We start from the raw sequence: 96,435 nt of genomic DNA on the forward strand, positions 1-96,435 counted from the left end.
GACGATATCTTGCGGCGTGAGCGTGTAGACGCCGCGGATCGGGGCGGCCGGCGCACCCGGGGCCGAGACCCGCTGGAGCAGGAGCGCGTCGACAGCGAACGCGTTCATGCACGGGCCCAGCACCAGGGTGTCGAAGTCGATCGCCATTGAGGTGACCTACCTGGATGGGGTCGACGTCAGCCGATCCGGACGCGGCCGACGGCCGACGGGTTGGCCGCGGCCTCGGTCGCGTAGCCGATCAGCGTGTTGTCGGTCGACACGGTCGTCGCGTTACCAGCGGCAGCCCAGTAGATCGGCGCACCGATCGTCCATGCCTGCGCGCTGACCTTGGGCAACTCGAACACGCCCTTGGTCTTGACGGCCACCGGCACGCCGACAGCCGCCGTCGAACCGGCGACGCCAATGAGCGCGCCGATGATCACTACGTCGCCGCTGTCGACGCCGCCGCTCGGGGCCGGCACGGTCAACGTGTCGCCCGGCTGGATGAAGTTCTTCATCGCAGTTCTCCAGATCGAATTCTTGGAAGGATCAGGGCGGCGTGCCGGCTGCCCCGACGAGGATCAGCGAGCGCTTAGGCGCCGGGCTGCTTGTACAGGCCGCGCCAGTGGAGCGCCTTGACGCCAGCGTCCATGCGAACCTTGAACTCGGTGCCGTCGACGCTCCAGCCCTCGCGCTGGTCCATGAACGGCTCCTGCACACCGTCGAGATAGGTCACCTCGATGGTGTCGGTCTGGGCCGGATCCGCCGCCATGTACCAGGCGGTGCCCGACAGTCGAGAATCCGCCACGACCGTCGCCAGCCCGCGTACGGGGTTGGCAATCTGAGCACCGTCGCCGGGCGTGTTGGCCGCGGTCATGATGGTGTTGGCGGCCATCTTCAAGGTGATCGGCACCAGCATGTATTTCGGCACGACGCCGGCGGAGGTGCCGATGCCGGCCTCGTCCTTCTGCACCCCCATGGCCGCCTCCACCGCGCCGACGGACGCAACCGAAATTGCGGCGCCCGCGCCGGCGAGATTGCCGTGATTGGCGTGGAACAGAGCGACGCCGTCCTGCATCGTCGGATTGCCGTTGAGGATGGCATACACGAGGTTGCCGATCGTGCGCTTGGCCGCGCGGCCCATTCGCCTCGGCACGCGGTCGAAGAAGCCGAGATCGTCGTTGATGATCGCCTGGCGCGTGATGGCGAACATCTTGCCATAGCTCGCGATCTGCACGGTCGTGCCGGTGTCCGCGATCGTGCCGTAGGTGTACTCCGCCCCCTCCTCGACCTTGTCGAGGTTGGGAAAGAGCCCCAAGTCGACGCGGGCGATCGGCCGGAAGTCCGAGGCGGTGCCGGTTCCGGTCCAGAGCGGGAAGCTCTCGTCGACCTCCTCGTAGCCGCGCATCATGGCGCGATAGGCCACGTTCTGGATGACGTTGCCGAAGTCGCTCGACGAGTGGTAGCCGGGCCCGGCATTCATGGTGGTGAAGGCGAGGCCCACCATCGACATGCGATCGCGGTGACCGTTGCGCACGCCGCGCATGGTCAGCGCCGAACGCGCCATCTCCGCCAGCGTCAGGCCGACGAACTCGTTGCCTCGGTCGGCATCCTCCGACTTCACCAGGCCGGCGCGGATCATGAGGCCGCGCTGGGCGCCCTGCACCCAGCGGTCGACGCTATCCGCATTCACAACGATGCCGGACGGACGCGGATCACCCGGCGGGTTGTCGTCGCGGGTCTCCTGCCGGCGTGCCCATTCCTCCATGATGTCGGCGCGGGCATCGATGAGCTGCCGATCGCCGTTGAGCAGTGCCACGACAAAGGGATCGTCGGCCGAGATCCGGGCCGAGCGCGCCTGCGCCAGGATGCCGGTGGTGCGCTCGCGCTCGAGGCGAACGGCCTCGGCGCGGACGGCCGCAGTGTCGACCGGCGGAGCAGACGGAACGGTCACCGGCGGAGCGGCAGGGGGAGCAGCAGCCGGAGTTCCGCCGCCCGGTACGGGATCGACCATGATGGTCTCCTGGGGTTGTGCGGCGGGCGCCGCGGGACTCGGGCGCTCGGCCCGAAGCTTGATCGGCGCGACCAAGAGGCGCGCCAGTTGATCGTTGGAGAGTCGGGCACATGCGGCCGTGCGCATGGCCTCGGCGACGGACGTCGCGAAGCCGCGCGCCACCGCCTCGCCGGCGGACATGTAGGTCTCGGACGCCATCATGGCGCTGATCTCTTCAGCGCTGAGGCCGCTCTTCGCCGCGTAGATGTTGATCAGGATCGCCTTCTGGCGATCGATCTCGTCCGCCATCGCCCTGAGGTCGTCGGCATTGCCGACCGCCACCGCCCACGGGTCGTGGATCATCATGGTGGCGTTCTCGGCCATGACGATCTCGTCGCCGGCCATGGCGATGATCGAGGCGATGGACGCGGCCATGGCGTCGACCTGCACTCGGATCGGTTTTCCCCATGCCTTCAGCGCGTTGTAGATCGCCAGTCCCTCGATGACCGAGCCGCCGGGCGAGTTGATCCGGACGTTGATGGTCTCATCAGCCGAGAGCTCGGCGAGCGATGCCATCACATCGATGGCGCGAACCGAGGTGTCGAACTCGTCCCACAGGTACGGGTCGATCACGCCGTAGATCAGCAGCTCACCGTTGAGCACGAGCGAGCGCGTGTCAGAGCGCTCGCTGCGCGTCTGCGCGGCGGCCCCGGGCTTTGTCGTCATGGGATGCCCCTATCTACTGCTGTCGGCCGGATCCGGCGCATTCGGGTCGGCGTTCTTCTGCGCGACGCCGCGGTTGGTGACGCGCCGCGGATCGACGTCGAGCGTGACCTCGTTGGCGTCGAGCCAGGCCAAGTCCTCGAGGATGCCGGCGCGAACGTCTTCGGGATCGTAGCCGGCGACGCGCTGCTCCTCGCTGAGCCAGCTGAGGCCGGAGCGGATGGCATCCTTGGCCGCGGCGATCTCCTCCGCCGGGTTGAGCATCTCCCAGCGCGGCGGTGTCCAGCCGAGCCGGAAGGGCTCCGTCGAGCCGGTGGCTACGGCGGCCGCTTCGAGCGTCCACGCAGCGAGCGGGTCCAGCATCTGCGGGACGAGCATGTTCCACCGCCAGGCGTCGACGTTGGAGCGAAAGTTGATCCGGCCCAGCCGGCCGCTGATGAAGCTGACCTCGCCCAGATTGCCGGTGAGCGTCTCGAAGGGGATGCCCAGGCCCGCGGCCACCTCGTGCAACGTCGCCGACGCATAGGGTCCGAAGTCCTGTGTGGTCGGCGGCGTCGCGAAGGAGACGCTCTCCCCCGAGCGGAGCCGCTCCACCATGCCCGGCTCGAAGCTCTCGACCGGGTAGTTGCCTTGCGGGTCCGGGGGCTGGATGGTTCCGTCCGCGTTAGGGACGCCGAAGTCCCCGTCCTCGTCGGTGGTGATGAAGGCCGCGAAGCAGGCGGCGATCTTCTGCCGGATCAGCTGCGCGTCGGTGTAGTCGGCGAAGTCTCGCATCCGCAGGATGACGGGAGCGAACCAGCTGACGCCCCTCACCTGCCCGGGGCGATCGACCCGGTAGACGTGCGCCACGAAGTCCGCCGAGACGCGCTGGCCGCGCGTGGCCATGCGGCGGCCGAGCATCAGCGAGCCGGGATGCTGGTCGAACAGGTAGTAGGCGACGCGCCGACCGATCGCGTTGAACTCGATGCCCTGGATGGCGTAGTTGCCGTTCGGCTGCGGCCCGTCGATGGTCGTGTCGAGATAGTCGGGCTCGAGCACCTGGATCTGGAAGGGCAGCGCGAAGCCGTCGGACGGGCGGCGAATGCGCTTGCGGATCAGGACCTCGCCAGCCTCGACGATCGTGCCGAGCGCGAGCGCTTGCAGGCCGTAGAGGTTCAGCCGGCCATCCGCATCGATGTCGGTCGTGTCGAAGTGGCGCGTCAGCAGCGCCTTGATCTGCGCGGCCCGCCCTGCCCGATCCGCCATCACTCGCGGCAGGAGGCCGGCGCCGACGGCGTTGTTCGTGATGACCAGCTTGGCTGAAGCCGCGTGGGCGTTGTTGCGCACCATGTCGCGCGCGACGTCGCGGAGGCGGCCGCCGGCGGTGCGCGTCTCGACGTTGGCATCGGTACCGACCGCGCGCCAGCCCTGTGTCCGCCGGCCGACGCTGGCCGCCTCGTAGACGTTCCGCGTCAGCGCAGCGCGCTGCATGCGCGTGCGAGCTTCTGTCCGGCGCTCTGCCGATCGCGGCGAGACGTAACTGATGGCCCGGTCGAGCCAATTGGCCTGCGGCATCAGAGACCCGAACTATAGCCGGCGACCGTGCGTCGGGCCCGCACCGGCAGACCCAGCTCACGCTTCAAGGCATCGCGGATTGACCGCAGCTCGGCCAGGCTCGCGTACTCGACGCTCTTGCCGTTGTAGCTCACCCGCGTCGTGCCCGACGCGATGGCGAGCTCGATCGCCTCGAGGCGAACCTGGATCTGCTGCGGTGTGGGCACGTCAGGCCGCCGGCTTCGGCTTGCTCGGAGCGTCTTGTGCCGGCGCCGACGGCGTGGCGCCTATCGCGGCCGTGAAGCTGCGCTCCACCTGGCCGACCACATCGGCGGACGAAACTGCCACCGGCGCGCCGGCATCGTGCGTCGGCCGCGAATTCGACGGCAGTTCGGTGCCGGCCTCGGCAGTGCCTGCCTGAGCGGTGGTGAGCACGACAGTCCCGGCATCACCCTTCAGGCGCACCGACAGCAGCTCGCCGCCAACGGTCTGGGTCACGCCGACGAGGTCGCCGGCCTGCAGCATCTCCCTCACCTCGGCGTCGCTGACATACTCGCTCGGCAGCCGCAGGTTCGTCCCGCTGGGGTCGATCGCGCAGCCCGGATGGGTCCAGACCGAGCCGACCCGCGTCAGCACGCCGTCGCCCTTCTTTGCCAGCGCCGCGGCGCCGTTCTGCTTCTTCTCAGCCATCGCAATCTCCTATCGTGGTGACAGCCACCCCCGGCGGCGCCCCAAGAAGTTCTGCTGACGTGCGCGTGGGGCGGCCCTGACCGCCTCAGCCTGGACGGCGATCGGTGGATCGAATGCCGCTGGGGTTTCAGCCGTCGCGGTTGGGGACGCACCCGCTTCGGCGTCTACATGGGGCGAAATTCGGTCCAGCCTGATCGGCAGCGAGCGGAGGGCGGCGAGAGCCAGTACCGCCGTGTCGAGCGCCTCGTTGCGCTTCCCCTTGGGCAGCACCCACACCCGGTAGGGCCGGCCCTCGCGGTACCGGGTCATGACTTGCTCGGCGGTCAGCTGGTCGAAATACGCTCGGTTGAAGGCGTCATCGGCGGGAAAGTGGATGTAGCCGGGCCCCGGCTTGGCGATCTTGAGGCGTCCGTACAGTGCATCCTTTGCCGTATCCACGCCGAGCAAGAACACCGTGTCGTTCGTCTTCGTTCGGCTGGCGCGCTTGGGCCAGATCGGCTTCGGGCCGGCCATGCCCTTCGTCGGAAAGACCCTCCGATTCCGTCGCGACCGGCAGAACGAAAGGACCTGCGCACCATGATGACCGCCGGTGTCGATGCACGCCGACCTGACGCGCAGCAGCCGTCCGGCGTCGGTCCGCATCGGCGAGAGCAACAGGGCATCAAGGTCCTTCCAGACCTGCGGCTGCGCGGGATCGCCGGGCAAAACCTCGTAGAGGCAAGCCCAGCACTCTTCCTGCCGCCCCCAGCCCAGGACCTGCACTTCGAGGCGGTCGCCCTGGACGTCGATGCCGGCGGTGAGCGCCACGATCGCGTCGGGCAAGCTGTCGCCGTCGTAGACTTCGCCGCGGTTGATCAGGTCGGCGGCGTTGGCACCGTCGCCCTTCTCCTCCCACGGCTCGCCGAGCACCGTGTTCACCCAGACCTGGAGCAGTTCCGGGCGCTCGGCCGCTTCAAGGAACTCGCTGACGATCTGCTCGAGCGTGAGCCAGGGGGACAGGAAGCCCGGAACGTGGAAACCGGCGATGCCGCTGAATTGCGCCGTCGCCTGCCAGTGTCCTTTCCGCAGCGCTGCCCAGCGCTCGACGTCAGTCCACGGCCTTGAGCAGGCCTCACATGAATAGATCGCCGACTCGGGATGGTGCGCAACGGTGTCGCCGGCCTCGTCCTTGGTCTTGTTCCATCGCACCTGCGACCACTTCAGGTGCTGCAGCGTCTTGCAGTGAGGACACGGGACCATGAACCGCCTCTGGTCCGATCGCTCCCATTCCCGCCAAACCACCGATGTCGTTTTCAGCGTCGGCGTCGAGCCGAGTAGCGTTTTGCGGTTCCAGAAGGTGGTCTGGCGCTTCGCGGCGAGCTTGAGCGGATCGCCTTCACTGCCGGCAGAGACCGGATACCTGTCCACCTCATCGGCGAGCACGACGCGGATCGGCCGCGAAGCCAGCGAAGCCGGCGAGTTGGCGCCCACGACCGAGAGATGCCCGCCTGGAAAGAGCTTATGCAGCAGCGTGTTTCCGCTGTCGCGCGCCCTTGGATCCCTCACCTTGCCGGCCAGCATAGGCGTGTCGCGCAGCATGGGCGCCAGGCGGTCTTTCGACCAGGCCTCGCCCATCTCCAGTGTCGGCTGGATTACCAGCAACGGCGCCGGGTCCTGTGCAATGTGGAAACCCACGATGTTGTTCAGGATCTCGGTCCAGCCGACCTGCGCCGCCTTCGGCACCACGATCGACTTGACTGTCGGATCCGACAGCGCGTCCATGATCCCGCGCTGGTATTCGGCCGCCGCAGTCACCCACCGGCCAGGCGCCGCAGATGCCTCGGCGCTGAGTCTGCGCTCCCGGTCCGCCCATTCCGACACGGTCAGCCGCGGCGGCGGCTTCCACCTCTCGAAGGCCCGCCTAACCCGAGCTATCAGCGCCACCGGCGCGTGGATCCTCAGAACCTTCGACGAGCGTGCCGGCGAGATCTTCGAGGGCCGCCGTGACTTCGGCTTCGATCGCACTCTGCACCTCGGTCGCCGTGGTCATCGTCGCAAGCGCCGGCCCAAGCTTCGTCGGCATTGCGAGCAGGCGGCTCCGGGCGATGCTGATCATTTCGACCCAAGCGGCCTCCGCATCCTCCGCAGAGACTAGCTCGCCTCGTGTGACGGCATTCTGGAGTTCTGTCTTGTCGGCGAGCGCGCGGTCTTTACGAGCGCGCTCCTGCTCCGGATTGAGGTCGCCACTGCCCGAGCCGCGCGCGCTAGGTTGCTCACGTAGGTGTCGGATATATGCCGTGACCGACGCCGGCGCGTCATAGCGATCGCGCCCGACCTTCGCCAGTACACCACGCTGCGCGAGATCTCGGATCGTGCGCTCGGAGCAATCGAACAACGCGGCCAGCTGCACCGCGGCAACGGCGGTCATGCGATCTGGACCGGCTTCCCTGCCCGCTGCGCCCGACGAATTGTGTCTTCGGTGCCGCCCTTTCGGCTGGGCGCCACGAACGCGATGACGCGATCCGCGGCGTCGACGACCTGCTGGTTTCGTTCGTGGTAGCGCCGCGAGGCTTCCCCCCGGGATCGAACGCCGCCCAGATCCGGCAGCAGTTCGGTCACCGGCAACCCGCGGGCCCGTGCCGCGTCCGCCGCCCAGCTGTCCACGCCCCGGCAGCCGCCGGAGACGACAATGGTGCCCGCCGGCAGAGCGGCAATGGCGGCCTCTACAGCGTGGCGGTCCAGTCGCTCCCGTGAGCCGACGACCGCGACCCGTTCGACACCGTTACCGTGCCCGATATCCATGCGATCCCTACCGCGGCGCAGCCCTTGCCCCTGAGAGCGGTCAGCGCCTCTTCCATGTGCCAGCCTGAGGTGGCGACATCATCCACCAGCAGCACAATGCCAGGATGTGATGGAACGTCAATCCAACTTATAGGGGCAAGCTTGCGAAACTCTTTCGGATGAGACGCCCCGCGAACGAACCGGTCCTCGAAGTACTGCTGGAACGGGACGGCCAGGCGGTCGGCCACCGCCACCGCGAGCTGTTTGCCGAAGCAGTCCGGCCGACGGGAGTGGCCACACGGCACCGTCGTTACCGACGCGGCCTTGCCGATCAGACGTTCGGCCAGCCCCGCTATTTCGTCAGCTGCCGGCGCGAGCACGGGCGACAACGGAAGCGCCTTTTGCGCCCGGAGCGCGGCGATGTCGGCCGCCTTCGCCTGCGACGCCCAGCATCGCACCGAAGCCCACGTCACGCCGTTGCGCGAGTAGAGTGTCGGCCGATGCACGAGCGAGCCCAGCGGCGAAGGCTCCGCGGTCGGGGTTCTCGGCACCAGCCCCAATGCGGCGTTCCAGTCCATCGCATCCCAGGTTGTGAAACAGCCGCTCGGCGGTTTTGGCAGCGGCCCTGCAAAGTTCTGGCGCTAGAAACACATCGCAGTCGCGCGTTACCCGTGGCCGGGGGCGGGGGTGGAAGGACCCGGGGTTTCTATCGGGGTGTCGCCGTGAAACAGGGTCCCCTTGACCGCCGGACGAGGGTCCGGAACCCCTCTCGAAGCTCCGGTGCACCCCGTGGTGACGCGCCTACTTGCCGCTGCCGCTACCATCTCCGCCGGGGTTGCCGCCGGTATTGCGGTTGGGTCCGCCCTTGATGCTGCCAGTGGCGTCTGTCTTGGCCGGGTCGGACGCGCTGTTGGGACCGCCTGTCGAGGAGTCGGAGCGCACGCTCGAGCCGATGCCCTGCTGCTGGTTGGACATTCCAGGCGGATTGGAGGTGGGCGAGTTGGCGCTGCCACCCATGGTGCCGGAGCTACCTGGCGACTGGGCGAACGCGATGGTCGAGCCGCCGATGACGAGGGCGGCGGCGAAGGGAATGACAAACTGCTTCAAGGGAGATCTCCTTGCTTGAGGTCGCAGACCAACCGCCGGCGCAAGGGGAGGTTCCTGTGTGAATACCGATCGCGCTCCGCCTCAGGGAACGGACCTGAGGTCGACACGTTAAGACGCCAGCAAAAGGAGGCGTTGGAATGGCAGAAGCACAGGTCGCCGCTGAAAAGTCCGGAGGCATGGACTACCCGGAGCACGAGAAAACCTATCGACGCTTCATCACGTTTTCCAAGTGGAGCGTCATCCACATCGTCGTGATCCTGGCGCTGATGGCGATGTTCCTTCTGTAGATGGCGCCATCGGCGAACTAGTTCGCCGCTTGCTTCGCCGCATCGTTAAAGGTCAAGCGAATATCGGGCTGAGATCCCGGTCACCGCCGCGTGCGCATGGCCTTCGCCATCGCCGCCGGGAAGGCCACTCGCACCTCGGCGAGCATCGAACGCCTGAAGTCCTCGACGAAGGGGACGTCCTTCTTGATGCGAGCCATCGGCGCGAGCTTGTACATGAGCTCGAGACGCTTGGCCTTGCCGCGTCCGGTCTCCTGGAAGATCAAGTTTCCCTTGCGCACCGAGCGCTTGAGCATGCTGGGCTTCTGGTTGGCGGCGACGCCGCGAGCGGTGCGGCGGACGCGGGCGGTCGGGATGGCGAGCATGCCGCGCGCCGGACGCTTGGTGCCGCCCCTGGCATGGAGGCCGAGGTGAGCGCGGCCCATGCTGTCGAAGATCGCGCCCTCGAGCTTGCCCTTCGTCGCCGTCTCCACCCGCAGCGCGGCGGAGAGGAACGACCGGTTGCGCACCGTCACGCTCTTAGGCCAGGTCTCGGTGACGAGCTTCTTCCTGGTGTTGAACAAAGCGGTGTTCAGCGCCCCTGCGAGAGCGAACGGCACCTGATCAGCAGCGCCACCGATCTGCCGTGACGCGCGCTCAAAGTCGCGCAGGTCGAACTTGATGTCGATCATCGATCCCCACTTCGCCGTCGCAGCGCCTCTATCGCAGCCACGGGCAGCAGCACGACGTACAGGCCAGCTGCGAGGATGACGGCGGCTACGGTCCTCGCTGCCTCAAAGGCCGGGGACGTCGGGCGGTGCGCATTCATGCTCCGCCTCACGCCAATCGCACCGGTCCGCCTGTGGAAAACGGGTCTATCCCCACAAACCTAAGCGCAGGTCACCGCGGGTGTGCTCCGACGCGTCTACAATCCCTGCGTTGATTCGACGAAGGAGGGGCACATGTCCCAGAAGTTCCAGACCGGCGATTTGGTGAGGCTGAGATCCGGGGGGCCGACCATGACGATCGTCCAAGTGATCAAATCATTTGGAGGTGGTGAAAGTGACGTGAGGTGTAATTGGTTCGCGGAGGCCAAAGGCGAGCAGAAAGTCAGCGAGAGCGTCTTTCCGATGGCTGCCCTTGAAGCAGCCAGCAAGCCCAGCGACGAATAATCTCTGCTAAGCAGGGGGGACAAGCACGTCTTGTCCCTCCGCTGTCCCTGTGTCCCTGCCCTGTAGGTCGAGATAACCTTGAACCGTCGAGCCTTGTAAGCGGAGGTCTATATAGGCCTCGACGCTTACCGATTAGCGGCGATCACAGGGGCCTGACGGCCCTGCTCTCTGCTACGGACACAATGTTGGCTGATCTGTGCGCGTGTATGCGCTCCGCGTAGTGGTTACGTCAACTGCCTAAGATTTAATCGTTACGCTTCAGCGCTATCGCCTGTGGGCCGTTTCGCGTTGGCGCGCAATACCCTTGCAGCGAGTTCGTCAACCGCCTGAAGTTTCACACTGCTCAGAAATTCGGCGTAAGTTTTTGCCCTGCCACCGAGGATCTTGGCATCGACGCGCTGCGATCGGTAGGCGCGATTCACCTCGGCGAGCGCACCCGAACGCTGGCGCTCGGCAATCAACTCGTCGACGCGGCGGAGCGCTGCGCAGACGCGATCGGCGACTATGTTGTGGGCCGTGAGAGGCGAGCGAGCGGCCTTGGCCGCGGCTGTGATCGCCGCATTGGCCTCGTCCGGGGATGCGCGGAACCAGGCTGACAGAGGCCGGCCAAGGCGCGATGCGACAGCTTCGGTCTTTGCGGCCGCCATCCAATAGACCGGGCCGACCTCGACCGCCTGCTGATTGCCGTTGCGCAGGTCGGCGAGCCGTCGCGCCGGGTCTCGCACGATGTCGATCCGAACAGAGCCAGCCGACGACATCTCGGTGACGAACACCGCGATCAGGTCGAAGGCCCTCAGGTATCGCTGGACCAGCGACCGCAGGTGCCCGCCGAACAGCGGGTCGATGTTCTGCCCCATCAGAAAACCGGCCTCCGCAAGGCATTGAGATCGTCGACGATGATCTGAAGCCCGGCCAGAATGACGTCGGCCTCCTCCCCGTGCGGCCGCTCGGCAACCTGGGCTTCGACCCAGCGGCGGACGTGCGGCAACAGGTCGGGCCGTCGACGCCCCAGGATCAGCATCCAGTCGAGCGCGGCCTCCATGGCGGCGACCTGCTGCGAGGTGGCCTGCATCTTCACGCGGTTTCGTTCGCGCTCGCGATCCTGGGCGGCCTGCTGATCCTCGGCCTGGGCCAGCAGGTCGGCCCAATCGTGGACATAGGTCGGCCAGGGCGTGCCGTAGCCGAGCTTGATGCCGGTCAGGGGCATCATGCGCAGGGTCTCGAAGCCCTCGACGAGACGGCGGCCGACGTGCTCGGGCGTCCAAACCGGGGGGATGTAGTCGTCGGGAGGCGGTACGCCGTCGAGTGGGTGCCAGGCGTAGAGAGGGTCGTCATTCATCATGCCGAGCGCACCGAGGACAGGGACAAGGACAGGGGACGCAGCACGAGCGTGAGGGACAGAATGTAGCCCAGGCCAGGGACGCTCACGCGATGAGCAGGGACATCAGAACGGGAGATCATCGGGTAGGTTGTCCCTCTGCTCGTCGTCCGGTGGCGGCGACCTGACTTGCTCGGCCTGGTCGACGTTGAAGATTCGCTTCCAGGTGCGCCACACCCACTCCTCATCCTTGCCGATGAACTCGGCCGGCATGAGCTTCTCGACGGCCCGGTCGCGCGCCTTTTTCACCCGCTCTTTCAGCGTCTCTGGATCGTCCTCGGTCTTGGCCAGGCGCATCCACTCGTCGCGCCATTCGGTGACCGTCACGCACTTGGCGCCGTCGGGCGCGCGGACATCGTCGCCGTCAGGGACGCGGCCATAGCGGGTGATCGCCTCCTGCAAGGCACGCATTGCCATCTCAAGGTTGGGCCGGAGATACCATCGGCCATCGACGGTCCGCCGCGGGCCCTTGGCGCCCGACAGCTGGTCCTTGGTCGAAGTCGCCTCGGTTTCTGCCGGCGGCTCGGTCACGCACGAGGTGATGTTGTCGCCGTCATGGTCCTGCCCCAGGACGACCTGCCGTAGGACGAAGCGCCAGGTCAGGCCCTGCTCGCCCTCGCGCTGCTTCGTGACCTTGGCGAAGCGGATTGGCCGGCCGTTGTCGTCGCGAACCTGCACCACCTCGCGGCCCTCGCCGCGCGTCAGCCAGTCGATGTCGATCGTCGTCTCGAAGTCGCCGGTGAGCGAGCCGTGCCCGCGCGGCCGCCCGCCGCCGGCCGGCTTGTGGTGCACGACGACGACGGCGCAGCCGCAGCGCTCGATGATGCGCATCACCCGGCCCTTGACGCGTGAGACGTCCTCGCCGGCGTTCTCATTTGCACCGGGCGTGGCGGCCGAGAAGGTGTCGAGCACGACGAGGCCCAGCGGATGGCAGAAGGTCGACGCCCAGTGCTCGATCTCCTTGATCAGGAGCTCGGTGTCCTCGTCGGTGGTGAACAGGTCGGCCCGGCGGGTCAGCACGACCATGTCGATCGGCTCATCCGCGCCGAGCTGGTGGTGAAGCGCATAGGCGCGCTGGCGCGCCATGAACCCCTTGCCGCCCTCGAAGGCGCAGTAGACGACGCCGGCCTGGGCCACCTTGTGCCCATGGAACGGGATGCCGCGCGCGATGCAGAGCGAGAGCGTCTGCACGCCATAGGACTTCCCAGTCTGGGGTGCGCCGTAGACGAGGATGGCCTCGCGCTTCGGGATGATCCCCTTCACCAGCCACTGGTAGGGCTGCGCCTCCTTGAAGGCGTCCGACCAAGTCCGGGCACCGAAGGTCGACCGGAACGGCGGCTGCATCATGCGCAGCGTCTCGGCCTCGAAATCCTCAAATGCCTGGATAACTCGCGTGTGCGCGTTCATTGCACAGCTCCGGCGTGCAAGCCTTCGTAATCGAGTCGGGGGACAAGATGAGCAGGAACGACCAGGGACTTGCCGCGGCATTTCTCGCTGTAACCGTTGGCGTCGCGGTCGCCCTGGCCATCATGAACGACATCACTGCGCCAATCTGTGCGATGAAGAAGATGCAGGATGCGGCGGGCGACAAGGCGCCGGTGTTCGGCTGTTTGGAGTTTTGGCTCAACCGCTATCAGGCCGCGATTGGCGGTGGCTTGGCGCTCCTGGCCGCGTTCATCGGTGGTCGCTATGCGCTCATGGCCGCCGAGCGCAGCGCCGAGCCTGGGCGGCAGCAGCTGGCTTTGAGCCGCCAGCAAATTGCCGCCTCCGCATTGCCCGAACTGCGCAACGAGCTCGATCTCATCGCGGATGAGGGTCGGAGCTTTAGTAGCCTCCGTCAATGCATCGAAAAGCTCAGGCACTTGGCTGAAGACGAGCAGGTATCTGTTGATCAATCCAACGTGATAGGTGTCTACGCTAGATTTTCTCAGACGTGCGGCACCATGGTTGGGGCGTGTATGAATATTGAAGCGCTGGTGGACAAAAGCCCATGGGGCCCAATGCAAGATAAGTCCAGACTGAATTTGGCTCGCAAATATATCGCGTTGGCGAAAAAAATCGAACTTCAACTCGATAGCATTGCTAGCAACCGCAGTTATGCCAAGGCATGGGATGGCGAGTTCGAGCAACTGAGGCTTGAAGGAATCAAGGAAAACATACTTCGCTCCTTCGAACGCTTTGCCCCCGATATTGCCGAAGCTGACAACATTCGAGACCTCAGAAGAACAGCGATAATGAGAAATATCGAAAGCATCATCCTGCAGGTCGGAACCGCTCACGCGAATAAATGATCCCTTCCGTCGGGCGCTAATCTCGCCGCCACACCCTGTCGCCGCGGCCGGGAAGTCGGACATCAGCTCCTCCGGACGATCTGCAATTGGTCGTTCCAATCGGTGTCGACGGGCGCCATGGACACGAACACGCGGCGCTCGAGCTCACGGAACCGACGGCCGGCCACCACCAGGCGCGCGCGCGTCATCACCTGCTCGCTGTCGCCATCGCCCAGCAGCCTCACCTCCTCGACCTGGTCGGGCAGGATGACGCCCGGCCGGTCGTGGTCCGGCTCGCCGTTCGGGATCAGGTACGGCTTTCCGTCGGGCCGCTTGCGCGTCGGGTGAGGCACGGTGCCCGTGCTGCCGCCGGCGAGGTTGCCCAGGCTGACCGCCGAGGCGATCGCCCAGCTCTCATCGACGAGGCCGAGCTCGTAGGCAGATTGGGAGGTCTCGATCCCCTCGCCCATCGCCAGCTTCTCCGCCATCGGCGAAAGCCAGATCAGCCCGCCGCCCGCCTTGCCGAACACCTTCTTTGCCTTGTTCCTGGTCTGGTCGCCGGGCGGCCGCAGCTTCGCCGGGCGTTCCGGATCGAGGTAAGTGCGGTGGATGCCGATGACGGCGCGGTCGACGTCGCGAATGGCCGCCAGCACGGCCGGGAACTCGCCGAGGTCTGTGCCGTCGGGGTCGTCCTCATCCCGGAATCCCTGGTAGCGAAGCCGCGGCGCGAAGCGCAGGTCGGCCGACATGCGATCGATGCACTCCAGCCCGCGGGCGCGGAAATAGGCCTCGGCGTGGGTGCCGGCGATCGGCGCGGCGGCGGCGAACATGCGCTCGACGGCGGACCTGGTCTTCGCAGCCTCGGCCGCCTCCCGCTCGCGCTGCTCCCGGCAGCGCTGGGCATAGACGGCCCGCTCATCGTCGCTGACCGGCTGCACGCCGCCCAGCTGCTCGACGGCCTCACGGAATCGGACGCCGCGGAAATGCATGATGGCGTCGACGACGTCGCCGCTCTGGCCGCTGCTGAAGCAGTAGAAGCTGCCCCTGCCCTCGTCGACTTTGCAGCTGGGCGTCTTCTCGGCGTTGAAGGGCGAGAGGCACCAGCGGACGTTGCCGGCGCCGCGGAGCCGGAAACCGGCGCGCTCGAAGACCTGCGAGATGCTGGCCCGCTGCTTCAGCTCGTCGATCTGGTCGGGGCTGAAGGCAGCCATGGGGCTCACCTCGCCTGCAGCAGGTCGTCGACGATATTGCGGACGAGGGTCTCGGGATTCGGCTCCTCGCCGATCGCCTGGCAGATCAGGAAGAGCAGCTCCTCGGGGCCGGAAAGGTCGAGCCGGCGGGCCGCGCGGTGCAGCCCCTCGGTCACAGCCGGCGTCAGGGCGCGCACCAGGATGGAATTGCCGCAGGCGCCGCGCGTGCTGATGCGGAGGTCGGAGAGGTGCTTGCGGACGGCAGCCTCCGTCGCCTGGACGCGCAGGTCCGCCGCAATCTGCGGCGCGGTCATGCCCTTGCCGGCGAGGTAGGCGACCAGTCCGCTGCGCTCAGGTGTCCAGACTCGGATCGCAGGCATCTAGCGGCGCCCCCGCTCCATCTTGGCCAGCCAGTCCTTGAACTCGGACTGGAAAGGGTCGAGCCGGTCGATCAGATCGGCCGCCGCCTTCAGCTTCTTTGCCTCTTTGCTATCGATCGTCACCATGGCGTCGCCGATCCGGCCGTCGCGGAATTGGCAGTGGCGCCAGACGTCATCGATGGCGATGGCGAGCTCGTGAGGGCTGAAGCGTGGGCGGGCGAGGCTGCTCACTCTGCGGCCTCCAACGCCCGGGGTGGATCGGCAGCCACCGCGAGGAAATCGAAGAGCGTCGGAGCGTCGCCCCGCTGCGCGGCGGCCTCGGCATAGGCGACGCCATCGCGCCAGTAGTCCGCGTTGAGCTCCACGCCGATCGCCCGGCGGCCCATCTTCAGCGCGCAGTAGGGAACGGTAGCAATCCCGCAGAACGGGTCGAAGACCGTCTCCCCGGGCATGCTGAAGTCTTCAATGGCCCGGTCGACGATGTCGAACTGGAGCGGGCAAAGGTGCTGCTCCTGCCCTCTTTGGGCCTGCAGCATGTTTAGCGTGCGCATGCGCGACACGTCGGTCCGGATCGCCGGGTGGTCGGTGTGCACCGGCGTCAGGGCGAATTCGGGCGGCAGCTTGCCTTCGGCGTCGACAACCTCGGCGAACTCGACATGCACCGAGTGATCGTAGACGTGGGCGAGATTGAACTTCTTCCAGCCGCGGAAGATCGCCTTCTGGTCCATCTTGACCAGCGCGCGCAACTCGTCGGGCAGCAGCGGCCGGTCGCCGGAGGACCGCCACACGCCGTTGGCATCGATCTGCCAGCGAGCGCGGCTGTAGCCTGGGCCGGGGACGGTCCGCAGATTCCTGGCGAACGGCACGACGCGGACGCCATCGCCGACCGGCAGAGTCTTATCGGGCTGCTCCCGGTGGTCCGCGAAGCACGACGGCTTCCCTTTGACCACCGGCACGTCGGCATAGCCGTTTGCATTGTCGGACGGTGGCTTGCGGAACTCGAGCACGTATTCAGGTAGGCCGCGGCCGTGCTTCGTGCCGTCCTTGCATTGCTCGGTCCAGCCCAACCGGTAGCTGCCGGCGTTCTCTCGCACCACGTCCGTGCCGATGGTCACTCGCGCCAGGAAGGCGAAGCCGTGCTTGCGAAAGTGCGCGACGCAATCATCGGAGAACGGGCTAACGGTCTGGAACGACAGACCGGTGATGCCGCCGGGCACGATCCTGTCCTTGACGTGGATGATCGCCGCTCGGCCGGGCTTCAGGACGCGCAGGAGCTCCGGCGTCAGAAAGTCCATCTGCTGCCAAAAGTGAGCGTCGCTATCGGTGTGGCCGAAGTCGCAGAAGTTGGGGCTGTACTCGTATTGCGTCGAGAACGGGATGCTCGTCACGATCAGGTCGACGCTGTTGCTCTCCATGGAGCGCGTCTCGATCACCGCATCATTGTGGACGATCCGATATCCGTCGCCCGAGGCCTCTTTTCGCTCAACGCCCATGCCACGGCCCATTGCTGAGGCCAGCGCCTGCTCGGCGAGGCCATATTGCTTGATGATTTCGGACATGCGCGCGGCCTGCTCGTCGAACTGCCGCCACCGGCGCTCGAGGCTGCGGCGGGTCTCGCGCTCGGCCTCGGTGTAGATCAGGTCAAGACGCACATGGCCGGTCTGGCCAAATCGCTGTGTCCGGAACACCGATTGAATGAAGTCGTGGAACTTGAAGCCAATGCCGAGATAGATGTTGCGGCTGCAATACTTCTGAAAGTTGCAGCCCGATCCATTCAGAATCGGCTTGGTCGCGAGCTCCTGGAATTCGCCGCGGGCGAAGCCGACGACGCGGCGCTCGCGCTCATCGAGATCCTGTGAGCCCCAGACCGAGCGCGCCGTGGGGATGGCGCGCTCGATGGCCTGCCGCTCGGTCTCAAGGTCGTGCCAGACGATACGATGGGCGCCGGGCTCCTCGGCGCGGATCTCCATCATCTTGGCGATGCGGCCGGCGAGAGAGTTGCGCTTCTCCCGAGAGGCCTCGACCACGCCGTGCGACGAATTGGCGAGCAGGCGAAGCTGACCATCCTTCTCCTCGCCGGCTTGGCCGTGGTCCGACGGGATCTCGTGCCAACGGATGTCGAGCGGGGGCAGGTCGTAGCCGTCGTCGCTGAAGCCGAGATCCGACGGTTTCTGCACGAACAGCGCCCACGTCGACACCCACAGCCAGAACTCCTCCTCCTTGTGAGGATGAAGGGTGAGCTGGTCGGCCTTCTCGCTGTTGCGTTTGAAGAACCTGGTCTTGCCCTCCCCCACGTCGCCGACGCCGAGGAACGCCGAATACGCGAGCAGTTCGATGTACTCGTTCGGATCGGGGACGGCGGTCGCGACGAACCGGTACCGGACACCGGCATGTCTCACGCCATTGAGCCGGTCGTCGCCGGCGAAGGTCGCCATGAACTCGCGAAAGGTCTTCGTGCCGCCGAATCCGCGCAGGGTAGCGGCCTCATCCAGGCTCGCGGCCGCGAACAGCAGAGGATCGAGCTTCCCGTCGCGGATAGTCTCGTAGTTGGTCAGGTGGATGACCACGTCCTGGACGCCTGGTTCGTTCGGCGGCTCCAGTTCTCCAGCCCGGCGGATGAACTTCAGCCGGATGTTGGGGTGCCGCGCCTCCACCTCGAGGAAGAACTCGTGCTTGACGCCGAGCGGCACCACGATGAGGCCGTGGCCGCCCTCGTGGATGAGGCATTGGCGGATCACCTCGAGCTGCGTGCTGGTCTTATGGAGCCCGAAGCGCAGGAAGAGCGCGCGCCGGCCGCCACGGCATGCCCACGGCACGATTGCGCGCGTCATAGGTTTGAGCAGCGGATTGATCGTCGCGGGATCAACCTCGAAGCCGAGGGCCGGCGCGACCTTCTTCTTCGCGTCCAGGAACGAACGATAGTCGAGCGGGGCGTTCATTCGGGGCGCCTCCGATCGCCGAGCAGGAGCGCGACACCGCCGAACGCCAGCACCAGGAAGAGGGCAGCGAAGCCGATGCCGAGGATGTGCTGGTAGGTGGTCATGCCGCCACCCCGCTGGCCGCCTCGATCGCCCGGCGCAGATCAGCGCCCATGGCGAAGCCGATGCCACGGACGTTGACGATCGCCTTATCGATACCGAACGGCCTGACCTTTTTGCGAATGCGGCAGGCGTGGACGTCGATCACCTGCCCGGTGGTCTCGACCGCGCCGCAGACCACGCCGAAGAGAAGATCCCTGGCGCAGACGTCGCGCCGGTAGAGTGCCTCGACGAAGCGGCGCTCCGATACGGTCAGCCGCCACTCGATCGGGATCGGCAGCCGCGGGGCCAGCATCTCCTGGAGCTGGCGCACCTGCTCGCGCAGCTCCTCGTTCTCCTCGCGCAGGTCGGCGAGCGTGCGGTCGGGCGAGAGCATCAGGCGGACCTCGCAAATAGCGGTGTGGCAGCGGCGGCAGCGCGACGGTCGATGAGCGCGCAGCCGTAGGACCAGGTCGCCATGGCATCGGCCTGGTCGTCGTCTGCGACGTCCCAGCCGCGCATGCGGCACATGTTGATGACGGCCGACTTTCCGTTCGCCCGGGCCGTGATCTTCTTCCCGGTCAGCGGGTGGACCGTAGCCTTGAAAGTGCGATGGCCGGTGAAGTGCTGACGCACGTCCTGCACGTCGGCCATGCGCACATCGCGGACGCCGCGCAGGTGCGCCACGGACTCCGCCACCACAGCCAGGCCGTAGAGCAAGAGGGCGGTGTCGAGACTGCCGCCGATCTTGACCAAGACGGCAGGCTGCAACGGCTGCTCGATCACGATGAGACGTGGCGCTTCGAGTTTCAGCATAGCCGCCAGCCACTTCGTCAGCTCGGCCGCTCTCTCGCGTCTTGGCGCGCCCCTCTCGCCTAGAGGAAGCGAGCCGCAACGTGGGCGGCTACCGACCGGGCCAATGGCCCACCCGGACGCAGTTGCCAGGTCGAGAGCGAGCACGACGGGCGCGGTCATAGGGTCAGTGCTCGGTCGCTTCCGCGTCGCCGCGCAAGAAGCGTGGCCGGACGTCCTCGCCATCCTCTTCGTCGTCTTCGTCGCCGCCTTCGGTCAGATCATCCAGGGCGGCGCCATCCGCGTTGCGCTTCTCCGCGCGATCTACGGCCGCCTGCCCCAGCGGAAGGTCGGCCAAATCGCCGATGGCGCTGCGGATCATGTCGACAGTGTCTTGCTGCTCCGGCTCAAGGTCGTCGCGCTTCTTCTTCGCCTTCCGCTCCAGCTCACGGATAGCAACGACCGTCTTCAACTCTTTCTTGGGGATCCCGCTGTCCTTGGCTCTATCGTAATAGCCGTTGATCAGCTCCCTCTGCTTCTTGTTCCAGGCCATGTGCTCGGCCTGTTTGGAGCGCATTTCAGTTTGCAAGCGCTCGATATCGGTGACGAAGCGCTTAGCCTCAGTGTTGGGGATCATGCTGCTGCTCCTGGCTGCGCCTGCCGCAGACCGGCCGGCGTGTAGGCGCGGCTGACGTGCTCCGCGCAATAGAACGGGGTGAAACGCGTCCTGGGATGCAGCACGCGCTTGCCGCAGAACCGCAGCGGCTGCCCGCTGGGTCGGTCGAGCGGCCACCGGCAGTGGCACGGCTCCAGCTCGGTTATGGTGCGCGGCCCGAACGTCGGCTCGGCGCGCTTGGCCGGACGCCATGCTGCGAGATCGATGGGCTCGACATCGTCGACAACCCTGGCCGGCACCGCGGCGGCGGGTGCCACCGGCTTGCTCGGCCTCGGTCGCGCCTTCGTCCGGCTGACGCGGCCGTTGAGAACGCGGTCCAGCTTTCCGGCGACGGCACCCTTGGTGACGCCCAGGGTCGCGGCGATGTCGTCGAAGGTCTTGCCCTGGCTGCGGAGGTCGACAGCCAGCGCCACGCGTTCCTTGGTCCAGCCGGCGGCAGCGGAGATGCTCATGCGCGCCGTCCCTTGCGCGCCCGTGCCTTCAGGCCCTCGAGGACCTTGTGGGTCTCCATGCAGGCATCGCGCGCCTCCGGGATCATGTCCTCGGCCTCGACCGCCGAGACGGCGCCGTCGCGCATGGCAACGCCCATCTTGAACAGAAGCTCGCCGACATCGCGCATGACGGGCGCGGCTCCGTCGTGCAGCGTCTGCAACGGCTGGTCGATCGCCTCCTTAGGGATGGCGACATAGCCGAGCGCGTCGGCATAGGCGTGAAGGAAAGCCGGCGCACCGCCGGCGGCCACCGTCGCGGCCTCGACCTCGTAGAGGACGTCTGCCGGAGGGTAAGCCGTCTCATGAACCAGGCCGTAGCGCGACAGCAGCGCCGGCCCGACGCGGGTGATGCCAGCGCGATCGACGGCGGTCCCGCCTCCAAGGGCGTTCAGCAGCTCGCGCCAGGCGGCCTTGAACTGCGAGAAGGGCAAGGTGCGCCCACGGTCCTCGACGTTCATTCCCTGTTCCCTTTTCGATTTGAGATGACGCACCGCACCATTCGGCGGCATGTTCTCGACGCGACCTAAGCCGTGGGGCCGCGCAGCAGCCGGCGCCCGCCGGCGAATAGGAAGCTGGTGATCAGGAGAGCGCCGAACGCGCAGACAAGCGCGCGCAGCTCGGGCTCGCGCAGGACGGCGAGGAGGACCGGCAGCATCAGGCGGCCTCCGGCGAGGGAAGCTTGCCGCGCGACCGCGCAAACATGACCGCCAAGGATTCGTACGTGATCGCCTCGACGCCGAGCTTCTCAGCCTCCGAAACAACCGTGGGCCAATACTCGGCGGGGATGGAGTTGCGCGCCTTCATCGTGCGCGCATGACTGTCGGGCACGCCTACCGCAGCCCCGAACTTCACCGGGCCGCCAAGCGCATCGATCACTTCGGCAAACGAGTTCATAGCAAATCGCTACAACAAGTAGCGATTGCCGTCAACACGGCATGTAGCGATATCGTCGCTACAATGCGTAGCATGGATGCCGACGACAAGCGCAGGGCCGAGCAGGGAAAGCGGTTAGCCGATGAGCGCCGCGCTGCTGGCTATCGATCCGCCCGCGAAGCCGCGTTGAAGCACGGCTGGCCGGAGAGCACCTACCGCGCGCACGAGAAGGGCACCCGCACTATCGGCCAGGACGATGCCGAACGGTACGGCCGTGCATTCAGCCCACCCCGTGGGCGGCAGATCGCACGTCAAATCTTGTTCGGCACGACGATCGAGCAGCTGGCCGACGATTTGCCGGAAGAGGTCCCGGTGGTCGGCAAGATCGGCGCCGGCGGATCGATCGAGACGTCCGACGAACAGCTGATCGATCCCCTCTACGTGATCAAGACACCGTTCGCGGTCCCGCGCGATGCCATCGCGTTTGAGGTCGTGGGCGAAAGCATGTGGCCGCGCTACGACGCCGGAGACGTGATCATCTGCTACCGCCACAGCATCGATCCGGAAGCGATGGTCGGCTGGGAAGCCGCCGTCATGACGTCCGACGGAAACCGTTACCTGAAGCGCGTTCTACGCACACCGGAGCCGGGAAGGTATGACCTCGAGAGCCATAACGCTCCTCCTATGCGCGCCATGCGATTGAGCTGGGTCAGCGCTGTCTCTGCCGTCGTTCGCGCATCCGAGGTTCATCGCCGCAAGGCACCCGTGCGATTGAAGCGCAGCGCCTGAAAGTAGCCGGCGCCCTTTGCGCCCGGCCTCGCGCGGATCGTAGGGCTCCTACCGTAGTGGTTATGTCTACGGTCCAGAACTAGCACCAACCGAACACATAAGCGCTCCCTTAAGGTCGCTTATGCAGGGCTCCCTTGCCGCGCGAGGCGCTTCGCTTTTGTGGCGACTCGCAAATGTCGTGTCAACGAAAATCGCTACACCATGTGTTGACATAAATCGCTACAAGGCGTAGCTATTCCTTCAGTCGATCACTGGAGGCAGCCATGCCGCTACCCCTCACCACCAATGTCCGGAGGCGCAACCGCTACCAGGAGTGCGTGCGCAGGGCCGAGAAGTTCGCCGGTCGCGCCCGCTACCTGTGGAAGCGCGGCGGGCGCGCCGGGCAGGACGTCCTGCTCAGCACCCTCTGCGCTGACGCCGCCTATTACCTGGGCGAGGCGGCGAAGGAGCGGCAGGGCGACGCTTGGCTAGCCGCGTTCGGCGGCATCGAGAACGCGGCGCCGAGCAAGCGGCTCAGGCAGAAGGCGTTCCGGCGGCTGGCTCGGTCTCTGGGCTTCGCCGTCCGCAGCTTCGTTGTGCCGGCTCACGACGGCGAGCATCTCGAGCTTCGGGGCCTCGTGCTGGTCGGACCGGTCGGGCTGAAAACCTTCGTCCCGATCGACGGCGACGGTCGGATGGCCGTCGCGGCGATCCCGCGCGACCGCTCGACGTTCGCCGAGCTGGCGAGGGTCGCGTGATGGCGCAGAAGCGCTTCGCGATGAACGGCGTCGAGCTCGGCGACGACGAACTTCCGGTTGGCCCGACGCCCGCGCCGATGGCTGACGCCCTACCCGCCTCCGTCGTCGAAGCTCTACGCGCTGGGCTGATCCAGCAACGAGCGTGGATCCAGCACTGGCGTGCGGACAAGGCCTGCGGGCTGCCGCCGACCGACGACAGCCTTGCCGATGCCGAAGCCCAGATCACTCAAGCCCTGGAGCGCCAGCATGCACCCGCGTGACCTCCCCCGCGTGCCGCGGTTCGCCGTCGGCGCCACACCCCAGGTGATGGCCGAGAAGCTCGTCGCCTTCGATGCCGACCTCGACGATATCTCCGACGTCCAGCGGGTGCTCTGGCACCACGGCTATTACCCCAGCCGGCGCGAGATCACCGAGGCCGCCGCCATCGCCCGCGCCACCAAGGCCAGCGAAGGCAGCCTGTTCGGCATCGTCATGGCGGCCGTCGTCGGCGTCGTCCTGTTCGCTCTCGGCATGCTTCTCGTCGGACCGGCCCAGGCGGCGCAGAGCGTCGCCTACGAGGCCGCCCGCATCTACGCGCTGCTGGCCGCGCTGGCCGTCGGCATCGTCCTGGTCATCGCGCTCGCCCTCGACATGGCGGCGCGGCGCCGGACCGCGAAGGAGAAGCGGCCATGACGTTCGAACCTATCGGCGCCGCTGCTGCACGCGTCGTGTCGAAGATCGCGCCGATTGCGCTCACCGAGCCCGGACGCGTCCGGGAGCCCGGCTGGTACGACATGCCGGCCGGCGTCTATCACGCTGACCCGGCGCCGGAGCCTAGCCTCTCGAGCTCGGTCGCCAAGGTGCTGATTGACCGCTCGCCGCGGCACGCCTGGGAGATGCACCCCCGCCTCAATCCGAGCGCAGTCGCCGACGGCGATCCGACGCGGCCGAAGGAGATCGGCACGGCGGCCCACAAGCTCATCCTCGGACGCGGCCGAGACCTCGTCGTCATCGAGGCCGAGGACTACAAACGCCAGGCGGCGCGCGACCAGCGGGCCGAGGCTTACCAGCTCGGTCGCGCGCCGATTCTTCGCTGCGACCTGGACACGGCCGAGGCGATCGCGGTTGCGGCACAACGCCAGCTCATAGAAATCCCCGGCTGCGCCGGTTTCGCCGGCGCCACCACCGAGCTTGTCGCGATCTGCCGGGATTTGACCGGCGCTTGGCTCCGCATCGCTATCGACGCCTTCGAGGACCACGGCACTCACGCTGTGATCTGGGATGTGAAAACGGGCGAGCAGCCGGCAGCGCCGGAGGGCCTTGGCCGCCGCATCGCGGGTATGGGCATGGAAGTGCAGGCGGCTCTCTATGAGCGCGCCGTGCTCACGCTCCGGCCCGAGTTGGCGGGCCGGCTGACCTTTCGCTGGCTGTTCATCGAGAATGACGATCCGCACATGGCGGTCGTCTCGGAGCTCGACAACGTCGGCCTGGGCGTCGGCCGCAAGAAGGTCGCCGCCGCCATCGGCGCCTGGAACCGCTGCATGGCGGCGGGGCAATGGCCCGGCTACCCCGCTTCGATCGTGATCGCCGAATACCCGCCCTATGCCGAGGCGGCGTGGCTGGCTCGCGAGCTGACCGACGGCAGCATCGCTGCGGCGCTCAATGATCCCTTCCTCAACCGCTCGCCATGGGCCGCCGCGCCCAGCAGGCCAATCGTCGAGGCATGCTGATGACGTTCTCCTTCAAGCCGGCGAGCACCTTCGCCGATCGCGTTGGTCTGTTCGTCACCCTGACCGGATCGACGAATTCTGGGAAGACGTTCTCGGCGATGCGCCTGGCGCGGGGAATTGCCGGGCCGAACGGCAAGATCGCGGTGCTCGATACCGAGGGCGGCCGCACGCTCCACCTGCGCAACGATTTCAAGTTCGACGCCGCGCTGATGCAGCCGCCGTTTCGGCCAGCGCGCTTCGCTGAGGCGGCCCAGGCCGCCGAGGAAGCCGGCTACGACGTGCTGGTGATCGACAGCTTCAGCATGGAATGGACGGGCATTGGCGGCGTGCTCGACTGGCAGGCCCAGGAGCTGGAGCGGATGGCAGGAAATGACTTCCGCAAGCGCGAAAAGGCCAAGATGCGGTCTTGGGTGGAGCCGAAGGTTGCCCACAAGGCCATGGTCTATTCGTTCCTGCAACGGACGATGCCGATCATCTTCTCTATTAGAGGCGAGGAGTCGATTAAGCCGGGCGAGGATGGCGACAAACCACAGAAGAACTTCAAGCCGGTCTGCAACAACCAATTCCCCTACGAGGTGACGGTCAGCTTCAGGCTGGAGTCGGACCGGAAGGGCTACATCGACCTGTCCGACCCGAAGAGCTGGAAGATGGAGGGGGCGCACCAAGCCATCTTCCGCCACGGCGACCGGATCAGCGAAGAGCACGGCGCCGCGCTGGCGGAGTGGGCCCGCGGTCATGCAGCCGGGATGCAGCCGCCAGACGGCACCGCGCCGGCTGGCGACCTGGTGGAGCGCGCCACCGCCGCCGCGATGCAAGGCATGACCGCCTATCAGTCCTTCTTCGGCGGCATCACCCGGGCGGAGCGCGCGACGCTGACCGCCGATGGAACGCACGACCAGATGAAACAGACGGCTGCTGCCGCGGATGAGCGGCCCGCCAACCCCATCACCTTCGGGTCACAAGAACCCGCCGCACCGGTCTCCGCGGCGGAGGGCGCCGGGGCCGATCTCCCCCCTCCGGCCTCGGCGCCGTCATTTGAACCGGCTGGCGAGCCGTAGGAGCGCGCGTCCATGAAGCAGGTCACCCTTACTAAGTATCGCGCCTTCGATGGCAGGGACTTCGACAGTGCCGACGAATGTCGGGCGCATGAGCGCGCGAACTCGTCCGGCGCCCTGGTCGGCCTGACCCTCGAGCAGGTCGAGGCCGCGATCGTGCGGACCGACGCCTCGCTTGCCGACGCGATCGAGGAGGTCGCCAAGCGCATCACGCGGGCGCGGCTCGATGCTGGCGAGCGCCGGCGAAGGCCGCGGGGGCAAGCGGCGGCCGACGGCGCCACGCCGGAGATCGTCGACGCGGTCTCGGGCGAGATCACCAAGGGCCCCGACGAGCTGATCGATGGGGTCCCGGCCAATGTCTGAGGAGACGCTCCTGTCCGCGGCGCGCCGCGTGGTGCGCTTCTTCTCCATCGACGAGGCGCACGGCGGATTGACCAGCGTCGAGACGCTCCAGGCGGTCGAGACCCTCGACAAGCAGGTCCGCATCGAGGCCGCACGGCAGGCCTCTGCGGCCGCCGGCATCACGACCGAACCTCCCGAGCAGAAAGGCTGACCCCTCATGGACGAGCAGATTGCGCCGGACGCCGCCGCGCTCGACACGAACGGCTGGGAATGGGCCGTCGTCGAGATCTTCGGGCGCCGCCGCCACGCCGGCCGGACCCGCGAGGAAGAGCGCTTCGGCGCCAAGATGCTGCGCGTCGACATCCCCGTTGACGGCGACCCGTCAAAGGGCTGGGAGACCCACTATTACGGCGGCGCGAGCATCTTCTCCTTCACGCTGACGGACGAGGCCTCCGTCCTTCGCGCGAACAAGCCCTACGAGTCCCCGTATCGGAAGTCGCTGCCGGCCCCCGTCGACGACATCGACGACGCCGAATTCGATCACGACGTCGACGGGCCGGTCTGACGATGACGACCGCCTTCCCGCTCGCCTGGCCCACGACAATCCCGCGATCGAAGAACCGCGAGGCCGGCGCGTTCAGGACATCGCTCGCCGGCGCCCTCGACAATGTCGAGACCAGCCTGCGCGCCTTCAGCCGCGATAGCGGCGAGGCGGTGAGCGGCATCGTGCTGTCTTCGAACGTCTCGCTTGGCGTCCAGAAGCCAGCGGACCCGGGCGTCGCGGTCTGGTTCGTCTGGGATGGCATTCAGATCTGCATCCCCGTCGACCGGTACCAGACGCCGGCCGCCAACCTGCAGGCCATCCACCACGTGCTCGAGGCGCGGCGGACCGAGTTGCGCCACGGCACCCTCGCGCTCGTGCGCGCCAGCTTCCAGGGCTTCGTGGCGCTCCCGCCGCCCCCGCATTGGTCGGAGACGCTCGGCATCGGCCGCGATGCGCCCCGGCAGCAGATCGAATCCGCCTTCCGCGCCCGCGCCAAGGCCGCACATCCCGACGCCGGCGGCAGCGCTGATGCCATGGCAGCGCTCAACGCGGCGCGGGATCAAGCTTTGAAGGATAGCCAGTGAACGCCCCGACGATCGACGTTGACATCCCCGTCGCGCACTTCTTCTGCGGCGTCGGCGCGGGCGCGAAAGGCTTCAATCGCGGCCACGCCCGTGTGGGGCAGCTGCGCGCGAAGTTCCGGTGCATCGGCGGCATCGATGTCGACCCCGGCGCCATCCGCAATTTCGATCGCATCGCCGGGGTCAGGGGCACGGTGCTCGACCTCTTCAGCCGCCAGCAATATGTCGCCTTCCACGCCAAGGAGCCGCCGCCGGGTTGGCGCGAGGCGACCATCGTCGACATCCATCGGGCCTTCAACAACGAGCGGCCGCGGATCGTCTTTCTCTCGGCGCCGTGCAAGGGCTTCTCTGGACTTCTGAGCGAATCGACATCGCTCACCGACAAGTATCAGGCACTCAACGCTCTCACGCTCCGCGGCGTCTGGCTCATGCTGGAGGCTTACAAGGATGATCCGCCGGACCTGATCGTCTTCGAGAACGTGCCGAGGATCCTGGTGCGCGGCCGCCGGTTGCTCGACCAGATCGCTGCGCTGTTCCGGTCATATGGCTACGAGTGGGCAGAGACCACGCACGATTGCGGCGAGATCGGCGGATTGGCGCAGAGCCGCAAGCGCATGCTCGGCGTCGCGCGCCACCGCGAGAAGGTGCCCAATTTCCTCTACGAGCCCCTGAAGCTGCCGCTGCGCGCCGTCGGCGATGTCCTCGGCAAGCTGCCGCTGCCCGGCGACATCGAGCGCGGCGGCCCGATGCACCGCATGCCGGCTCTTCAATGGAAGACATGGGTTCGCCTTGCGTTCGTCGAAGCCGGCGCGGACTGGCGCAGCCTCAACAAGCTGCGGGTCGAGAACGGCATGCTCGCAGACTTTGGCCTTATGCCGCCCGGACCGCTCCGCAACGGCGCTTTCGGCGTCGTGGATTGGGCCAACAGCGCCGGAACCGTCCAGGGCGAGTCTTTGCCGAGCAACGGCCGCTTCGCGGTCGCCGACCCGCGGCCCGAAGAAGCGGGCTGGCAGTCGAGCGTGCTGGGCGTGCAGCAGTGGGACGGTACGTCCGGGGTTATAGCCGGCAGGAGCAGCCCGACGAATGGCGCCTTCTCGGTCGCGGATCCGCGGATCGATGGGCACGAGCGCTCTGTTCAGCTCGGCGTGCGCCGTTGGGACCAGACCGCCGCGGTCGTCAAGGGCGACGTCTCGGTCGGGACCGGCCCCTATGCGGTGAGCGACCCGCGTCCGCAGCGCAAGGTGTTCAACAACATCTTCCGCATCGTGCCATGGGGCGCCCCTTCGCCGGCGGTCGCCGGCCCGGGCGGCGCGGCCGGTGGCGTCGCCGTCGCCGACCCGCGGGCCGCCGCTGGGTTTGGCGGCAAGGGCAAGTACAAAGTTAGCCGGTTCGGCGAGCCGGCCGGAACGGTCATCGGCGCCAGCACCACGGGTCAAGGCGCGTTCGCGCTCGCTGATCCCCGCCCTGGCTACGGCCCGTCGACGCATCACAACATCATCCAGGTGCACGGCTGGGGCGAGACGTCGAAGACGGTGACCAGCGGCACGCATCCGTCCGGCGGCGCGCTATCGGTGGCCGATCCGCGGCCGACCGGGCTCAACCGCGGTGGACGCGAGGGCTATGCCAGCCAGGGGCACTACGGCGTGCAGGCCTGGGACGGCACGAGCGGCGCCGTGCCGGCCTACGCGAAGTACGACCGCGGCGCGTGGGCCATCGCCGATCCTCGGCCGACGCCTCCGTCCGAGATCGAGGCGCTGCCGGAACCGGACACGCACCTGGTCGCGATGATCCAGGCACTCGACGGCACATGGCACCGGCCGTTCACGACGCTGGAGCTGGCGGCTCTCCAATCCCTGGTCGACCCGGACGAGATATTCACGCTCGAGGGCAAGAGCGACAGCCAGGCGCGCGAGTGGATCGGCAATGCCGTGCCGCCGGCGGCTGCCGAGGCCATCGCCGGCGTCATGGGGCGGACCATCCTTCTCGCCATGTCGGGCGAGACGTTCATGCTCTCGTCTGAACCGATCTGGGTCCGCGACGTGGCCGTAGCCCTTTCCGTGGATACCGGAGTTGCCCTGTGAAGTTGCGTACCGCCCTCCTCTTCCTCGCCCTCGCCGCCACGCCAGCCACCGCGGAAAGCGTCGACGGCCGCCGCATCACCATTATAGATGGCGACACGATCGCCCTGCCCGCCGCATCGCCCGGAGCGCGCCAGGAGCGCGTGCGGCTCCTCGACATCGACACGCCGGAAACCTGGCAGTCCCGCTGCGAGGACGAACTCGCCGTCGGCCTGATTGCCAAGCAGCGCCTGCGCGAGCTGCTGGCCAGGCCGGTCACCGTCGAGCGCCACGGGCAGGACCGGTACCGCCGCACGCTCGCCCGGCTCTACGTCGGCGGGCGCGAGGTCGGTGCCGTGCTGCTGAGCGAGGAGCTCGCCGTCCGTTGGCGGCCCGGGCGCGACGCCTGGGAGCAGCGGCTTGCGCACTGGTGCCCGAGGGGGGCGCGATGAGGAGCAGCCGGCCCGACGTTCGCAATCCCGTGCTCGCGCTGCCCGGCGCGCGCCGCATCGCTTCCCTGTCGCCGGAGGCCCGCGAGGCGTTGGCGGAGATCATGGCCGACATCGGCGCAGACGCCCGCGCTCGCGCTCAGGAGAGCTGGCGAAAGAACAAGGGCCCGATGGCCGCCTACTGGAAAGCCGTCGGCGCCTACGCCGGCCACATACGCCGCGCACTGCGAGGAACCGCCCATGGCTGAGACAACTGGCATCAGCTGGTGCGACCACACTCATTCACCATGGGTGGGCTGCAGCAAGGTCTCGCCCGCGTGCGACGGCTGCTACGCCGAGCATCTAATGGACACCCGCATGGGCCGCGTCGAGTGGGGCCGTCCCGGCTCCGGCGCAGGCACGCGGTCGCGGACGAGCGCAGGCTACTGGCGCCAGCTCCTACGCTGGAGCGATGACGCCAAGCGCGTCGGCCGCCGCGCGACCGTCTTCCCCTCGCTCTGCGACCCCTTCGACAACCAGGTCGATCCGGCTTGGCGGCGCGAGTGGTTCGACCTGATCCGTCAGGCCGACGGCATCGTCATGCTGATGCTGACCAAGCGGCCCCAGAACATCCTGCCGCTAGTAGAGGTTGCCGGCGGGTTGCCGCGCAACGTCGCGCTGGGGACGACGGTCGAGGATCAGAAGCGGGCCGACATCAATGTGCCGGCGCTCGTGCTGTGCGGGCTCGACCCGCTGTTCTTTTTCGTGTCGTGCGAGCCGCTGCTCGGACCGATCAACCTCACAAACATACGGCCGCCGGGCCCCGGCATCGCCGGCGCCAACCTCCTTTGGAAAACCACGCTGCGGCCGCGGATCGGCTGGGTGATCGCCGGTGGCGAAACCGACCAGGGCACCCACAAGGCGCGGCCAACGCATCCGGCCTGGGCCCGCGGCCTGCGCGATCAATGCGCAGCCGCTGGGGTTCCATTCCACTGGAAACAGCACGGGGAATGGATCGGCGCGCCCGATGCGTGGAACCTGGCCGAAGGCAGCAGTGCGTATGACGACTGCGCATACGACTTGGAGGCCGATGCCGTGCGCGTCGGCAAGAAGCGCGCCGGCCGGCTGCTGGACGGGGTCGAGCACAACGGCATGCCGGAGGATGCCGCATGACGTCTGACCCCCAAGCCCTCCGCGCCACCGTAGAGGCCTCCCGCGGCCCGCTTGATGACGAGACACTCGGCCGCGTGATCTGCGCGATCATGGGCGTGGAGTTTTCGAGGGCGCCAGCATGGGGCTCGGACAAGCAGATTGCTGTCTACGGCCAGCACGACAGCACGCCTGTCTGGCACGGCCCCCGCCACCTCGCCCCTGACGTCTCCATCGACGCCGCCGTGGGGCTGGTGGAGCGGGGCCGCCCCGGCTGGCGTTGGGTGGTCGACAGCGACGGTATGGCGGCTCTCTGGTCGACTGACGAGACAGGTTACGCCGCGGGCGAGGAGCCGTGCACATCGCCCGCCCTTGCCCTCATCGCCGCCCTGCTGCGCGCCAAGGAGGCTGAGCATGACGCCTGATCAGCGCGAATTGGCTCGCCATGCCCTTGGGCTGCCGAATGATCGGCGACGCTCATATCGCAATCGGTTCTTCGTCAATAGCCGTGGAGTTCGGGCACAGCCGGGTACCTACGGAGCATGGATGGATCTGGTTGCGAGCGGAGACGCCATGCATGAGCCAGCCGCGCCCGGCAAGTCGCTGGACCTCTTTTGGCTCACCAGGACCGGCGCCGAGAAGGTGCTCGGAAAAGGCGAGCGTCTCGACCTTGAGGATTTTCCCAATGACTGAGCCCATGCCTGACAACAAGCGCACCGCCAGCGGCGATTGGCGGCACGTCAAGCGCGGTGGCCTCTACGATGTGGTCGGCCTCGCGCAGGTCCAGACAACGGACGAGCTGACGGATTATGAGGTCGTCGTCGTCTACCGTTCCAAACACGATGGCGAGCTGTGGGTGCGTCGCAAGTCGGAGTTCTACGACGGTCGGTTCGAGCCACTTCCAGCCGCCCCCCATCCCCCGGAGCCGGTGGGGTACGTGACTAAGACCGGCCTCCGCAATTGGATGGAGGGGAACCACGAACCGGCGCAGATCATCCTAATGAGGTCAGGCGGCGAACTGCGTGCCCCCATCTACACCGCCCCGCCCGACCTCGCGGCGCGGCTCGCCGAGACAGAGCGCGAGCGGGATGCCGCCGAGGCGCGCGTGCGGGGGCTTGAAGCTCTGATCGATACCATAGCTGTGTCGATCAAGGACGACTTCCCATTCATGGAAATCGAAATCCGGTCGAAGGTCGCCGCCCTCCAGCCGCAGGCCGCCGGCGATGGAGGGTCGAAGTGATGCGATGGCTTCTCGGGCTGTTCGGCTACCGTATTGAGTACGGGTGCGATTGGGGCTTCTACGAACACCGCTACGACGCAATAGACTTCCACATCGGCCGCCCGATCCACCGGGATATGAGCGTCGCACCGCCGTGGGCCAAGGCTCGCATAGTACGCGCCACCCCCACCAGCGCAGGGAGGGGGTAGGATGGCAGTCATTCTCCCTCGGCGCACGCTCGATGCGCAGGGCCGCTGCTGTGGCCGGAAGCCGCTTATCTACAAGCGGCCGACACCTCATCTGTTCTGCACCAGATGCGACGCCGAGTTTGGGCCAGGCGGTGATCAGCGCCAGAACTTTATGTGGCGAATAGTTGAGGGCCATAGCTTCGCGGCGGTATATCCAGATTCAGCGTCTGTCGAATACGCAAAAAGAAGCGTCGACGCCGGCCGCCGCGCCCTCTCCGACAGCGCAGGGAGGGGGTAGGATGGCATACGCGAAGATGAAGCCGTGCCCGTACTGCGAGAATGCCGACCTTGACGTCTACACCTACGATAGTGGGTGGCGCCACGTCGAGTGCACCACCAGCTGCGGCTATCTGGGGCCAGGCGAAGGCAACATCCGGCAGGCCATCAGGTCGCACAACGATATTCGCGATGAGCGACGCGCGGAATACTTGGAAGCGATGCGAAAGAAAGACGCCGGCCGCCGCGCCCTCGACCAGGGAGGCGGTGAGCCATGAGCATGGACTACGTGCGCAAGACATACAGCGTGCCGGCGAAGCGCGGTGGCCGCGTGGAGTACACGGGCGGACCGCCCAGGCTGGGCACAATCACCGGCACGCGATCCGGCCGGCTGCTGATCCGCCTAGACGGCGAGCGGCATTCGTCACCGTTCCACCCGACGTGGGAGCTCCGCTATCTCGACCAGGGAGGCGGACAGGATGGCTGACGATCTGAAGCGGTTGCGCGATACGCTAGGCTTTGTCGAGGTCGATGCGATGCGCGGCGATACATTCGCTGTGATGCTGTGCTCTGCCTTCGACAACCCCGACGAGGACGATCTCGACGAATACGGCTGGGGGCCGTCTGCAATCGCCGGCTACAACGCCACGTTAGACGCGATCCACGCTCACTATGCCGCGGCCTTCGACCGCCTCCGCGCCGACCGAGACGCCGAGATACGGCGAGCGGTGGAGAGGGAGCGGGCATATTGCATCGCCGATGTGCGGCAAACGATCGGCATCATCGGCGCAGGCCCGCGCTCATCCATGGCGTCAGCGTTGGAGCATGCGGTCATCACAATCAACCGCCGCGCCCGCCAAGAGACAGGAGGGGCGTGATGGGAAGGACTGCGACCATCGTGCTGTGCCGCAGCAGCCGTGACCTTGCTCTCATTGCTGTCGGGCTGATGCTCGCTCGTGAGCAGCACGCGTGGATGATCATACTCCTCGTGGCAGCAGCCATGTGTGACGTACTGGCTGATCGCGCTCGATCTCAGGACCAAGACCATGCCTAGGCCCCTCCCCGACAGGGCGGAGATACAGCCGCGGGCCGTTACCGTGTCGCCCCCCCGGAAGGTGATTCCCCATGATCTCGCACCCTTCCGTCCACGTGACCTGCGACCTTTGCGGCGCCGAGCACGAGGTGCACCTCCACGATCAGCCTGGCGAGGTCTATGACATGAGCCGCGTCCGGCCCGAGCTGCGCCGCATCGGCTGGGAGATCGAGGACGGCAGCGACGACGCCTTGTGCGCCGACTGCGCGCATCTCGACCGCGCGGCGGCTGAGCGCCGGGCCGCTGCGGCGGCTGCCGCCAAGCCAACGCGCCGGAAGCGGGGCGGCGATGGCTAGGCCCTCACCCGTCCAGCCGCCGCGCGCGCCCGCGGTCCGGTTCGCTGTGGATCCTGGGGACATCCCGCCGGAAAAGGCCGCGCGCCGGCTGCACCTGACGGCCGCAGAATTCCGCGACGCCCTGCCCCGTCTGCTCGCTCGCGGCTTCCCAGCGCCCGATCCGACAACCGGCATGTTCGACCTCGAGGCAATCGATCGCTGGCGCCACGCGCGCCACCTCCGCCTTTTCCCCGAGTTGACGGCGGCGGCTCCGCCGGCAGAACCTCCCCGGGTCAACGACATGGGGGCGCGCTTTGTCGAGGCCGCGAAGCGGAGACGGGATGGTTGAGCTGCCGCGCTATGTGCGGCCGCAGCGTAAGCCGAACGGCCGCGTCTTCTTCTACTACGAGCGCTATCGAAACACGGTCCACGCATGGCCGCGTCTGAGGCTGCCAGACCACCCGGAGGAACCCGTCTTCTGGGCGCGCTGCCGCCAGTGCGAGCGGCTCGATGCCGTCCGCGACGCAACTTGGTCTTGGTTCTACGTTGCCGAGAGCGGTCGACGCTACGAGCTCCCAGGGCCGGGCGATGGGGACACCTTCTGGGCGGCCATCGACCGAGCTGATGAGAGTGATCGCAAGCTCGAGGCTGGTGAGCGCAAGACGTTCCGCGCGCTGATTGAAGAATACCGAGGCAGCAATGCATTTAAGAAGCTGTCGGATTCGAGCAAAGGCGACTACGATCGGTATCTTGGACACATAATGTCGGTCTGGGCTGACGACCCGGTCAGCGACTTGATGCCCGAGATTGCTCAATCGGCCATCGACACGTACGAGGACGCCCCATCATCTGGGCGCTATTTTCGATCCGTCCTGTCGAAGCTGGTCGCCTACGGCGTCCCGCGCGGCTATGCCGCGAGCAACGTTGTCCAGCACACCGAAAAGCCGGATCACACGCCCGTCCCGTACGAGCCATGGCCCGATTGGGCCTTTGAGATCTTCTTCGAGTTCGCGCGGCCCGATCTGCATCTGCCAGCGCTGTCGGCGCTCTATACCGGGCAGCGCAAGGTTGACGTCGTTCCGATGCTGCGGCCGAAATCGACGGATCCGGCGATCGAGCTGATCGCCCGCAAGACGGGTGCAAAAGTCTGGGTGCCGATCCATGGCGACTATCGCCAGTTGATCACCGCCGCGAAAGCCGATCACGTCAATCTGCATCTGCGCGAGGACGGCGAAGCATGGACCTATGAGGGCTTTTCGACCATCTGGCAGCGCGAGATGACCTTCGGCATCGCCAACGAAGGTGCCAGCGCCGTCACCGCCGCCAAAGCAGCCCGCGACGCCCAATTGAGCCCGCAGAAGACGGCCGCCATGCGGCGCCTGCGCGACGCGAAGCTGGTCTTCCATGGCCTGCGCAAGAACGCCGTCTGCAACCTGCTCGAGGTCGGCTGCACCGAAGCGGAGACCGCCTCCATCGTCGAGATGTCCGAGCAGATGGTGCGCCACTACTCCAAATCGGTCGACAAGCGCCGCCTGGCAACCAACGCAATGAAGAAGCTCGAAGCCGCCTGGAGCCATCTGCGGCCGCTCGGCACGCGGAACAGCTCGTGAACCGAGTTTGGGAACCGGCACATCGAAATTGGGAACCGGTTTGGGGCCGCTCGCCGGCCTGGCCGGAAATTGTCTAGGAATATCAATGCTGCGATGGTGGGCGCTGTAGGGCTCGAACCTACGACCCGCTGATTAAGAGTCAGCTGCTCTACCAACTGAGCTAAGCGCCCATCGCCCCGAGCGATTGATCGCCGGAAGGGGCGCTGATTAACAAAGCCCGCCCGCCCTGTCCACCCCATTCGCCTTCCTTCGGCCCGCGTTTTTTGTCGCGCCCACGCACGAGCGCGCGAGGCGGCCGTCACACCGCGATCGCGGGAAAATGGTTGAAGTCGCCGGGTGCGGGCCACATGGTGCCGCGCGATCGATAGCGATCCCCATGTGTGCTTTGCGTGCCTGCAACGAGGCCTCCGATGACCGGCATACACCCGCAGGCTGACATCGCCTCCGATCGTGGCGGAACCGGCGGCCGGCCGGCGACAGCCGACGGCGGCCATCATGATCATGACCATGATCACGCGGGCCATGATCATGATGCGCAGGAGCACGGCGCGCATCAGCACGGCGCGCATGAGCACGGCGGGCACAATCATGGTGCCCACAGCCATGCCCACGCCCTGCCCTCCAGCAACCGCGCCTTTGCCATCGGCACGGCCCTCAACATCGCCATGGTCGCGGCCGAGCTGATCTTCGGCTTCCTGTCGAACTCCGTCGCCCTGATTGCCGACGGGTTCCACAATCTGTCCGACGTCATCGGCCTGCTGCTGGCGTGGGGTGGCGCCTGGCTCGCCCGCCGGCAGCCCAGCGAGAGTCACACCTACGGCTACCGCCGCGCCTCGATTCTCGCCGCGCTCGCCAACGCCGCGTTGCTGCTGATCGCGACGGGCGGCATCCTGTGGGAGGCGATCCAACGGATAGGCGAGCCGCAGGCGGTTGGCGGTTACACCGTGATGATCGTCGCGACCATCGGCATCCTGGTGAACGGCGGCACCGCCTTGATGTTCATGCGCGGCCGCAAGGACGACCTCAACATGCGGGGCGCGTTCCTGCACATGGCCTCGGATGCGGCCGTCTCGATCGGCGTCGTCATCGCGGCCCTGCTGATCATGCTCACCGGCTGGCACGTACTCGACCCGCTGATCGCCATCGCCATCGCCGTGGTCATCGTCATCAGCAGCTGGCAGCTCGCCAAAGATTCGCTCGGCATGGCGATGGACGCCGTGCCGGCCGGCGTCGACTATCCGGGCATCCGCAGCTACCTCGCGAGCCTGCCCGGGGTGACCGAGGTGCACGACCTGCACGTTTGGGCCATGTCGACCACCGAGACGGCCCTGACCGCCCACCTCGTTCGCCCTGGCGCGGGTCTCGACGATGCCTTTTTGATCGGCGCGCAGACGGCTCTGGCCCAGCGCTTCCGCGTCCAGCACGCCACGCTCCAGCTCGAAGCGGGCGATCCGGCTCACCCCTGCCCCATGGCCGCCGCCGGCACGGTCTGAGCCGTCCGAAGGGTACAGTGCCTGGCTTGAAGGTGTCTGCGTCCGATCTGCGGAGAGACCTGAAGCGCCATCGCGTCTGGGCGGCAGACTTCTTGCTTTAATCCCGCACGGTCGGGTTCGACCGCATGGGAAGCGAGACATGGGTGAAATCCTGTCATTTCGGAGCACGCGCGCCGCTCAGGTGGCTGCCGCCTCCGTCAATCTGGCCGACAAGCCGATGAGCGAATGCTTGGCGTTCTGGGCCGAGGACCTGCGCGGTCGCGGCCTCACCACGGAAGCGAGCTATTTCGACGCCGCGCTCGTGACCATCCGTAGCTACGAGCGCAGTACGAGCGTGCCGAGCCGCAGCGTGCAAAGCCGCGACTGAGCGCAGGCGTTCACCGGCGGCTCGATCGTGGATCGTGGAGCCGCCGGGAGCACAGGATCGGCCGGGGTCGGTCGCCGCCCTATTCGGCCGCCGTGGCATGCACGCGCACGCCCCGCGCGATCAGCTTGTTCATGGCCGACAGGTAGGCGCGTGCCGAGGCGACCAGCGTATCGGGGTCGGCGCCGCGCCCGGTGACCGCGTTGCCGTTGGCGGCGAGCCGCACCGACACCTCGGCCTGCGCGTCGGTGCCCTCGGTCACCGCCTGCACCTGGTAGAGCTCCAGCTCAGCCTCATGCGGCACCAGCGCCTTGATGGCGTTGAAGGTGGCATCGACGGGACCGTTGCCGACCGCCTCCGCGCTCACCGTGCGGCCGTCGACGTCGAGCTGCATGGTGGCGCGTTGCGGCCCGCGCGTGCCGGCAACGACCTCGAGGCCCACCAGCTTGACCCGGTCGTGGGCGGTCAGGATCTCCTCGTCGACGATCGCCTCGATGTCCTCGTCGTAGACATGCTTCTTGCGATCGGCCAGGTCCTTCATCCGGCGGAAGGCGTCCTCCAGCGCGTTGTCGCCCAGTTCGTAGCCCATGGCCTTGAGCTTGTCCTTGAAGGCGTGGCGGCCGGAGTGCTTGCCCATGACCAGCGAGCTCTTGTTGAGCCCCACCATCTCCGGCAGCATGATCTCGTAGGTTGCCGGATTCTTCAGCATGCCGTGCTGATGAATGCCGCTCTCGTGCGCGAAGGCGTTCCGGCCGACGATTGCCTTGTTGTACTGCACCGGGAACGAGGTGACGGCGGAGACCAGCTTGGAGGCGCGGGTCAGCATCGTGGTATCGATGCCCATGGTATAGGGCAGCGCGTCGGCACGCGTCCGGATCGCCATGACGATCTCTTCCAGCGCCGCGTTGCCGGCCCGCTCGCCGATGCCGTTGATGGTGCATTCGATCTGCCGGGCGCCGCCCTGCACGCCGGCCAGCGAGTTGGCGACTGCCATGCCGAGATCGTTGTGGCAGTGCACCGAGAACACCGCCTTGTCCGAGTTGGGCACACGCGCCCGCACCGTCTCGAACAGCCCGCGGTACTCCTGCGGGGTGGTGTAGCCCACGGTGTCGGGAATGTTCACGGTGGTGGCGCCGGCCTTGATCACCGCCTCGACGCAGCGGCACAGGAAATCGATCTCGGTGCGCGTGCCGTCTTCCGACGACCATTCCACGTCGTCGGTGTATTGCCGCGCCCGCGTCACAGCGGCGATGGAGGCCTCCAGCACCTCCTCCGGCGTCATGTTGAGCTTGGCGCTCATATGCAGCGGCGAGGTGGAGATGAAGGTGTGGATGCGCTTGGCTCGTGCCGGCCGGATCGCCTCGCCGCAGCGGTCGATGTCGGCCAGTGCCGTGCGCGACAGGCCGCAGACCACGGAATTCTTGGTGCGGCGGGCGATTTCCTGAACGGATTCGAAGTCTCCGTCGGAGGCAATGGGGAAGCCCGCCTCGATGATGTCGACGCCCATGGCATCGAGCAGCGCGGCAACCTCCAGCTTCTCCTCGAAGGTCATGGTGGCGCCGGGGCATTGCTCGCCGTCGCGCAGGGTCGTGTCGAAGATGACGACGCGGTCGGTGGAAGAGGTCATCGGTAGGTCCTTAGGGCGCGCCGGGCGCGCAACAACGGGTACATCAAGGGTCGGACGGTCCCCTGAGAGCCCAGGCATGCGCCCAGCCGGCCCTCAGGGGCGACTAAGAAGCAGGCCGATAAGGAGCGAGGGCGCGCGCAAGCCCGGGGCCGCGAAGGCCGCGCCGGGTCGTGCCGCAATGGAGCCGGTGATGGTCACGGGCTCGGATCCCTCGAAATGGGCGCAGAAGCGCATGAGCTTGCGCGGATGCGCAAGGCTGTCTCCCTCTTACGCGACAGGCCCCGGCGAAGCAAGAGGCCTGGCGCCCACGCGCTTCCCCATCGGGGGGAACCAAAATCGCTGACAAGTGCGCCAGTTTCAAAGGCCTGGAGCATTTCTGTACCGTGGGATGGGTTCATCCGATGGCAAAGGGCTCTTGCTCGACGGGCGGCGTCCGGACGCCTATAGACGTGGTCCCCGCCGTCGCCCCCCTGCTCTATCTCCTTGCCTGCGCACGATCTTCCCGCAAAGCTGATGTCCGCTTCGCCGATCGTGCCCTCGCCGTCTGCGGTGATCATGCCGCAACAGCCCATGCGCGCATGCGCATCCACGGAGTTCAGGACATGAAGATCAGCCCGCTCCCTCTCGCCGCTTTGCTTCTCCTCGCCGTTGCGGGCGGCTGCACGACGAGTGGCGACGGGACCGTGCCCAAGCCTGCGCCGGCGGCAGCGGACGCCGAGCCGGATAGCGATCCGGGCCCCGGGGTCTGCGGCGAGCAGATCGCGGCCTTCCGCCGGGTGCTCAAGCAGGACATCTCCATGGGCTTCCTGGGCAAGGACGTGCTCGCCGCCGTCACCCCCAAGGTCGAGCGCGCCGCCGAGGCCTGCCGGGCCGGCAAGGACGCCGAAGCGCAGCGCCTGCTCGCGAACGCCAAGAAGCGGCACGGCTACCGCTAGAGCGGAGCCATCATCCCGGTATAAGCCTTTGCCTTGGTTATGATCTTGATGCTGCCCAAAGATCGGTGGCCACTCGGGATCATCATCTAGAGCGTTTTCGAGCGAAGTGGACGCCGGTTCGCGTGAAGAAAACGCGACAATCAAACAAATAGAGCATTTCGGCGATTCGAAGAAACGCGGAAATGCTCTAGCGCCGATCGAGCGCCCTACCGGCCGTTGCCGAAGACGGCGCGCAGATAGAGGCCCATGAACGCCGGCATCTGCGCCTCGTCGATATCGGCCGGCGAGCGGATGATGCGCGTGCCGGCAAGCTCGGCACCGGGATCGGCGGCGATGAAGGCGTCGATGCGGGCCGCCAGCGCCGCAGCCGGCAGCGGCGACACCGCCTCCCGCATCAGCGCCATGCGGCAGCCGTCGACAACCACGTGCCAGGACGGCGCCAGCGTCACCTCGCGTTCGGCGACACCCGTCTCCTCCTCGAGCTCGCGCACCACGCTCCCGGGCAAGTCGAGGCGTCCGTCGGGCAGCACGTCTCCCAGGTCCGGCGTGCCCGCGGCAAAGTAGATGGCACCGGCGTTGGCCGTATGGGCTCCCATGATCCCGGCGACGTAGGCGCCGTCCGCGCCGCGAAGCGCCGCCATGGCGAAGCCGTTGACCACGTTGCGATCCGGCCAGCCGAAGTCGCGCCAGCTGACGAAGCTCGCGTAATCGACCGGAAAGTAGGTTGTCCGGTAGAGGCCGCCGGCGATGACGGGCCGCTGGGCGATCAGCACCTGGCCGTTGAACAGGCGCGGCCGGTGCCGCACCAGCTCCGCCCAGTGGGCCTCGATGGCGCTGCGGTTCTCGTCCGCCCACGTCCACCGCCTGTCTTCAACGCGCACGTCCAGCCTGTCGACGCCGATGACGGCGGCGTCCTCCGACAGCGCCGCGCTCACAGTGCATCCGCCACGAAGATGCGGCCCGGCCGCACGAACTCATCCTGGGCGGCCACCAGCTGCAATTCGCGCGTGCCCGCCTGCGCGGTGAAGGCCAGCAGGCCCCAGATCGATGACGCGGCGCGCGACAGCGCCTCGTCGGCCGCACCCGAGCGCAGGTAGTGCACGAAGAACAATGCGGCGATGGCATCGCCGGCGCCGTTGACGCTGAGCGCGAGGCGCGGCGTGCGCACGCGCCAGAGGCCGGCGCCGTCCGATGCGATCAGGTCGATCGCACCGTCGGGCGTCTCATCCGTCTCGAGCGAGGTGACCAGGATGACCCTGGGGCCCAGCGCATGCACGGCCGTGATCGCCGCGCGCGCCTCGGCTAGCGTCGCCGACGACATGCCGGACAGGAAATCGAGCTCGAATTGGTTGGGCGTGATCACGTCGGCCACCGGCACGGCCTGGTCGCGCATGAACTCCGGCACACCTGGACGCACGAAGACGCCGCGGCCTACATCGCCGATCACCGGATCACAGCAGTAGAGCGCGCGGGGGTTTGCCTCCTTCACCCGCCGTGCCGCCCCGACGATCGCGGTGCCGATGTCGGCCGAACCCATATAGCCTGAGAGCACGCCGTCGCAGCCGGGCAGCACGCCCCGCGCGGCGATGCCGTCGACCAGTTCCTCGATCATCGGCCCGTCGAAGACACGGCCCGTCCATTGCCCGTAGCCGGTGTGGTTGGAAAACTGGACGGTGTGGATCGGCCACACTTCGACACCCAGGCGCTGCATGGGAAAGGTGGCCGAAGCATTGCCGACGTGGCCATAGGCGACGTGAGACTGAATCGAGAGGATATTCATCGAGTGCCCTTCGCGGCCTTTTAAGCTCGGCTGCGGCGGCCTGTGAAGCATTTCGTGAGCCGGGCAGCACCGCGCCCCGGCGCGGACGGAAAAAAGGCGTCAAGGCTCCCTAGAGGAGAGCTGCGGCGTCAGCCGCCAACATCGTTGTCAGAGGCCAATCTCCCCCACATGAGCATTGCAGACGTCTCCAGCGCGATCACCACGGCCTACGCCGACATCGAGCTGTTCATCCGGGCCAATGCGGCGTGGGCGCCGTTGTTCGTCGGCGTGCTCGCCTTTTGCGAATCGCTGGCCATCGTCTCCTTCTTCGTGCCGGCCACCGGCATCTTGCTGGCCGTCGGCGCCCTCGCGGCGGTGGGCGAGATCGCGCTGCTGCCGATGTGGGCCGCGGCGGCCGCCGGCGCCGTGTTCGGCGACTGGCTATCCTATGCGGTCGGGCTCTATTTCAAGGAGGACATCCATCGGCGCTGGCCGTTGGCGCGCTACCCGGAGTTCATGGGGCGCGCGGAGACATTCATGCGGCGTTGGGGGGCGTGGGGCGTCTTCATCGGCCGTTTCTCCGGCCCGCTCAGGGCGTTCGTACCGCTGGCCGCAGGGGTCTTCCACCTGTCGCAGCTGCGCTTCCAGGCGGCCAACATATCATCCGCGGCGATCTGGAGCTTCGTCGTCCTGGCGCCCGGGCAAGCCGTGGGCTTTTTCAGCTACTTACATTAGTCGCGCAGTGGAGGTATAGCTGTGGTTGTTCTGTACTAGGCTAGCTGACCGACCAATTGGTCGAAGTAGGGGGTCTCAAAATGGAACAGCTTCTTCCGATCATTTTACAGCTCATCGGCGGCGCGGCCGGCGGCAACGCGATCGGCTCGGCCCTGAAGAACCTCAACCTCGGCCCGCTCGGCAACACGATCGCCGGCGCGGTCGGTGGGGGCGTGCTCGGCCAGCTCCTCCAGGGCCTCCTGCCAGCGCTCCAGGGTGCCGGCGGCATGGATATCGCGTCGATCGCAGGCAACCTGGTGGGCGGCGGCGTCACCGGCGCGATCGTCACGGCGGTCGTCGGCCTCATCGTGAAGCGGCTCCGTCCGGCCTGATCCACGGCGGCGGGTCGCGCGATCCTAGCGCGGGAAGCAGGTAGACCAGGCGACACGCACCCCGGCGGAGCCAAGGCTCCGCCGGCGCGGTATCTTTGCCGTTGCCAAGATGGCTTCGCATGGCAGGGCCGATCGCCTCGGCGATCGGCCCGTCCGGACAGGCCGCCGGCTCAGCCCTCGCATCGTAAGGGGAGCCCCCGTCGGCTCCCCGTCGAACGTCGGCGTCAGTTCTTGCTCTTGTCGACCAGTGCCTTGGCCTTGATCCAGGGCATCATATCGCGCAGGCGCGCGCCCACCTCCTCGATCGGGTGCTGGGCGAGGCGTGCGCGCGTCGCCTTGAACGAGGTCTGGTTGACCTTGTTCTCCAGCATCCAGTTGCGGGTGAACGTGCCGGTCTGGATGTCGTTGAGCACGCGCTTCATCTCCGCCTTGGTCTCGGGCGTGACAATGCGGGGGCCGGTGACGTACTCGCCGTACTCGGCCGTGTTGGAGATCGAGTAGTTCATGTTGGCGATGCCGCCCTCGTAGATGAGATCGACGATCAGCTTCACCTCGTGCAGGCACTCGAAATAGGCCATCTCCGGCGAGTAGCCGGCCTCGACCAGGGTCTCGAAACCGCCCTTGATCAGTTCCACCAGGCCGCCGCACAACACCACCTGCTCGCCGAACAGGTCGGTCTCGCACTCCTCGCGGAAGGTGGTCTCGATGATGCCGGCCCGGCCGCCGCCGATGGCGGACGCGTAGGAGAGGCCGAGGTCATGGGCGTTGCCCGAGGCGTCGCGGGCAATGGCGATGAGGCAGGGCACGCCGCCGCCGCGCAGGTATTCGGAGCGCACCGTGTGGCCGGGGCCCTTCGGCGCCACCATCAGCACGTCGAGATCGGCGCGCGGCTCGATCAGGTTGAAGTGCACGTTGAGGCCATGGGCGAACAGCAGCGCCGCGCCCTGCTTCAAGTTGTCGTGCAGGCTCTCGCGGTAGATGTCCGCCTGCAGCTCGTCGGGCGTGAGCATCATCACCACGTCGGCCCAGGCGGCGGCCTCGGCCGGGCTCAGGACCTTGAAGCCTTCGGCTTCGGCCTTCTTGGCGGTCGCCGAGCCCGGACGCAGCGCGACCGCGACCTCCTTGACGCCGGAATCCCGCAGGTTCAGCGCATGGGCATGTCCCTGGCTGCCGTAGCCGACGATGACGACCTTCTTGCTCTTGATCAGGTTCAGATCGGCATCGCGATCGTAATACACACGCATCGAAGTATCCTCTGGCGATTGCGCTGGCGCCGGCCCGAGAATCGAGCCCTGCCAGCCGGCCGTCCAGCCGAGCCACCGTCGCCTCAACGATTGGCTTGACCTCTCGCCCGCCCCGACAGCGGAGGCCGCTGCCGCCGCGCAGGCAAGATGACGAAAAGACGAAGGCGGTAAAGCTTGTGCCAGCCTGCCGGTCAAGGGGGCTAGCCCAGTCATTCCAAATTTCGTCCGCTGCGGTGCCGTGCAGTGCGGCTCACAACTGCTGCGCCGCACAAACGTGTTCCATAGGGTCTGACGGCCCGGCCGCCCCTTCCGGAGCAGCGGCGGGAACGTGTAGACTGCGGCATGTCCCTCGCCGTCCCTGCGACTTCGACGATCGATGCCGTGCTCGCCGCCTGGCGCGCGGCCGGGCCGGAGCGCTGGTTCGCCCGCGAGGAGGGCTTCGACCGGCTGCTGCGCGAGCGCTTCCTCGATGTCCAGGCCGCGGCCGCCGATGGACGCCTGGCCGGTTGGGAGGAAACGCCGTCCGGCGCGCTCGCCCTGGTGCTGGCCCTCGACCAGTTTCCGCGCAACATGTTCCGCGGCACGCCGCGCGCCTTCGCCAGCGACGCCGCGGCCCGCGCGGTCAGCCGCCGCGCCATCGCCCGCGGCTTCGACAGGGCGGTCGAACCGGAGCTGCGCCCGTTCTTCTATCTGCCGTTCATGCACTCCGAAGCGGCCGGGGACCAGGACTACTGCGTGCGCCTGTACGAGACGCTGGGAAGCGAGGACGATCTGCGCTGGGCCCGCGGCCACCGCGACATCATCGCCCGCTTCGGCCGCTTCCCGCACCGCAATGCCGTTCTCGGCCGCCCCACGACCGAGGCGGAGCAGGCGTTCCTCGACGACGGCGGCTTCGCCGGCTGAGCGCCGCGCGAGGAGGCCCGGGGGGCCGGAACCATCCGGTCGCGAACGATGGCCTTCCGCTTCAAGGGGCGGGCGCACGTCCGTGGCCCTGCCCGATGTCCATCCGATTGCGCCGTGGGTGTGGAAGGGGGCGGCCGGCATCGTCAGTCCATGATCATGGGCACGATGCTCGCCACCAGCAGCACCGCCATGGTGATGTTGAACACGCGCAGCCGCACGGGATCGGCCAGGGTAGAGCCCAGCGCGTGGCCGAAGCCGGCCCAGGCGGAGATGCAGGGCACGTTCACCAGCACGAAGACGGCCGTGACCGTCAGCACGTCGACGATCGGATGGTCGGCCCGCACGTAGACGGCCATGGCGCCGAGCGCCATGATCCAGGCCTTGGCGTTGACCCATTGAAAGGCGCAGGCGCCGATGAAGCTCATCGGCCGTGCCGCATCGCCGGCACCGGCCTTCGCCGCCGGGCGAGCCGTCGCCATCTTCCACGCGAGCCAGAGCAGGTAGGCGGCGCCGATGCCCTTCAGCGCCCAGCGCAGCTCGGGCACCGTGAGCAGCACGCCGCCCACGCCGAAGCCGATGGCGAGTTGGAGGATGCCGAAGCCCATGCCGACGCCCAGCATGTGCGGGATCGTGCGAAGAAAGCCGAAGTTCACGCCCGAGGCGGCCAGCATCAGATTGTTGGGACCGGGCGTGATCGAGCTGACGAAAGCGAACGACACCAGCGCGAGAATGGTGTCGAGCGGCAGCATCACAGTCCCTCGGAGCCCCTGATCAGCGCGGCGATGCCGGTGCGGGCGACTTCGACGAGTCCCGCCTCGGCCATCACCTTGATGAAGCGCTCCACCTCATCGATGGTCCCGGTGTACTCGAAGATGAACGAGTTCAGCGTCGCATCCACCGTGCGCGCGCCGAAGGCTTGGGCCAGGCGCAACGCCTCGACCCGGTGGTCGCCACGACCGACGACCTTGACCAGCGCCAACTCACGCTCCAGCGCCTCGCCGTGGGTGGTGAGGTCATCCACCCGGTGCACGGGCACGAGTCGCTCGAGCTGCGCCTTGATCTGCTCGATGACGCCGGCGGTTCCCGACGTGACAATGGTGATGCGCGAGCGGTGCTGCTCGTGCTCGGTCTCCGAGACCGTCAGGCTCTCGATATTGTAGCCGCGGCCGGAGAACATGCCCGAGATGCGGGCAAGAACCCCCGGCTCGTTGTCGACAAGCACCGCCAAGGTGTGGCGGGCGACCGGTTGAGCCTGGGGCGCATCGGAATAGTGGGACTTCATGGGGCGCTCTCCGCGCGGTTGGGGCACGTGCAACATGACGGTCTCGTCTCAGCGGGTTTTGGCGAGGTTTGCCGCAGGTTTCCAACGGATCCCTGCGACAGACCCAAGGTCTCAGGCGGAACGGAAGTGTTCGATCGGCGTCTCGCCGATGTCGTCGTAGCCGGCGATGGCGGGCTCGGTCAGCGCCGCCGCGCGCCACTCCTTGAACGGTGCCAGGGCAAGCACCGCATCCATGTAGGCGCCCGATACCGGGTCGACGGGAATCGAATAGGTGTCGAGGCGTGTCACCACCGGCGCGAACATGGCGTCGGCGGCACTGAGGCCGCCGAACAGGAACGGCCCGCCGTCCGGCCCGGCTTTCGCGCCGTAGCTCTGCCGCATCTGGCGCCAGATGGCGGTGACGCGGGCGGTGTCGGCCGCCACCGCCTCGCCCCGGTCGCGCGCGGCGAAGCGGAAGGCCAGGTTCATGGGGCAGGCCTGGCGCAACGCCTGGAAGCCGGAGTGCATCTCGGCGCTGATCGAGCGGGCGACGGCGCGCGCGCCGGAATCCCGCGGCCAGAGCGAAAGGTCCGCCCGCCGCTCGGCCAGATACTCGATGACGGCGAGCGAATCCCACACCGTAGTCGGCCCGTCGATCAGCGCCGGCACGCGGCCGGACGGGGAATACGCCGCGATCGCCTGGGCGGTGCCCGCCGTGCGCAGCGGGATGACCACCTCCTCGAACGGCACGGCGAAGGCCTTCATCAGCAGCCACGGGCGCAGTGACCAGGACGAGTAACATTTGCTTGCGATGATCAGCTTCATGGATACCCCCCAGGGACGGACGGCCACGGGCCCGGCGTCGTGGCCGGGCTTGACGCGGCCGTCCCTCGATCTCGACAATTCCTGCCCGACAGGGCTGGCCAACGGTCGCGCTCCCGAAGGGGATGGATGGCCGGGTAAAGCCCGGCCATGACGCTCAAGATCAAGGTGCGGAGCACTCACACCAGCATCTTGCCCGCCTCGTCGATGACCGCGCCGATGTCGACGTCCGCCTCCGCATCGCCGAGCAGCATCTCGTTATGCGCCTTGCCCGACGGGATCATCGGGAAGCAGTTCTCCGCCGGGTCGACGCGGCAGTCGAAGATCACCGGCCTGTCGACCGAGATCATCTCCTCGATCTTGGCGTCCAGCTCCTCCGGCCGGTCGCAGCGGATGCCGACGCCGCCATAGGCCTCCGCCAGCTTGACGAAATCGGGCAGCGCCTCCGAATAGCTTTCCGAGTAGCGTCCACCGTGCAGCAGCTCCTGCCACTGGCGCACCATCCCCATGTATTGGTTGTTGAGGATGAAGATCTTGACCGGCAGGCGATACTGCATCGCCGTCGACATCTCCTGCATGTTCATCAGGATCGACGCCTCGCCGGCGACATCGATGACCAGCGCCTTGGGATGCGCCATCTGCACGCCGATGGCGGCGGGCAGGCCGTAGCCCATGGTGCCCAGGCCTCCCGAGGTCATCCAGTGGTTCGGCTCCTCGAACTTGAGGAACTGCGCCGCCCACATCTGGTGCTGGCCCACCTCCGTGGTGAAGTAGACGTCGCGCCCCCTGGTCAGCGCCTCCAGCCGCTGCAACGCATACTGCGGCTTGATGATGTCCTTAGAGTTCCGGTAGGCGAGGCAGTTGCGGCCGCGCCAGCCCTCGATGCTCGTCCACCACTCGGTGAGCGCCGCGGTATCGAGCGGCGGCGCCGAGCTCCGCCACAGGCGCACCATGTCCTCCAGCACGTGGGCGCAGTCGCCGATGATCGGGACGTCCACCTTGACGTTCTTGTTGATCGAGGAGGGATCGATGTCGATGTGGATCTTGCGCGAATGCGGCGCGAACGCGTCCAGGCGGCCGGTGATGCGGTCGTCGAAGCGAGCGCCGACGCAGATCATCACGTCGCACTCGTTCATGGCGAGGTTCGCCTCGTAGGTGCCGTGCATGCCCAGCATGCCCAGGAACTGCTTGTCCGAGGCGGGATAGGCGCCCAGGCCCATCAGCGTCGAGGTGATGGGAAAGCCGGTGAGACGCACCAATTCGCGCAGCAGGATCGAGGCCTCCGGCCCCGAGTTGACGACGCCGCCGCCGGTGTAGAACACGGGGCGCTTGGCCTCGCCCATCAGCTTCACCGCGGCGCGGATGGACTCCAGGTCCCCCTTGACCCGCGGCCGATAGGTCTTGTGCTGATTGTCGCGCGGGCGCTCGTAGGTGCCGGACGCGAACTGGATGTCCTTGGGGATGTCGACGACGACCGGGCCGGGGCGGCCGTGGGTTGCCACGTAGAAGGCCTCGTGCAGCACCCGCGGCAGGTCCTCGATGCGCTTCACCAGGTAGTTGTGCTTGGTGCAGTGGCGCGTGATGCCCACCGTGTCGCACTCCTGGAAGGCGTCGGAACCGATCAGGTGCGTCGGCACCTGCCCGGTGATGCAGACCAGCGGCACGGAGTCCATCAGCGCATCGGTCAGGCCGGTGACGGCGTTGGTGGCGCCCGGACCGGAGGTCACCAACACGCACCCGACCTTGCCGGACGAGCGGGCATAGCCTTCGGCCGAATGGACGGCGCCCTGCTCGTGACGGACGAGCACGTGACGGACCTTCTCCTGGTGGAAGAGCGCATCGTAGATCGGCAGCACGGCGCCGCCGGGATAGCCGAAGATGTGCTCGACCCCCTGGTCCTGCAGCGCGCGCACCACCATGTCCGCGCCGGTCATCGTCTCGTTCATGGCCTCTACTCCCGTGTCCTTTCGCCAGGCAATCGCTCGGCGCTTGATTCCTGCCCCGCGCATGCGGGTGCGATGGTGACGAGCAGGCTCCGCGGCGGCTTGCTCGGTGATGCTGGTGCGATGGCGGTCGGTCCGTTTCGGGCAATAAAAAAGGGCCCCGAGAAGGACCCTGCATGCGCCATCACCGGACCTGCGGGATTAGACCCGCTCCGTCGATGGCGCCTCCGATACGATAAGGATCGCGCGCATGGCGCTGCCACTCCCAATGAACCGGCGCGGACGTTAGCCGAGCCCGCAGCACCGGTCAATACGCGAATACGCACCGATTACGGTCGAGCGTGCGTTTTGAGCGTGTTGCAGCAGCGATGTAATACACTCGACCAACCACGTCCCGCCTCTCTTTCGCCTCCCGCCTGTCCGGACCCCCGCATGGTCGATTCCTCAGCCAAGTCCCGCATCACCGCCCGCGCGCTGCTGATCGGCGAGCGCATCGACACGGCGGGTCTGGAGCGGGAGGACGTGCTGTCGACGACGCCGCTGGCCTTTCGGGTCGGCGCCAACGGCTTCGCCGCCATCTTCCGCTACGGGGTGGTGGTGCTGATCGGCCTGACACCGGTGGAGGAGGACGAGATCGTGCGCGGCCTCAAGCCACGGCTGGCTGAGGAACTGGCCCAGCCGGAGGAAGAGACCGCCATCATCGAGATGTCGGCCGACCGGGACGAGCAGGTGCCGCCAGGCGGTCCGATCTTCGTGCGCACCCTGTCGCCGGAACGGCTGCTGATCATCGCCGACGTCCTCGCCAAGAGTGCCGTGCTCGCCCGCGACGAGCGCGCCGTCGATGCCGTCATCGACGTGCTCGAACCGTTTGCCGGGGGGTTGGCGACGCGGGGCGAGGCGGTCGGCGGCCGTCAGACCATGCGGCTCATCGGCCGCGCGCTCGAGGTGCGTTTACGCGTCACCGGGCGTGTCGCCGTCGCCGAGAAGCCCGATGCACTGTGGGACCGGCCCGACCTCACGCGCCTCTACGCGCGCCTGGAGGATGAATACGAGCTGGTCGAGCGTGCCGAAGCGCTGAACCGCAAGCTCGCCGTCATCGGCGAGACGGCGACGGCGCTGACCGACCTCAAGGATGCCGAGCGCTCGCTCCGGCTGGAGATCATCATCGTCCTGCTGATCGCCTTCGAGGTGCTGGTGACGATCTACAACCTGGCCCGGGGAGTGGCTCATTGACCGCAGCCGAACAGACCGACTTCGACGCCATCGCGTTCACGCCCCTGGCCGCGGGCGATCCGTTGCTGGCGCCCACGCCCGCCTCGGGCCTGCTCGGGCGCAGCTTCGTCGGAGTGAACCGCGAGGTCGGCGCCGTGCACATGCGTTATGTGGCGCAGCCCGATTTCGCCAACCGGCACGGCACCGTACAGGGCGGCCTGCTCTCGGCCATGCTGGACTCGGCCACCGCGCTCGCGCTCGGCACGCAGCTGCCGCCCGGCCTGACGGCGGTGACCGTGCGCCTCGACACGACGTTCCTGCGCCCGGCGCCGCTCGGCCCGCTCGAGGTGCGGGCCCGCGTGTTGCAGCGGAGCGAGCGGGAAGCGCAATCACTGGGCGAAGTGATCGGTGGCGCCGGCGAGGTGCTCGCCCGCGCCACCGCCACCCTGCGCGTCCGCCCCCGGCGATAGGCCACGGATGGGCGCCGACGGTGTGAGCCGCCGCGCCATCACCCGACGGTCTGCTCAAGCCAGGCCCCGGCCGCCTCCGGCGCCGTCCAGGTCCAGCCGGGCATCTGGTGGCGGAACCAGGTGAACTGACGCTTGGCGTAGTGACGGGTATCGAGGCGGGCCTTCAGGCTCGCCGCATCGAGATGGATCTCGCCGGCAAGGTAGCGCAGCAGTCCCGGCACCCCATGGGCCCGCATGGCCGGCAGGGCTGGATCGAGCCTACGCTCGGCGAGCCGCGCCACCTCCTCGACGGCGCCGCCCTCCAGCATGGCGGCGAAGCGGCGGTCGATGCGGCGGACCAGTTCGTCCCGCTCCGGCGCCAGGAACAGCCGGACCAGCGCAGCCCCGGTCAGCGGCCCCGGCACGCGCCGCGCCTGGAAGCTGAGCAGCGAGCGGCCGGTCTCGGCCTTGACCTCGAGCGCGCGCAGGATCCGTTGCCGGTCGGTGGGCCGCAGGACCGCAGCCGCGGCGGGATCACGCACGCCAAGGTCCGCGTGCAGCAGCGGTGTCGGCCGGCCCTCCGCCGCCGCGCGCACGGCATTGCGGATCGCCTCCGAGACGGGCGGAATGTCGGACAGCCCCTCCGTCAGCGCCCGGAAGTAGAGGCCGGTGCCACCGGTGACGATCGGCAGCAGTCCGCTGGCCCGCGCGTCCTCCAGGACCCTACGAAACGCCTCCACGTAGCGGCCGACCGAAAAATTCTCAGCCGCGTCGGCGAAGCCGTAGAGCCGGTGCGGCACCGCCTCTTCCTCCACCGCGGCGGGGCGGGCGGTGAGCACCCGGAGGTCGTGGTAGACCTGCATGGAATCGGCGTTGATCACCACGCCGCCGATGCGGCGGGCGAGGTCGAGGGCCAGCGCCGACTTGCCCGATGCGGTTGGGCCTGCGATGAGGACGGCATCCGGGCGCCGCAAGTCGTCGCCCTGCCCTGCCCTGCCCGCGCCGCCGGCTGCCATTGCCACGAAACCTGCCTTCGATGACCCAGACCCCTACGCCTTCTGTCGCGACACTGGTGGCAAGTCCAGCGGCAACGCTGCCGCCCCCCCTCGTTGCCGACATCGGCGCGGCCATCGGCGCATCGGCTCCGGTGGCGCTCGCCGCGGGTCGCGCCGTCGATCTCAACTTCGCCAGCGGCGAGCCGGCAGCCACGATCGCCGACAGGGTGCGGGCGATGCTGACCGCTGCCGCGAGCCCGGTGGACGTCATCGTCCAGCCGGCCGCCGGGCGGCGCAAGCGGCTGTTCCTCGCCGACATGGACTCCACCATGATCGGCCAGGAGTGCATCGACGAGCTCGCCGATTTCGTCGGGCTCAAGGCCGAGGTCTCCGCCATCACCGAGCGAGCCATGCGCGGCGAGCTGGCCTTCGAGCCGGCCTTGCGCGAGCGCGTCAGCCTGCTCAAGGGGCTGCCGCTCGCGGTGGTCGACACCATCATCGCCGAGCGCCTGACCTTGACGGCCGGCGGCCGCACACTCGTCATGACGATGCGTCGCCATGGCGCCTACACCTGCCTCGTCTCAGGCGGCTTCACCGTGTTCACCGGCCCGATCGGCGGCAAGGTCGGCTTCGACGAACACCGCTCCAACACGCTGCTCCTGGATGGTGAACGCCTCGCCGGCAGGGTCGCCGAGCCGATCCTGGGCCGCCAGGCCAAGCTCGCCACGCTTACCGAACTGCGCGATCGTTTCGGCCTCGGCCAGGCGGACACGATGGCGGTCGGCGACGGGGCCAACGACCTCGCCATGCTCCAGGAAGCGGGGCTCGGCGTCGCCTTCCACGCCAAGCCGGCGGTGGCCGCCGCCGCCCACGCGCGGATCGACCACGGCGACCTCACCGCGCTGCTGTTCGCCCAGGGCTACCGCGAGGATGAGTGGGTGCGTTGACCGGCTGGGGGGTGCAGGCGCGGATACGGCATCGCCCTACCGCGGCCGCAGCACCTTCGACATCGTCCAGGCCGGCACGGTGGCGCTGGGCGGCTTGAAGGATCGGACCTCGTCGACGGCCCAGCCGCCCGCCTCGTAGACGAGGTCGAAGCGGACACGCTGCGGCTGCTTGAAATTCTGAAAATGCGCATCGATGACGGCGTGGCCGGCGCTGACCGAGACGAGCGCGATCTCGAGGCCGCTGATGTGCCAGTTGTTGCCGTCCACGAACACGTCCCAGTCGAGCCGCCCGGCGTCGCCGTCCGGCCCGCGAAGCGCATCCGCGTCGATGAGCCCCTGCAGCCGGTGGCTGTAGATGCCGGCGAGCCCCGGCCTGTTCGTGTCGTCCGTGTAGGTCCGGTACACCGCGCGAATCAATCCGTCCGGCGTGTCACGCGTCTGCACTGCGGCGGGCGCGCTGTGCAGCACGAGCACCAGCATCAGGCCCAGGGCCGACGGCAGCGCCAAGCTGAGCATCGTGGTGAACTTGCCGGTCATGAACCGAAGGCGATCACACGGCTCCGGGCCTGTCCGTGCGCCAACGCATCGCGCGCGGCGACAAGTCCTGCCGCGGCGTGGCGAAGCGCTCATAACGGGCGACGTCAGGCTGGAGCCGGACGAGGGCAAGGTGGTGTCGCTGTAGGCCGGCCGCGAGTGCGGGCGTCGGTCTAGCGGCGTTTTCGAGCGAAGTGGACACCGGTTCGCGTGAAGAAAACGCGCCAAATCAAACAGATAGAGCGTCGGCGATTCGAAGAAACGCGGAAATGCTCTAAGCCGAAGCGTGCTTCGTGAGACCGGCGCCGCGGCGAGCTACCGCAGACGCGCCAGCCAGATCGTGTGCCCCCCGCACTCCGGATCCTCGACCGCGTGCGCCACCACCGCGAACCCATGCGCGTCCAGCAATGTGCGATATTCGGCGCCGTCGAGGCTGGCGTGAAAAAGCGGCTCGCCCTCGAGGCGTCCGATTGCCTCGCCGTATGATGGGCCGCTGGTGAACATCAGAGCGGCCCCGGCATTCGCATGCCTGCGGAAGACGGCGAACATCCGGCGCTGATCGTCGTAGCCTAGGTGGAAGAAGCTGTCCCAGGCGAGCAGACCGTCGAAGGTGCGGCTCAGCGACAGCGTGCGCATGTCGGCGATGAGCCAGTCGCCGGCGGGCTGGCGGTCCTTGGCCATGGCGATCATCTCCGGCGACGAATCGACACCGGTGACGATGCAGCCCTGCTCGGTCAGGTGGTGGGCGATCGGCTGACCGGTCCCGCAACCGATGTCGAGAACAGTGGCGCGCGACGGCAAGAGCGCATGAAAGCGATCGAGCCACTCCCCTTCACACAGTTGGCCGCCCCGTGCGCGTGCCCAGGCCCGGGCGTGGCGGCGATAGAGACTGACGATATCGTCGGCTGCGGACGTCAGCGGTGTTCTCCTCGCGCGATGCCCACCGCGTCACCCGCTCGGCAGGGCCCGCCCGACCTTGAACGGTGCCATGCCCTGCCGGGCCAGCGCGTCGACGCGCTCGTTCTCAGCATGGCCGGCGTGGCCCTTCACCCAATGCCAGGCGATCTCGTGACTCGCCTGGGCGGTATCGAGCCGGCGCCACAGATCCTCGTTCTTCACCGGCTTCTTGTCGGCGGTCTTCCACCCCCGGGCCTTCCAGCTCTTGAGCCACTGGCTGATGCCGTTGCGCAGGTATTCGGAGTCCGTCCACAGATCCACGACGCAGGGACGCTTGAGCGCCTCCAGCGCCATGATCGCCGCCATCAGCTCCATGCGGTTGTTGGTAGTGTGAGCCTCGCCCCCGGAGAGTTCGCGCTCCTGCCCACGGAAGGCCAGGACAGCGCCCCAGCCGCCAGGGCCGGGGTTGCCGCTGCAGGCCCCGTCGGTGAAAATCGTGACCCGCTCGCTCATCGCATCAGCCCATAGTCGCTGGCGCAGGCGGCTCCCATGTGGAAGGCCAGCTTGCGGTCGTACTCGAGCGGGTCCTTCGGCTTGACCAGGGCGCCGGACGGAACGTTCAGCCAGTCGACCAGGCGGGTGAGCATGAAGCGCAGCGCAGCGCCCCGGCAGAGCACCGGCAGCGCGTCCACTTCCGCGGTCGACAGCGGGCGCACCGCCTCGTAGCCGGCCAGCAGCGCCCTGCCCTTGGTCACGTTGAACGAGCCGTCCGTCTCGAAGCACCAGGCGTTGAGGCAAATGGCAATGTCGTAGGCGAGCGCGTCGTTGCAGGCGAAGTAGAAGTCGATCAGCCCCGACAGCCGGTCGTCGATGAAAAAGACGTTGTCGGGGAAGAGATCGGCGTGGACGACCCCCTGCGGCAGGCGCGCCGGCCAATGCTGCTGGACATCGGCCAGCGCCAGCGCGGCGCGCTCGCCGAGCCCACGCGCGACCTCGTCGGCCCGGCCCTGTGCTGCCTGCAGCAGCGGCGGCCAGGCCGTGATCGACAGGGCGTTGGGGCGCCGCAGCGGAAAGTCCGTGCCGGCGCGGTGCAACGCGGCGAGCGCCCGACCCACCTCGGCGCAATGTCCGGCCGCAGGCCGACGCACGGAGACGCCGTCGAGGAAGGTGACGATGGCCGCCGGCCGGCCGGCCAGCCGGCCCAGGGTCGCGCCGCTCACCGTCTTCACCGGCAGCGGACAGGTGATGCCGCGCGCCGCCACATGCTCCATCAGCCCCAGGAAGAACGGCAGGTCGGCCTCGGCGACCCGCTTCTCGTAGAGCGTCAGCAGGAAGAAGCCCGAATCGGTGTGCAGCAGGAAGTTGGAATTCTCGACGCCCTCGGCGATGCCCTTGACGGCCAGCACCCGGCCGATGGCGTAGCTTCGCACAAAGGCGGCGAGTTCCTCGTCGGAGACCTCGGTGTAAACTGCCACGGCTATTCCGCCGCTTCGCCGCGCAACTCCCGCGGCAGCGGGAAGAACATGCTCTCATCGGCCGTCGACACCGTCTCGACCGTCACGGTGTAGCGGGCGGCAAAGGCGTCGATGATCTCCTCCACCAGGAGCTCGGGGGCTGAGGCGCCGGCGGTCAGGCCCAGGCGCCGGATCCGCTCGAACGCCGGCCAATCGATCTCGGCGGCACGCTGCACGAGCCGCGCGGTGCGGCAGCCGATACGCTCGGCCACCTCGCGCAGGCGTTGAGAATTGGAGGAGTTGGGCGAGCCGACGACGATCATGGCATCGACCAACGGAGCCACGCGCTTCACCGCCTCCTGGCGGTTGGTGGTGGCGTAGCAGATGTCCTCGCGCTGCGGGCCGACGATGGCCGGGAAGCGCGCCTGCAGGGCCTCGACGATCTGCCGCGCGTCATCGACCGAGAGCGTCGTCTGGGTGACATAGGCGAGGCTCGTCGGATCAGGCGGAGCGATCCGGCCGACGTCGTCCGCCGTCTCGACCAGCGTGATGGCGCCGCGCGGCAGCTGGCCCATGGTACCGATCACCTCGGGATGGCCGGCATGGCCGACCAGAATGACGTGGCGCCCGCGCTTGCGATGCACCTCCGCCTCCCGATGCACCTTGGTGACCAGCGGGCACGTCGCATCGATGGCGAACAGGCGGCGGCCCGCCGCTTCCGCCGGCACGGCGCGCGGCACGCCGTGCGCCGAAAAGACCACCGGGGCATCGGTGGCCGGAATCTCCGACAGCTCGTCGACGAAGACGGCGCCCTTCCGGCGCAGGCTCTCCACCACGTATTTGTTGTGCACGATCTCGTGGCGCACGTAGACGGGCGGCCCGTAGGTGGCGAGCGCCTTCTCCACCACGTCGATGGCGCGCACGACCCCGGCGCAGAAACCGCGCGGAGAACAGAGGAGGATGTCGAGCGGAGGCTTTACGGTCATCGGCAAGGTGTGTTGGCGTCGCGCTGATGTGGCTGTTGCGGCATCGACGTGTCAAGGACGCGGTTTGCCCGATGGCCGCCCCCTTTCGGTGTTCTCCGTGTCCGACAAACGGCCGATGGGCGATCCGCATGCTCTCGCGCCGGCTTCGGCGAGAGAGTATGGAGAACCCGCATGTCAGATCCCAGCGGACAATCCAGCTTCATCCAGCCGGTGCTCGTGTTCTGCGGCGCCGCGGCGGTCGCCGTGCCGCTGTTCCGGCGGCTCGGCCTTGGCGCCATCATCGGCTACCTCGTCGCCGGGGTCGCCATCGGCCCCTATGCGCTCGGGCTCTTCGCCACTCCGGAGACCATCACCGGCGTCGCCGAAATCGGCGTCGTGCTCCTGCTCTTCATCGTCGGCCTGGAGCTCAAGCTCTCGCATCTATGGTCGATGCGGCGCGACATCTTCGGCCTGGGGCTGGCGCAGCTCGCGATCACCGGCATCCTGGTCGCGGCCGTCGCCGTCGCAGTGGGCGTCCCGGCCAAGGGTGCCGCCGTCGCCGGCGCGGCGCTCAGCCTGTCGGCCACCGCCATTGCCTTGCAGATCCTGAACGAGCGCGGCGAGCTGCAGACCCCCTACGGCCAGCGGTCGTTCGCTGTCCTGCTGTTTCAGGACCTGTCGATCGTTCCGATCCTCGCCGCGGTGCCCCTCATGGCCAATGTCGTGTCGGCCGACGCAGGCGGCCTGGCGGAACGGCTCGCCAATGCGGGCAAAGCGATCGGCGCCATCGTCGCCCTGGTGCTGATCGGCCGCTACCTGTTGAACCCGTTCTTTCGGGTGTTGGCGAGCAGCGGCGCCCGCGAGGTGTTGACGGCAGCGGCGCTGCTCGTGGTGCTGGGCGCGGCCCTGCTCATGGAGGAAGCTGGCTTCTCCATGGCCATGGGCGCCTTCGTCGCCGGCGTGCTGCTGGCCGAATCGAACTTCCGCCATCAGCTCGAGGCGGACATCGAGCCCTTTCGCGGCCTGCTCCTGGGGCTCTTCTTCATGAGCGTCGGCATGTCGCTGGACCTGCGCCTGGTGCTGGAGCAGGCGGCCGTGCTGGCGCTGGCGACGGCCGCTCTCGTGGGAGGCAAGATCGCGATCGTCTCGGCCCTCGCCCGCTTGTCCGGCTCCTCGTGGACTGACGCGCTGCGCGCCGGCGCCCTGCTCGCCACCGCCGGCGAGTTCGCCTTCGTGCTGCTGCCGCTGGCCGGCACCCTCGGCGTCCTGTCGGCCACGCATGCCCAGCTGCTCATTGCGGTTGCCGCCCTGTCCATGCTGGTCGCCCCGCTCGCCGCCAAGCTGCTGGACATGATCCTCGTTCGCGCCGGCGCTGCGCGGCCGCTCATCGATGAGGACGTGGAGGGCGACCGCAACGCCAGCGACCAGTCCAGCGTCATCGTCATCGGCTTCGGCCGCTTCGGCCAGGTCGTCAATCAGGTGCTGCTGGCGGAGGCCGTCGACGTCACGGTCATCGACCTCGATGTCAACCGCATCCGCCAGGCGACGCGCTTCGGCTTCCAGGTCTACTACGGCGACGGCACACGGCTCGACGTGCTGCACGCCGCCGGCACCGGGCGTGCGAGAGTTGTCTGCGTGTGCGTCGACCACGCGGAGACGGCGACCCGCATCGTCGAGCTGCTGCATGCGGAATTCCCCCGGGTGCGGACCTACGTGCGGGCCTACGACCGGGTGCACGCCATCGAGCTGATGCACATGCAGGTGGACTATCAGCTGCGCGAGACGTTCCGCTCGGCGCTCTCCTTCGGCCGCGCCACGCTCGAAGCGCTGGGCATCGATCCGGAGCGCGCAGCGGAGGTCGAGGAGGATGTGCGCAAACGCGACATCGCCCGCCTCGTGCTGCAGGGCGAGGGCGGCCTGCTCGACGGCGCGGACCTGTTGCACGGCGCCACCGTCACGCCCGAGCCGCTCATGGCTCCCAAGTTCAAGTCCAAGGCGCTCACCGCGGAAACGCGCGATCTGATCGCCATGGACGGAGACGGCAGTTGAACCGGGTCGACGTCGGTCGGGCGCCGCCGCGGCAGGAGGCCATCTTCACGACCGGGTCCACCATGCGCCACGTGCTGGTGATGGCCTCGACGGGCGCCGTCGGCCTGATGGCGGTGTTCGCCGTCGATCTGCTGACGCTGCTCTACGTGTCGTGGCTCGGCGACACGTCGCTGACGGCGGCGGTGGGCTTTGCCGGCATCCTGATGTTCGTCACCGTATCGACTTCCATCGGCCTGCTCATCGCAGTCAGCGCGCTGGTCTCACGCACGCTGGGACGCCGCGACGTCGCCGCGGCCCGGCGCATCGCCGGCAGCACGGTGACGATCGCGGCGGCGATCTCGGGGACGATCGGTCTGGCGATGCTGATCGCCGCCCATCCGCTGCTGGTGCAGCTCGGCGCCACGGGCCGCGTGCTCGAGACCGCCCATCGCTTCCTGCTGATCGCGCTCCCCGGCACCGTCTTCATGGGGCTGGGCATGGCCCTGTCGGCGGTGCTGCGCGCCGTCGGCGACGCGCGCCGGTCGATGTATGTGACCCTGGCCGGCGCCATCACGACGGCCGTGTGCGATCCGCTTTTGATCTTCGTGCTCGGCCTCGGGGTGGACGGCGCCGCCATCGTCACGCTCATCAGCCGCGTCGTCGTCGCGCTCGTCGGCTTTCACGGCGCCGTGGTGGTCCATCGGATGGTGGCGCGGCCGAGTCGGGGCAGCATCCGCCTGGACGGGCGGCCGATGCTGGCCATCGCCCTCCCCGCCATGGCCGCCAATGTGGCGACGCCAATCGCCGCCGGCTTCATGACCTCCATCCTCGCCCGCTACGGCGAGGAGGCGGTCGCCGCCAACGCCATCATCTCGCGCCTGGTTCCGGTCGCCTTCGGCCTGCTGTTCGCCATGTCGGGGGCCATCGGCCCGATCCTCGGCCAGAACTTCGGCGCCGGCCTGCTGGTGCGCGTCCGCCGCACCTTCAGCGATGCGCTCATCTGCGGCACGCTTTACATCCTTGCCGCCTGGCTCGTGCTGGCGCTCGCGCAGAACCTCGTCGTCGCCGCCTTCGCCGCGCAGGGCGAGACGGCCGACCTGCTGCGCCTGTTCTGCGCGGTGCTGGCCGGCAGCTGGATCTTCCACGGCGCCCTGTTCCTGGCCAACTCGGCCTTCAACAATCTGGGCTTTCCGCTGCTGACCACCGTATTGAACTGGGGCAAGGCCACGCTCGGCACCATTCCCTTCGGGCTTGCCGGCGCGCACATGGGCGGCGCGGCCGGCGCGCTCATCGGCCAGGGTATCGGCGCCATCGCATTCGGTATCGCCAGCGTGGTGCTGGCCTACCGGGCGATCGACCGGCTCGGCGAGCAGGCCCGGCCGGCGCACTGAGCGCCGCGGCGTCGCCGCGCTTTCTTTGGTGCCGGTGATTTCCATCCACGTGCAAGCGCTCTAACCTGCCGCCGACACGCTGCGCAGGTTTAGTCCACGTCTTCCGGACAAAACGGCGGGGGGAGTGGGCCGATGTATAATCTCTACGACATCATGCAGGCGGCCCAGCAAGGGCAGGCCGTCGCCAACATCGCCAACCAGTTCGGCCTCTCCGCCGACCAGACCCGCAAGGCGATCGAAGCCACGCTGCCGGCCTTTTCGCTGGGCCTGCAGCGCGCGATGCAGAGTCAGCAGGGGCTGCTGAACACCATGGGGCTCATGGGCAGCGGCCAGTTCATGCCCTTCTTCGAGCAGGCCGCGGCAACGCGCACGCCGAGTGCACCCGCCCAGGGAGCCAGCGTCGTCGAGACCGTGTTCGGCTCGCCCGAGGTGACCCGGCAGGTGGCGGCGCACGCCGCCGTCCTCTCGGGCGTGAGGCCGGAGGTGCTGCTGCGCATGCTGCCCCTCATCGGCGCCATGATCATGGGCGGCCTGTTCAAGGTCGCCATGGAACAGGGGATGGGGCAGTTGCTTGCCCAGTCGGCCGAGTTCATGCAGCGGGCCGGCGGCGCCGCGCCAGCCCGGCCGCCCCAGCAGCCGCCGCCGAGCACGACCGACAGCGCCGCCGACATGATGGGCCAGATGGTCGCCAACTCGCTCAAGGCCGTGTTCAGCGTTTTCCCGGCGCAGTCGAAGCCGGACGCTCCGGTGGCGCCGGCAGCCGCCCCCGCTCCACCCCGGCCGAGCCCGCCCCCGCCGGCCGCAGCGGCCGCGGCTCCGCCACCGGAGAGCCCTGCGGAGCCCGCCAGCGCCGGCGCCGGCGATGAGGCGTTCGATGCCGCCAAGGCGGGCTTCGAGCACTTCAGCCGCATGTTCGAGACCGGACGCACGGTGCAGGACCAGCACCTGGCTACCATGCGCGCCATCTTCGACAGCTTCGCGCCGAAGAACGGCGCCGCCAAGCCGGCCGGTTCCGACTGAAGCACTCATGATCTGTTGAATCTGGAACGCATCCCATGCGCGGCACACGCCCGCGCAAGAGAAGCTCTGCAATTTGAACGGAGGGCTTCATCCGATCAGCCGAATTTAACTGATCGGAAAGCGCTGCGGCTCGGGGCCGCTCAGCCCCCGCGCGCCACCGCCCGATAGCCGATGTCGCGGCGGCAGAAGCCCTCCGGCCAGTCGATGCGATCGACGCCGGCATAGGCGCGCCGCTGCGCTTCGGTCACCGTGGCGCCCGTCGCCGTCACGGCGAGCACCCGGCCGCCGGCGGCGACGAGCCTGTCACCATCGGCCCGGGTGCCGGCCTGGAACACCATCAGGCGGGGATCCGCCGCCTCCGCCGCGGCGATGCCGCGGATCTGGGAACCGCTCGTCACCGGCCCCGGATAACCGCGGGTGGCCATGACCACCGTGAGGGCGGCCTCGAGCGACCAGCCGACCGCGACATCGTGCAGGCCGCCGTCGATCGCCGCGAGGGCCACATCGACCAGATCGCCTTCAAGGCGCGGCATCAGCACCTGGCATTCCGGATCGCCGAATCGGGCGTTGTACTCGATGAGCTGGGGGCCGGCGGCGGTCAGCATCAGTCCGGCGTAGAGCACGCCGACGTAGGGCGTGCCGCGCCGGGCGAGGCCCGTCACCGTCGGCACGATGATCTCGGCCATGATGCGCCGTTCCAGCTCGGGGGTGACGACCGGCGCCGGCGAATAGGCGCCCATGCCGCCGGTGTTGGGACCCTGGTCGCCGTCGAAGGCGCGCTTGTGGTCCTGGGCCGTGCCGAAGGAAATCGCCGTGGTCCCATCGGAAATGGCGAAGAAGCTCGCCTCCTCGCCGACCAGGCAGTCTTCGATCACCACCTCGGCACCGGCCGCGCCAAGCCCGCCCCCGAACATCATGGCGAGCGCCTCCTCCGCCTGCGCCACCGTCTCGGCGACGACGACGCCTTTGCCGGCGGCGAGCCCGTCCGCCTTGACGACGATCGGCGCGCCGCGGGCGCGCACGTAGGCGCGGGCCGCCTCCAGCTCGTCGAAGCGGGCAAAGCCGGCGGTCGGGATGCCGAACTCGGCACAGAGCTCCTTGGTGAACGCCTTGGAGCCCTCGAGCTGCGCCGCCGCCCGGGTCGGGCCGAAAGCCTTGATACCCTGGGCGACGAGGTCGTCGACGAGGCCGCCGACCAGCGGCGCCTCCGGACCGACGAACACGAGCCCGATAGACATCAACTTGCAGAAGGCTGCGACGGCGCCATGATCGGCCACGTCGAGCGTGACGTTCTCGCCGATGGCGGCGGTGCCGGGGTTGCCGGGGGCGATGAACAGAAGGTCGCAGCGCGGGCTCGCTGCCAGCTTCCAGGCGAGCGCATGCTCGCGCCCGCCCGACCCGATGAGAAGAATGTTCATGGCCGCGGCTTATAAGCGCGATCGGGAAGGGTGGATACGGGTTTGACGGGAGCGGTCCCCCGCCTCGCGGTCACACGGTCAAGGTGTGAACCGCGCCGTCGCCGAACTCGCAATCCAGCAGCCAGTCCTCACCCACCTTGCGAACGTGGAAGAAGGTGGCCCCGTCACCCGGCGCCGGCCGCACCGTGTCGACGACGCAGCTGTAGTGCCCTGAGCTGTGCTCGATGGCGATCGTCTCGCTCGCCACGACGTCCTCGGCAACTCCGTTGGCAAATGGAAACGGCCCATAGAGCGCCGCGGTGTGGATCGAATGGGCGCGGACGAGCCGGTTGCCGGCGCTGTCGAAGAGGTCGACCGTGGCAACGTAGCCGCGATGCTCGTCCCCGGAGAGAAAGACGACCCGCTCGATCCGATTCGCCGCGATGAAGGCGAGCACCTCGCGCAATGTATGGGGATAGCCGTCCCAGCCGTCCGAATACAGAGCGCTGAGGTTGGTCGGGTCGAGGCGCCGATCGCGCTGTACCGCGCGCCGGTGGCGCGGCAGCAGCATGACGGGAGAGACGATGAACTTCGGCCCCGGCGCGCTCGACAGCCAGCATTTCAGCCGGTCCATCGTGGCCTCGTCGAACAGGGTGGCATCGGCGAGGCTGCCCACCCTGCGGTGCGATCGCCGGGTGCGCGTATCGAGGAGGAAGAACGGAAAGCCGTCGAAATCGAATGTTTCGATGTCGTCCTTGATGCCGCGCTGATACTTGGCGAACATCGCGACGCCGTGTGTCTTGTTCATCTGGTTGAGCGGATCGTCCGGCACTGCGACCGGCTCCCAATTGTCCGCTATCTCGTGGTCGTCGAGAAGCATGAACGAGGGGGCACGGCGCAGCGCGCTGCGAACGTTGGGCTGGCGCAGCCAGGCCTCGTAGGGCAGCCGGAAACGGCTGTCCTTGCTGGCGGGATCGTAGAGGCCGGCGGTGGGATCGACATAGACTTGGTCACCCGCGAACAGCATGAAGCGTGGGGCGAGCCCTGGATCGTCTTCAAAACGCTGCACGATCCGCTCATAGGAGCGATAGGCGACCGCCGCATCGAAGAAGCCGCCCGGGTATTGGCAGGAGGCCAGCGAAAAGCGCGTGCCCGCCGGCGCCGGAGCCGGAAGCGGCGCGAAGGGCGGATCGTAGGGGATGACGCCGTCCATCAGATCCCGGTCCATTTCGTTCAGACCGCCCACGGTGTCGCCGGTGCCCGCCTGATCGAACTGCATGGTCATCGGGCTTCGTTCGACGCGCGTCCGCCCCGGCGCGGCCTCCAGCATAGGGCGTGATGCCTGTGTCAAGCCGCGATAGGTCAACCGATGCGCCGCGGCCGTGGCCGGACCTGCGGGGCGGCGCTTGGGCGTGGGCATGCCCAGCGCATGGCAGACGGCCCGCGCCATCTGCGTGAATTGGCGGTAGGCGAAGCCGTGGGCCGGCCTCGACTCGCGGGAAGGTGGGATCGTGGGCTCAAGCCTGTACACCTTTCGCGTCTGCGAGTCGGCCCAGAAGTAGTCCCTCGTCGTCTTCGCCGCGCCGATCCCGGCGAGCAGTTCGTCGGACTCGTCGTAGACCAACAGGACGAGGAGAGCGTTGCCGGGATGACGGGCATCATAGCCGGGCATCGCTGTGGGCAGTGGTGCCTCGAAGGCATCCCAGCCGGTATCGTGCAGCTCCTGCGATCTGTAGATGGCCAGGTGGTCGAGGACGTATGACAGGTCCCAAGGCCGTCCGGCGTCGTCCGGACGTCGGATGTCGTCGCCCACGAGCTCGATGCGCAGCATCGCGACGGCTTCGGCCTCCCGGTGCGACGGCAGCGCTCCGACGCGCACGACGAGTGTCGCGCGGTCGGGCCGCTCTTCCGTAACAATCGGCCCGATCCACGGGGGATAAGCCGTCTTGCCTCCGCCTTCATTGTTTGGTCGATCCGGGATGTCGGTCTCGAGAAATGACCTGATCCGCGCAAATATATCCAGTCGACCGGTGCCGATCAGCGCGTCCTGATGGCCGGCCTGCCAGTTGACGTAGGGCGCGAGGTAGATGCGTCCGGCATCGCTGAGGACCTTGTGCATGCGATCAACGGTCGACACGTGGGACAGGCCGTTCGCACCTCCATGCAGGCTGAAGGTCGGAAACGGCCAGTTCTCGCGAAACTGGCGGCGCGACACATAGGTGTTTTGACCCTTGTAGTCGGTCATGACGGCATAGCGCGCGAAGTGCACGGTCGTCGCCACCGTTTTCAGGTTGAGCGGACCGAAATGCTCGTCGATGTGGCGCAACATGAGAGGCTCCATGTTGGCCACATTGAAATCCCGGCCGTACAGGGCATCCATGCGATGTCGCGTTCGCGTCCAGGGTGTTCGTGCTGCCGGCCACAACGGGTTCTCGATGTCGTATTCTTCGTCGCTGTACGGCAAGGTCGCGAGAACCCGGTCCAGGAGACCATCCAGGAGTGTCGGATTGGGCGGCCGGAATTCGTAGGCGTCCGGCAGGAAGTCCAAGAGATAGCGGACCGCATAGGCGCGAAAGATGTTCGCCGGCGTAAACACGACGAGAGGTCCGACCTGGGTGAACGCCGCGCGGCCGATGAGCTTGCTCAGCCTCTTTCCGGGCGGGCTGACGTCACCGAGCACCGCCATGCTGAAGACGACCGTTCCCATGCAATGGGCGATGACGTCCACCTTGCCGTCGATCGAGGCGCCGGCCGCCCTCTCGATCACCGCGCGGACGTCCGTCCTGGCGATCTGATCGAAGCTCCACGGTGCCTTCGCCGTCTCGTGCGCGGGGCTGGTCCTCAGGTCGGCAATCCAGACGTCGCGCCCCGCGTCCCACAGGTAGCTGGCGAGATTGGGGTTCACGGCGTGGTGCGCGAAGGTGGTGCCGCCGGCGCTGTAGCCATGCAGCATGACGACCGGCCGCTGCGCCGGCCCGCCGACCGGTTGCGCATAGCGCGTGAGCACCACTCGGCCTTTGACCGGCTCCGCGCCGAGGTCCGGTATCTCGTCGTCCAGGTCGATCGGGATGATCTCGGCCGGAACGAAACCGCCGCCTGGAACCATGAGCTCTCGAGGCGGGCGGAAGACGATCTCGCCCGCGCCCCCGTCATTGTCGGGGGCGCGGAAGCTCCAGATGTGCAGGCCGAGCAGCAGTCGCAGGACGTAGCCTAGGAAGCTCGCAAGGTCGCTCAGGGCACTCACGCCGTCGCGCTGATGTGTGATCTGGATCAGCGGGACGCCGATGCGCGCCAGGAAGCCCACATCCAGCTTGAGCATGCGCGCGCCCCGACCCTCGAGGCCCGGGAACTCGCGCAGCGTGACCTCCATCAGCTGGCGCCAGGGATTGGCGCGGCGCCGGTAGGTGAAGGACTTGGCGCCGACGATCCGGTCGCCTTCGAGGACGAAGCGCGAGTCGGTAGCCGGCGTGCCGATGGTGAGTTCGTAGACAAGCGCTCTGATTTCACCGGCGCAGCTCGCGATGCCGATCGCCGACTTGAGGCGGCTGAGCGGGTCGGGGCCGCCGTCGCCGTCGACGAACGCCTGGTAGCTGTCGCGGAGCCCCCGGTTCAGCAGCCATGCCGTACCGGCCGTGAAGATGCGCCGCAGGGCCGACCTCTCTTGCCGCTCGAAGACCTTCAGGCGGCCCGTGAGCGGCGCGCTGAAGACGGCCATGGCATCCAGCTTCTGCTCCCTCAGGCGGGGGGGATCCCAGGTCTGCTCGAGCATCTCCCAGTCAGCCTGCGGAAAGATCCGGATCTCGCTGCGCGCCAGGGCCGACGACTGATCGCCAGCCACCTCCAGCACCGGCTCCCCGCCCCGCCCCGGGATGAGGTCGGCGACAGCTTTCGGGCGGAAGCGCAACGTCAATTCGACGACGTAGTCCGCCGTTGGGGCACCCTTGGGGCTCAGCCGCAGGGGGCCGACGAGCCGCTCGATGATCTCGACCTCCGTGCGGGCGGGAGGCATCGCGACGTCGACCTCGCGGAACACCGGGCGGACGAGCACCTGACCGCTGCGCGCCGGCAGGCCAGGTTCAAATTCCCATTGCTGGGCCAGCGTTTCGGCCGCCCGAAGCGCCACCGCAGAGATCGTCAGGGCTGGATTGATTCCGAGAGCTGTCGGGATGACCGAGCCGTCCAACACCACGAGGCCGTTGTGGACCGCGTCGGACGCATCGGTCGAAAAGACCCGGCCGAGATGATCGACGACGCCGGCCGTACCATCGTCGGCCATCACGCACCCGCCAAGCGGATGCACCGTGAGCAGCGGTCCGCGCTGGCCGGCCAGCAGCCAGTTGAGCCCGGTCGGCAGGAGCTTCCAGATCGGATTGGCGATCACGCGCCCGCCGGTGCCCCGCGTGAGATCGGCGAGGGCCTCCACCCTCCGATCGTTGACGGGATCTTCGGGCAGCCCCGTGAACTGCATCCGCGCGATACCGTCACGGGCCACGCTCACGTCGCCCTCGAGCGTGATCGTGCCGGCTGCCCCATCGTCCCCCATGATCGCGTAGATTGCCGACCGCCCGATGCGCCGTCCGGGAGCCGCGTAGAGATCGGCGTCCGGATAGCCCTGAATGTGCTTCGACCGATCCGCTTCGTCCAAGCCGTGCAACGTGTTGACGACAGCAAACAGCTCAGTGAAGGCAAGGCGCAGGCTCGCCGGAACCGCCATCTCCTCGATCAGCACACCCGCGGTATCGCGCAGGTCGATGATACCGGTGATAGTTGGTCCGATGGCCCGCAGCGAAGGCTGAACCTCCTCGTCGGCCACGGCATCGACGGAGGCGGCCGTCGCATAGTCGGCGACGAGCATGTCGCCGTTGGTGGAGGCGCGTCGGCCGAGACGCGTGCCGGACACCGCCAGGCCCGCGGCCTGCGAGCGCATCAGGATCTCGGTCGAACCCAGTGTACCGGCGGCGAGTACCACCTTGCCGGCCCGGATCCTGAGCACCTCGCCGTCGCGCTTGCGCAGGCTGGCGTTGGTGTAGACGGCGTTGACGATCCAGCCCGCGCCCTCCGCTTCCACGCTCAGCACCGTCGCGCCGCTGAAGATCTCCGCTCCATTCTGCTGTGCGCGGACCAACAGCCCGACGTCGAGCGAATTCTTGGCGCCGAAGTTGCAGCCGGTCGCACAATCGCCGCAGCGCACACACTTGCCGAGCCGCACGTTGCCGGAGCTGGTCGATTGGCTCATGGCCACGGTGATCGCCGCCGGCCTGAAGCGGCCATCGGGTGCCACATCCCTGATGGATCTGAATTTTTGCGGCAGCCCATCGGGATGATCGGCGATCGTGTTCGGAACGCCGTCGATGCGCGCGCCGAGGAGCTCGGCGGCGCGGTCGAAGTATGGTTGCCATCCGGCGACATCGGCGAGCGCGCGCGGCCAGCCTTGGGCGAACACCGACGGCAGAGGCTGGTCCATCACGCCGGCGTTGATCAACGATCCCCCGCCGACACCATTGGCGACGACGGTCACCACATCGCCGCTCGCCCTGACGTCGAAGAGGCCCTCCTTCTGGTTGTCCCGTCGGAGGTGACCCGGTAGTTCCCCAAGCCCTACGGGGAATGAGCCCGGCAGATACTCCTTGCCGCGCTCCAGCACGGCTACCGCGATCGGAACGCCGTCCCGGTGACGCCCCGCAAACGTTGCCGCAGCAACGGCGCCGCCGTAGCCGCTGCCGATGACCAGAACATCGAAATGCGTTACCTGCGGCGCGCTGCGAACGCGGGCGACAAGCTGTTCAAATCCTTGTGAAACCCAGGCTGTATGGGACTCCCGGTCGAGTTCGGGTCTCATCATCTGAGCGTCACCCGCGACCGGGCGAACGTGGTTTGCGAAGTCGAAGCGACTGAGAATGCGGTGTCTGTCACGCTAGGCGCCCCCTGCCGAACATGCCCGCAACCATCATGCGCCGCCGCTCGCAAGCGGTCACGTGACGCCCCGCACCTGCAAAGCGCTCTGCGCCTTCGCCACCCTCCTCCGGCTGCGCCTGCGCAGGCCCAGTCGAAGCACAACGATCTTCTTTCTCTCACCTTGATATAGCGGTACGTGTGATGCCGGCGCCGGCAGGGCAACACTCATGTACGAGACTGGACACTTGCTGGAGAGCTTTCTACCGTTGCGCCTCCTCGAGCGGCTCTACGGCGAGTGCGGCACACGTCCCGCTGCCACGCAGTTTCCGGCCGCGATCCTGTTCATCGACGTTTCGCGTTTCACGGCCCTGGTCGAGCAATTCGCCCGTCGCGGCCATGGAGGCCTCGAGGAGATACCCAAGATCCTCGGCCAGTCTTACGCGCGATGCGCAGATCAGATCGGAGCCTGGTCCGGCGAGGTCGTGTATTTCGCCGGCGATTCTCTTCTCGCCTATTGGTCAGCCGACGACGGCAACCTGGAGCAGGCAACGCGCCTGGCCGTGCAATGCGCGCAGGCGATCTGTCGCGATCACGACGAGCGGTCGGGGGCGGCCCCGGGTGAAGCCGAGGCATCCCTGCACCTCGGCATTGGAGCGGGCCAGTTCTGGGCAGCCGCAGTGGGCGGAGAACCGGTCTGGAATCTGGTCGTCGGCGGCGATGCGGTCATCGATGCGGCCAACGCGCTGGCACGGGCCGGCAATTGGAATCTCGTGCTGTCCGACGCCGCAGCACGGCCCCTGTCCCGCCGTCCGCTCGAAGATGACGCAGCGCGCCCGGTGCAACCGTCCAGGCCGACCGACGACCTGCCGTGGCAATGGTTGGCCGGCTTCCTCTCGCCGCAGGTGCGGGACGCGATGTCGGCCCTGCCGCGAGGGACAGGCTCTGAAAGAGGGCCGGCTACCCCGGACGACGAACTGGCCCTGGCGCGCAAACGGCTCGACGCGCTAGCCGAAATCCGGCCGGTGTCGGCGCTTCTGGCGCGCATCGTGGGTCTCAGCTGGGACAGCTCCGATGCTCTCGATCGGCACCACGCCCTGTGCACGTCCCTGCAGCAAATCCTCAGCGATTGCGGTGGGCCCCCCGGTGAACTGCTGTTCGACGACAAGGGACTGATCTTTATCGCTGCCTTCGGTGCCCACGGCACCTTCCGCCGCGACGACCCGCGGCGTGCCGTCGATGCCGCCCGCGCGATCACGTCGGCCCTTCGGCAGTCGGGGCTCGACGTGTCGATCGGCGTGGCGACGGGCGACGCGTCCTTTCACGTCGTCGGTAGCGCACAGCGCCGGCAGTTCATGGTCCTCGGCCAGTCGGTCAATCGGGCGGCACGCCTGATGACGTCGACCGAGCGAGACATCCTCTGCGACGCGCCGACCGAACGGGCGGTGCGGGCCACCTACCAATTCGAGCGGAGCGGAACGCTTCAGCTCAAGGGGCTGGGCGACATGGCCCCCGTCTTCCGCCCGATCGCGAGCCGCCGCCCGTCGTTGACATCGCCGAAATTGATCGGGCGGCAAACCGAGCTGGCGTTCCTGAGGTCGACCTTCGCCGCCACGCGCAGCGGTGGCAATCGGCTCACGGTCGTGCTCGGCGCGCCGGGCATCGGTAAGACGACCCTGGTCAATGCGTTCGCCGACGAGCTGCGAGGAGCGGGCATGACCGTGTCCCTGTCCGGCGCGGAACGGAACGACCGCCGCACGTCTCTGCTCGCCTGGCGGGGCGTGCTGCGATCGCTCGTCGGCCTGCCCGCGGACGCTGACGGAAACGAGATCTTTCGCTGCGTCGGTGAACGCGTGCATGGCATGCCCGGGATCGCCGAGCGCTTGCCGCTGCTCGGCGATGCCTTGGCCATCGTGACGACGCAGACCGAAGGGACACGGCATCTGGAAGGCGCCCACCGCGCCGACGCAACAATGCGGCTCGTCGGCGCCATCGTCGGCGCCCTGGCACCGCGGCCGCTGACGCTGATCCTCGAAGACAGCCAATGGCTCGACTCCGCGTCGTGGCGCCTCATCGAATGGGTGCTCAGTTCGCTCGAGTCGCTGATGCTGGTCCTGTGCGTGCGTGCGGAGGAGGTTCCCCAGGAGATCAAGACCCTTCGGCGCCGGGCGGGCGCGGCGCGCCCGGGCACCGCGTCCGATGGCGCTGCCCGCTATCTGCGCGTTCTGGAACTCGCTGAACTCGGCGAGGCGTCGATCCACGAACTGGTCGCCCGCACCCTCAGCGGAACGCCTCCCCAGGCGGAGATCACGCACCGGGTCGCCGCCCTCGCCGGCGGCAATCCGTTCTTCGCCGAGGAGATCGCGCTCACCCTCAAGGGCGAAGGCTTGATTGCCGAGCGCGACGGGTATTGGCGCTCCATCCGACCGCTCGATGAGCTGCGCTACTTTGAAGGCGTCGAACGGGTCATTCGCGAGCGCGTCGACCGCCTGGACAGCGTCGTCCGCGAAGTGATCCGGGCCATGGCCGTCATCGGCCGCACCTTCAGCAGCGGCGCTCTCCTGGCGCTCCATGACGGTGCGATCGACGAAGCGGTGGAGACGCTGATCGAGGCCCAGTTGATCCGCCCCACCGCCATGCCCGGGCTGTACGAGTTTCGCCATAGCCAAATCCGGGACGTGATCTATGCCTCCATCCCCGGCGGGTTGCGCCGGCAACTGCACGAGGCGCTGGCGAGCTGGATCGAGTCGAGCCGGCCGGACGCCATCGACGCCGAGATTGCGGTGCTCGTCCAGCACTTCCAGGCTGCCGGCAACAACGAGAAGGCCGTGAAGTATGCGGACCTGGCGGCGACCCACGCGCTTCAGGTCGGCGCATTTCGTGAGGTGGAGTCGTTCGTCGAGATCTGCCTGGAGCATGAACCCAAGCGACAGCTCTGGACCGACGAGCAGAAGCTCAGGTCGGTGCGCTGGCGACGGCAGCTGGCCGAAGCGCACTACAGCCGAGGCGACATCCATGCGCAGGGCGTCGCCGCCAGGCATGCCCTCAGCGTGGTCGGAAACCCCGTTCCCCAGACCGCTACAGCGACCTGGATGAAGCTGATCGGTCGCACGGTGCGGCTTGCGGTCCGGCAGGCTCTTCCGCCGAGGCCGGAACTCGGCCGCGACGCCGACAAGCTGCGCTGGGAAGCAGAGCTCGCCCGTTGCCTCAATCAGGCGGCGATGGTGGACTATTTCGAGGTGCGCTTCTCCCGCGGTATGTGCAACTTGATCGGCGCTGTCCTTCACGCCGAGCGCACCGGGCTCTCGGCCGACACGGCGATCGCCTCATCGCAACTGGGATGCGGCCTCGGCATGCTCGGCTGGCGGCGATCGAGCGACCACTTCATCGGACGGGCCGAGTCGGCCGCGCTCGCTCTCGCGGACCCCGCCCTGCATGCGCACGTGTGCATCCTGGACGCGCTCTGGCGGCTCGGCCGGGGCGAGTGGCCGATGGTCGACAGCCGCATCGATCAGGCCCAGGATCTATCGTTGAAAGCCGGCGACCAGTTGCGCTGGTGCAATGCCCAGGGCATGCGCTTCTGGACACAATATTACCGCGGCGACCAGGGCGCCTGGGAGCCGACCACGGCCGCACTGCTGTCGCGGGCGCAGAACGCGGGCAACGTCCAGCAGGAGATCTGGGCGCTGCGCTGCAAGGCCCTCTGTCTGCTGCACACGGACCGCCCGCGCGAGGCGGCGGACCTCCTGCGGCTCATTTCCTCCGCCGATTATCACGTCATCGATCTCGCGGCACGAATCTCGGTCATGGGCGCGCTCGCGCTGGCGTATGCCCGCACCGGCCGGCCCAGCGAAAGCATCGAGGCCACGGTCGAGACGCTGCGTCTGTTGCGGGGGATGCCGCGGCCATCCTCGCACAGCACCATCGTCGGCATCTGCGGTGCGCTCGAGGTGCTGCTGCGCGGTCGCGAAGCCGGCCTTGCCCAGCGGGATGACCGGTGGCGCAGCTGGGAGCTGCAGGCGCTGGCCGAACTGAGGCGCTACTGCAAAGTGTTTCCGGTGGGATTGGCACAGCTCGGCCTGTGGACCGGTGTGGCACACTGGCTGTCCGGCAGACGCGATGATGCGACCGCCTCATGGCAACAGGCCTTCATGGCCGCTCGCCGCTTCTCGCTGCGCCGGGACGAGTCGATGATCGCGGCCGAAATGCGCCGTCGGCTCGACCGGAAGCTCGAAGCCCAGGGCGAATACCACATCATCGGCCCGGAGCCGTGATCGCGCCGTGCGCGCAGATCTAGCCCGTCCCCACCCGCCGGCCATGCTCGTCGATCACCCGCTCGCCGTCTTCCTTGACGAACTCGCCTTGCGGACCCGGCAGCAGATCGAGCACCAGCTCGGAGGGGCGGCACAGCCGCACCCCCTTGGGGCTCACCACGATCGGCCGGTTGATGAGGACAGGATTCTCGACCATGGCGTCGATCAGCTCCGCATCGGCCAGCGCCGGGTCGTCGAGCCCGAGGTCGGCGTAGGCCGTGTCCTTGGCGCGGATGGCGCCGCGGGCGTCGAGGCCCATGCGGTGGATCAGTTCGCGCAGCATGAAGCGGCTCGGCGGTGTCTTCAGGTATTCGATCACGTGCGGCTCGATGCCCGCGTTGCGGATCATGGCGAGCACGTTGCGCGACGTGGCGCAGGCGGGGTTGTGATAGATGATCACGTCCATGTCGGCCTCCCGGCGGGGATGAGCAAACCCTGATCGCGGCTCGCGCCGCCGTCAGCAGCTCAAGGCATCGCACGCGCTGACGGAGGACACCATCCGCGCAAGCGATCTGCTGCCGGGATAGCCGAGCACGCCCATGCCGGCGAGCACGAACGAGGGCGTCGCCGACAGGCCCAGGGAGGCGGCCAGCTTCATCTGGGCCGTGAGAGCTGCCCGCACCTGAGCGCTGTCCGCGGTCTTTTCGATGGTGGCACGCGGAAGACCCAGCCCTGCGGCCGCCTGCAACGCGGCCGGCCCGTCGATGAGCCCCCGGCGGGCGAACAGCGCCCGGTGCAGCGCATAGGCGGCCGCGGCGCCCTTCAGCTTCAGCACGGCGAGTTCCACCTTGGCAGCCTGCGCCGACTGCGGCGACAGGATCGGGTTGTTGAGCAGCCCGATGCGAAGCTCCGGATGGGCCTTCAGCAGCGCTTCGATGTCATCGGCTGCCTTATGGCACCAGGGACAATTGTAGTCGTAGGCCTCGACGAAGGTGACATCGGGCTTGTCCGCGCCGACCCAGACGACCCCGACGAGCTCCTCGAGCTGCGACGTGAGCTCCACCGGCAACCGCAGGTTCGGCACCGGCGCACCATCGTCGGAGGTCAGCGGCAACCATTGGCCGGTATCCTCCGCCCGCCCGCGCGCGACGGGCAGGAAGGCCCCCGCCACGGCTGCCGCGGCGGCCCCTGCCAGAATCCGTCGTCGATCGATCATGATGGCCACCCTCGCAGCTTGCCTCGACGCTCCGACGAATCGCCGGCCGGGCGCGGGGCGCCAGGCCAGCTCGACCAGGGAGATAGGGCGGGATGATGGCTGCGACGGCGATCGGCGCGGCGCTGCCCGCGCTACGGCAGGCGGCAAAGGCTGCTGCCCCCGGCTCCCAGGGAGTGGCGGCGCTTCGCCCCTCAGGCCGGCGGCTGCGGCCAGGGGCGCTGCGGTCCCCGCATTGTTTCGAATGCCCTGGCCATGCGCAGCACGCCGATATCGTCGAAGCGGCGTCCCACGATCTGGAGGCCGATGGGAAAGCCCGCCGCGCTGTAACCGGCATTGATCGACGCGGCCGGGTTCTCGGCCATGTTCCATGGCACGGTGAAGCCGATGTGCTGGAGAGGCAGCCCCGGATCGTTGGTGGGCGAGGCAAATTCAGCCGGGAAACTGACCACGGGCGCGACCGGCGACACGATGTAGTCGAGCTCGGCGAAGGCCTGCGCCGCTTGGGCGCGAATGGTCATGGTGCCGTTGTAGCCGTGCATGACATCGAGGGCCGAGCACGCCGCGCCGCTCTCCGCCCAGGCGCGGATGTACGGCAGCAGCCTGGCGCGCCGCTCCGGCGGAAGCTTGCGCACATCATCCCACGAGCGCACGCGCCAGAACCGGTCGAGACCGTCGAGCAAGTCCTGGTCCATGACCGGGCCGACCTCGCTGACGACGGCGCCGGCGGCGGCGAAGGCACGCGCGGCATCGATGATCACCGGACGGATCTCGGCATCGAGCGGCAGGCCCGAGCCGGCGTCGAGCATCAAGCCCATGCGCTTGCCCTTGACCTCGCCATCGAGGGCCGTCCAGTCGAGGGCGTCGGGCGGCAAGCTCATGTGATCGCGCCAATCGGGCCGCGAGAGCACGCCCATCATCAGCGCCGCGTCCGCCACGGTGCGCGTCAGCGGCCCGGCGCAGCGGCCGAAGTAGGGCGGATCGACGGGCACCCGGCCGTTGCTCGGCTTCAAGGCGAAGATGCCGCACCAATTGGCCGGCAGGCGCACCGAACCGCCAATGTCGCTGCCGAGGTGGAGGGGGCCGAAGCCCGCCGCGCAGGCAGCCCCCGCACCCGCGCTGGATCCACCGGTGTTTTTACTGAGATCCCACGGGTTGCGCGTCAGGCCGTGGAACAGCGAGAGACCCGACGACAGCATGCCGTACTCGGGCATGGTGGTCTTGGTGTAGGCGATGGCGCCGGCCTCCCGGAGCCGGGCCGCCGGCGGCGCATCTGCCTGCTGCGGCACCAGTTCGGTGGCCGCACTGCCGAGCGGCATGGGCACGCCCTTGGTGGCGATGTTCTCCTTCAGGGTCACCGGCACGCCGTCGAGCGGGCCCGGCGGCTCGCCGCGCCGCCACCGTGCCTCCGATTGGCGCGCCGCCGCGCGTGCCGCGTCGGGCTCGAAGGCATAGAGCGCGTTGATATGCGGGTTCCAGGCGCCGATGCGGGCGATCACGTCGTCCATCACCTCGACCGGCGAGATGTCGCGCCTGCGATACCCGGCAACGAGATCGAGGGCCGTCAGGTCATGCAGGGCGGCTGGACTGGACATGGCTCACGTCACTCCCGGGACACGGACGGCGCAGGCAAGACCGATGCCCATCCGCCGATCATGCGCCGGGTGAAGCCCCGTCTCTACACGCGCGGCCGCGCGCACCCCTCAACCCACGTATGCGCTCAGCCGTGGGGCAGGCCATAGAAGCGCGCGGGGTTGTCCACCAGGATGCGCCGCTGCATGCCCGGGTCGGAGGTATAGTCCGCGAGCCCGTCGAGAAGCTCACCGACATCCGGGCGTTCTTCGGCATCGTAGAGCCCGACGTGGGGCCAGTCGCTGCCCCAGACCATGCGATCGGGCGCCGCCGCGATGAGCGCGCGCGCGAACGCGTAGGTGTCGCGAAACGGCTTGGGCTCACCCGACAGGCGAAAGCCGCCCGACAGCTTGACGTAGCAGCCGGTATCGCGGACCAGGCGCAGGACAGCCTGGAAATCCGGCTGGGCGATGCCCGCCGGGGCCGGGCACCAGCCCATATGGTCGATGATGAAGGGCACGCGAAGCCGTGCCAGGCGCGGCTCCAGCTCCGAATACGACGGGCCCTTGACGGCGACCTGTATATGCCAGCCCAACTCGGCGCAGCGGTCGGCCAACGCCTCGAGGCTGCGCATGCCGACCCCGCCGCCGACGATATCGAGGATGCGGATGCCGGTGACGCCGGCATCCTTCAGTTCGGCGATCACCGCATCCGGCGTGGCTGCATCGACGACGGCGACGCCGCGCAACCGGTCCGGATAGCGCCGCAGGGCCTCGAGCAGCAGGCGATTGTCGGTGCCATGGGCGCTGACCTGGACGAGCACGCCGTAGGCGAGCCCCACCCGATCGAGCATGGCGATGAAGTCGGCCGGCGGCGCGGCAGGCGCGGTGAAGTGGCGGTCCGGGACCAGGGGGTGATCGGGAGGGACGCCGATCACGTGCGCATGGGTCTCCCAGGCCCCGGGCGGCACCTGGAGGCGGCGCGGCGGGCTCGCCCGGCGCGGCGGCAGGCAATCGCGAATGGTCCCGTCGTAGTGGAACATGCTCACCTCAGGTCGTCGCGGGATCGAGGATGAAGTCGACGCCGGTGTCCGCGGCTACTTTGCGAACCGCGTCGAGAAACGCGCCGTTCAAGGGGATGCCGGTGGTGAGCCGCTCGGCCCGGCGCTCGAACTCCGGTTCGCCCGCCACGACGACCGGGTGCAGAGGATCGACCGCCGGTGTCGCCCGGAGCGCGTCGACGATGGCCGCGGCCTCCTCCTCGAACGAGCCACCGAGGCGGAAGGCCCGGGGATCCAGCGCAAGAAAGAAATGGCCGATGTTGTCGGGCGCGCCCGGTGCCGCATCCCGAACCCGAAACGGCGAAAACGAACCGCCGGCAAGGGTGCTGCCGAGAAGCTGTGCCATCACGGCAAGGCCGTAACCTTTGTGCGCCCCGGTGTCGCGCGAGCCGCCCAGCGGCATCAGGCCGCCGACGCCCCCGTCCATGCAGAGGCGGAAGCCCTCGTGGGGATCGGTCACCGGCCTGCCGGCACCATCCACCACCCAGCCCATCGGCAACGGCGTATCGTGGTAGCCGTAGACCTTGACCTTGTTCGCGGCGACCGCCGATGTCGACATGTCGAGCAGGAAGGGATCGTGCCCGGCGGCGGGCGCTGCGAATGCGATCGGGTTCGTGCCCAGCATCGGAAGGGTGCCGCCGGTCGGAAGCACCGCAACGGTGCGGGCCGAGGAGGTCACCAGCGCCAGCACTCCGCGGCGGGCCGCCATCTCGGCGTAGAGCCCAGCCGCGCCAAAATGATGCGAGTTGAAGACCGAGACCGCACCGATGCCGCCGGCCAGGCATTTATCGACCGCGAGGTTCATCGCCATGATGGCGACGCCGTGGCCGAGCCCCGCATCCGCGTCGATCACCGCCGTCGCCGCGTTTTCCCGCACGGTGCGGGGGCAGGCCTTCATGTTGAGACCGCCGGCCCGTCGCATCTGGTCGTAGAGCGGGAGCATCGACGCGCCGTGGGATTCGATGCCGCGCAGATCCGTCTCGACGAGGCAGTCGGCGACGACCGCCCGATCCGCCTCGGGCATGCCCCAGGCCTCCAGCACGAGCAGCACCTGCTGCTTCAGCAGCGCGGGCGTGACGTGGACAAGGCGTTCAGCCGTGGAAGAAGTCATTCTCGGTGCCGCAGGATGAGAGCGATCAGGATTTGATTGCAGCGGCCCGCTCCGCCGCCAGCAGCCACGCGAGCGCCTGCTCGGCGTCGAGCGGCTCCGCCGCCGGGGGCCGGGCGCGGGCCAGCTCCGCCGTGCGACGATAACGCTCGATCGCCGCCCGCGTGGTCAGGCTCGGCAGGCCGAGGGCCAGGATCTCGTCCTCGGCTTGCTGCATTTCAGTCAGCCGGCGGGCCGCGTGCGGCGGATGGGTGCGCAGATACATGGCGATGTGCTCGCGCAGCGGCGCGCGATCGAAATCGGCGAGTTGCCCGACCAGCTCGGCCCGGAGCCCCATCGCTTCAGCGGCCAGCATCGCCTCGTTGACCACCGCGTCGAGGCCCTTGGCGAAGACGCTGCGCAGCAGCTTCAGCTTGGAAGCGTCGCCGACGGCTGAGCCCGCCCGCGCATCCACATGGAAGCCCAGAGGCGTCGCCATGGCGGCGAAGCGTGCGGCCGCCGGCCCCGATGCCAACAGCGGGGTGCCGATGCCGTGCAGGCTGACGGCGCCCATGATGGCCACGTCGACGTAGTTTTCGGCCCCCGCAGGCATGACCCCGGCCGCGGCGGCGACATCGCGCGGCGCCGCGGAGGTGAGATCGGCGACGATCGTCCCGCGTGCCACGGCCGGTGCGATCTGCCGTGCGACGGCGAGCAGGCTCTCTCCCGTGGTGGTGATCAGCACCAGATCGGCGCGGGCAGCGGCGGCAGCAGCGTCGGCCGCGAGCGCCAGGCCCAGATCCGCCGCGGCGCGCTCGGCCCGGGCCGAAGGGCGCGATGCGATACGAAGGGCGACGCCCCGACCATGCAGCGCCTTGGCGAAGATCCTGCCGACCTCGCCGAGGCCGATGAGCGCGATTGTAGGAGACGAAGCGCTCATCTGGTGTTGGTGACCAGCGGACACTCGCTCTCGGCGAGAGGCCGGAAGGCCTGGTCACCGGGGATGACGTCGATGGTCTTGAAGTAGTCCCAGGGCTCCTTGGACTCGTCGGGCGACTTGATCTGCAAGATCTGCACGGGGTGCAGCATGCGCCCATCGGCGCGAATGACGCCGTCACCCAGCAGCGGGTCCTTCACGGGAGCGGCCTTCAGCAGATCGACGATCTTCTTGCCGTCGGCAGTGCCGACCTTCTCGACGGCGCCGAGATAGGCCAGAACCGCCGAGTAGACACCCGCCTGCAGCGCATCGGGGTGGATGCCGTTGTTGCGCTTGGAAAGCTCGGTCGCGAACGCGCGCGTATCGGCGTTCTCCGTCCAGTTCATGCTGCCGGCCGCGAGCAACCCTTGCGTATCCTTCAGCCCGGCGGCATGGACGACGGCCAGATTGAACTGTGGCGCGACGATCTTGTAGCGGTCCGAGGTGATGCCGAACTCGCGTGCCTGCTTCACCGCGTTCGAGAGATCGCCGCCGCCGTTGGCGAGGACGATGACATCGGCCCCCGACGCCTGCGCCGTCAGGATGTAGGAGCTGAAGTCGACGGTGTTGAGCGGATGCTTGACCGAGCCGACGACCTCGCCGCCCTGGGCCTTGACGAGTTTGGAGACGTTCTCCTCCAGGCTGTGTCCGAAGGCGTAGTCGACGGTGATGAAGAACCACTTCTTGCCACCGCGCTGCATCACCGCCTTCACCAGGGCGTTGGCGTTGCCGTACGAGTCCCAGGACCAGTGAATGGTATTGGGCGAGCACTGCTTGCCCGTGAGCTCCGTCGTACCGACGCCCGACGGGATCATCACCTTGTTGCGCTCGCGGGTGATGCCGACGGCGGCCAGCGCCACGGCCGAGTTGGCGAAGTCGACGACCATGTCGACGTCCTCCTGGTCGTACCAGCGGCGGATGATGGCGGCGCCGATATCGGCCTTGTTCTGGTGATCGGCAAAGATCACTTCGATCGGGCGGCCGGCCGCCCTGCCCCCATAGGCCTCGGCGGCCATCTTCGCGGCCTGCACCGCACCATTTCCGGTCAGGTCGGAGAACACGCCGCTCATGTCGGTGAGCACGCCGATCTTCACCGTCCCCGTCCTGTCGCCCGCCTGCGCCGCTCCCGCTATCGCAAAACCGGCAAGGCCCAAAGCCGCCATCAATAGCTTCATGGTGGTATCCCCCGTCTTGTACTTATTTCTTGAAGTCGATGACGCGCGCGTCGACGTATTCGAGCTCGCGACGCAGGATTTTTTCGGTCTGTGTGCGTGGAATGCGGTCGATCCGCTCGGCATAGCGCGGCAGCATGTAGCCCGGCACGTGGTCGGCGAGATGGCTGCGGATGTGCGCTAGGTCGAAGCCCGCCTCGGCCACCACGACCGCCTTGATCTCGTCGCCCATGATCGGGTCAGGGACCGCCACGACGGCGCAGTCGGCGATGCCCGGCAGCTTGCGCAGGTGCTGCTCCAACTCGTCGGGCGAGATCATCTCGCCGCCGCGTCGGATGACCTCCTTGGAGCGCCCGTGGAAATAGAGATAGCCGTCGTCGTCGAAGCTGCCGATGTCGCCGGTGTGGAACCAGAAGTTGCGGCTGGCCTTGGCCAGTTCCTCGGGCTTTTTGTAGTAGCCCATCAGGATGACGTTGGGCTTCGACGGACGCACGACGATCTCTCCGCGCGCGCCGATCGGCTGCGGGTTGTCGTCGGCATCGACGATGCGGACCTCCACGTCGGCGCGAACCCGGCCGTTGGCGCCCAGCTTGTGGTCCGCAGCGGTGCTGCCCGAGACCCAGCCGCCCACCTCGGTCATGCCGTAGAGCTCGTGAACCTTGATGCCGAAGCGGGTCTCGATGGTCGAGGCGAGCTCGCGCGTCGTGCCGCCGCCGATGGCAAAGCGCATGGCATGATCGCGGACCGGATCGGCGTAGCGGGCCGCGAGGATGGCAAGAACGGTGCCGACGAAGGTGCAGCCCGTCGCACCGAGCGCCCGTGCCTCGTCGAAGAAGCTCGTCGCCGAAAAGCGAGGCGCCAGGGCGAGCGACGCACCGGCGGTCAGCGCCGCCATCACCGCATACATCTGCGGATTGGTGTGGAAGAGCGGCATGTAGACGAAGATGCGATCATCGCGGCCGAGATCGAGAATCCGCACGGTCTCGCGGCCGGTCGCGGCGTAGCCGCCATGGGCGCACATGACGCCCTTGGGCAGTCCCGTCGTGCCCGACGTGTAGAGGATCGTGCACAGATCGTGCGCCGCGATCGCGGGCGGCTCGGCTTCGTCGCTGCCCGCCAACTCGGCGAAGAACGCCGCATCCGAGCCGATGCCGATGCGGGGCAGCGCGGCCGCCCCCTCGCGCAGACCGCCGGCGCGCGTCTCGATCCATTCGGTGTCGGCGACGACGAGCTTGGCGTCGCACTGGGACACCAGATAGGTGATGGCGTCGCCCATCAGTTGGTTGTTGAGGCAGACGGCGACGGCGCCCGCGGCATTGATGCCGAACCAGGCCACCAGATAGGCGGCACTGTTGCCGGCGATCAGGGCGACGTGGTCACCGGGGACGATGCCGTGGGCGCAAAGACGCGCCGCAAAGCGGCGGGCGAGCGACCAGATCTCGGCGTAGGAATAGGTCGCTTCGGTCGTGACGGCCAACGGCCGATCCGGCGTGGAGGCGGCCTGCGCCGCGAGGAGATCGAGGATCATCGCACGCCCGCGAAACCGAGAAAGTATTTGGCGAGGGTGTTCTTGAGGACTTCGGACGAGCCGCCGCCGATCTCGTAGGTCTTGGCGTCACGGAAGTAACGGCTGAACGGTGCATTCACCATCGTGCCGTAGGCACCGCAGACCTGGATGGCCTTGGAGGCGACATCCGTCGCCACCTCCGCCGCGATCAGCTTGGCGCCACTCGCATAGCGCATGACGTCGTCGTGGCTGTCGAGCGCCTCGGCGGCCCGGTAGACCAGGAGCCGCGCTGCGTCGATCCGTGCCAGGGCTTCAGCGAAGTACCATTGGATGCCCTGGAACTGGATCACCTTCTGATCGAAGGCCACGCGGTTGGCGGTGAACGCCAGCGCCGCGTCATAGGCGGCGCGGGCGATGCCGATGCTGATGCCGGCCGCCGCCGTGCGGGAATAATCCAGCGTGGTCACCGCCTGGCGCACGCCCTTGCCGTCCTCGCCGATGAGGTGATCCAGCGGCAGACGCACACCCTGGAGCCGGATGTTGACGTGCGGCCCGTTGCGCAGGCCCATGGTCGCCGAGTTGTGGCCGACGTAGGTGGTGAGACCTTCGCTCTCGCGCGGGACCGCGAATGCCGACACACCGGCCTCGGTCTGAGCCAGAATGACGAAGAACTCCGCCTCCGAGCCCGAGGTGATGAAGGACTTCTCCCCGTCGAGCACCCACATGCCGCCCTCGCGACGGGCCTTGGTATCCAGCGTGCGGATGTCGCTGCCGTGGGAGGCCTCGGTGAGCGCGTAGGACGCGATCAGCCCCCCGGCAAAGCGCGGCAAATAGCGCTCCTTCAGGCTGTCGGAGCCGAACAGGCGGATGATGGTCTGCGCCTGGAAGATGGTGATCAGCGAGATGGCAACCGCGGCGCTGCCGTAACCCACCTCCTCACAGACGGCGACGGCAGACGAATAGGGCTCGGCACGCCCGCCATAGGCCTCGGGCAGGCAGATGGCGTTGCAGCCCAGCGCCGCCAGTTCGCGCACCAGCTCGGTCGGATAGACGTCGCGGGCGTCGATATCGTGCGCGGCGGGCGCGACCCGCCTCTCGACGAAGCCTCTGACCTGACGGACCAGGGCCTCGTTGGCATAGGGGCGCCAAAGATCGCGCGCGTCCTCGCTCATTCCCGTTGTCCTCCCTGCATCTCGATGGCGTACGCCCCTTGATATTGATCGTCAATAGGATATGAAATATCAAATAGAGGATATTGAGGAATGCATGCGAACGCGAACCGCCAAGGCCGGGGCCGTCACCGTCAAGTCGTCGATGCGGACGCTGGAAGTTTTAGAGTATTGCGACAGCGTCATGCGCAGCGTAACCATAACCGAGCTGGCGGATAAGCTTGGCTATCCACAATCGAGCACGTCGACACTCGTACAGAGCATGCTCAACGCGGGCTATCTCGTGCTCGATCCGGATGGTCGCGGCATCGCGCCCAGCAGCCGCGTCTCCTCGCTGGGCCGCTGGATCGAGCCAGCGGTGCCGCGGGCCGAGGTGAAGGCCTTCATGCAGGCGCTCGGCACCGAGACCGGGCAGACCATCCTGCTCGGCGTGCCGCACGACCTGTGCGTCCGTTACATCGACGTCGTGCCGGGACGCCACGCCATGCGGCTGGAAATTCCGATCGGTTCGAAGCTGCCGCTGGTCGAATCCGGCATGGGCCGACTGCTGCTGTCGCAGATGAGCGACGACGACGTGGCGGTACTCGTCGCCCGGACGCGCGAGCGGGTCGACGCCGAAGGCGCCCCGGGTGTCGGCGCGTCGGATCTGGTGAACATCTGGAACGCCGATCCGGTCGTGCCCGCGCTGCCCGAGCTGCTCACCGACCTTGCCCATCTCCGCCGCCGCGGTTTCGAGGTGTCGCTGGGGCGCGTGACGCTCGGCGCCGGCATCGTCTGCGTGCCGTTGCCGCGGCGAGCCGGCGAGCGCCCCATGGGGGTGGGCGTCGGCGGTCTGTCGACGGCGATCGCCGCCGACCGCCAGCGTATCCTGCGGCTCATGGTCGATGAGGGGGCCCGCCTCGGCATCCCGATTGCGATCTCAACCGACGATGACGGCGCCCGCGAAGCGGAGTAACGCCGATCCCCACTCCCCCGTGCCCGGCCGCGCCGAAGGCGGACCGCAGAGGAAGCCGCACATGATGGTTCTTGTCGTAGGTGCCGGCGTCATCGGCCTCGCCGTCGGGCGGGCGCTGGCGCTCGCCGGGCATGAGGTGATCGTGGCCGATGCCGCCGCGAGCATCGGCAGTGGCATCTCCTCGCGCAATTCCGAAGTGATCCACGGCGGCATGTACTATCCCACGGACTCGCTGCGGGCGCGCCACTGCGTCGCCGGCCGGCGCCTGATGTACGCCTTCTGCGCCAGCCATGGGGTGCCGCACGCCAAGTGCGGCAAGCTGATCGTGGCGACCTCCCAGGAGGAGGTGACCAAGATCACGGCCATTCACACGCAAGGCCTCGCCAATGGCGTCGAGGGCCTGGAATGGCTCGACGCGGCGCACCTGCGGGTGCTGGAGCCGGAGCTCGCCTGCGTCGGCGCGCTCGTGTCCCACGAGACCGGCATCGTCGACAGCCACGCACTGATGCTGGCACTGCAAGGGGAGCTGGAGGACCAGGGCGGGGCGCTGGCCCTGGCGACGCCGATCGAGTGGCTGCGGCCGGACAGCCACGGCTGGCTGGTCGGCTTCGGCGGCAACGACGGCGGCACGATGGCCTTCGAAGCCGTCGTCAACGCGGCCGGGCTCGGCGCGCCGGCGCTCGCCGCCGCGACCGAAGGCTATCCCCCGGGCCGCGTGCCGCGCCTGACCTTGGCCAAGGGCAACTATTTCGGCTTCGCCGGGAAAGCGCCCTTCGCGCGGCTGATCTATCCCGCCCCGGTCGACGGCGGCCTCGGCGTTCACCTGACGCTCGACCTGGCCGGGCGGGTCCGCTTCGGGCCCGACGTCGAATGGATCGACCAACCCGACTACCGCGTCGATCCGGCCCGGGCCGAGTTGTTCTATGCCGCCATCCGCCGCTACTGGCCGGGGCTGCCCGACGGCGCCTTGCTGCCGGACTATGCGGGCATCCGCCCGAAGCTGACCGGGCGGGGCGAGCCGGCCGCCGACTTCATCATCGAGGGCCCGGCCGACCATGGCCTGCCCGGCTTGGTCAACCTGTTCGGCCTCGAGAGTCCCGGCCTCACCTCCAGCCTGTCGATCGCCGACGACGTCGCGCGCCAGATCGGACCCTGACGGCCGGAACGCCTCGCTGTCGGATGACCTCGTCGTGGCGCAGCACGAGGTCGCGACTGTTTGGGCCCTGGCGACGGATGTGAGCTCTCAAGGCGATGGATGGTCGGGTCAAGCCCGACCATGGCGTTGAGAATAAAAGGCTTTCGCCCCGCCCCGTCATGGTCGGGCTTGACCCGGCCATCCATCCGCTCAAAGGGTCACATTCAACGAGTGACGGGAGCGCTGTGGATTCAATAAAGGTGAAGCATCTAGAGCGTTTTCGAGCGAAGTGGACGCCGGTTCGCGTGAAGAAAGCGCGACAAATCAAACAGATAGAGCATTTCGGCGATTCGAAGAAACGCGGAAACGCTCTAGGCCGGCCCCGGAAACGGGGGGCCGTTGGGCTTGATGCGCAGGCCGGGACGCAGCCGGGTCCATGGCAGATCGGCGGGATCGGACGGCATCGGCCCCGGCGCCGCGCAGACGAGTATCGTCTCCGCGATCGGCTCGAAATCGGCGCGGAAATGTACCGAGCTCTTGTTCACCAGGATGGCCTGGGCTGTCGGCTCGATGCCCACGAAGCGGTACATGGCCTGGTCGGCGAGTTGGGCCTTGCGCGAGCCCACCACAACGCGCACGCCGCCGATGCGCAGGCAGGCCGACGGCCCGAGGTCGAGGCGGCCGCCCCCGAAATAGGGGCCGGGCGCCACGAAGCGGCCGTCCGACAAGGCCTCGACGACGAACTCCCCCTGGAACGGTGCGTCGCCCGGAATGCCCGACTTGCCGCCGAGCGCCAGGGAGACGGTCGCGCCCTCGCCCGCTGCCTGCGCCGCGCGGGCCGCGGCCGGATCCACGATGACGCCGATGGCGGCACGTGTCGCCTTCGCGGCCACCAGCGCGCGCAGCATGCCGGTGGTGTCGGAATCGCCGCCGGCGCCGGGATTGTCCTGGGTGTCGGCGATGACCACCGGCCTGCTCGCCCCCTCGGCGATCGCCATGGCGGCGCGAACGCCTTCGTCCGGCCCGTAAACGCGACCGTCGAAATCGGCTTCGTGACCTGCGACGAGCCCGGCGATGGCGTCCGCCGCCGCTTCGGCATCGGCCTGGCTGCGGCCATAGGCGACGACGGTGGCGCCGCAGTCGGCAAAGTCGGCCGCCGGAAAGCCCGGCAGGAACGACAGCGTCGGCACCGCCTCCCCCTCCCGCGCCGCCAGCGCCGCGTAGATCGACTGGCACGGCTCCACGTCGGTGCACTGCCAGCTGATCGGGATGAGGAACGGCAGCTGCCGGAAGGCCTTGGCGAAGGGCCCGGCGCCGGCGAGCAGGCGGGCGAGATGGCGCGCCGCGGCCCGGCCGGTATCGGCCATGTCGATGTGCGGATAGGTGCGGTAGGCGACGAGCGCATCGGCCTCGTCGACCATGCGCCGGGTGACGTTGCCATGCAGATCGAGGCTGACGACGATGGGCACATTGGGGCCGACGACACGGCGCACCCGGGCAATCAGCTCGCCTTCACCATCATCCAGGTGCTCCGCCACCATGGCGCCGTGCAGATCGAGGTAGACCCCCTCGAGCGGGCCGGCTGCGGCGATGCCGTCGACGATGGTCCGCGCCACCGTCTCGTAGGCGTCCTCGCGGACGTGCGCCGACGGGCTCGCGGCGCACCACATGATCGGCAGCAGATCCCATCCGGCCGCCTCGGCGGCGGCGACGAAACCGCTCATGCCGATATTGATGCCGCGGGTCTCGTCGATGACGGCGCGGCCCTTGACCATGGCCGGCCAGCCGCCGCCGGCGACGAAATCGTCCAGTGTCGCCTTGGACGGGGCGAAGGTGTTGGTCTCGTGCAGGAAGCCGGCAACGGCGATGCGCATCGTGAACCTCGAAGGCTGGCCATGGCCGGCTCCACGCTGTGCCGGCCGGCTGATGTCAGGACGCGGCCGGCGTCGGCGCCCCAGCCTCGACCGGCCGGAAGTTGGCGAAGTCCCAGTGCCGCCCGGGAGCCGCCTCGAACAGCTGGCGGGTATAGGGCTCCTTGGGCTCGGCAAGGACGAGGCTCGCAGGCCCCTCCTCCACCACCACGCCGCGCTGCATGACGATGATGTCATCGCAGATCTGCGCCGCCACGCGCAGGTCGTGGGTGATGAACAGCAGCGCCACGCCGAGCCGCTCCTGGATGTCGTCGAGCAGCTTCAGCACCTGGGCCTGCACCGAGACGTCGAGCGCCGACACCGCTTCGTCGGCCACCAGCACGTCGGGCTTCATCGCCAGCGCGCGGGCGATGGCGATGCGCTGACGCTGGCCGCCGGAGAATTGGTGCGGGTAGCGCGCCACCGCATCGGCCGGCAGGTCCACCAGACGCAGCAGCTCGCGCGCATGCGCCAGCGCCTCGGCCCTCGAGGTGCCGAAGTTCACCGGTCCCTCGGCAATGCTTTCGCCCACGGACAACCGCGGGTTGAGCGAGCGGTATGGGTCCTGAAAGATGATCTGAATGCGCTGGCGATGGGGCTGCAGCAGGCGCCGCGTCAGCTCCGAAATCTCACGCCCGGCGACGCGGATGCTGCCCGACGTCGGGTCGATGAGGCGCATGATGCAGCGCGCCACCGTCGACTTGCCCGAGCCGCTCTCGCCGACGATGCCCAGCGTGCGGCCCCGGCGCAGCGACAGGGTGACGTCCTTGGCCGCCGCCACCTCGCGCCGGCCGCCGAACAGCGAGCGCTCCTGATAGGTCTTGTTGAGGTCGTAGGTCTCGAGCACCACGGCGCCGTCGCCCTCGTCTCGGCGCGGTCGCGGCACCAGGCTCGGCACCGCCCCCAGAAGACTGCGCGTGTACTCCTGCTCCGGCCGGCGCAGGATGGCGTCGATCGGCCCCTCCTCCACCAGGCGGCCGTGACGCATGACCGCCACGCGGTCGGCGATCTCGGCCACCACGCCCATGTCGTGCGTGATGAACAGTACGGCGGTGCCGTGTTTCTCCTGCAGCTCGCGGACGAGGGCGAGGATCTGCTTCTGCGTGGTGACGTCGAGCGCCGTCGTCGGCTCGTCGGCGATCAGCAGCTTCGGCCCCATGATCAGCGCCATGGCGATCATGATGCGCTGGCGCTGCCCGCCGGAGAGGCGATGCGGGTAGGACCGGTAGATGCGCTCGACGTCGGGCAGGTGAACCTGTTCCATCATGTCGAGGATGCGCCGACGACGCTCGCCCGCGTCCAGGCGCATGTGCGCCTGGAGCACCTCGTCGATCTGCCGGCCCACCGGCACCACCGGGTTGAGCGCCGTCATCGGCTCCTGGAAGATCATCGCCATGGTGGTGGCGCGCAGCTGACGCAGCCGACGCTGGCTGGAATCCAGGAGGCTTTCGCCGACCAGCTCGATGCGGCCGCCGGTCGGCAGCAGGATATTCTTGGGCAGCAGGCCCATGACGGCGAGCGAGGTGACGGACTTGCCCGAGCCGCTCTCGCCCACGAGGCAGAGCGTCTGCGCCTCGCGCACGGTGAACGACACGCCGTCGATGACCCGGGCGGCCTTGGCGCCCGGGCCGAGCGAGACGACGAGGTCGCGGACGTCGAGGATGGCGGAACGATGCGGCGTCTTGCTCATCGCGCGCCCTCCCGCCGCTTCATGCGCGGATCGAGCACGTCGCGCGCCGCATCGCCGAGGAGGTTGATGGACAGGATCGCGACCGACAGCACCAAGCCCGGCCAGAAGATCAGCGACGGCTTGACCTGGAAGTAGGCCCGGCCCTCGGCCATGATGTTGCCCCAGCTCGGCGTCTCCGGATTGATCCCGGCCCCTAGGAACGACAGGATCGCCTCCGTCAGGATCGCCGCGGCGCAGATGTAGGTGCCCTGCACGATGAGCGGCGCGAAGGTGTTCGGCATGATGTGCCGCCACAGGATCTTCGGCAGGCTCGAACCGACCGATATCGCCGCCTCCACGTAGGGCTCCTCGCGCGCCGACAGCACCACGGCACGCACCAGCCGCACCACCCGCGGGATCTCCGGCAGGGTGATGGCGATGAGGACGCTGCTGAGGCTGGCTCCGGACAAGGCGACCACGGCGATGGCCAGAAGAATGCTCGGTATCGCCATCAGCGCATCCATGAAACGCATGACGATGGCGTCGAGCCAGCGGAAGAAGCCGGCGACGAGCCCGATCGCCAGGCCGAAGCCGATGCTGATGATGGCGGAGCCGACGCCGATCAGCAACGAGATGCGGCCGCCGTAGAGGATGCGGGACAGCACGTCGCGGCCGTAGCCGTCGGTGCCGAGCAGATACGCGGCGCTCGCCGGCTTCAGGCGGTTGGCCGGCACCAGTTGCACCGGATCGTGAGGCGCGAGCCACGGCGCCAGCAGCGAGACGATGATGATGAGCCCGAGGCAGACGGCGGCGATCACCGAGATCGGGCTTGCCACCAGCGAGAACCAGGCCGGTCGCGGCCGGGCCGCGGCGGGTAGCGCCTGATCGGTCATCAATACCGGATCCTCGGATCGAACAGGGTGTAGCTCAGGTCGATGAGGAGATTGACGGCGACATAGAGCCCGCTGGTCAGGAGGATCATGCCCTGAATCACCGGGAAGTCCCGCGCCAGGACGGCATCCACGGTGAGCCGGCCGATGCCCGGGATGTTGAACACGCTCTCCGTGACGACGACGCCGGAGATCAGCAGGGTGAAGCCGGTGCCGATGACGGTGACGACAGGAACGGCGGCGTTGCGCAGGGCGTGCCGCAGCAGCACCTTGGTCTCGCCGAGGCCCTTGGCTCTGGCCGTACGCACGTAGTCTTCGCCGAGCACCTCGAGCATGCTCGCCCGCGTCATGCGGGCGATCAGCGCGATATAGATGAACGACAGCGCCACCGTCGGCAGCACGGCTCGTTCGAAGAACGGGCCGAAGCCGCGGGTGATGCTGCGGAAGCCCTGCACCGGCACCCATTTGAGGTCGATGGCGAAGACCTGGATCAGCACGTAGCCGACGACGAAGACGGGCACGGAGAAGCCGAGGACGCAGAAGGCCATGACCACCCTGTCGATCCAGGTGCCCTGCTTCCAGGCGGCGAGCACGCCGAGCGGCACGGCGACGACGACCGACAGCAGAATGGTGGAGATGGCGAGCGTCAGGCTGGGCTCGAGACGCTGGCCGATCATCTGCGCCACGGGAATCTGCGAGATCAGCGAGACGCCGAGGTCGCCATGCAGCAAACGCCCGACCCAGGTGGCGAATTGCACGTAGATGGGCTCGTTCAGCCCCAGCGTGGCGCGGATGCGCTCGAGTTGCTCGGGCGTGGCCGAGTCGCCGGCGATGATCGCCGCCGGATCCCCCGGGGTCAGCCGGAGCAGCAGGAACACGAATACCGCGACGCAGCCCATGACGGGCACCGCCGCCAGAATTCGCCGGATGATATAGCCTAGCATGACGACGCCTGCGGCGGGCGGATCAGAGAGCGCTCAATCGGCCTTCTCGATGTTCCAGAACACCGGTACCGCCGGCCCATCGAGCACCCCCTCGAGCTCCTTGCGCCAGGCGCTCGGCCCATTGTACTGGCCCAGCGGCAGATAGGTGACCTGCTCGAAGACCCGCGCCTGGATCTCGGCCGCGATCTTCTTCTGTTCGGCCAGATCGGTGCTGCGGGCAAAGGCGTCGCGCAGCTTCTCCATCTCCGGGTCGTCCGGCCAGCCGAACCAACCGCCACTCTTGCCCCGGCCGCTCAGAGTGACGTGCACGACGGGATTGGCGATGTCGGCACCGACCCAGTTGGTGAAGAACATGTTCCAGCCGCCTTCCGCCGGCGGCTTCTGGCTGGCGCGGCGGGTCACCACCGTCTGCCAGTCGGTCGACTGCAAATCGACGTTGAAGCCCGCCTGCCGCAGCAGCTGCGCCGCCACCACCGGCTGAGCCTTGAGCGCCGCCACGTCCGTCGGTGCCATGACAACGATGGGCTTACCGTCGTAGCCCGATTCGGCCAGCAGCTTCTTGGCCTCGGCCATGCCGTTACCCTTGACCAGGCTTTCCGAGCCCACCTCGGTCGCCAGCGGCGTGCCGCAGCCGAAGATGGCGCCGCAGATCTGCTGGTATTTGGGGTTGCCGATCAGCGCGTCGAGCACGTCCTTCTGATTCATGGCCAGCAAGGCCGCGCGCCGTACCTTGATGTTGTCGAACGGCGGATAGAGGAAGTTCATGCGGCCGAGCGTCTGCAGGCCGAGGGAGTTGAGCACCCTGACGACGATCTCGTCGTTCGACTCCAGCGCCGGCAACAGGTCGATCGGCGGCGCCTCGAAGAAGTCGATCTCACCGGACTGGAGCGCGTTCACCGCGGTCTGCGAGTCCGGCATGGTCAGCCATTCGACCCGGTCGACCTTCGCCACTTTGCCGCCGGCCAGCCAGCTCGCCGGCTCGCTGCGGGGCACATAGTCGGTGAACTTCTCGTACACCGCTTTCACGCCCGGCCGGAATTCCGTCTGCACGAACTTGAAGGGGCCGGAGCCGATCTGCTCGGGGATCGCCTTGTCGGCGGGGGTCTCGGCGATGCGCTTGGGCATCATGAAGGGAACCAGCGACGAGGGCTTGCCGATGGATTCCAGCACCAGCCCGTACGGTTCCTTGAGCTTGAGCGTCATCGTCTTGGGGCCGGTGGCTTCCAGGCTCGCCGTGAAGTCCATGAGCTTCTGGCCCATACCATCGCGCTTGGCCCAGCGCTTGAGCGAGGCCACGCAGTCTTCGGCGGTCACAGCCGCGCCGTCGTGCCACTTCAGCCCATCGCGCAGCGTGAAGGTGTAGGTGAGCTTGTCGTCGGAGACGGTCCAGCTCGCCATCTGCGGCTGCACCTTGAAGTCGGAGTCGATGGCCAGCAGCGTGTCGTAGACCATGTAGCCGTGGTCACGGGTGATGTACGCCGTCGTGATCAGCGGATCGATCACCCGCAGATCCGAGTGCATGACCGCGGTCAGCGTCTTGGCCTGGACAGGAGCTGCCACCGTGACCGAAGCCAGAGCAATGGAGAGGTAAATGCCTCGCGCCGCAGAGCGCAAACTACGCGTCAATACACCGGTCGTCACGTCGGCCTCCGCTGTTGAACTGGCTCGCCGCGCAATCTTACAAATCTTAGCACGGTGTCGCGCAAGCTATACCTTTTGCTGCCCTGCGACGTAGAATGCAACTCCCGTACCACCCTCGCCTCGTGAGGCGCGCCCGCTCCACGAGCCCGACGCGTCGGCCGGGACAGCGCACGAAGTGCAGCACGCATCATGCCCATATCCTGGGCATGATGCGCAACAGCGCGTCAATCGAGCGTCGCCAGGAGGCCCGCCATCAGCCGGCCGCGGTCGACCAGGCTCTGAACCACGATGTGCTCGTCGAGCGTATGAGCGCCGCTGCCGAGCACGCCGAGGCCGTCGAGCGTGGGGATTCCCATGGCACCGGTGAAGTTGCCGTCCGAGCCGCCGCCCTGGCTGGCGTGCGGCAGGTCGAAACCCAGTTGCCTGGCGAGCGCCTTGGCCTTTTCGTAGAGGGCCATGGTGCCCGGCGTGCCCGGCGGCCAGACGGGGCGCGTGACGCCGCGCGTCACCTTGAAGGATACCTCGTTGGCGGTGCCATTGAGCGCCAGCATGGCTTCCACGCCCTTGTCCAGGTCCTCCTGCCGCTTGGCCATGCTGAGCGCCTCGCCGCGGCAGCTCGACGATACGCAGTTCACCCATTCGCCGCCGTGCACGATGCCGACGCTGAAGGTGCAGTCCTCGCTCGTCATGCCCTCGATGGCCAGGATCTGCCTGGCCATCTCGCGGATGGCGGAGCGGCCGTCCGCCAGCCTCGCTCCGGCGTGACTCGGCCGCCCCGTCGCCTCCAGATCGAACCGGGCGATGGCGTAGCGGCCGGTGACCACGCCGTAGTCGACCAGCGACGGCTCCGGCACCAGCACGTATTTATTGCGCGACGCCTCCATCTCGATCAGGCCGCGGGTGCTCGGCGTGCCCACCTCCTCGTCGGGCGTGAACAGCACGGTGATCGGCAGCGGCGTGGCGATTCCAGCCTGCGCCAGTTGCCGGATTGCCTCGAGCGACATGTAGTTGCCGCCCTTCATGTCCATGATGCCCGGCCCATAGCACTTGCCCGCCTCGCGCCGGAACGGCAGCTTCGCCAGGGTGCCGATGGGATGCACGGTGTCCACATGGCCGGCGATGAGGATGCCGGGCTCGCCGGCGCGCGGATGCGGGAAGCGGGCGCGCACACAACCGCCAAAGCCCATCCGGCCTGGTATGCGCTCGATCGTGGCGCCGGATGCCGCAAGATCCGTCGCCGCGAGATCGATCATGTGGTCGACCGCCGTCGCGTTCCAGGTCGGGCTCTCGCACTCCACCCAGCTGCGCAGCCCATCGATCATGGTGTCGGCATCGAATGGCAATTTGGCAAATGTCACGGGCAGCTCCTCCGGCGTCAGGCCAGCGGGCGACGCTGGGCTAGGATTGCCGCGTTCCGCCCCGCTGCCTAGTGCGCTTCGCGCTCCACATTCAAAGATGAGGGGCAATTTCTGCGCCATTGGATGATCCCCGTCCGATGGCGATATGCTCGGGTGCCTGGGCCATTGCTGCTGTTTTCGGCCAGCGAGCCCGGACAGGCCAAGCGTCGGCCGCGCGAAACGGCGACCGTTGCGCGCGTCCGACCCCTCGTGTCATGGAGAGACAGGCCGCTCACGGCTTGAGCGAAAGTCGTAATGGCAGCCGGCGTGGAATGATCTACTGCTGAAGGCAGCTTAGGGGAAGCGTATGCAGGGCCTCCTGCGGCTCAGCCGCGGAATCGATTTTGTCAGCAAGCAGGTCGGAGGCCTCGCCAATTGGATGGTGTTGATCACGGTGCTGGTCAGCGCCGGCAACGCGACGATTCGCTACCTGTTCAATTCCAGCTCCAACAGCTGGCTCGAGATCCAGTGGTACCTGTTTGGCGCCTTGGTGTTGCTTGGCGCCTCCTACACGCTGCAGCGCAACGAGCACGTGCGCGTCGACCTCATCTATTCGTCCGTGTCGGATCAGGGGCGGCTGTGGATCGACGCGGTCGGCTTCACCCTGTTCTTGCTGCCGGTGACCATCTTCCTCACCTGGCTCACATGGCCGTTCTTCCTGGCGTCCTTCAGATCCGGCGAGTATGGCCTCAACGCCGGCGGCCTCATCCAATGGCCCATCAAGCTGATGCTGCCCCTGGGCTTCGGCCTGCTGACGCTGCAGGGGCTGTCGGAGTTGATCAAGCGCGTCGCGGCTCTGACCGGCAGCGTCGCTATCGATACGCACTACGAGAAGCCGCTGCAGTGATGCAGGCGTATCCGCGCGGCAGGACGACCGGCTGATGTTCTCTCATGGCGTGATGCCGCCGCTGATGTTCGGCGGGATGATCCTCTTCATGCTGATCGGCTTCCCGGTCGCGTTCTCCCTCTCGGCCGTCGGCCTGTTCTTCGGCGTGGTGGGCATCTGGACCGGGCATTTCAGCCCCGATTTCCTGCATGCGCTGCCGCTGCGCTTCTTCGGCATCATCTCGAACGACCTTCTTCTGGCGATCCCGTTCTTCACCTTCATGGGCGCCATCCTCGAACGTTGCGGGCTGGCGGAGGACCTGCTGGAGGGCACCGGGCAATTGTTCGGCGCCATCCCCGGCGGGCTCGCGTATGCGGTCATCCTCGTCGGCGCGGTGCTGGGCGCAATCACCGGCACGGTCGCCGCATCGGTGATCGCCATGGGCGTGATCTCGTTGCCCGTGATGATGCGCTACGGCTACGACATGCGCCTGGCAACCGGCGTTATCGCCGCCTCCGGCACGATCACCCAGCTCATCCCACCCTCGCTGGTGCTCGTCGTCCTCGCCGATCAGCTCGGCAGGTCGGTCGGCGACATGTATCTGGGAGCAATCGGTCCCTCGATCCTTCAGGTCGCCATCTTCGTCCTTTTCATCATCGCGCTGTCGATCGCGCGCCCGTCGAGCATGCCGCCGCTGCCGCCGGAGGCCCGCGGTGAGATGGGCTGGCAGCTGATCGCGCGCGTGCTGTGGGGCATGATCCCGTCGATCGTGCTGATCTTCCTCGTCCTGGGCACCATTTTCATGGGCCTGGCCACGCCGACCGAGGCGGGTGCCATGGGCGCCGTCGGCGCCCTGGTTCTTGCTGCGCTGCATCGGCGGCTGACGTGGAAGCTTTGCTACGAAGGCATGGAATCGACCATGCGCCTCACCGCCATGGTGGTGTTCATCCTCATCGGCTCGACCTGCTTCAGCCTGGTCTTCCAGGGCATGGACGGCAGCCGCTGGATCGAACACCTGCTGACCGGCCTGCCGGGCGGCCAGATCGGCTTCCTGGTGTTCGTCAACATCTTCGTGTTCCTGCTGGCGTTCTTCCTCGACTTCTTCGAGATCGCCTTCATCATCATCCCGCTGCTGGTCCCGGTCGCGGCCAAGCTCGACATCGATCTGATCTGGTTCGGTGTGCTGCTCTGCGTCAACATGCAGACGAGCTTCATGCACCCGCCCTTCGGGTTCGCGCTGTTCTACCTGCGCGGCATCGCGCCGAAGAGCGTCAAGAGCTCGGATATCTATTGGGGGGCGCTGCCCTGGGTGGGCATGCAGCTGATCCTGGTCGCCATCGTGATCTTCTGGCCGCAGTCGGTCACCTACTGGCTGACCCCGCAAAAGAAGGTGGACGACAAGGCGGTCGAGCAGCAGTTTCAGAACCTGCAGGGCGGCGGCCTGGACGCGCCGCCCGCTTTCGACGTCAAGCCGCCGAAATTCTGATCGGGGGCGACGAAACCGCCAATTCTCTCCCCCCGAGACGACGAGCGGGAGGGGGCGGAGCCGCCTCCTTGCCCGTCATCGGGCCGCGAACAGCTCCGGAAAGGTGCTCCGCACGATCTGCTGCATGCCGCCGGCCGGGGTCGCCATCGACCGGAGGAGCGTCACGGTGCGCTTCGCGGCATCGTCGAAGGCGAATTGCGGGTTGCTGAACGTGCAATTGGTGAACATCGGCAACGGACCGCCGCGGTAGATCAGCGCGCAGGAATCGAACGTGCAATTCACGAACTGAACCCCGTCGATATCCACTCGCACCTGCTGAAAACGTTCGCCTTCGCGTCTCATCTCGACTCCTCACCATTGCCCCGGCCAGGGAGGCAGGCCTGCTGCCACACCCCTGGCAACAGATCCCAGTTGCGCCGGTCCTGTTAAACTCGACGCGGTCCCGACGGCATGCGCTGGAGCACATTGGGACGGCGCCTATTCTGCTTTCAAGCGGCCGACAGGTGCCGGCGCGCCGTTTCCACCTCTCTGTCGCGCGGCCGAGCGATGGCGCGGTGAAGCCGTACCTGCGCCAAGGCCGCGGCCTACAAGCGCGAACGGGCTCATCGAGGCCCGGCCACGCTCGGTTGTCGAAAACGCCCGGCGCGGCAAATCGTTGCAACCCCGCACCGATGTCCACCGCGGCGGCACATGCCCCACGGCGGATAGAGCGACGAGGGTCGACGCCGTCCCGCGCGCGGGACGGAACGGCCGTCTGCACCGCGTCGTGCCGGTGGGTGGCTAGTTGGCTGAGCCGGCGGTCTTGGCCGCGAGCAGAAGCGCGTTCTCGATCGACTCGCGCAGCTCCCGCAAGGCGTGCTCGGAGCACTTGAGATAGGCAACGGTCCCCATCACCATGGGAATGCTGCCGTTGCTCAAGGGGATGGGTCGCCCCACGACCAAGCCGAACGTGAAGGATCCGTGCGACGCGCCGACTGCGGATACGCCGTCGAATGAGACGATGGGCGCATGCTCGGCGCCGGATACGGTGGGAACCGGCCGAGTTTCAGGAGTATCAGTAGCCAAATGCGGTCTCCGGCGATCGCTGCTCGTCGGCGAAGGATCCCCTGCTCATCGCACGGGAGCGGCCATTGTGGAAGCCTCCCGGGGAAAGGATGTTCCGCGCGGCCACGGCCGAACACCGGAACCTGAGGCCGGCCTGTGGCAACCCGCCAGGCCCAGCGCGACCATGCCAAGGCGCCGGGGAAGGCCCGACTGCGCAGGCAGCGCCGAACTCAGAGCGCAAGAGGCGCGGCCGGCACGACACTAGATCTCCACGAAAAGGGGGCAGCGAAGGCCAGCGATCCGCGCCCGTGCCCGTCGCTTTTCGGATTCGCCCCATCGGCTTTGCGCTTGACGGCGAAGCCGGATCGGTGGCCAACAGGCCGCAGCCGTGCGGATGCGTGCCACACGACCGGCAAGCCGGGGCTGTGCACTCTCAGGGGAAGTTTGGGCAACGATGCGTGTAGCGATGATCGGGTCCGGCTATGTGGGCCTCGTTTCGGGAACTTGCTTTGCCGACTTCGGCCATCATGTGACGTGCGTCGACAAGGATGC

102 protein-coding genes and 1 tRNA gene (1 of these 103 cut by a window edge) are annotated in these 96,435 nt (G+C 67.8%); 43 read left to right on the forward strand and 60 right to left on the reverse strand.

What is annotated here, in order from left to right:
* The 11 genes from IEW34_RS27305 to IEW34_RS27355 all read right to left on the reverse strand — a co-directional run.
* A protein-coding gene (locus tag IEW34_RS27305; protein ID WP_188612394.1) for a head-tail joining protein crosses the window boundary here: on the reverse strand, positions 1-147 show its beginning. Its footprint begins 234 nt before the window's first position; the window shows 147 of its 381 coding nt (coding positions 1-147); it begins with the start codon at positions 145-147; its stop codon lies off the left edge, out of view.
* A gap of 29 nt (positions 148-176) precedes the next feature.
* Positions 177-497: a DUF2190 family protein gene (locus IEW34_RS27310; RefSeq protein ID WP_188612395.1), complete on the reverse strand. Its 321-nt coding sequence runs from the start codon at positions 495-497 to the stop codon at positions 177-179.
* A gap of 74 nt (positions 498-571) precedes the next feature.
* Positions 572-2,698 carry a ClpP-like prohead protease/major capsid protein fusion protein gene (locus IEW34_RS27315; RefSeq protein ID WP_188612396.1) on the reverse strand — a complete coding sequence of 709 codons (2,127 nt, stop codon included), beginning with the start codon at positions 2,696-2,698 and terminating at the stop codon, positions 572-574.
* 9 nt (positions 2,699-2,707) lie between these two features.
* Positions 2,708-4,165 carry a phage portal protein gene (locus IEW34_RS27320; protein ID WP_188612397.1) on the reverse strand — a complete coding sequence of 486 codons (1,458 nt, stop codon included), beginning with the start codon at positions 4,163-4,165 and terminating at the stop codon, positions 2,708-2,710.
* 83 nt (positions 4,166-4,248) lie between these two features.
* Positions 4,249-4,455 (reverse strand): phage head-tail joining protein, encoded by a 207-nt coding sequence (locus IEW34_RS27325; RefSeq protein ID WP_210324603.1) that lies wholly within the window; start codon positions 4,453-4,455, stop codon positions 4,249-4,251.
* Position 4,456: 1 nt separating this feature from the next.
* Positions 4,457-4,918, reverse strand: a complete 462-nt coding sequence (locus IEW34_RS27330; protein ID WP_188612398.1) for a hypothetical protein — start codon at positions 4,916-4,918, stop codon at positions 4,457-4,459.
* A 9-nt stretch (positions 4,919-4,927) separates the two neighbouring features.
* The gene (locus tag IEW34_RS27335) at positions 4,928-6,922 is read right to left on the reverse strand and encodes a phage terminase large subunit family protein (RefSeq protein WP_308424400.1); all 1,995 of its coding nucleotides are present in this window, start codon (positions 6,920-6,922) and stop codon (positions 4,928-4,930) included.
* Positions 6,819-7,325 carry a hypothetical protein gene (locus IEW34_RS27340; RefSeq protein ID WP_188612400.1) on the reverse strand — a complete coding sequence of 169 codons (507 nt, stop codon included), beginning with the start codon at positions 7,323-7,325 and terminating at the stop codon, positions 6,819-6,821. Before IEW34_RS27340 ends, IEW34_RS27335 begins: the two co-directional genes overlap by 104 nt.
* Positions 7,322-7,699, reverse strand: coding sequence for an SLOG family protein (locus IEW34_RS27345; protein ID WP_188612401.1), 378 nt, complete (start codon positions 7,697-7,699; stop codon positions 7,322-7,324). Before IEW34_RS27345 ends, IEW34_RS27340 begins: the two co-directional genes overlap by 4 nt.
* Positions 7,621-8,256, reverse strand: coding sequence for a type I phosphoribosyltransferase (locus IEW34_RS27350; protein WP_188612402.1), 636 nt, complete (start codon positions 8,254-8,256; stop codon positions 7,621-7,623). The genes IEW34_RS27345 and IEW34_RS27350 overlap by 79 nt, the downstream gene beginning before the upstream one ends.
* Positions 8,257-8,479: 223 nt before the next feature.
* Positions 8,480-8,785 carry a hypothetical protein gene (locus tag IEW34_RS27355; protein WP_188612403.1) on the reverse strand — a complete coding sequence of 102 codons (306 nt, stop codon included), beginning with the start codon at positions 8,783-8,785 and terminating at the stop codon, positions 8,480-8,482.
* 137 nt (positions 8,786-8,922) lie between these two features.
* On the opposite strand from IEW34_RS27355, the gene IEW34_RS27360 reads away from it, so the two are divergent.
* The gene (locus IEW34_RS27360) at positions 8,923-9,072 is read left to right on the forward strand and encodes an aa3-type cytochrome c oxidase subunit IV (RefSeq protein WP_188612404.1); all 150 of its coding nucleotides are present in this window, start codon (positions 8,923-8,925) and stop codon (positions 9,070-9,072) included.
* Positions 9,073-9,152: 80 nt separating this feature from the next.
* Here the strand turns inward: IEW34_RS27360 and IEW34_RS27365 are convergent, their stop codons facing one another.
* Positions 9,153-9,740, reverse strand: a complete 588-nt coding sequence (locus tag IEW34_RS27365) for a hypothetical protein (RefSeq protein WP_188612405.1) — start codon at positions 9,738-9,740, stop codon at positions 9,153-9,155.
* 270 nt (positions 9,741-10,010) lie between these two features.
* Here IEW34_RS27365 and IEW34_RS27370 point away from each other — a divergent pair, with 270 nt between their 5' ends.
* The gene (locus tag IEW34_RS27370) at positions 10,011-10,220 is read left to right on the forward strand and encodes a DUF2158 domain-containing protein (RefSeq protein ID WP_188612406.1); all 210 of its coding nucleotides are present in this window, start codon (positions 10,011-10,013) and stop codon (positions 10,218-10,220) included.
* Between the two features lie 251 nt (positions 10,221-10,471).
* Here IEW34_RS27370 and IEW34_RS27375 read toward each other — a convergent pair whose 3' ends face one another.
* The 3 genes from IEW34_RS27375 to IEW34_RS27385 all read right to left on the reverse strand — a co-directional run bounded on the left by IEW34_RS27375 (position 10,472) and on the right by IEW34_RS27385 (position 13,005).
* Complete coding sequence (locus tag IEW34_RS27375; protein ID WP_188612407.1) at positions 10,472-11,077, reverse strand: hypothetical protein; 606 nt, start codon at positions 11,075-11,077, stop codon at positions 10,472-10,474.
* On the reverse strand, positions 11,077-11,562 hold the full coding sequence (locus IEW34_RS27380) for a hypothetical protein (protein ID WP_188612408.1): 486 nt from the start codon (positions 11,560-11,562) through the stop codon (positions 11,077-11,079). The genes IEW34_RS27375 and IEW34_RS27380 overlap by 1 nt, the downstream gene beginning before the upstream one ends.
* Positions 11,563-11,664: 102 nt before the next feature.
* Complete coding sequence (locus IEW34_RS27385; RefSeq protein ID WP_188612409.1) at positions 11,665-13,005, reverse strand: AAA family ATPase; 1,341 nt, start codon at positions 13,003-13,005, stop codon at positions 11,665-11,667.
* A 47-nt stretch (positions 13,006-13,052) separates the two neighbouring features.
* Here IEW34_RS27385 and IEW34_RS27390 point away from each other — a divergent pair, with 47 nt between their 5' ends.
* Entirely contained in the window at positions 13,053-13,889 is an 837-nt protein-coding gene (locus IEW34_RS27390) for a hypothetical protein (RefSeq protein ID WP_188612410.1), read from the forward strand.
* Between the two features lie 62 nt (positions 13,890-13,951).
* Here the strand turns inward: IEW34_RS27390 and IEW34_RS27395 are convergent, their stop codons facing one another.
* The 11 genes from IEW34_RS27395 to IEW34_RS27440 all read right to left on the reverse strand — a co-directional run bounded on the left by IEW34_RS27395 (position 13,952) and on the right by IEW34_RS27440 (position 21,308).
* A complete protein-coding gene (locus IEW34_RS27395; protein ID WP_188612411.1) occupies positions 13,952-15,079 on the reverse strand; it encodes a DUF7146 domain-containing protein in 1,128 nt (375 codons plus the stop codon).
* A gap of 5 nt (positions 15,080-15,084) precedes the next feature.
* Complete coding sequence (locus tag IEW34_RS27400; protein ID WP_188612412.1) at positions 15,085-15,438, reverse strand: hypothetical protein; 354 nt, start codon at positions 15,436-15,438, stop codon at positions 15,085-15,087.
* Entirely contained in the window at positions 15,439-15,669 is a 231-nt protein-coding gene (locus tag IEW34_RS27405) for a hypothetical protein (protein ID WP_188612413.1), read from the reverse strand.
* A complete protein-coding gene (locus IEW34_RS27410; protein ID WP_188612414.1) occupies positions 15,666-18,377 on the reverse strand; it encodes a DNA methyltransferase in 2,712 nt (903 codons plus the stop codon). Before IEW34_RS27410 ends, IEW34_RS27405 begins: the two co-directional genes overlap by 4 nt.
* Before the next feature lie 100 nt (positions 18,378-18,477).
* Positions 18,478-18,852: a winged helix-turn-helix domain-containing protein gene (locus tag IEW34_RS27415; protein ID WP_188612415.1), complete on the reverse strand. Its 375-nt coding sequence runs from the start codon at positions 18,850-18,852 to the stop codon at positions 18,478-18,480.
* The gene (locus IEW34_RS27420) at positions 18,852-19,430 is read right to left on the reverse strand and encodes a hypothetical protein (RefSeq protein ID WP_194446531.1); all 579 of its coding nucleotides are present in this window, start codon (positions 19,428-19,430) and stop codon (positions 18,852-18,854) included. Before IEW34_RS27420 ends, IEW34_RS27415 begins: the two co-directional genes overlap by 1 nt.
* A gap of 4 nt (positions 19,431-19,434) precedes the next feature.
* Positions 19,435-19,884, reverse strand: a complete 450-nt coding sequence (locus tag IEW34_RS27425) for a hypothetical protein (RefSeq protein WP_188612417.1) — start codon at positions 19,882-19,884, stop codon at positions 19,435-19,437.
* Complete coding sequence (locus tag IEW34_RS27430) at positions 19,881-20,375, reverse strand: GcrA family cell cycle regulator (protein ID WP_188612418.1); 495 nt, start codon at positions 20,373-20,375, stop codon at positions 19,881-19,883. Before IEW34_RS27430 ends, IEW34_RS27425 begins: the two co-directional genes overlap by 4 nt.
* Positions 20,372-20,872, reverse strand: coding sequence for a phage regulatory CII family protein (locus IEW34_RS27435; protein ID WP_188612419.1), 501 nt, complete (start codon positions 20,870-20,872; stop codon positions 20,372-20,374). The genes IEW34_RS27430 and IEW34_RS27435 overlap by 4 nt, the downstream gene beginning before the upstream one ends.
* 65 nt (positions 20,873-20,937) lie before the next feature.
* Positions 20,938-21,069, reverse strand: coding sequence for a hypothetical protein (locus tag IEW34_RS30980; protein ID WP_280516338.1), 132 nt, complete (start codon positions 21,067-21,069; stop codon positions 20,938-20,940).
* A complete protein-coding gene (locus IEW34_RS27440; RefSeq protein ID WP_188612420.1) occupies positions 21,069-21,308 on the reverse strand; it encodes a hypothetical protein in 240 nt (79 codons plus the stop codon). Before IEW34_RS27440 ends, IEW34_RS30980 begins: the two co-directional genes overlap by 1 nt.
* Positions 21,309-21,380: 72 nt before the next feature.
* Between IEW34_RS27440 and IEW34_RS27445 the strand changes: the two genes are divergently transcribed.
* From IEW34_RS27445 to IEW34_RS27550, 22 genes are all read left to right on the forward strand, one after another.
* Positions 21,381-22,076 (forward strand): LexA family transcriptional regulator, encoded by a 696-nt coding sequence (locus IEW34_RS27445; protein ID WP_188612421.1) that lies wholly within the window; start codon positions 21,381-21,383, stop codon positions 22,074-22,076.
* Positions 22,077-22,339: 263 nt separating this feature from the next.
* Positions 22,340-22,813 carry a hypothetical protein gene (locus IEW34_RS27450; protein WP_188612422.1) on the forward strand — a complete coding sequence of 158 codons (474 nt, stop codon included), beginning with the start codon at positions 22,340-22,342 and terminating at the stop codon, positions 22,811-22,813.
* Positions 22,813-23,073: a hypothetical protein gene (locus IEW34_RS27455; RefSeq protein ID WP_188612423.1), complete on the forward strand. Its 261-nt coding sequence runs from the start codon at positions 22,813-22,815 to the stop codon at positions 23,071-23,073. Before IEW34_RS27450 ends, IEW34_RS27455 begins: the two co-directional genes overlap by 1 nt.
* Positions 23,060-23,485, forward strand: coding sequence for a hypothetical protein (locus IEW34_RS27460; protein ID WP_188612424.1), 426 nt, complete (start codon positions 23,060-23,062; stop codon positions 23,483-23,485). The genes IEW34_RS27455 and IEW34_RS27460 overlap by 14 nt, the downstream gene beginning before the upstream one ends.
* Positions 23,482-24,522 carry a PD-(D/E)XK nuclease family protein gene (locus tag IEW34_RS27465; RefSeq protein ID WP_188612425.1) on the forward strand — a complete coding sequence of 347 codons (1,041 nt, stop codon included), beginning with the start codon at positions 23,482-23,484 and terminating at the stop codon, positions 24,520-24,522. Before IEW34_RS27460 ends, IEW34_RS27465 begins: the two co-directional genes overlap by 4 nt.
* Positions 24,522-25,580: an AAA family ATPase gene (locus IEW34_RS27470; RefSeq protein ID WP_188612426.1), complete on the forward strand. Its 1,059-nt coding sequence runs from the start codon at positions 24,522-24,524 to the stop codon at positions 25,578-25,580. Before IEW34_RS27465 ends, IEW34_RS27470 begins: the two co-directional genes overlap by 1 nt.
* Before the next feature lie 12 nt (positions 25,581-25,592).
* On the forward strand, positions 25,593-25,940 hold the full coding sequence (locus tag IEW34_RS27475) for a hypothetical protein (RefSeq protein ID WP_188612427.1): 348 nt from the start codon (positions 25,593-25,595) through the stop codon (positions 25,938-25,940).
* On the forward strand, positions 25,933-26,130 hold the full coding sequence (locus IEW34_RS27480) for a hypothetical protein (RefSeq protein ID WP_188612428.1): 198 nt from the start codon (positions 25,933-25,935) through the stop codon (positions 26,128-26,130). The genes IEW34_RS27475 and IEW34_RS27480 overlap by 8 nt, the downstream gene beginning before the upstream one ends.
* 6 nt (positions 26,131-26,136) lie before the next feature.
* The gene (locus tag IEW34_RS27485) at positions 26,137-26,484 is read left to right on the forward strand and encodes a hypothetical protein (RefSeq protein ID WP_188612429.1); all 348 of its coding nucleotides are present in this window, start codon (positions 26,137-26,139) and stop codon (positions 26,482-26,484) included.
* A gap of 2 nt (positions 26,485-26,486) precedes the next feature.
* A complete protein-coding gene (locus IEW34_RS27490; RefSeq protein WP_188612430.1) occupies positions 26,487-27,047 on the forward strand; it encodes a J domain-containing protein in 561 nt (186 codons plus the stop codon).
* Positions 27,044-29,125 carry a DNA cytosine methyltransferase gene (locus tag IEW34_RS27495; protein WP_244642253.1) on the forward strand — a complete coding sequence of 694 codons (2,082 nt, stop codon included), beginning with the start codon at positions 27,044-27,046 and terminating at the stop codon, positions 29,123-29,125. Before IEW34_RS27490 ends, IEW34_RS27495 begins: the two co-directional genes overlap by 4 nt.
* On the forward strand, positions 29,122-29,553 hold the full coding sequence (locus IEW34_RS27500; protein ID WP_244642254.1) for a thermonuclease family protein: 432 nt from the start codon (positions 29,122-29,124) through the stop codon (positions 29,551-29,553). Before IEW34_RS27495 ends, IEW34_RS27500 begins: the two co-directional genes overlap by 4 nt.
* Positions 29,550-29,798: a hypothetical protein gene (locus tag IEW34_RS27505; protein ID WP_188612431.1), complete on the forward strand. Its 249-nt coding sequence runs from the start codon at positions 29,550-29,552 to the stop codon at positions 29,796-29,798. The genes IEW34_RS27500 and IEW34_RS27505 overlap by 4 nt, the downstream gene beginning before the upstream one ends.
* Entirely contained in the window at positions 29,791-30,702 is a 912-nt protein-coding gene (locus IEW34_RS27510) for a DUF5131 family protein (protein WP_188612432.1), read from the forward strand. Before IEW34_RS27505 ends, IEW34_RS27510 begins: the two co-directional genes overlap by 8 nt.
* Positions 30,699-31,103 (forward strand): hypothetical protein, encoded by a 405-nt coding sequence (locus IEW34_RS27515; RefSeq protein ID WP_188612433.1) that lies wholly within the window; start codon positions 30,699-30,701, stop codon positions 31,101-31,103. The genes IEW34_RS27510 and IEW34_RS27515 overlap by 4 nt, the downstream gene beginning before the upstream one ends.
* A complete protein-coding gene (locus tag IEW34_RS27520; RefSeq protein ID WP_188612434.1) occupies positions 31,093-31,371 on the forward strand; it encodes a hypothetical protein in 279 nt (92 codons plus the stop codon). The genes IEW34_RS27515 and IEW34_RS27520 overlap by 11 nt, the downstream gene beginning before the upstream one ends.
* Positions 31,372-31,375: 4 nt before the next feature.
* Entirely contained in the window at positions 31,376-31,918 is a 543-nt protein-coding gene (locus IEW34_RS27525) for a DUF1653 domain-containing protein (protein ID WP_210324604.1), read from the forward strand.
* 466 nt (positions 31,919-32,384) lie between these two features.
* Positions 32,385-32,639, forward strand: a complete 255-nt coding sequence (locus tag IEW34_RS27530) for a hypothetical protein (protein ID WP_188612436.1) — start codon at positions 32,385-32,387, stop codon at positions 32,637-32,639.
* A complete protein-coding gene (locus tag IEW34_RS27535; protein WP_188612437.1) occupies positions 32,636-32,848 on the forward strand; it encodes a hypothetical protein in 213 nt (70 codons plus the stop codon). Before IEW34_RS27530 ends, IEW34_RS27535 begins: the two co-directional genes overlap by 4 nt.
* A complete protein-coding gene (locus tag IEW34_RS27540; protein ID WP_188612438.1) occupies positions 32,841-33,239 on the forward strand; it encodes a hypothetical protein in 399 nt (132 codons plus the stop codon). Before IEW34_RS27535 ends, IEW34_RS27540 begins: the two co-directional genes overlap by 8 nt.
* 247 nt (positions 33,240-33,486) lie before the next feature.
* Positions 33,487-33,750 (forward strand): hypothetical protein, encoded by a 264-nt coding sequence (locus tag IEW34_RS27545; RefSeq protein ID WP_188612439.1) that lies wholly within the window; start codon positions 33,487-33,489, stop codon positions 33,748-33,750.
* A gap of 320 nt (positions 33,751-34,070) precedes the next feature.
* The gene (locus tag IEW34_RS27550; protein ID WP_188612440.1) at positions 34,071-35,339 is read left to right on the forward strand and encodes a site-specific integrase; all 1,269 of its coding nucleotides are present in this window, start codon (positions 34,071-34,073) and stop codon (positions 35,337-35,339) included.
* A gap of 94 nt (positions 35,340-35,433) precedes the next feature.
* Here the strand turns inward: IEW34_RS27550 and IEW34_RS27555 are convergent.
* Positions 35,434-35,509, reverse strand: a tRNA-Lys gene (locus tag IEW34_RS27555).
* Positions 35,510-35,749: 240 nt separating this feature from the next.
* Between IEW34_RS27555 and IEW34_RS27560 the strand changes: the two genes are divergently transcribed.
* Together IEW34_RS27560 and IEW34_RS27565 are read left to right on the forward strand one after the other, a co-directional pair.
* The gene (locus IEW34_RS27560; RefSeq protein WP_188612441.1) at positions 35,750-36,832 is read left to right on the forward strand and encodes a cation diffusion facilitator family transporter; all 1,083 of its coding nucleotides are present in this window, start codon (positions 35,750-35,752) and stop codon (positions 36,830-36,832) included.
* Positions 36,833-36,971: 139 nt separating this feature from the next.
* Positions 36,972-37,199 carry a hypothetical protein gene (locus IEW34_RS27565; RefSeq protein ID WP_188612442.1) on the forward strand — a complete coding sequence of 76 codons (228 nt, stop codon included), beginning with the start codon at positions 36,972-36,974 and terminating at the stop codon, positions 37,197-37,199.
* A 79-nt stretch (positions 37,200-37,278) separates the two neighbouring features.
* On the opposite strand, the gene IEW34_RS27570 is transcribed toward IEW34_RS27565, so the two are convergent.
* The gene (locus IEW34_RS27570; protein ID WP_188612443.1) at positions 37,279-38,823 is read right to left on the reverse strand and encodes a 2-isopropylmalate synthase; all 1,545 of its coding nucleotides are present in this window, start codon (positions 38,821-38,823) and stop codon (positions 37,279-37,281) included.
* Between the two features lie 602 nt (positions 38,824-39,425).
* On the opposite strand from IEW34_RS27570, the gene IEW34_RS27575 reads away from it, so the two are divergent.
* Positions 39,426-39,758, forward strand: a complete 333-nt coding sequence (locus tag IEW34_RS27575) for a hypothetical protein (protein ID WP_188612444.1) — start codon at positions 39,426-39,428, stop codon at positions 39,756-39,758.
* Positions 39,759-39,964: 206 nt separating this feature from the next.
* Here the strand turns inward: IEW34_RS27575 and IEW34_RS27580 are convergent, their stop codons facing one another.
* Together IEW34_RS27580 and pdxY are read right to left on the reverse strand one after the other, a co-directional pair.
* Positions 39,965-40,693 (reverse strand): NUDIX hydrolase, encoded by a 729-nt coding sequence (locus IEW34_RS27580; RefSeq protein WP_188612445.1) that lies wholly within the window; start codon positions 40,691-40,693, stop codon positions 39,965-39,967.
* A complete protein-coding gene (pdxY, locus tag IEW34_RS27585; protein ID WP_188612446.1) occupies positions 40,690-41,538 on the reverse strand; it encodes a pyridoxal kinase PdxY in 849 nt (282 codons plus the stop codon). The genes IEW34_RS27580 and pdxY overlap by 4 nt, the downstream gene beginning before the upstream one ends.
* 168 nt (positions 41,539-41,706) lie before the next feature.
* On the opposite strand from pdxY, the gene IEW34_RS27590 reads away from it, so the two are divergent.
* Both IEW34_RS27590 and IEW34_RS27595 read left to right on the forward strand, forming a co-directional pair.
* On the forward strand, positions 41,707-42,252 hold the full coding sequence (locus tag IEW34_RS27590) for a DedA family protein (protein WP_188612447.1): 546 nt from the start codon (positions 41,707-41,709) through the stop codon (positions 42,250-42,252).
* Positions 42,253-42,332: 80 nt separating this feature from the next.
* Positions 42,333-42,623 (forward strand): hypothetical protein, encoded by a 291-nt coding sequence (locus tag IEW34_RS27595; protein WP_188612448.1) that lies wholly within the window; start codon positions 42,333-42,335, stop codon positions 42,621-42,623.
* Between the two features lie 224 nt (positions 42,624-42,847).
* Here IEW34_RS27595 and ilvC read toward each other — a convergent pair whose 3' ends face one another.
* Positions 42,848-43,867 carry a ketol-acid reductoisomerase gene (gene ilvC, locus IEW34_RS27600; protein WP_188612449.1) on the reverse strand — a complete coding sequence of 340 codons (1,020 nt, stop codon included), beginning with the start codon at positions 43,865-43,867 and terminating at the stop codon, positions 42,848-42,850.
* A 342-nt stretch (positions 43,868-44,209) separates the two neighbouring features.
* On the opposite strand from ilvC, the gene IEW34_RS27605 reads away from it, so the two are divergent.
* Positions 44,210-44,770, forward strand: a complete 561-nt coding sequence (locus IEW34_RS27605) for a DUF924 family protein (protein ID WP_188612450.1) — start codon at positions 44,210-44,212, stop codon at positions 44,768-44,770.
* Between the two features lie 143 nt (positions 44,771-44,913).
* On the opposite strand, the gene IEW34_RS27610 is transcribed toward IEW34_RS27605, so the two are convergent.
* The 4 genes from IEW34_RS27610 to IEW34_RS27625 all read right to left on the reverse strand — a co-directional run bounded on the left by IEW34_RS27610 (position 44,914) and on the right by IEW34_RS27625 (position 48,799).
* Entirely contained in the window at positions 44,914-45,516 is a 603-nt protein-coding gene (locus IEW34_RS27610; RefSeq protein WP_188612515.1) for a LysE family translocator, read from the reverse strand.
* Positions 45,517-45,518: 2 nt separating this feature from the next.
* Positions 45,519-46,052, reverse strand: a complete 534-nt coding sequence (gene ilvN, locus IEW34_RS27615; RefSeq protein WP_188612451.1) for an acetolactate synthase small subunit — start codon at positions 46,050-46,052, stop codon at positions 45,519-45,521.
* 111 nt (positions 46,053-46,163) lie between these two features.
* Positions 46,164-46,856 (reverse strand): glutathione S-transferase family protein, encoded by a 693-nt coding sequence (locus IEW34_RS27620; protein WP_188612452.1) that lies wholly within the window; start codon positions 46,854-46,856, stop codon positions 46,164-46,166.
* A 176-nt stretch (positions 46,857-47,032) separates the two neighbouring features.
* Positions 47,033-48,799: an acetolactate synthase 3 large subunit gene (locus IEW34_RS27625; RefSeq protein WP_188612453.1), complete on the reverse strand. Its 1,767-nt coding sequence runs from the start codon at positions 48,797-48,799 to the stop codon at positions 47,033-47,035.
* A 429-nt stretch (positions 48,800-49,228) separates the two neighbouring features.
* On the opposite strand from IEW34_RS27625, the gene IEW34_RS27630 reads away from it, so the two are divergent.
* Together IEW34_RS27630 and IEW34_RS27635 are read left to right on the forward strand one after the other, a co-directional pair.
* Complete coding sequence (locus tag IEW34_RS27630) at positions 49,229-50,029, forward strand: RMD1 family protein (RefSeq protein ID WP_188612454.1); 801 nt, start codon at positions 49,229-49,231, stop codon at positions 50,027-50,029.
* On the forward strand, positions 50,026-50,478 hold the full coding sequence (locus IEW34_RS27635) for a PaaI family thioesterase (protein WP_188612455.1): 453 nt from the start codon (positions 50,026-50,028) through the stop codon (positions 50,476-50,478). Before IEW34_RS27630 ends, IEW34_RS27635 begins: the two co-directional genes overlap by 4 nt.
* 38 nt (positions 50,479-50,516) lie before the next feature.
* On the opposite strand, the gene miaA is transcribed toward IEW34_RS27635, so the two are convergent.
* The gene (gene miaA, locus IEW34_RS27640; protein WP_188612516.1) at positions 50,517-51,473 is read right to left on the reverse strand and encodes a tRNA (adenosine(37)-N6)-dimethylallyltransferase MiaA; all 957 of its coding nucleotides are present in this window, start codon (positions 51,471-51,473) and stop codon (positions 50,517-50,519) included.
* 20 nt (positions 51,474-51,493) lie between these two features.
* Between miaA and serB the strand changes: the two genes are divergently transcribed.
* Positions 51,494-52,399 carry a phosphoserine phosphatase SerB gene (gene serB / locus IEW34_RS27645; RefSeq protein WP_188612456.1) on the forward strand — a complete coding sequence of 302 codons (906 nt, stop codon included), beginning with the start codon at positions 51,494-51,496 and terminating at the stop codon, positions 52,397-52,399.
* Between the two features lie 36 nt (positions 52,400-52,435).
* Here the strand turns inward: serB and IEW34_RS27650 are convergent, their stop codons facing one another.
* The 5 genes from IEW34_RS27650 to ispH form a co-directional block, all read right to left on the reverse strand.
* On the reverse strand, positions 52,436-52,936 hold the full coding sequence (locus IEW34_RS27650; RefSeq protein WP_188612457.1) for a hypothetical protein: 501 nt from the start codon (positions 52,934-52,936) through the stop codon (positions 52,436-52,438).
* A gap of 312 nt (positions 52,937-53,248) precedes the next feature.
* The gene (locus IEW34_RS27655) at positions 53,249-53,851 is read right to left on the reverse strand and encodes a class I SAM-dependent methyltransferase (RefSeq protein ID WP_188612517.1); all 603 of its coding nucleotides are present in this window, start codon (positions 53,849-53,851) and stop codon (positions 53,249-53,251) included.
* A 30-nt stretch (positions 53,852-53,881) separates the two neighbouring features.
* Positions 53,882-54,343, reverse strand: a complete 462-nt coding sequence (rnhA, locus tag IEW34_RS27660; protein ID WP_188612458.1) for a ribonuclease HI — start codon at positions 54,341-54,343, stop codon at positions 53,882-53,884.
* Positions 54,340-55,305, reverse strand: coding sequence for a homoserine kinase (locus IEW34_RS27665; protein ID WP_188612459.1), 966 nt, complete (start codon positions 55,303-55,305; stop codon positions 54,340-54,342). Before IEW34_RS27665 ends, rnhA begins: the two co-directional genes overlap by 4 nt.
* Before the next feature lie 2 nt (positions 55,306-55,307).
* The gene (gene ispH / locus IEW34_RS27670; protein ID WP_188612460.1) at positions 55,308-56,270 is read right to left on the reverse strand and encodes a 4-hydroxy-3-methylbut-2-enyl diphosphate reductase; all 963 of its coding nucleotides are present in this window, start codon (positions 56,268-56,270) and stop codon (positions 55,308-55,310) included.
* 171 nt (positions 56,271-56,441) lie between these two features.
* Between ispH and IEW34_RS27675 the strand changes: the two genes are divergently transcribed.
* From IEW34_RS27675 to IEW34_RS27685, 3 genes are all read left to right on the forward strand, one after another.
* The gene (locus tag IEW34_RS27675; RefSeq protein WP_188612461.1) at positions 56,442-58,298 is read left to right on the forward strand and encodes a monovalent cation:proton antiporter-2 (CPA2) family protein; all 1,857 of its coding nucleotides are present in this window, start codon (positions 56,442-56,444) and stop codon (positions 58,296-58,298) included.
* Positions 58,295-59,668: an MATE family efflux transporter gene (locus tag IEW34_RS27680; RefSeq protein ID WP_244642255.1), complete on the forward strand. Its 1,374-nt coding sequence runs from the start codon at positions 58,295-58,297 to the stop codon at positions 59,666-59,668. Before IEW34_RS27675 ends, IEW34_RS27680 begins: the two co-directional genes overlap by 4 nt.
* A gap of 132 nt (positions 59,669-59,800) precedes the next feature.
* On the forward strand, positions 59,801-60,688 hold the full coding sequence (locus IEW34_RS27685; protein ID WP_188612462.1) for a DUF937 domain-containing protein: 888 nt from the start codon (positions 59,801-59,803) through the stop codon (positions 60,686-60,688).
* A 140-nt stretch (positions 60,689-60,828) separates the two neighbouring features.
* Here IEW34_RS27685 and purD read toward each other — a convergent pair whose 3' ends face one another.
* Entirely contained in the window at positions 60,829-62,106 is a 1,278-nt protein-coding gene (gene purD / locus IEW34_RS27690) for a phosphoribosylamine--glycine ligase (protein WP_188612463.1), read from the reverse strand.
* A gap of 70 nt (positions 62,107-62,176) precedes the next feature.
* Positions 62,177-67,927: an alkaline phosphatase D family protein gene (locus tag IEW34_RS27695; protein WP_188612464.1), complete on the reverse strand. Its 5,751-nt coding sequence runs from the start codon at positions 67,925-67,927 to the stop codon at positions 62,177-62,179.
* A gap of 823 nt (positions 67,928-68,750) precedes the next feature.
* Between IEW34_RS27695 and IEW34_RS27705 the strand changes: the two genes are divergently transcribed.
* Entirely contained in the window at positions 68,751-72,251 is a 3,501-nt protein-coding gene (locus IEW34_RS27705) for an ATP-binding protein (RefSeq protein WP_210324605.1), read from the forward strand.
* A 19-nt stretch (positions 72,252-72,270) separates the two neighbouring features.
* Here the strand turns inward: IEW34_RS27705 and arsC are convergent, their stop codons facing one another.
* The 9 genes from arsC to IEW34_RS27750 form a co-directional block, all read right to left on the reverse strand.
* Positions 72,271-72,696, reverse strand: a complete 426-nt coding sequence (gene arsC, locus IEW34_RS27710; RefSeq protein ID WP_188612467.1) for an arsenate reductase (glutaredoxin) — start codon at positions 72,694-72,696, stop codon at positions 72,271-72,273.
* 51 nt (positions 72,697-72,747) lie between these two features.
* The gene (locus tag IEW34_RS27715; protein ID WP_188612519.1) at positions 72,748-73,449 is read right to left on the reverse strand and encodes a DsbA family protein; all 702 of its coding nucleotides are present in this window, start codon (positions 73,447-73,449) and stop codon (positions 72,748-72,750) included.
* Between the two features lie 188 nt (positions 73,450-73,637).
* Entirely contained in the window at positions 73,638-75,038 is a 1,401-nt protein-coding gene (locus IEW34_RS27720; RefSeq protein ID WP_188612468.1) for an amidase, read from the reverse strand.
* A 125-nt stretch (positions 75,039-75,163) separates the two neighbouring features.
* A complete protein-coding gene (locus tag IEW34_RS27725; RefSeq protein ID WP_188612469.1) occupies positions 75,164-76,057 on the reverse strand; it encodes an amidohydrolase family protein in 894 nt (297 codons plus the stop codon).
* 7 nt (positions 76,058-76,064) lie between these two features.
* A complete protein-coding gene (locus tag IEW34_RS27730; RefSeq protein WP_188612470.1) occupies positions 76,065-77,186 on the reverse strand; it encodes an Ldh family oxidoreductase in 1,122 nt (373 codons plus the stop codon).
* Positions 77,187-77,211: 25 nt separating this feature from the next.
* A complete protein-coding gene (locus IEW34_RS27735; RefSeq protein ID WP_188612471.1) occupies positions 77,212-78,102 on the reverse strand; it encodes a DUF1932 domain-containing protein in 891 nt (296 codons plus the stop codon).
* Positions 78,099-79,313 carry an ABC transporter substrate-binding protein gene (locus tag IEW34_RS27740; protein ID WP_188612472.1) on the reverse strand — a complete coding sequence of 405 codons (1,215 nt, stop codon included), beginning with the start codon at positions 79,311-79,313 and terminating at the stop codon, positions 78,099-78,101. Before IEW34_RS27740 ends, IEW34_RS27735 begins: the two co-directional genes overlap by 4 nt.
* A gap of 22 nt (positions 79,314-79,335) precedes the next feature.
* Complete coding sequence (locus IEW34_RS27745) at positions 79,336-80,838, reverse strand: class I adenylate-forming enzyme family protein (RefSeq protein ID WP_188612473.1); 1,503 nt, start codon at positions 80,836-80,838, stop codon at positions 79,336-79,338.
* Positions 80,835-81,989: an acyl-CoA dehydrogenase family protein gene (locus IEW34_RS27750; RefSeq protein WP_188612474.1), complete on the reverse strand. Its 1,155-nt coding sequence runs from the start codon at positions 81,987-81,989 to the stop codon at positions 80,835-80,837. Before IEW34_RS27750 ends, IEW34_RS27745 begins: the two co-directional genes overlap by 4 nt.
* A gap of 94 nt (positions 81,990-82,083) precedes the next feature.
* Between IEW34_RS27750 and IEW34_RS27755 the strand changes: the two genes are divergently transcribed.
* Positions 82,084-82,941, forward strand: coding sequence for an IclR family transcriptional regulator (locus tag IEW34_RS27755; RefSeq protein WP_188612475.1), 858 nt, complete (start codon positions 82,084-82,086; stop codon positions 82,939-82,941).
* A 61-nt stretch (positions 82,942-83,002) separates the two neighbouring features.
* Positions 83,003-84,097 carry an NAD(P)/FAD-dependent oxidoreductase gene (locus IEW34_RS27760; protein WP_188612476.1) on the forward strand — a complete coding sequence of 365 codons (1,095 nt, stop codon included), beginning with the start codon at positions 83,003-83,005 and terminating at the stop codon, positions 84,095-84,097.
* 350 nt (positions 84,098-84,447) lie between these two features.
* On the opposite strand, the gene IEW34_RS27765 is transcribed toward IEW34_RS27760, so the two are convergent.
* The 6 genes from IEW34_RS27765 to IEW34_RS27790 all read right to left on the reverse strand — a co-directional run bounded on the left by IEW34_RS27765 (position 84,448) and on the right by IEW34_RS27790 (position 92,488).
* The gene (locus IEW34_RS27765) at positions 84,448-85,950 is read right to left on the reverse strand and encodes a M81 family metallopeptidase (RefSeq protein ID WP_188612477.1); all 1,503 of its coding nucleotides are present in this window, start codon (positions 85,948-85,950) and stop codon (positions 84,448-84,450) included.
* A gap of 55 nt (positions 85,951-86,005) precedes the next feature.
* The gene (locus IEW34_RS27770; protein WP_188612478.1) at positions 86,006-87,676 is read right to left on the reverse strand and encodes an ABC transporter ATP-binding protein; all 1,671 of its coding nucleotides are present in this window, start codon (positions 87,674-87,676) and stop codon (positions 86,006-86,008) included.
* Positions 87,673-88,548, reverse strand: coding sequence for an ABC transporter permease (locus tag IEW34_RS27775; RefSeq protein WP_188612479.1), 876 nt, complete (start codon positions 88,546-88,548; stop codon positions 87,673-87,675). Before IEW34_RS27775 ends, IEW34_RS27770 begins: the two co-directional genes overlap by 4 nt.
* Complete coding sequence (locus IEW34_RS27780; protein ID WP_188612480.1) at positions 88,548-89,489, reverse strand: ABC transporter permease; 942 nt, start codon at positions 89,487-89,489, stop codon at positions 88,548-88,550. Before IEW34_RS27780 ends, IEW34_RS27775 begins: the two co-directional genes overlap by 1 nt.
* Before the next feature lie 33 nt (positions 89,490-89,522).
* Positions 89,523-91,010, reverse strand: coding sequence for an ABC transporter substrate-binding protein (locus tag IEW34_RS27785; RefSeq protein ID WP_188612520.1), 1,488 nt, complete (start codon positions 91,008-91,010; stop codon positions 89,523-89,525).
* A 344-nt stretch (positions 91,011-91,354) separates the two neighbouring features.
* Positions 91,355-92,488 (reverse strand): M20/M25/M40 family metallo-hydrolase, encoded by a 1,134-nt coding sequence (locus IEW34_RS27790; RefSeq protein ID WP_188612481.1) that lies wholly within the window; start codon positions 92,486-92,488, stop codon positions 91,355-91,357.
* Positions 92,489-92,834: 346 nt separating this feature from the next.
* On the opposite strand from IEW34_RS27790, the gene IEW34_RS27795 reads away from it, so the two are divergent.
* On the forward strand, positions 92,835-93,374 hold the full coding sequence (locus IEW34_RS27795; protein WP_188612482.1) for a TRAP transporter small permease subunit: 540 nt from the start codon (positions 92,835-92,837) through the stop codon (positions 93,372-93,374).
* A gap of 34 nt (positions 93,375-93,408) precedes the next feature.
* The gene (locus IEW34_RS27800) at positions 93,409-94,839 is read left to right on the forward strand and encodes a TRAP transporter large permease (protein ID WP_188612483.1); all 1,431 of its coding nucleotides are present in this window, start codon (positions 93,409-93,411) and stop codon (positions 94,837-94,839) included.
* A gap of 75 nt (positions 94,840-94,914) precedes the next feature.
* Here the strand turns inward: IEW34_RS27800 and IEW34_RS27805 are convergent, their stop codons facing one another.
* Positions 94,915-95,181: a hypothetical protein gene (locus IEW34_RS27805; protein ID WP_188612484.1), complete on the reverse strand. Its 267-nt coding sequence runs from the start codon at positions 95,179-95,181 to the stop codon at positions 94,915-94,917.
* 438 nt (positions 95,182-95,619) lie between these two features.
* The gene (locus tag IEW34_RS27810) at positions 95,620-95,757 is read right to left on the reverse strand and encodes a hypothetical protein (RefSeq protein ID WP_188612485.1); all 138 of its coding nucleotides are present in this window, start codon (positions 95,755-95,757) and stop codon (positions 95,620-95,622) included.
* A 580-nt stretch (positions 95,758-96,337) separates the two neighbouring features.
* Between IEW34_RS27810 and IEW34_RS27815 the strand changes: the two genes are divergently transcribed.
* A partial coding sequence (locus IEW34_RS27815) for an NAD-binding protein (protein ID WP_188612486.1) occupies positions 96,338-96,435 on the forward strand: 98 nt, incomplete at its 3' end.

Origin of the sequence: Chelatococcus reniformis, from assembly GCF_014640075.1 — a bacterium.
Taxonomy (GTDB): Bacteria; Pseudomonadota; Alphaproteobacteria; order Rhizobiales; family Beijerinckiaceae; genus Camelimonas; species Camelimonas reniformis.

What these genes read in the sequence shown, in the direction of transcription:
- IEW34_RS27310 (WP_188612395.1), bottom strand. Translation starts at nt 497, where the DNA reads ATGAAGAACTTCATCCAGCCGGGCGACACGTTGACCGTGCCGGCCCCG.
- IEW34_RS27315 (WP_188612396.1), bottom strand. Translation starts at nt 2,698, where the DNA reads ATGACGACAAAGCCCGGGGCCGCCGCGCAGACGCGCAGCGAGCGCTCT.
- IEW34_RS27320 (WP_188612397.1), bottom strand. Translation starts at nt 4,165, where the DNA reads ATGCAGCGCGCTGCGCTGACGCGGAACGTCTACGAGGCGGCCAGCGTC.
- IEW34_RS27330 (WP_188612398.1), bottom strand. Translation starts at nt 4,918, where the DNA reads ATGGCTGAGAAGAAGCAGAACGGCGCCGCGGCGCTGGCAAAGAAGGGC.
- IEW34_RS27340 (WP_188612400.1), bottom strand. Translation starts at nt 7,325, where the DNA reads ATGACCGCCGTTGCCGCGGTGCAGCTGGCCGCGTTGTTCGATTGCTCC.
- IEW34_RS27345 (WP_188612401.1), bottom strand. Translation starts at nt 7,699, where the DNA reads ATGGATATCGGGCACGGTAACGGTGTCGAACGGGTCGCGGTCGTCGGC.
- IEW34_RS27350 (WP_188612402.1), bottom strand. Translation starts at nt 8,256, where the DNA reads ATGGACTGGAACGCCGCATTGGGGCTGGTGCCGAGAACCCCGACCGCG.
- IEW34_RS27360 (WP_188612404.1), top strand. Translation starts at nt 8,923, where the DNA reads ATGGCAGAAGCACAGGTCGCCGCTGAAAAGTCCGGAGGCATGGACTAC.
- IEW34_RS27365 (WP_188612405.1), bottom strand. Translation starts at nt 9,740, where the DNA reads ATGATCGACATCAAGTTCGACCTGCGCGACTTTGAGCGCGCGTCACGG.
- IEW34_RS27370 (WP_188612406.1), top strand. Translation starts at nt 10,011, where the DNA reads ATGTCCCAGAAGTTCCAGACCGGCGATTTGGTGAGGCTGAGATCCGGG.
- IEW34_RS27375 (WP_188612407.1), bottom strand. Translation starts at nt 11,077, where the DNA reads ATGGGGCAGAACATCGACCCGCTGTTCGGCGGGCACCTGCGGTCGCTG.
- IEW34_RS27380 (WP_188612408.1), bottom strand. Translation starts at nt 11,562, where the DNA reads ATGATGAATGACGACCCTCTCTACGCCTGGCACCCACTCGACGGCGTA.
- IEW34_RS27385 (WP_188612409.1), bottom strand. Translation starts at nt 13,005, where the DNA reads ATGAACGCGCACACGCGAGTTATCCAGGCATTTGAGGATTTCGAGGCC.
- IEW34_RS27390 (WP_188612410.1), top strand. Translation starts at nt 13,053, where the DNA reads ATGAGCAGGAACGACCAGGGACTTGCCGCGGCATTTCTCGCTGTAACC.
- IEW34_RS27395 (WP_188612411.1), bottom strand. Translation starts at nt 15,079, where the DNA reads ATGGCTGCCTTCAGCCCCGACCAGATCGACGAGCTGAAGCAGCGGGCC.
- IEW34_RS27400 (WP_188612412.1), bottom strand. Translation starts at nt 15,438, where the DNA reads ATGCCTGCGATCCGAGTCTGGACACCTGAGCGCAGCGGACTGGTCGCC.
- IEW34_RS27410 (WP_188612414.1), bottom strand. Translation starts at nt 18,377, where the DNA reads ATGAACGCCCCGCTCGACTATCGTTCGTTCCTGGACGCGAAGAAGAAG.
- IEW34_RS27415 (WP_188612415.1), bottom strand. Translation starts at nt 18,852, where the DNA reads ATGCTCTCGCCCGACCGCACGCTCGCCGACCTGCGCGAGGAGAACGAG.
- IEW34_RS27420 (WP_194446531.1), bottom strand. Translation starts at nt 19,430, where the DNA reads ATGACCGCGCCCGTCGTGCTCGCTCTCGACCTGGCAACTGCGTCCGGG.
- IEW34_RS27425 (WP_188612417.1), bottom strand. Translation starts at nt 19,884, where the DNA reads ATGATCCCCAACACTGAGGCTAAGCGCTTCGTCACCGATATCGAGCGC.
- IEW34_RS27430 (WP_188612418.1), bottom strand. Translation starts at nt 20,375, where the DNA reads ATGAGCATCTCCGCTGCCGCCGGCTGGACCAAGGAACGCGTGGCGCTG.
- IEW34_RS27435 (WP_188612419.1), bottom strand. Translation starts at nt 20,872, where the DNA reads ATGAACGTCGAGGACCGTGGGCGCACCTTGCCCTTCTCGCAGTTCAAG.
- IEW34_RS30980 (WP_280516338.1), bottom strand. Translation starts at nt 21,069, where the DNA reads ATGCTGCCGGTCCTCCTCGCCGTCCTGCGCGAGCCCGAGCTGCGCGCG.
- IEW34_RS27440 (WP_188612420.1), bottom strand. Translation starts at nt 21,308, where the DNA reads ATGAACTCGTTTGCCGAAGTGATCGATGCGCTTGGCGGCCCGGTGAAG.
- IEW34_RS27445 (WP_188612421.1), top strand. Translation starts at nt 21,381, where the DNA reads ATGGATGCCGACGACAAGCGCAGGGCCGAGCAGGGAAAGCGGTTAGCC.
- IEW34_RS27450 (WP_188612422.1), top strand. Translation starts at nt 22,340, where the DNA reads ATGCCGCTACCCCTCACCACCAATGTCCGGAGGCGCAACCGCTACCAG.
- IEW34_RS27455 (WP_188612423.1), top strand. Translation starts at nt 22,813, where the DNA reads ATGGCGCAGAAGCGCTTCGCGATGAACGGCGTCGAGCTCGGCGACGAC.
- IEW34_RS27460 (WP_188612424.1), top strand. Translation starts at nt 23,060, where the DNA reads ATGCACCCGCGTGACCTCCCCCGCGTGCCGCGGTTCGCCGTCGGCGCC.
- IEW34_RS27465 (WP_188612425.1), top strand. Translation starts at nt 23,482, where the DNA reads ATGACGTTCGAACCTATCGGCGCCGCTGCTGCACGCGTCGTGTCGAAG.
- IEW34_RS27470 (WP_188612426.1), top strand. Translation starts at nt 24,522, where the DNA reads ATGACGTTCTCCTTCAAGCCGGCGAGCACCTTCGCCGATCGCGTTGGT.
- IEW34_RS27475 (WP_188612427.1), top strand. Translation starts at nt 25,593, where the DNA reads ATGAAGCAGGTCACCCTTACTAAGTATCGCGCCTTCGATGGCAGGGAC.
- IEW34_RS27480 (WP_188612428.1), top strand. Translation starts at nt 25,933, where the DNA reads ATGTCTGAGGAGACGCTCCTGTCCGCGGCGCGCCGCGTGGTGCGCTTC.
- IEW34_RS27485 (WP_188612429.1), top strand. Translation starts at nt 26,137, where the DNA reads ATGGACGAGCAGATTGCGCCGGACGCCGCCGCGCTCGACACGAACGGC.
- IEW34_RS27490 (WP_188612430.1), top strand. Translation starts at nt 26,487, where the DNA reads ATGACGACCGCCTTCCCGCTCGCCTGGCCCACGACAATCCCGCGATCG.
- IEW34_RS27505 (WP_188612431.1), top strand. Translation starts at nt 29,550, where the DNA reads ATGAGGAGCAGCCGGCCCGACGTTCGCAATCCCGTGCTCGCGCTGCCC.
- IEW34_RS27510 (WP_188612432.1), top strand. Translation starts at nt 29,791, where the DNA reads ATGGCTGAGACAACTGGCATCAGCTGGTGCGACCACACTCATTCACCA.
- IEW34_RS27515 (WP_188612433.1), top strand. Translation starts at nt 30,699, where the DNA reads ATGACGTCTGACCCCCAAGCCCTCCGCGCCACCGTAGAGGCCTCCCGC.
- IEW34_RS27520 (WP_188612434.1), top strand. Translation starts at nt 31,093, where the DNA reads ATGACGCCTGATCAGCGCGAATTGGCTCGCCATGCCCTTGGGCTGCCG.
- IEW34_RS27525 (WP_210324604.1), top strand. Translation starts at nt 31,376, where the DNA reads ATGCCTGACAACAAGCGCACCGCCAGCGGCGATTGGCGGCACGTCAAG.
- IEW34_RS27530 (WP_188612436.1), top strand. Translation starts at nt 32,385, where the DNA reads ATGGCATACGCGAAGATGAAGCCGTGCCCGTACTGCGAGAATGCCGAC.
- IEW34_RS27535 (WP_188612437.1), top strand. Translation starts at nt 32,636, where the DNA reads ATGAGCATGGACTACGTGCGCAAGACATACAGCGTGCCGGCGAAGCGC.
- IEW34_RS27540 (WP_188612438.1), top strand. Translation starts at nt 32,841, where the DNA reads ATGGCTGACGATCTGAAGCGGTTGCGCGATACGCTAGGCTTTGTCGAG.
- IEW34_RS27545 (WP_188612439.1), top strand. Translation starts at nt 33,487, where the DNA reads ATGATCTCGCACCCTTCCGTCCACGTGACCTGCGACCTTTGCGGCGCC.
- IEW34_RS27550 (WP_188612440.1), top strand. Translation starts at nt 34,071, where the DNA reads ATGGTTGAGCTGCCGCGCTATGTGCGGCCGCAGCGTAAGCCGAACGGC.
- IEW34_RS27560 (WP_188612441.1), top strand. Translation starts at nt 35,750, where the DNA reads ATGACCGGCATACACCCGCAGGCTGACATCGCCTCCGATCGTGGCGGA.
- IEW34_RS27565 (WP_188612442.1), top strand. Translation starts at nt 36,972, where the DNA reads ATGGGTGAAATCCTGTCATTTCGGAGCACGCGCGCCGCTCAGGTGGCT.
- IEW34_RS27570 (WP_188612443.1), bottom strand. Translation starts at nt 38,823, where the DNA reads ATGACCTCTTCCACCGACCGCGTCGTCATCTTCGACACGACCCTGCGC.
- IEW34_RS27575 (WP_188612444.1), top strand. Translation starts at nt 39,426, where the DNA reads ATGAAGATCAGCCCGCTCCCTCTCGCCGCTTTGCTTCTCCTCGCCGTT.
- pdxY (WP_188612446.1), bottom strand. Translation starts at nt 41,538, where the DNA reads ATGAATATCCTCTCGATTCAGTCTCACGTCGCCTATGGCCACGTCGGC.
- IEW34_RS27590 (WP_188612447.1), top strand. Translation starts at nt 41,707, where the DNA reads ATGAGCATTGCAGACGTCTCCAGCGCGATCACCACGGCCTACGCCGAC.
- IEW34_RS27595 (WP_188612448.1), top strand. Translation starts at nt 42,333, where the DNA reads ATGGAACAGCTTCTTCCGATCATTTTACAGCTCATCGGCGGCGCGGCC.
- ilvC (WP_188612449.1), bottom strand. Translation starts at nt 43,867, where the DNA reads ATGCGTGTGTATTACGATCGCGATGCCGATCTGAACCTGATCAAGAGC.
- IEW34_RS27605 (WP_188612450.1), top strand. Translation starts at nt 44,210, where the DNA reads ATGTCCCTCGCCGTCCCTGCGACTTCGACGATCGATGCCGTGCTCGCC.
- ilvN (WP_188612451.1), bottom strand. Translation starts at nt 46,052, where the DNA reads ATGAAGTCCCACTATTCCGATGCGCCCCAGGCTCAACCGGTCGCCCGC.
- IEW34_RS27620 (WP_188612452.1), bottom strand. Translation starts at nt 46,856, where the DNA reads ATGAAGCTGATCATCGCAAGCAAATGTTACTCGTCCTGGTCACTGCGC.
- IEW34_RS27625 (WP_188612453.1), bottom strand. Translation starts at nt 48,799, where the DNA reads ATGAACGAGACGATGACCGGCGCGGACATGGTGGTGCGCGCGCTGCAG.
- IEW34_RS27630 (WP_188612454.1), top strand. Translation starts at nt 49,229, where the DNA reads ATGGTCGATTCCTCAGCCAAGTCCCGCATCACCGCCCGCGCGCTGCTG.
- miaA (WP_188612516.1), bottom strand. Translation starts at nt 51,473, where the DNA reads ATGGCAGCCGGCGGCGCGGGCAGGGCAGGGCAGGGCGACGACTTGCGG.
- serB (WP_188612456.1), top strand. Translation starts at nt 51,494, where the DNA reads ATGACCCAGACCCCTACGCCTTCTGTCGCGACACTGGTGGCAAGTCCA.
- IEW34_RS27650 (WP_188612457.1), bottom strand. Translation starts at nt 52,936, where the DNA reads ATGACCGGCAAGTTCACCACGATGCTCAGCTTGGCGCTGCCGTCGGCC.
- rnhA (WP_188612458.1), bottom strand. Translation starts at nt 54,343, where the DNA reads ATGAGCGAGCGGGTCACGATTTTCACCGACGGGGCCTGCAGCGGCAAC.
- ispH (WP_188612460.1), bottom strand. Translation starts at nt 56,270, where the DNA reads ATGACCGTAAAGCCTCCGCTCGACATCCTCCTCTGTTCTCCGCGCGGT.
- IEW34_RS27675 (WP_188612461.1), top strand. Translation starts at nt 56,442, where the DNA reads ATGTCAGATCCCAGCGGACAATCCAGCTTCATCCAGCCGGTGCTCGTG.
- IEW34_RS27685 (WP_188612462.1), top strand. Translation starts at nt 59,801, where the DNA reads ATGTATAATCTCTACGACATCATGCAGGCGGCCCAGCAAGGGCAGGCC.
- purD (WP_188612463.1), bottom strand. Translation starts at nt 62,106, where the DNA reads ATGAACATTCTTCTCATCGGGTCGGGCGGGCGCGAGCATGCGCTCGCC.
- IEW34_RS27695 (WP_188612464.1), bottom strand. Translation starts at nt 67,927, where the DNA reads ATGATGAGACCCGAACTCGACCGGGAGTCCCATACAGCCTGGGTTTCA.
- arsC (WP_188612467.1), bottom strand. Translation starts at nt 72,696, where the DNA reads ATGGACGTGATCATCTATCACAACCCCGCCTGCGCCACGTCGCGCAAC.
- IEW34_RS27720 (WP_188612468.1), bottom strand. Translation starts at nt 75,038, where the DNA reads ATGTCCAGTCCAGCCGCCCTGCATGACCTGACGGCCCTCGATCTCGTT.
- IEW34_RS27725 (WP_188612469.1), bottom strand. Translation starts at nt 76,057, where the DNA reads ATGTTCCACTACGACGGGACCATTCGCGATTGCCTGCCGCCGCGCCGG.
- IEW34_RS27730 (WP_188612470.1), bottom strand. Translation starts at nt 77,186, where the DNA reads ATGACTTCTTCCACGGCTGAACGCCTTGTCCACGTCACGCCCGCGCTG.
- IEW34_RS27735 (WP_188612471.1), bottom strand. Translation starts at nt 78,102, where the DNA reads ATGAGCGCTTCGTCTCCTACAATCGCGCTCATCGGCCTCGGCGAGGTC.
- IEW34_RS27740 (WP_188612472.1), bottom strand. Translation starts at nt 79,313, where the DNA reads ATGAAGCTATTGATGGCGGCTTTGGGCCTTGCCGGTTTTGCGATAGCG.
- IEW34_RS27745 (WP_188612473.1), bottom strand. Translation starts at nt 80,838, where the DNA reads ATGATCCTCGATCTCCTCGCGGCGCAGGCCGCCTCCACGCCGGATCGG.
- IEW34_RS27750 (WP_188612474.1), bottom strand. Translation starts at nt 81,989, where the DNA reads ATGAGCGAGGACGCGCGCGATCTTTGGCGCCCCTATGCCAACGAGGCC.
- IEW34_RS27755 (WP_188612475.1), top strand. Translation starts at nt 82,084, where the DNA reads ATGCGAACGCGAACCGCCAAGGCCGGGGCCGTCACCGTCAAGTCGTCG.
- IEW34_RS27760 (WP_188612476.1), top strand. Translation starts at nt 83,003, where the DNA reads ATGATGGTTCTTGTCGTAGGTGCCGGCGTCATCGGCCTCGCCGTCGGG.
- IEW34_RS27765 (WP_188612477.1), bottom strand. Translation starts at nt 85,950, where the DNA reads ATGCGCATCGCCGTTGCCGGCTTCCTGCACGAGACCAACACCTTCGCC.
- IEW34_RS27770 (WP_188612478.1), bottom strand. Translation starts at nt 87,676, where the DNA reads ATGAGCAAGACGCCGCATCGTTCCGCCATCCTCGACGTCCGCGACCTC.
- IEW34_RS27775 (WP_188612479.1), bottom strand. Translation starts at nt 88,548, where the DNA reads ATGACCGATCAGGCGCTACCCGCCGCGGCCCGGCCGCGACCGGCCTGG.
- IEW34_RS27780 (WP_188612480.1), bottom strand. Translation starts at nt 89,489, where the DNA reads ATGCTAGGCTATATCATCCGGCGAATTCTGGCGGCGGTGCCCGTCATG.
- IEW34_RS27785 (WP_188612520.1), bottom strand. Translation starts at nt 91,010, where the DNA reads ATGCACTCGGATCTGCGGGTGATCGATCCGCTGATCACGACGGCGTAC.
- IEW34_RS27795 (WP_188612482.1), top strand. Translation starts at nt 92,835, where the DNA reads ATGCAGGGCCTCCTGCGGCTCAGCCGCGGAATCGATTTTGTCAGCAAG.
- IEW34_RS27800 (WP_188612483.1), top strand. Translation starts at nt 93,409, where the DNA reads ATGTTCTCTCATGGCGTGATGCCGCCGCTGATGTTCGGCGGGATGATC.
- IEW34_RS27805 (WP_188612484.1), bottom strand. Translation starts at nt 95,181, where the DNA reads ATGAGACGCGAAGGCGAACGTTTTCAGCAGGTGCGAGTGGATATCGAC.